The organism is Pengzhenrongella phosphoraccumulans (assembly GCF_045689905.1).
GTDB lineage: Bacteria > Actinomycetota > Actinomycetes > Actinomycetales > Cellulomonadaceae > Pengzhenrongella > Pengzhenrongella phosphoraccumulans.
Genome location: NZ_CP144210.1, coordinates 2,511,439 through 2,626,781, shown reverse-complemented (window position 1 = coordinate 2,626,781; position 115,343 = coordinate 2,511,439). Strand labels below are relative to the sequence as shown.

The 115,343-nt window shown below is 72.0% G+C and carries 105 protein-coding genes and 1 pseudogene (2 of these 106 only partly in view); 23 read left to right on the top strand and 83 right to left on the bottom strand.

The annotated features are described in order from the left end of the window. Positions 1-248: the 5' portion of a hypothetical protein gene (locus VTA80_RS12120; protein ID WP_407341362.1), read on the bottom strand. It extends 139 nt beyond the left edge of the window; 248 of the gene's 387 nt are visible here — the first part of the coding sequence; it begins with the start codon at positions 246-248; its stop codon lies beyond the left edge, outside the window. Between the two features lie 284 nt (positions 249-532). Here VTA80_RS12120 and VTA80_RS12115 point away from each other — a divergent pair, with 284 nt between their 5' ends. The 3 genes from VTA80_RS12115 to VTA80_RS12105 all read left to right on the top strand — a co-directional run bounded on the left by VTA80_RS12115 (position 533) and on the right by VTA80_RS12105 (position 1,660). After that, positions 533-949: a phage holin family protein gene (locus VTA80_RS12115; protein ID WP_407341361.1), complete on the top strand. Its 417-nt coding sequence runs from the start codon at positions 533-535 to the stop codon at positions 947-949. Beyond that, on the top strand, positions 933-1,283 hold the full coding sequence (locus VTA80_RS12110; RefSeq protein ID WP_407341360.1) for a DUF3618 domain-containing protein: 351 nt from the start codon (positions 933-935) through the stop codon (positions 1,281-1,283). Before VTA80_RS12115 ends, VTA80_RS12110 begins: the two co-directional genes overlap by 17 nt. An 80-nt stretch (positions 1,284-1,363) precedes the next feature. Then, entirely contained in the window at positions 1,364-1,660 is a 297-nt protein-coding gene (locus VTA80_RS12105) for a DUF4235 domain-containing protein (protein WP_407341359.1), read from the top strand. 132 nt (positions 1,661-1,792) lie between these two features. Here VTA80_RS12105 and VTA80_RS12100 read toward each other — a convergent pair. The 3 genes and pseudogenes from VTA80_RS12100 to VTA80_RS12090 all read right to left on the bottom strand — a co-directional run. Next, positions 1,793-1,945: pseudogene (locus tag VTA80_RS12100) on the bottom strand (ANTAR domain-containing protein); the annotation flags it as partial. A 32-nt stretch (positions 1,946-1,977) separates the two neighbouring features. Continuing rightward, positions 1,978-3,114, bottom strand: a complete 1,137-nt coding sequence (locus VTA80_RS12095) for a putative bifunctional diguanylate cyclase/phosphodiesterase (RefSeq protein ID WP_407341358.1) — start codon at positions 3,112-3,114, stop codon at positions 1,978-1,980. Next, positions 3,012-3,773, bottom strand: a complete 762-nt coding sequence (locus tag VTA80_RS12090; protein ID WP_407341357.1) for a GAF domain-containing protein — start codon at positions 3,771-3,773, stop codon at positions 3,012-3,014. The genes VTA80_RS12095 and VTA80_RS12090 overlap by 103 nt, the downstream gene beginning before the upstream one ends. Before the next feature lie 321 nt (positions 3,774-4,094). Between VTA80_RS12090 and VTA80_RS12085 the strand changes: the two genes are divergently transcribed. Further along, the gene (locus VTA80_RS12085; RefSeq protein WP_407341356.1) at positions 4,095-4,268 is read left to right on the top strand and encodes a hypothetical protein; all 174 of its coding nucleotides are present in this window, start codon (positions 4,095-4,097) and stop codon (positions 4,266-4,268) included. Between the two features lie 522 nt (positions 4,269-4,790). On the opposite strand, the gene VTA80_RS12080 is transcribed toward VTA80_RS12085, so the two are convergent. From VTA80_RS12080 to VTA80_RS12065, 4 genes are all read right to left on the bottom strand, one after another. Further along, a complete protein-coding gene (locus VTA80_RS12080; RefSeq protein ID WP_407341355.1) occupies positions 4,791-5,288 on the bottom strand; it encodes a MarR family winged helix-turn-helix transcriptional regulator in 498 nt (165 codons plus the stop codon). Beyond that, positions 5,285-6,127: an N-acyl homoserine lactonase family protein gene (locus VTA80_RS12075; protein ID WP_407341354.1), complete on the bottom strand. Its 843-nt coding sequence runs from the start codon at positions 6,125-6,127 to the stop codon at positions 5,285-5,287. Before VTA80_RS12075 ends, VTA80_RS12080 begins: the two co-directional genes overlap by 4 nt. Before the next feature lie 112 nt (positions 6,128-6,239). Further along, positions 6,240-9,680 (bottom strand): phosphodiester glycosidase family protein, encoded by a 3,441-nt coding sequence (locus VTA80_RS12070; RefSeq protein WP_407341353.1) that lies wholly within the window; start codon positions 9,678-9,680, stop codon positions 6,240-6,242. A gap of 133 nt (positions 9,681-9,813) precedes the next feature. Next, the gene (locus VTA80_RS12065) at positions 9,814-10,347 is read right to left on the bottom strand and encodes a flavodoxin domain-containing protein (protein WP_407341352.1); all 534 of its coding nucleotides are present in this window, start codon (positions 10,345-10,347) and stop codon (positions 9,814-9,816) included. Between the two features lie 140 nt (positions 10,348-10,487). Between VTA80_RS12065 and VTA80_RS12060 the strand changes: the two genes are divergently transcribed. After that, entirely contained in the window at positions 10,488-10,694 is a 207-nt protein-coding gene (locus VTA80_RS12060) for a three-helix bundle dimerization domain-containing protein (RefSeq protein WP_407341351.1), read from the top strand. Between the two features lie 7 nt (positions 10,695-10,701). Here VTA80_RS12060 and phnE read toward each other — a convergent pair whose 3' ends face one another. From phnE to VTA80_RS12035, 5 genes are all read right to left on the bottom strand, one after another. After that, on the bottom strand, positions 10,702-12,402 hold the full coding sequence (gene phnE / locus VTA80_RS12055; RefSeq protein WP_407341350.1) for a phosphonate ABC transporter, permease protein PhnE: 1,701 nt from the start codon (positions 12,400-12,402) through the stop codon (positions 10,702-10,704). After that, complete coding sequence (gene phnC / locus VTA80_RS12050) at positions 12,402-13,280, bottom strand: phosphonate ABC transporter ATP-binding protein (protein WP_407341349.1); 879 nt, start codon at positions 13,278-13,280, stop codon at positions 12,402-12,404. The genes phnE and phnC overlap by 1 nt, the downstream gene beginning before the upstream one ends. A 5-nt stretch (positions 13,281-13,285) precedes the next feature. After that, positions 13,286-14,290, bottom strand: a complete 1,005-nt coding sequence (locus VTA80_RS12045; protein ID WP_407341348.1) for a phosphate/phosphite/phosphonate ABC transporter substrate-binding protein — start codon at positions 14,288-14,290, stop codon at positions 13,286-13,288. Then, positions 14,290-14,964, bottom strand: coding sequence for a phosphonatase-like hydrolase (locus tag VTA80_RS12040; protein WP_407341347.1), 675 nt, complete (start codon positions 14,962-14,964; stop codon positions 14,290-14,292). The genes VTA80_RS12045 and VTA80_RS12040 overlap by 1 nt, the downstream gene beginning before the upstream one ends. A 76-nt stretch (positions 14,965-15,040) precedes the next feature. Beyond that, entirely contained in the window at positions 15,041-16,129 is a 1,089-nt protein-coding gene (locus VTA80_RS12035) for a 2-aminoethylphosphonate--pyruvate transaminase (RefSeq protein WP_407341346.1), read from the bottom strand. A gap of 334 nt (positions 16,130-16,463) precedes the next feature. On the opposite strand from VTA80_RS12035, the gene VTA80_RS12030 reads away from it, so the two are divergent. From VTA80_RS12030 to VTA80_RS12020, 3 genes are all read left to right on the top strand, one after another. Next, positions 16,464-17,450 (top strand): diguanylate cyclase, encoded by a 987-nt coding sequence (locus tag VTA80_RS12030; protein WP_407341345.1) that lies wholly within the window; start codon positions 16,464-16,466, stop codon positions 17,448-17,450. Between the two features lie 74 nt (positions 17,451-17,524). Further along, positions 17,525-20,143: an EAL domain-containing protein gene (locus VTA80_RS12025; protein ID WP_407341344.1), complete on the top strand. Its 2,619-nt coding sequence runs from the start codon at positions 17,525-17,527 to the stop codon at positions 20,141-20,143. A 159-nt stretch (positions 20,144-20,302) separates the two neighbouring features. Beyond that, positions 20,303-20,587: a hypothetical protein gene (locus tag VTA80_RS12020; protein WP_407341343.1), complete on the top strand. Its 285-nt coding sequence runs from the start codon at positions 20,303-20,305 to the stop codon at positions 20,585-20,587. Between the two features lie 45 nt (positions 20,588-20,632). Here the strand turns inward: VTA80_RS12020 and VTA80_RS12015 are convergent, their stop codons facing one another. Both VTA80_RS12015 and VTA80_RS12010 read right to left on the bottom strand, forming a co-directional pair. Beyond that, positions 20,633-22,162, bottom strand: a complete 1,530-nt coding sequence (locus VTA80_RS12015; protein ID WP_407341342.1) for a CHAD domain-containing protein — start codon at positions 22,160-22,162, stop codon at positions 20,633-20,635. A gap of 11 nt (positions 22,163-22,173) precedes the next feature. Continuing rightward, a complete protein-coding gene (locus VTA80_RS12010; protein ID WP_407341341.1) occupies positions 22,174-22,644 on the bottom strand; it encodes a SixA phosphatase family protein in 471 nt (156 codons plus the stop codon). 318 nt (positions 22,645-22,962) lie between these two features. On the opposite strand from VTA80_RS12010, the gene VTA80_RS12005 reads away from it, so the two are divergent. Both VTA80_RS12005 and VTA80_RS12000 read left to right on the top strand, forming a co-directional pair. Further along, the gene (locus VTA80_RS12005; RefSeq protein ID WP_407341340.1) at positions 22,963-24,189 is read left to right on the top strand and encodes a lycopene cyclase family protein; all 1,227 of its coding nucleotides are present in this window, start codon (positions 22,963-22,965) and stop codon (positions 24,187-24,189) included. A 152-nt stretch (positions 24,190-24,341) separates the two neighbouring features. Next, the gene (locus tag VTA80_RS12000) at positions 24,342-24,755 is read left to right on the top strand and encodes a hypothetical protein (protein WP_407341339.1); all 414 of its coding nucleotides are present in this window, start codon (positions 24,342-24,344) and stop codon (positions 24,753-24,755) included. 7 nt (positions 24,756-24,762) lie between these two features. Here VTA80_RS12000 and ribA read toward each other — a convergent pair whose 3' ends face one another. From ribA to VTA80_RS11960, 8 genes are all read right to left on the bottom strand, one after another. Then, the gene (gene ribA / locus VTA80_RS11995; RefSeq protein WP_407341338.1) at positions 24,763-25,467 is read right to left on the bottom strand and encodes a GTP cyclohydrolase II; all 705 of its coding nucleotides are present in this window, start codon (positions 25,465-25,467) and stop codon (positions 24,763-24,765) included. A gap of 13 nt (positions 25,468-25,480) precedes the next feature. Next, positions 25,481-26,173: a RibD family protein gene (locus VTA80_RS11990; protein WP_407341337.1), complete on the bottom strand. Its 693-nt coding sequence runs from the start codon at positions 26,171-26,173 to the stop codon at positions 25,481-25,483. Then, positions 26,166-27,131: a lysylphosphatidylglycerol synthase transmembrane domain-containing protein gene (locus VTA80_RS11985; protein WP_407341336.1), complete on the bottom strand. Its 966-nt coding sequence runs from the start codon at positions 27,129-27,131 to the stop codon at positions 26,166-26,168. Before VTA80_RS11985 ends, VTA80_RS11990 begins: the two co-directional genes overlap by 8 nt. Positions 27,132-27,175: 44 nt before the next feature. Further along, positions 27,176-28,000: an SAM-dependent methyltransferase gene (locus tag VTA80_RS11980; RefSeq protein WP_407341335.1), complete on the bottom strand. Its 825-nt coding sequence runs from the start codon at positions 27,998-28,000 to the stop codon at positions 27,176-27,178. After that, positions 27,997-29,064, bottom strand: coding sequence for a glycosyltransferase family 4 protein (locus VTA80_RS11975; protein WP_407341334.1), 1,068 nt, complete (start codon positions 29,062-29,064; stop codon positions 27,997-27,999). Before VTA80_RS11975 ends, VTA80_RS11980 begins: the two co-directional genes overlap by 4 nt. Beyond that, positions 29,061-29,459, bottom strand: a complete 399-nt coding sequence (locus VTA80_RS11970; protein ID WP_407341333.1) for a 6-pyruvoyl trahydropterin synthase family protein — start codon at positions 29,457-29,459, stop codon at positions 29,061-29,063. The genes VTA80_RS11975 and VTA80_RS11970 overlap by 4 nt, the downstream gene beginning before the upstream one ends. A 4-nt stretch (positions 29,460-29,463) precedes the next feature. Beyond that, entirely contained in the window at positions 29,464-30,444 is a 981-nt protein-coding gene (locus tag VTA80_RS11965) for a zinc-binding alcohol dehydrogenase (protein WP_407341332.1), read from the bottom strand. Positions 30,445-30,600: 156 nt separating this feature from the next. Then, positions 30,601-31,368 (bottom strand): class I SAM-dependent methyltransferase, encoded by a 768-nt coding sequence (locus VTA80_RS11960; RefSeq protein ID WP_407341331.1) that lies wholly within the window; start codon positions 31,366-31,368, stop codon positions 30,601-30,603. Between the two features lie 181 nt (positions 31,369-31,549). Here VTA80_RS11960 and VTA80_RS11955 point away from each other — a divergent pair, with 181 nt between their 5' ends. Both VTA80_RS11955 and VTA80_RS11950 read left to right on the top strand, forming a co-directional pair. After that, positions 31,550-32,341, top strand: a complete 792-nt coding sequence (locus VTA80_RS11955) for a CDP-alcohol phosphatidyltransferase family protein (protein ID WP_407341330.1) — start codon at positions 31,550-31,552, stop codon at positions 32,339-32,341. 2 nt (positions 32,342-32,343) lie between these two features. Continuing rightward, positions 32,344-34,047 carry a CDP-alcohol phosphatidyltransferase gene (locus VTA80_RS11950; protein WP_407345764.1) on the top strand — a complete coding sequence of 568 codons (1,704 nt, stop codon included), beginning with the start codon at positions 32,344-32,346 and terminating at the stop codon, positions 34,045-34,047. A 28-nt stretch (positions 34,048-34,075) separates the two neighbouring features. Here VTA80_RS11950 and htpX read toward each other — a convergent pair whose 3' ends face one another. Next, positions 34,076-34,945: a zinc metalloprotease HtpX gene (htpX, locus tag VTA80_RS11945; RefSeq protein WP_407341329.1), complete on the bottom strand. Its 870-nt coding sequence runs from the start codon at positions 34,943-34,945 to the stop codon at positions 34,076-34,078. A 154-nt stretch (positions 34,946-35,099) separates the two neighbouring features. Continuing rightward, a complete protein-coding gene (locus VTA80_RS11940) occupies positions 35,100-36,494 on the bottom strand; it encodes an FAD-dependent oxidoreductase (protein ID WP_407341328.1) in 1,395 nt (464 codons plus the stop codon). 141 nt (positions 36,495-36,635) lie between these two features. On the opposite strand from VTA80_RS11940, the gene rarD reads away from it, so the two are divergent. Beyond that, entirely contained in the window at positions 36,636-37,631 is a 996-nt protein-coding gene (gene rarD, locus VTA80_RS11935) for an EamA family transporter RarD (protein WP_407341327.1), read from the top strand. A gap of 4 nt (positions 37,632-37,635) precedes the next feature. Here the strand turns inward: rarD and VTA80_RS11930 are convergent, their stop codons facing one another. From VTA80_RS11930 to VTA80_RS11825, 22 genes are all read right to left on the bottom strand, one after another. Then, positions 37,636-38,259, bottom strand: a complete 624-nt coding sequence (locus VTA80_RS11930) for a hypothetical protein (RefSeq protein WP_407341326.1) — start codon at positions 38,257-38,259, stop codon at positions 37,636-37,638. Positions 38,260-38,382: 123 nt separating this feature from the next. Next, on the bottom strand, positions 38,383-38,907 hold the full coding sequence (locus VTA80_RS11925) for a hypothetical protein (protein ID WP_407341325.1): 525 nt from the start codon (positions 38,905-38,907) through the stop codon (positions 38,383-38,385). Between the two features lie 30 nt (positions 38,908-38,937). Continuing rightward, positions 38,938-39,546: a hypothetical protein gene (locus tag VTA80_RS11920; protein ID WP_407341324.1), complete on the bottom strand. Its 609-nt coding sequence runs from the start codon at positions 39,544-39,546 to the stop codon at positions 38,938-38,940. Continuing rightward, entirely contained in the window at positions 39,461-40,147 is a 687-nt protein-coding gene (locus VTA80_RS11915) for a hypothetical protein (RefSeq protein ID WP_407341323.1), read from the bottom strand. The genes VTA80_RS11920 and VTA80_RS11915 overlap by 86 nt, the downstream gene beginning before the upstream one ends. A 64-nt stretch (positions 40,148-40,211) precedes the next feature. Then, positions 40,212-41,192, bottom strand: a complete 981-nt coding sequence (locus VTA80_RS11910; protein WP_407341322.1) for a hypothetical protein — start codon at positions 41,190-41,192, stop codon at positions 40,212-40,214. A 38-nt stretch (positions 41,193-41,230) separates the two neighbouring features. Further along, positions 41,231-41,650 (bottom strand): hypothetical protein, encoded by a 420-nt coding sequence (locus VTA80_RS11905; protein WP_407341321.1) that lies wholly within the window; start codon positions 41,648-41,650, stop codon positions 41,231-41,233. Positions 41,651-41,652: 2 nt separating this feature from the next. Beyond that, positions 41,653-41,946: a hypothetical protein gene (locus tag VTA80_RS11900; RefSeq protein WP_407341320.1), complete on the bottom strand. Its 294-nt coding sequence runs from the start codon at positions 41,944-41,946 to the stop codon at positions 41,653-41,655. Between the two features lie 85 nt (positions 41,947-42,031). Next, entirely contained in the window at positions 42,032-42,328 is a 297-nt protein-coding gene (locus tag VTA80_RS11895) for a WXG100 family type VII secretion target (RefSeq protein ID WP_407341319.1), read from the bottom strand. Between the two features lie 144 nt (positions 42,329-42,472). Continuing rightward, positions 42,473-46,930 carry an FtsK/SpoIIIE domain-containing protein gene (locus VTA80_RS11890; RefSeq protein WP_407341318.1) on the bottom strand — a complete coding sequence of 1,486 codons (4,458 nt, stop codon included), beginning with the start codon at positions 46,928-46,930 and terminating at the stop codon, positions 42,473-42,475. A gap of 22 nt (positions 46,931-46,952) precedes the next feature. After that, a complete protein-coding gene (locus VTA80_RS11885; protein ID WP_407345763.1) occupies positions 46,953-47,696 on the bottom strand; it encodes a hypothetical protein in 744 nt (247 codons plus the stop codon). Next, positions 47,693-49,342: a protein kinase domain-containing protein gene (locus tag VTA80_RS11880; RefSeq protein WP_407341317.1), complete on the bottom strand. Its 1,650-nt coding sequence runs from the start codon at positions 49,340-49,342 to the stop codon at positions 47,693-47,695. The genes VTA80_RS11885 and VTA80_RS11880 overlap by 4 nt, the downstream gene beginning before the upstream one ends. Then, positions 49,339-50,832: an FHA domain-containing protein gene (locus VTA80_RS11875; protein WP_407341316.1), complete on the bottom strand. Its 1,494-nt coding sequence runs from the start codon at positions 50,830-50,832 to the stop codon at positions 49,339-49,341. Before VTA80_RS11875 ends, VTA80_RS11880 begins: the two co-directional genes overlap by 4 nt. Before the next feature lies 1 nt (position 50,833). Further along, positions 50,834-51,682, bottom strand: a complete 849-nt coding sequence (locus tag VTA80_RS11870) for a PP2C family protein-serine/threonine phosphatase (RefSeq protein ID WP_407341315.1) — start codon at positions 51,680-51,682, stop codon at positions 50,834-50,836. Then, complete coding sequence (locus tag VTA80_RS11865) at positions 51,679-53,223, bottom strand: RDD family protein (RefSeq protein WP_407341314.1); 1,545 nt, start codon at positions 53,221-53,223, stop codon at positions 51,679-51,681. The genes VTA80_RS11870 and VTA80_RS11865 overlap by 4 nt, the downstream gene beginning before the upstream one ends. Next, positions 53,220-55,688, bottom strand: coding sequence for a transglutaminaseTgpA domain-containing protein (locus VTA80_RS11860; protein ID WP_407341313.1), 2,469 nt, complete (start codon positions 55,686-55,688; stop codon positions 53,220-53,222). Before VTA80_RS11860 ends, VTA80_RS11865 begins: the two co-directional genes overlap by 4 nt. Then, entirely contained in the window at positions 55,685-56,926 is a 1,242-nt protein-coding gene (locus VTA80_RS11855; RefSeq protein ID WP_407341312.1) for a DUF58 domain-containing protein, read from the bottom strand. The genes VTA80_RS11860 and VTA80_RS11855 overlap by 4 nt, the downstream gene beginning before the upstream one ends. Beyond that, positions 56,923-57,936 (bottom strand): AAA family ATPase, encoded by a 1,014-nt coding sequence (locus tag VTA80_RS11850; RefSeq protein ID WP_407341311.1) that lies wholly within the window; start codon positions 57,934-57,936, stop codon positions 56,923-56,925. Before VTA80_RS11850 ends, VTA80_RS11855 begins: the two co-directional genes overlap by 4 nt. A 52-nt stretch (positions 57,937-57,988) precedes the next feature. Next, entirely contained in the window at positions 57,989-64,042 is a 6,054-nt protein-coding gene (locus VTA80_RS11845) for an Ig-like domain-containing protein (protein WP_407341310.1), read from the bottom strand. A gap of 267 nt (positions 64,043-64,309) precedes the next feature. Continuing rightward, positions 64,310-65,647, bottom strand: coding sequence for an ABC transporter substrate-binding protein (locus tag VTA80_RS11840; RefSeq protein ID WP_407341309.1), 1,338 nt, complete (start codon positions 65,645-65,647; stop codon positions 64,310-64,312). 76 nt (positions 65,648-65,723) lie between these two features. Continuing rightward, complete coding sequence (locus VTA80_RS11835; RefSeq protein ID WP_407341308.1) at positions 65,724-66,644, bottom strand: carbohydrate ABC transporter permease; 921 nt, start codon at positions 66,642-66,644, stop codon at positions 65,724-65,726. Next, the gene (locus VTA80_RS11830) at positions 66,641-67,564 is read right to left on the bottom strand and encodes a carbohydrate ABC transporter permease (protein ID WP_407341307.1); all 924 of its coding nucleotides are present in this window, start codon (positions 67,562-67,564) and stop codon (positions 66,641-66,643) included. The genes VTA80_RS11835 and VTA80_RS11830 overlap by 4 nt, the downstream gene beginning before the upstream one ends. Next, entirely contained in the window at positions 67,561-69,615 is a 2,055-nt protein-coding gene (locus VTA80_RS11825; RefSeq protein ID WP_407341306.1) for a beta-galactosidase, read from the bottom strand. Before VTA80_RS11825 ends, VTA80_RS11830 begins: the two co-directional genes overlap by 4 nt. Positions 69,616-69,730: 115 nt before the next feature. Between VTA80_RS11825 and VTA80_RS11820 the strand changes: the two genes are divergently transcribed. Together VTA80_RS11820 and VTA80_RS11815 are read left to right on the top strand one after the other, a co-directional pair. After that, positions 69,731-70,753, top strand: coding sequence for a LacI family DNA-binding transcriptional regulator (locus VTA80_RS11820; protein ID WP_407341305.1), 1,023 nt, complete (start codon positions 69,731-69,733; stop codon positions 70,751-70,753). A 206-nt stretch (positions 70,754-70,959) separates the two neighbouring features. After that, positions 70,960-73,263, top strand: a complete 2,304-nt coding sequence (locus tag VTA80_RS11815) for a putative bifunctional diguanylate cyclase/phosphodiesterase (protein WP_407341304.1) — start codon at positions 70,960-70,962, stop codon at positions 73,261-73,263. A gap of 11 nt (positions 73,264-73,274) precedes the next feature. On the opposite strand, the gene VTA80_RS11810 is transcribed toward VTA80_RS11815, so the two are convergent. Beyond that, a complete protein-coding gene (locus tag VTA80_RS11810; protein WP_407341303.1) occupies positions 73,275-73,715 on the bottom strand; it encodes a hypothetical protein in 441 nt (146 codons plus the stop codon). 194 nt (positions 73,716-73,909) lie between these two features. Between VTA80_RS11810 and VTA80_RS11805 the strand changes: the two genes are divergently transcribed. Next, the gene (locus VTA80_RS11805) at positions 73,910-74,923 is read left to right on the top strand and encodes a DUF2804 domain-containing protein (RefSeq protein ID WP_407341302.1); all 1,014 of its coding nucleotides are present in this window, start codon (positions 73,910-73,912) and stop codon (positions 74,921-74,923) included. A gap of 10 nt (positions 74,924-74,933) precedes the next feature. On the opposite strand, the gene VTA80_RS11800 is transcribed toward VTA80_RS11805, so the two are convergent. From VTA80_RS11800 to VTA80_RS11720, 17 genes are all read right to left on the bottom strand, one after another. After that, positions 74,934-75,932 (bottom strand): polyprenyl synthetase family protein, encoded by a 999-nt coding sequence (locus VTA80_RS11800; protein WP_407345762.1) that lies wholly within the window; start codon positions 75,930-75,932, stop codon positions 74,934-74,936. 5 nt (positions 75,933-75,937) lie between these two features. After that, entirely contained in the window at positions 75,938-77,524 is a 1,587-nt protein-coding gene (nuoN, locus tag VTA80_RS11795; RefSeq protein WP_407341301.1) for an NADH-quinone oxidoreductase subunit NuoN, read from the bottom strand. Further along, the gene (locus VTA80_RS11790) at positions 77,521-79,107 is read right to left on the bottom strand and encodes an NADH-quinone oxidoreductase subunit M (protein WP_407341300.1); all 1,587 of its coding nucleotides are present in this window, start codon (positions 79,105-79,107) and stop codon (positions 77,521-77,523) included. The genes nuoN and VTA80_RS11790 overlap by 4 nt, the downstream gene beginning before the upstream one ends. 11 nt (positions 79,108-79,118) lie before the next feature. Next, a complete protein-coding gene (gene nuoL / locus VTA80_RS11785; protein WP_407345761.1) occupies positions 79,119-81,077 on the bottom strand; it encodes an NADH-quinone oxidoreductase subunit L in 1,959 nt (652 codons plus the stop codon). 46 nt (positions 81,078-81,123) lie between these two features. Further along, positions 81,124-81,423 (bottom strand): NADH-quinone oxidoreductase subunit NuoK, encoded by a 300-nt coding sequence (gene nuoK, locus VTA80_RS11780; RefSeq protein ID WP_407341299.1) that lies wholly within the window; start codon positions 81,421-81,423, stop codon positions 81,124-81,126. Then, a complete protein-coding gene (locus VTA80_RS11775; RefSeq protein ID WP_407341298.1) occupies positions 81,420-82,256 on the bottom strand; it encodes an NADH-quinone oxidoreductase subunit J in 837 nt (278 codons plus the stop codon). Before VTA80_RS11775 ends, nuoK begins: the two co-directional genes overlap by 4 nt. Beyond that, the gene (nuoI, locus tag VTA80_RS11770) at positions 82,253-82,900 is read right to left on the bottom strand and encodes an NADH-quinone oxidoreductase subunit NuoI (RefSeq protein ID WP_407345760.1); all 648 of its coding nucleotides are present in this window, start codon (positions 82,898-82,900) and stop codon (positions 82,253-82,255) included. The genes VTA80_RS11775 and nuoI overlap by 4 nt, the downstream gene beginning before the upstream one ends. 85 nt (positions 82,901-82,985) lie before the next feature. Next, entirely contained in the window at positions 82,986-84,344 is a 1,359-nt protein-coding gene (gene nuoH, locus VTA80_RS11765; RefSeq protein ID WP_407341297.1) for an NADH-quinone oxidoreductase subunit NuoH, read from the bottom strand. Continuing rightward, complete coding sequence (locus VTA80_RS11760) at positions 84,341-86,929, bottom strand: NADH-quinone oxidoreductase subunit G (protein ID WP_407341296.1); 2,589 nt, start codon at positions 86,927-86,929, stop codon at positions 84,341-84,343. Before VTA80_RS11760 ends, nuoH begins: the two co-directional genes overlap by 4 nt. After that, positions 86,926-88,278: an NADH-quinone oxidoreductase subunit NuoF gene (gene nuoF, locus VTA80_RS11755; protein ID WP_407341295.1), complete on the bottom strand. Its 1,353-nt coding sequence runs from the start codon at positions 88,276-88,278 to the stop codon at positions 86,926-86,928. Before nuoF ends, VTA80_RS11760 begins: the two co-directional genes overlap by 4 nt. After that, a complete protein-coding gene (nuoE, locus tag VTA80_RS11750; RefSeq protein ID WP_407345759.1) occupies positions 88,278-88,979 on the bottom strand; it encodes an NADH-quinone oxidoreductase subunit NuoE in 702 nt (233 codons plus the stop codon). Before nuoE ends, nuoF begins: the two co-directional genes overlap by 1 nt. Before the next feature lie 35 nt (positions 88,980-89,014). After that, on the bottom strand, positions 89,015-90,376 hold the full coding sequence (locus VTA80_RS11745) for an NADH-quinone oxidoreductase subunit D (RefSeq protein ID WP_407341294.1): 1,362 nt from the start codon (positions 90,374-90,376) through the stop codon (positions 89,015-89,017). Beyond that, positions 90,376-91,092, bottom strand: a complete 717-nt coding sequence (locus VTA80_RS11740; RefSeq protein ID WP_407341293.1) for an NADH-quinone oxidoreductase subunit C — start codon at positions 91,090-91,092, stop codon at positions 90,376-90,378. The genes VTA80_RS11745 and VTA80_RS11740 overlap by 1 nt, the downstream gene beginning before the upstream one ends. After that, on the bottom strand, positions 91,089-91,640 hold the full coding sequence (locus VTA80_RS11735; RefSeq protein WP_407341292.1) for a NuoB/complex I 20 kDa subunit family protein: 552 nt from the start codon (positions 91,638-91,640) through the stop codon (positions 91,089-91,091). The genes VTA80_RS11740 and VTA80_RS11735 overlap by 4 nt, the downstream gene beginning before the upstream one ends. A 62-nt stretch (positions 91,641-91,702) precedes the next feature. Further along, positions 91,703-92,065, bottom strand: a complete 363-nt coding sequence (locus VTA80_RS11730) for an NADH-quinone oxidoreductase subunit A (protein WP_407341291.1) — start codon at positions 92,063-92,065, stop codon at positions 91,703-91,705. Between the two features lie 52 nt (positions 92,066-92,117). Continuing rightward, a complete protein-coding gene (locus tag VTA80_RS11725) occupies positions 92,118-93,413 on the bottom strand; it encodes a geranylgeranyl reductase family protein (protein WP_407341290.1) in 1,296 nt (431 codons plus the stop codon). A gap of 107 nt (positions 93,414-93,520) precedes the next feature. Continuing rightward, entirely contained in the window at positions 93,521-94,222 is a 702-nt protein-coding gene (locus VTA80_RS11720) for a demethylmenaquinone methyltransferase (protein WP_407341289.1), read from the bottom strand. A 72-nt stretch (positions 94,223-94,294) separates the two neighbouring features. Here VTA80_RS11720 and VTA80_RS11715 point away from each other — a divergent pair, with 72 nt between their 5' ends. After that, the gene (locus VTA80_RS11715) at positions 94,295-95,641 is read left to right on the top strand and encodes an isochorismate synthase MenF (RefSeq protein WP_407341288.1); all 1,347 of its coding nucleotides are present in this window, start codon (positions 94,295-94,297) and stop codon (positions 95,639-95,641) included. A gap of 229 nt (positions 95,642-95,870) precedes the next feature. Here VTA80_RS11715 and VTA80_RS11710 read toward each other — a convergent pair whose 3' ends face one another. From VTA80_RS11710 to VTA80_RS11695, 4 genes are all read right to left on the bottom strand, one after another. After that, positions 95,871-97,730, bottom strand: coding sequence for a trypsin-like peptidase domain-containing protein (locus tag VTA80_RS11710; RefSeq protein ID WP_407341287.1), 1,860 nt, complete (start codon positions 97,728-97,730; stop codon positions 95,871-95,873). Between the two features lie 151 nt (positions 97,731-97,881). Beyond that, a complete protein-coding gene (locus tag VTA80_RS11705; RefSeq protein WP_407341286.1) occupies positions 97,882-98,346 on the bottom strand; it encodes a thiamine pyrophosphate-dependent enzyme in 465 nt (154 codons plus the stop codon). Then, positions 98,250-99,725, bottom strand: a complete 1,476-nt coding sequence (menD, locus tag VTA80_RS11700) for a 2-succinyl-5-enolpyruvyl-6-hydroxy-3-cyclohexene-1-carboxylic-acid synthase (RefSeq protein ID WP_407341285.1) — start codon at positions 99,723-99,725, stop codon at positions 98,250-98,252. Before menD ends, VTA80_RS11705 begins: the two co-directional genes overlap by 97 nt. Beyond that, positions 99,722-100,669, bottom strand: a complete 948-nt coding sequence (locus VTA80_RS11695; protein ID WP_407341284.1) for an o-succinylbenzoate synthase — start codon at positions 100,667-100,669, stop codon at positions 99,722-99,724. The genes menD and VTA80_RS11695 overlap by 4 nt, the downstream gene beginning before the upstream one ends. Positions 100,670-100,810: 141 nt before the next feature. Between VTA80_RS11695 and VTA80_RS11690 the strand changes: the two genes are divergently transcribed. Further along, complete coding sequence (locus VTA80_RS11690; protein WP_407341283.1) at positions 100,811-101,779, top strand: 1,4-dihydroxy-2-naphthoyl-CoA synthase; 969 nt, start codon at positions 100,811-100,813, stop codon at positions 101,777-101,779. A 31-nt stretch (positions 101,780-101,810) separates the two neighbouring features. Here VTA80_RS11690 and VTA80_RS11685 read toward each other — a convergent pair whose 3' ends face one another. Then, positions 101,811-101,990: a hypothetical protein gene (locus VTA80_RS11685; protein WP_407341282.1), complete on the bottom strand. Its 180-nt coding sequence runs from the start codon at positions 101,988-101,990 to the stop codon at positions 101,811-101,813. A gap of 118 nt (positions 101,991-102,108) precedes the next feature. Further along, a complete protein-coding gene (locus VTA80_RS11680) occupies positions 102,109-103,188 on the bottom strand; it encodes a DUF3048 domain-containing protein (protein WP_407341281.1) in 1,080 nt (359 codons plus the stop codon). A 78-nt stretch (positions 103,189-103,266) separates the two neighbouring features. Here VTA80_RS11680 and menE point away from each other — a divergent pair, with 78 nt between their 5' ends. Beyond that, the gene (gene menE / locus VTA80_RS11675; RefSeq protein ID WP_407341280.1) at positions 103,267-104,445 is read left to right on the top strand and encodes an o-succinylbenzoate--CoA ligase; all 1,179 of its coding nucleotides are present in this window, start codon (positions 103,267-103,269) and stop codon (positions 104,443-104,445) included. Between the two features lie 13 nt (positions 104,446-104,458). Beyond that, the gene (locus VTA80_RS11670) at positions 104,459-105,343 is read left to right on the top strand and encodes a 1,4-dihydroxy-2-naphthoate polyprenyltransferase (RefSeq protein WP_407341279.1); all 885 of its coding nucleotides are present in this window, start codon (positions 104,459-104,461) and stop codon (positions 105,341-105,343) included. Between the two features lie 38 nt (positions 105,344-105,381). On the opposite strand, the gene VTA80_RS11665 is transcribed toward VTA80_RS11670, so the two are convergent. Then, positions 105,382-105,711 (bottom strand): DUF4229 domain-containing protein, encoded by a 330-nt coding sequence (locus VTA80_RS11665; protein ID WP_407341278.1) that lies wholly within the window; start codon positions 105,709-105,711, stop codon positions 105,382-105,384. Positions 105,712-105,762: 51 nt separating this feature from the next. On the opposite strand from VTA80_RS11665, the gene VTA80_RS11660 reads away from it, so the two are divergent. Then, positions 105,763-106,062 (top strand): hypothetical protein, encoded by a 300-nt coding sequence (locus tag VTA80_RS11660; RefSeq protein ID WP_407341277.1) that lies wholly within the window; start codon positions 105,763-105,765, stop codon positions 106,060-106,062. Positions 106,063-106,101: 39 nt separating this feature from the next. Here VTA80_RS11660 and ccsB read toward each other — a convergent pair whose 3' ends face one another. The 6 genes from ccsB to VTA80_RS11630 all read right to left on the bottom strand — a co-directional run bounded on the left by ccsB (position 106,102) and on the right by VTA80_RS11630 (position 111,521). Continuing rightward, a complete protein-coding gene (ccsB, locus tag VTA80_RS11655; RefSeq protein WP_407341276.1) occupies positions 106,102-107,127 on the bottom strand; it encodes a c-type cytochrome biogenesis protein CcsB in 1,026 nt (341 codons plus the stop codon). Continuing rightward, the gene (locus VTA80_RS11650) at positions 107,124-108,848 is read right to left on the bottom strand and encodes a cytochrome c biogenesis protein ResB (protein WP_407341274.1); all 1,725 of its coding nucleotides are present in this window, start codon (positions 108,846-108,848) and stop codon (positions 107,124-107,126) included. Before VTA80_RS11650 ends, ccsB begins: the two co-directional genes overlap by 4 nt. Then, on the bottom strand, positions 108,848-109,633 hold the full coding sequence (locus VTA80_RS11645; RefSeq protein WP_407345758.1) for a cytochrome c biogenesis CcdA family protein: 786 nt from the start codon (positions 109,631-109,633) through the stop codon (positions 108,848-108,850). Before VTA80_RS11645 ends, VTA80_RS11650 begins: the two co-directional genes overlap by 1 nt. A 68-nt stretch (positions 109,634-109,701) precedes the next feature. Beyond that, positions 109,702-110,301, bottom strand: coding sequence for a TlpA family protein disulfide reductase (locus VTA80_RS11640; RefSeq protein WP_407341273.1), 600 nt, complete (start codon positions 110,299-110,301; stop codon positions 109,702-109,704). A gap of 5 nt (positions 110,302-110,306) precedes the next feature. After that, complete coding sequence (locus VTA80_RS11635) at positions 110,307-110,945, bottom strand: histidine phosphatase family protein (RefSeq protein ID WP_407341272.1); 639 nt, start codon at positions 110,943-110,945, stop codon at positions 110,307-110,309. Positions 110,946-111,038: 93 nt separating this feature from the next. Continuing rightward, positions 111,039-111,521, bottom strand: a complete 483-nt coding sequence (locus VTA80_RS11630) for a MarR family winged helix-turn-helix transcriptional regulator (RefSeq protein ID WP_407341271.1) — start codon at positions 111,519-111,521, stop codon at positions 111,039-111,041. Positions 111,522-111,673: 152 nt separating this feature from the next. On the opposite strand from VTA80_RS11630, the gene VTA80_RS11625 reads away from it, so the two are divergent. Further along, on the top strand, positions 111,674-112,228 hold the full coding sequence (locus tag VTA80_RS11625) for a YceI family protein (RefSeq protein WP_407341270.1): 555 nt from the start codon (positions 111,674-111,676) through the stop codon (positions 112,226-112,228). A 75-nt stretch (positions 112,229-112,303) separates the two neighbouring features. On the opposite strand, the gene VTA80_RS11620 is transcribed toward VTA80_RS11625, so the two are convergent. Next, complete coding sequence (locus VTA80_RS11620) at positions 112,304-112,963, bottom strand: redox-sensing transcriptional repressor Rex (protein WP_407341269.1); 660 nt, start codon at positions 112,961-112,963, stop codon at positions 112,304-112,306. Next, a complete protein-coding gene (locus VTA80_RS11615; protein ID WP_407341268.1) occupies positions 112,960-113,223 on the bottom strand; it encodes a glutaredoxin family protein in 264 nt (87 codons plus the stop codon). The genes VTA80_RS11620 and VTA80_RS11615 overlap by 4 nt, the downstream gene beginning before the upstream one ends. Positions 113,224-113,414: 191 nt before the next feature. Here VTA80_RS11615 and VTA80_RS11610 point away from each other — a divergent pair, with 191 nt between their 5' ends. After that, positions 113,415-114,179 (top strand): HAD family hydrolase, encoded by a 765-nt coding sequence (locus VTA80_RS11610; RefSeq protein ID WP_407345757.1) that lies wholly within the window; start codon positions 113,415-113,417, stop codon positions 114,177-114,179. Positions 114,180-114,254: 75 nt separating this feature from the next. Here the strand turns inward: VTA80_RS11610 and VTA80_RS11605 are convergent, their stop codons facing one another. From VTA80_RS11605 to VTA80_RS11595, 3 genes are all read right to left on the bottom strand, one after another. Next, complete coding sequence (locus VTA80_RS11605) at positions 114,255-114,353, bottom strand: 30S ribosomal protein bS22 (protein ID WP_003792170.1); 99 nt, start codon at positions 114,351-114,353, stop codon at positions 114,255-114,257. Positions 114,354-114,493: 140 nt separating this feature from the next. After that, positions 114,494-114,700, bottom strand: a complete 207-nt coding sequence (locus tag VTA80_RS11600) for a helix-turn-helix domain-containing protein (protein ID WP_407341267.1) — start codon at positions 114,698-114,700, stop codon at positions 114,494-114,496. 153 nt (positions 114,701-114,853) lie between these two features. Continuing rightward, a protein-coding gene (locus VTA80_RS11595; RefSeq protein ID WP_407341266.1) for an acetoin utilization protein AcuC crosses the window boundary here: on the bottom strand, positions 114,854-115,343 show its end. Its footprint extends 692 nt past the window's final position; 490 of the gene's 1,182 nt are visible here — the last part of the coding sequence; its start codon lies off the right edge, out of view; it ends in the stop codon at positions 114,854-114,856.

Sequence of the window (115,343 nt, the reverse complement as noted above, 5' to 3'; positions counted from 1 at the left end):
AGGTTCGTCAGGCCCGACACGGACAAAGGCTGCTCGAGGCCGTCGGCCTCGAACTTGTCCGCGTCGGTGGCGAGCCCGAGGTCAGGGTTCCCCAGACCTGCAACTTCTGCGGGCTCCTCGAGTCGGTCGGACTCGATCTTCTCGGCATCGGTTTCATTTGCTGGTTCGGGTGCGCCGATCGGGTGCCACGGCAGCTTGTTGGCCCGGTCGGCCTCGTTCTCAGAGTCTTCCTGGATCTCGTTGGACACGACGCTGTGCTCCTTCGCTGGGGACCAGATCGTAACGTCACGGACGCGATTCGCCCCAATCACAACACTTGCCTCACGAGCCCGAGCTGCGCTGGACAGACACCTCTGGTGCCGGTTCGACGAACCTCGCCTGGGGCCGGCTCGTTCGCAATCGTGACCCGGCGTCGGCTAGCCTGCCCAGACCGATCCCGGGGTGGAATCCGGTGATCGACATGGTCAGTCGTTCACCGCGCCGTGGAAGTCGACGGCGTTGTGCTCGCCCCTCACCGACAGGAGGACCACGCATGAACAGCGATCCAAAAGTCGAGACCGAAGCGTCTGTGGGACAACTGATGACCCGCCTGTCCGAGCAGACCTCGCGGCTCGTGCGCCAGGAACTCATCCTCGCCCAGGCCGAGATGAAAGCGAGCGCCAAGCACGCCGGCATCGGCGCAGGCGTCTTGAGTGTCTCCCTCGTCTTGGTGCGACTTGGCGTCGTCGCCCTGGTCGCGACCGCCGTCATCGCCGTGGACCTGGTGCTGCCACTGTGGTCAGCGGCACTCATCGTGACCCTGACCCTGTTCGCCGCTGCCGCCGTTGCCGCAGCGGTGGGCAAAGCACAGGTGCAACAGGTCGCTTCGCCCCCCCACGACGCCATCGAGAGCGTCAAGGAAGACATCGACGCCGTGAAGGAGGCCATGCACCATGAAGCCGACCAGTGACCCGCAAGCGTCCCTTCCGGGCAACGATGCCAGTGTCGAGGAGATAAAGGCCAGCATCGACGACACCCGCGTCGAGGTTGCCGCAACCGTCGCGCAGCTCTCCCAGAAGTTCAACCTCAAGTCCCGCACCCAGAACAAACTCCACGACATCAAGCACAGCGCCCAGGACGCGGCCCACATCGCGCAAGCGCGCGGTGCCACATTGTTCACTCGACTCACGCATGGGACGACCGGGACGTCCGGCCCTTCCCGCAAATCCGCAGCGGTCGGCGCAGCGATCACGATCGCCGCGATCGCTGCGGCTGTCGTCGGGCTGCGCCGCCGCCAACGTTAGGCATGTAGTCGCTCCACGCGCGCGACCTGACCCCGGCCAGCACTCTGCGACGCGCCTGACCCACCTGAGGAGACGAATCGATGACGACTCATGAAGAGACCAGCAAGTCCGCGAAAGTGCTCTACCGACCCGTCGGAATGGCCAGCTCGATCCTCGGCGGACTGATTGCCTCGATGATCTTCCGCAAGATCTGGCAGCGCACCGCGCCCGGCGACCAGTCCGCACCGCCCACGGCGCTGACCACCGAGTACCCGGTCCGGCAGATCCTCCTGGCCGCCGTCGTTCAGGGCGCGCTGTACTCGCTGGTCAAGACCGTCATCGACCGCGCCGGCGCACGGGTGTTCCAGCGGTGGACCGGAGAATGGCCGGGCAACTGACGGCCGGCCGCCCGAACGACCTCGAGTCCGCTGATCGCCGCGCAACTGGCAGCGTCTAGGGTGCGGTTCAGTTCTGGGTGGGGGTCCGCCGCTGCGCGGTGGTGTGCTCACGGCGCCCAGGATCTGGGCGGCGCGGACCATGAGCTCGACGTCGACGTGGAGCGAGTCGGCGCTCAGTATTGCCATCGCCCCCTCGGCGTCGCACGCCCGCTGACTCATGATGATCCCCAGGGTCTGGTCGATCAGGGTTCGCGACCTCAGCGCAGCACGCAACTCTTCGGTCATCTCCACCTGGTAGGCCAGGCGAAGGGCGAGATTCAGAGCCCGTGAGACATTCCCTGCGAACAGCGCGGCACTTGCCTGCTCGGCGGGGCCGAACCCGTGGATGTGCCCGGCGTAGAGGTTATGCCGAGGTCGTGCGCGAGGTGGGTCACCGCGGCGACCATGGTGGACGCCGCGGGGTCGCGACCCATGTCGGCCACGAAGCTCTGATCGATCTTGACGATGTCCACCGGGAACCGCCGCCGGTAGCTCAGCGAGCTGTACCCCGTCCCGAAGTCGTCCAGGGCGAGCCGGATCCCGAGGTTCTTGAGCTCGCCCAGCACGGACATCGCCCGGGCGCCGTCCTCGACGAAGATGCCCTCGGTCATCTCCAGGACCAGCGCGCCGGGGTCCATGCCCGTGCGCTCGATCACGTCCGCGACGGAGCCCACGAACCCCGGCATCATCAGCTGCCGGGCGGAGACGTTGACCGACAGGTCCAGCGGGTGCCCCGGGTGCCCGGCGAGCCACACGCCCCAGTCACGACAGCTCTGCTCCAGCACCCACGCGCCGACGCCGGCGATCAGGCCGGACTGTTCGGCGATCGTGATCGCCGTCCTCGCGGCCACCGGCCCGCGGGCCGGGTGGGTCCTACGCAGCAGCGCCTCGACGCCGGTCACGAACCCGTCTGCGCTAGACACGATCGGCTGGTAGGCGACGGCGAGGTCGCCGTGGAACAGCGCCTCACGCAGGTCACGCTCGAGCTGGTTGCGGTCGTGGGCATCCTCGGCCAGGCGCAGGTTGAGCATCTGGTGGGTCGCCCCAGCGCGCCGCTTGGCCTGGTACATCGCGATGTCCGCGTCGAGCACGAGGGCGTCGGTCACGGCCTCCCCGGGACCCGCGTAGGCGATCCCCACGCTCGCGGTGGCGGCGATCTCGACCTGGTCCAGCGCGAACGACTGCGCGAACGTCTCGTCAATGCGCGAGACGAGCGCGTCGACGTCGGAGGCCTGGAACAGGTCCTCGCACAGGATCACGAACTCGTCTCCGGAAACCCGGGCCAGGGTGTCGCCAGGGCGAACCAACCCTGCTAGTCGCTGCCCGACGGCGACCAGCAACTCGTCGCCCACCAGGTGCCCGTACGCGTCATTGACCCGCTTGAAGTGGTCCAGGTCAACGAACAGGACCGCCACCGCCCGGTGCGTGCGCCGGCTGCGGGCCGAGGCGTGCTCGATGCGCTCCTGCAGCAAACCCGGTTGGGTAGCCCGGTCAGCGCGTCGTGGAGCGCCCGCTCCCGGAACCAGTCGGCGGCCTGGACGGCCTGCTGCCGCGCCTGGGCGTTGATCAGGTACGCCGCGGCGACGTCCGCCAGGGTCTGCGCTGCCTCGCGGGCCGGCCCGGTGAGGGGGCCGACGGTGTCCCGGTACAGGTCGAGCGCACCGATGCGAGCGGTCCCGTGCCACAGCGGGAAGGTAAACACTGCAGCCATGCCCGCTGCCAGGGCCGCCGGTCCGAACCGAGGGAAACGCGAATCGCAGGCGAGGTCAGGGACCGAGACGGCCCCACCGGTCCGGAACGCCAGCAGGCACAGACCCTCCCCGAGCTCGGTCTGCAGTCGCTCGAACTGCAAAGCGTCCTCGTTGGACGCCGCGATGTACTGCGGTGCGAGCCCGGGTGAGATGAGGGTGATCCCCGCTCCGGTGATCGGCAGGACGTCAGGGATCCGCTCGACCAACTCGTCGAGGATGCCTGCAACAGAAAGTCTGTGAGCAGCGTGCGAGCGAAGTCGCTCAGAACGGCCAACATGCTCTCCTCGTGGACCACCACTCCTCCAGCGCCTCGCGCACCTCACCCGCGGGGCCGAACGGGCGGACTTGCCACGTGCTCCACGCTATCGACAGCCAGGTCGGGCCGTATCCGGTCGAACGTTTCTTCGGTGCTCCGGGCCGACGTCGGCGAATTCTCCGCCCGGTCGCCAGATCCGCCGCCGCACCGGCGCCGCACCGGCGCCGTCGGCATCTTCTCCGCCGTGAGGCCCTCATCCGCCTGGTCGGGGCCGTCCTCACCGATCAGCACGACGACTGGACCGAGGGCTTGACCGTCGACCACGGTGATCGGGGTACCGTGACTGCGCGCGTCACAATGAGGTGACGCACGGCGGAAAGAAGGAACCATGAGTGAAACGGGCAAACACGAGGCTCTCGAGGAGAGCGAACGCGAGGCTCTCGAGGGGTCCGCAGTGGTTGGCGCACCGGATGCAGATTCGACCACGCACGACGCCTCGCACACGGCGGCCAACAGCACCGACGCTGAGATCGAGGCCGGACTCAAGGGTTCGGGCGTCTAGGCCAACGGTCTGCATTGACGACGACCCCGCTTGCGGTGAGCATGGGGCCTCGCGATCAGAAGCAATGTTGCCCGCACCGACGCCGCGAATGTCGCACATCAACGCACGGGTGATGCGTAACGTCGTAGGTCGGCGGTGCCCGACAGCCCCCTGTCGAGTGCCGCCGACCACCTCTATGCAGATCCGGCCGCCCGAGGCTCGTCAACGAAGCCACCGCCATACCCGTCCCGACCATGCGTCCGCGGGCATGTCGAGGCGTCGCGCATCGATGGTTCGCCAGATGACGAACCTAATTGGTGGTAGGTGGTCGACGACCTGGCCTGGCGGGCACGATTCGCTACTGTCAGGCGGTGCGGCGGCGGCGTTCGTTTAGCACCGCGCAGGCGAGGTCGAGAAGCGCAAAAAGTCCGCAGGACCTCCGGCCGCGCCTATCCCTCGCCATCACCAACAGATGACGTTTCAGCACGTCAACGGTAGATTCCAACGACTGCCGTCAACGCCAACCGCTCGCGTGTCCATACGTCAACTACCGGTGAGGTAGGCCGCACCGGCCGTGGGTGCACCGGGCTCCGCCATCCGCCGCTCCACCGCGCGACCGGCATCCCCGCCCGCACTCAGCAGGCTCAGCACCGCGATGACGGGGCCGAGGTCGCGACCAGCCGTGGCGGCGTCGAGGTCGGCGTACAGCCGATCCTCGACGACCCGGACGGCCGCCTCGGCCGCTCGCCCCGCCTCGCTCAGCGCGAGTGTCACCTGACGCCGGTCCTCGGGTGCCACGGCGCGCTCGACGAGGCCGACGCCGACCAGGCGATCCACCAGCCGGCTGGGGTTCGTCCCGCTCTCGCAGACGAGGAGCTCGCCGAGCCCGGTCAGCGACAGGGGCTCGCGGTCACCGAGGATGCGCAGAACCTCCGACTGCGACGGGGTCAGGCCGATCTCTCGCAGCTCGCGCGTCAGGCGCCGGTTGCCCTCGCGCTGCGCTGCGAGCACGACGTACCGGAGGAGCTCCGAGTCCCTCATCCGACGGCGCTCGCCGCGAGCGCGCTCCGCAGCCGTTCGGCGGCCGACGGGTCGTGCGCAGCGAGGACGACGAGGTCCGGACAGCGGGCCCTGAGCTCGTTGACGGCACGCGAGGACTCACGCAGACCACGCCGACGACCCACGCCGGGCACGCGGCCGTCGTCGAGCAGGTCGACGTCGTAGGTGAGGTCGCCGACGAAGAGCATCGGCGTCATGCCCGGCTGCCGCAGCAGCAGGGACAGCGAGCCGGGTGTGTGCCCGGGGGTCGGCACCAGGACGAGGCTGCCGTCGCCGAAGAGGTCGTGCGCGTGGGTGAACGGCCCGATCGACGGGTCGTCGACGGGTCGCGGCGTCACGGGCACCCAGCGCAGGCCGGGCAGGTCGATGTGCTCGCGGAGCAGTCCCCTGGCCGTCGAGGCGAAGGGCCGGTCGAGCCCGGCCTGCTCCTGCGCGCTGACCAGGATCTCGGCGCCCGTCAGCTCGGCGAGGCCGCCGATGTGGTCCTGGTGCAGATGAGAGAGCACCGCGGTGCGAACGTCGGCGGCTTCGTAGCCGATACGCCGCAGCTGCTGGGTCAGCGTCTGGTCAGGGCCGATGGCGAACCGGGCCAGCCGCGCGTACAAGAAGCCGGGCAGACCGGCTGGGAAGTACCTCGGATCGGTCACCGACGCCCGGTCCTGGCCGGTGTCGAACAGCACCAGTCCCCGCTCGTGCTCGATCACGTACACGTTGATCGGGCGAGGTGCGGTCCACCGGCGCGAGGTGAGCAGCGACCACGCGAGCGGCGAACCGTCGGACTGCACGTGCTCGGGCCTGATCTGCACCGTTCCGGTACTCACCACGGAGACTCGCTTGACGGGTCGCATCGACAGGTCCTTTCGCATGACACGACATACATGTTGTGTCATGTATATCGTCTCGTCCGACCGCGAGCAATCCCCACGTTCCGTCTCAGCTGGTCACCGTCACCGATCCGGTCTGCCGCGTGCCGTTCACCGTCACCGCGACCTCCACGTCGCCTGGACGCAGCGCGGTGAAGCTCCCGGTTGCGGGGTCGAAGCTTGCGATGGCGTGATGGGGGGCCTCGGCGGCGGCGCCGACGAACAGGCCGCGGGACCCGGTCCAGTCGGCCGACACCGGCCACGCCACCGGCACGCGGCGACCGTCCTGCACGACGACGGCTGTCACGGCTGCGGTGGCTCCGACCGCGATCCGAGCGGGGGCGGTCAGCTCGAGGGTGTCGACGTGGGGCCGCAGCTCGACGCGGAGCCACGAATCAGCTCGGTCCGAGGGGCGCCCCGCATGGCGCGGGGTTGCCGACCGAGGTCGGTCCTGGATCCCGACCAGCGCCCAGCCGGTGAAGCCGCCGGCGTCGGGGGCGGCGGCCGGGCCCTTGCCACTGTTGCCGATCAGGGGCAGGAGCACGCCGTCCTCGCGCGACGCAGCGAACGTGCCCGCATGGGACGCGAGGTAGGCGGCGCCCTTCCCGGTCTCGGTGCGCACGTCCGCGAGCCAGTCCACCACCAGGGCGGCCTCCTTGCGGTCGGCCAGCTGGGAGTTGTCGGTCGGGGCCGGGTCGTCGATCGGGTGGTGCGCCATCACGACGACGTCCCGGATCGCGGCGTCCGTCTTGGCTCCCGCAAGGGCGTCGCGGAGCATGAGCAGCTGGTCGAACCCGCCGGCGCGGAACGAGCCGCGCGAGGAGTCGAGCAGCACGAACCGCGTACCGCGGTGGTCGAACGTCCGGGACGCCGGGCCGAACACCGCTTCCCAGCTCGTCAGGTCGCCGGCGCCGTAGGCCTCATGGTTCCCGGGCACGTAGTACACCGGGACCCGGCCACCCACCTCCTCGTCGAGCACCCGCTTGGCGAGAGCGATGTCCTCGGGAAAGCCACGGTCCACGAAGTCGCCGTTGACCACCAGGAACTCCGGGTCGGCGGCCAGGGCCTCGCGGATCGACCGCCGGGCCTGGCCGACGATGTCCGAGTCCGGGGCGTCGGCGGTGAACTGGGCGTCGGACAGCACCGCGAAGCGCCAGCGGCCGCGCTCGACCACCGTGCCGTCGGTGACCACGACCGGATCGGTGACCACCGGCGCGACCGGGAGGACAACCTCCTGCGCGCCCGAGACGGTGATGTCGTCGATCACGATCCGACCGGCGTACTGCCGCAGGGGCGAGGTCTCCACCACGTAGAAGCGGAACAGGGTCAGTGGCATGGTGAGTCCCGCAGGCACCTCGGCCTCGACGTAGCGCCAACCGGTCCAGTCGATGGCGGCGGCGACGTTGATGGTCTTGGCCGAGCCGCCGGCGGCGTCGTAGACGTTGGCCCGCAGCCAGGCGCCCTTGCCGTCGCCGAGCACCCAGGCGCCGACTCGCTGCGGGGCACCGGGCAGCACCTGGCGCGGCGTCGACGCGAGGTAGGCGGCTCGGGTCGCCGTCGTGCCGGTGAGCGAGTAGTCGAGGGCGACGCCCGAGCCGCCGTCGTGCCCGGGAGCGCTCGAGGCGCTTGCCTGCACCTGGGCGGGGTAGGCCGTGGCGACCCACCGGCCGGCGTCGTCCATCGTGTCGACCACCTCGGACTTGAGGCCGACCGTCAGGGCGACCGACGTCGTGAGCTCACCCACGCGGGCGGTCACGATCCCCACCCCCGAGGCGATCCGGGGGCGGACGGCGTACCCGGTGCCGTCCGGGGTGATCTCGACCAGGGCGCCGTCGTAGTCCAGGGCGATGTCGCGCGGCTCGACCCAGGTCGCGAACCCGGCCTCGTCGAAGCCCCGCACCTGCAGTCGACCGGTCTGGCCCGCGCCCGGCAGGGAGATCTGGACCGACGAGGGTGCGAGCCGGACGGGCTCGCCGAGCACCTGCAGGGTCACCTCGCCGCGGACGCCGCCGTTCTGGGCGGCCACGACGGCGACCCCGGGCCGGCGGCCGGTGACGATCGCCGTCCCGCCGTCCGCAGGCACGACGTCGGCCGTGCGACCCGGCACGGCGTTCCACACCGGCGCCGCCGGCACGGGGGCGAAGGTCTCGTCGTGCCCACGGGCGACGACGACCCGGGACAACCCCGAGAGGACCCGCAGATCGTCGGTGCGGGACCCGGCGTCGGGGTCGGTGGCCGTCGCCGGCTCCACGTGGAAGCCGGTCAGCTGCCCGCTCCCGGCCGGGGCGAGCAGGCCGAGCCCGTTCGGGGTCAGGCGCTGCCCACCGTCGGAGGGCTTGTTCACCACCTCGGGCGCCGCCTGGCCCGGCTCGCGCGCCAGCATCGTGGACGACCCCCCGCCGTCAAGGTTGAGGACGTCGTCGGCGCCGAGGTCCACCATCATCTGCCCGAGCTCGAGCTCCGTCAGGCCCCGGCTGTCGACCTGCCTGCCGTCCACGGTCAGCAGCCACATCCGGCGCCCGTCGGCCGAGAAGCCGGCCGCGGTGCGCGGGTGCAACGCGACGTCATCGACATCCAGGACGACGCCGTCCCGGGCGAGGACCTTGTTGCCGCCCAGCGCGACGGCGATCTCGCCGGCGTCGCTGCGCGGCCCATAGGTCACCTCGACGTGCTCACCGATCTCGAACCCTGCCAGCGCGGCCACGCCACCCTCTCGCCCGATGAGCGCGAGCTCCCCGGCTGCGAGCGCGACCGTCCCGACCACGTCGGTCGTGGCGGTCACGATGCCGTCGGTCAGGATCACCTCGCGGACCGGGACGACGCCGTCGACGGTGCGGTCGCGACCGACCGCGCCCCACGCGGGCGTGTACAGGCCCACCCCACCATCGGCGACCCCGGGCGAGTTCAGGTTCGTCAGCTGGGCGACGGACTCGCCGTCGTCGGCGGTGCCCGCCAGGAAGAGCTGGGACAGCCGACCCAGACCGTCCGCGCCGATCGTGATCGCCTCGTTGTAGCCGCTGGACGGTGCGTTGATCAGCGTGCCCGCTCCCCCGTCCGCATCGCGCTGGATCCCCACGCCCAGCGGGGCACCGGTGTCGTTGATGTCGAAGAAGTCACCGTTGACGCCCGCAACCGCGTGGCCACGGGCCGCCTGCTCGCTGAGCACCTCCCGGCCCGAGACCGTGCCGGGGTTGAGGTAGTCCACCGTCGATCCGCCGTCGAGGTCAGCGGTGAGGATGTCGCCGCGCAACCAGCCGCGGGCGTCCAGCCGGTCGAAGCTCGTCAGTGTCACGCCGGGGGCTACGGACTGCTGGCTGCGGTCCGTGACGATCGACGCGCCTGAACCGACGAGAGCGAGGTCAGGGATGTCCGCGACCTGCGACGAGCCGGGCGCGGACTCGGCCGGACGACGATCGCCCGGACCGTCGGAATCGGCAACGGCGGCCGACGGAGGGACAGCGAGGGCGAGCAGCAGCGCCCCCGTCGTGAGCAACGAACGGGCCGGGCGCATGCGGGCTCCTCGGTCGAGCGGGTGATACCGCTCATCTCAGCAGTCGCATGGGTTGGTGTGATGAATTCCCGGGCGCTGCCGAGCCAACGCACCGCGGCGCGTTGGCGTCGCGCGATCGCCATGGGGAGTGCGGTCAGGGCGCCGTCGTGGGCAGGTCGTGGGCGATCGTCTCGGCCCAGGCATCGATGGCGGCCCAGTCCCGGAAGTCGCCCTCGGGGAGCAGCGTGCGGCCGGCGGGCAGCAGCCGGAGCAGCCGCCCCGCGGTGTCGTGCGTGGTCGGGTCCAGTGCGCCGAAGAAGACACACAGATCGCGGGGCTTGATCGACTCGGCGAACTCGGCGAACTCCTTGGGCTGGGACGTCTCGACCAGGTCGCGACCTTGGTCGTCCTGGGTGGCGGTGCCCAGCGGCCCGCTGGCGAACAGCCAGACCGGGGATCCGGCGAGCAGCCCCTGGTGCTCGTGGACGAACTCGGTCGCGTCCTTGCGCCACTTGCCCAGGTAGACCGCGGAGCCGATCACGAACGCGTCGAAGCTGGCGATGTCGGTGACGGCAGAGACGGGCAGCGCCTCCGCGGGGCGACCGGCGGCCTCGAGGGTCGCGGCGATCCGCTCGGCGATCCCCTGCGTGGCGCCGTGCTTGCTGGCATAGGCGACGAGTATCGACACGGTGTGTTCCTCAACCTCGGTGGGTGTGCGGCCCATCATGGTCGCCCAGCCAGGCCGGCCGCAGTGGCTGTGAGGCAACCCGCGGGCTGGAGAACGTCAAACACCTGCAACGGACGATCTATGCGAGGAACGTGGGGGCCATGCCGAAGCTCGATGAACGTCAGGCCGTCGAACAGGTCACTGTGCGGCTGTCCGCCCGGTTCCCCAACCTTCCGACCACCCTCGTGAGGACGACCGTGCGCGACGAGCACGCCAAGCTTGACGGCCGCGTGCGCGACTACGTGCCAGTTCTGGTCGAACGCGCCGCCCGGCAACGGCTCGGAATGATCGCCACCATCGACGGCTAGGCGCACGTCAGCGCAACGCTCGCCGGACGAACATCGACAGCCCCTCCACGATCAGCACCGTGACCAGGATCATCGCGACGATCGCCGTGACCTGGTCGTACTTCGAGCCCTGCCCCGCGTTGAGCAAGTAGTAGCCGACGCCGCCCCCGCCGACGATCCCGAGGACGGTCGCGGCGCGGATGTTCGTGTCGAGCAGGTAGAAGGTGTGCCCGATCAGCGCCGGCGCGCCCTGCGGGAGCGTGGCGGCAACGAAGACCTGGAGCCGGGTCGCGCCGGTCGTCGTGGCGGCCCGCTCGGGGCCGGGGTTGACCTCTTCGAACGAGTCGGCGATGAGCTTGCCGAGCAGGCCGATCCCGCAGAAGGCCAGGGCGATCGTGCCGGCCTGCGCTCCCAGCCCGGTGACGATGATGAGCACGATCGCGAGGATGAGCTCGGGGATCCCGCGGATGAGCACCAGGACGAACCTGGAGACGCCGCGAACGAGCCCTGTCGGGGCGACGTTGCGCGCGGCGAGCGCTCCGATCACCACGGAGATGCCGAACGTCAGGCCGGTCGCGGCCAGGGCGATCGCGATGGTCTCGGCCATCGCACCGAGCATGAGGGACGTGGGATAGCTGCCGAAGCTCGGCGGCCAGAACCTCGCCGCGACGCCGGGCAGGAACTGCCAGAACGTGATCAGCTCCCGCCACGGGAGCTCGCAGACGACCACCGAGGCGGCGACGATCGCGACGGTCAGCCAGCCCGCGAGCACGTTGCGTGCCCGACGGCGATCCCACGGCCGGGCCAGTGCCGCTGTGGGCGAGCGCGGCGCGGGTCGCGGCGCCCGACCGCGCGCGCTCGACCACCGGTTGCCGCGCCGCGATCGCGCACCCTGACCGAGCATCGCCTTGCGCACGGTGGAGGAGACGATCTCCATGCCGACGCACAGCGCGAACATGACGATCGCGATGCCCAGGCCACGGGAGTAGTTGAGGGCGCTGAAGGCGTTCTTCATCTCCAGGCCGAGGCCGACGACGCCCACGTAGCCCAGGATCACCGAGCCGCGCAGGTTGATGTCGTTGCGGTGCAGCACGGTCGCGACCCACGAGGGCAGCACCTGTGGCAGGACCGCGGAGACGAACTCCTGCCGGCGGGTCGCCCCGGCGGCGCGCAGGGCGAGGCGCGGCCCCTCGTCGATCTGCTCGATCGCATCGGCGAACAGCTTCGAGATCATGCCGACGGAGTGGATGCCGATCGCGACGATCCCCGGCAGGGCGCCGATCGAGAACATGAGCACGGCGGCCATCGCGAGCACGACGTCGGGCACGGCTCGGGCGAGCACGCCGAGGAAGCGGCCGAGCACGCGCCAGGCGGGTCCGGGGGTCGTGTTCGCCGCCGCGAGGTAGGCCACGGGGACCGACAGCACCGCGGCGAGCAGCGTCCCGCAGATCACGAGGCCGAGGGTCAGCGCGACCAGGTGCGCCAGCTCGCCGGCCGGCGGGAAGGTGATCGTGCCGACACGGTGCGCGAAACGAACCGCGTTGGACCAGCTGTGCACCATCGCGGGGATCGAGATGTCGACGCGGACGACCGCGAGCACCGACGCCGCGCCGAGCAGGGCGAGCAGCAGCCAGGCGGACGTGCGTCGGCGGTCGGTCCCGGGCCGGTGGGCGATCGGAACTAGCGCCGGGGTCCCGGTGGGCGCGGGAGCGTCGACCGTGTCCAGCATCAGCGGGTCGATCCCACGGGGAACGGGACCACAGCAGTGGGGGCCGTCGCGACGCCGTCGACCTGCGAGGTGTGCCCGGCGATCGAGCTGTAGATGTCCATCGCGTCCGCCTTGCTGACATCCGCCGCCGCGGAGTCGCGCACGACGCGCCCGTCGCGCAGACCGACGATGCGGTCGGCCCAGCCGAGCGCCAGGTCGACCTGGTGGAGGCTGCACAGGACCGTCAGCCCCGCCTCGCTGGCGATCTGCCGGATGAGCGCCATCACCTGGGCGCTCGACTCGGGGTCGAGCGACGCGACCGGCTCGTCCGCGAGCAGGATCTTCGGGTCCTGCATCAGCGCGCGCGCGATCGCGACCCGCTGCTGCTGGCCCCCGGAGAGCGTGTCGGACCGCTGGTAGGCCTGCCCGAGCAGCCCCACCCGGTCGAGGTGCTCGAGGGCCGTCAGCCGCAGCGATCGGCGGTAGGACACGAGGCCGAGCCGCGGGCCGGTGATCCGGGCGAGCGCGCCGGTCAGCACGTTCTCCAGCACGGTCAGCGACCCGACCAGCTCGAACTGCTGGAACACGAAGCCGACCTGGCTCCGCAGGCTGCGCAGCTCCTTGCCCCGGAGCTGGGCGACCGGGCGGCCGAGCACCGTGACGTCGCCGCTCGACTGCCGTTCGAGGCCGACGAGGTGGCGCAGCAGGGTGGACTTCCCCGAGCCGGACAGCCCGAGGAGTACCACGATCTCCCCCGGCGCGACCGAGAGGCTGACGTCGTCGAGCGCCAGGGTCCGGTCGAACGACTTGGACACCGAGGCGAGCTCGACCACGGCACCGTCCGGCCCCCGGTCGTGGCTGCGCGCAGCCTCGACCGGGGCGGACCGGGGTCGCGCCATGACACTCAAGCCTTGCACTGCTCGGCCTGCGTGGCCTTGCAGATGTCGCGGATCAGGTCGTAGTACGCGTCGTCGACCGGTGCGGTCGCGTAGAACACCGAGCGGAACGCGTCCGTGTCGGCCGAGTCGATCCCCGACGCGATGATCTCGTCGACCGTCACCCGGCTCAGGGTGTCCGTGAGCTGGGCCTTGACGTCCGCGGGGAGGGTGTCGGACACGACGATCGGCGCTCCCGGGACCTGCGTCTGCAGGATCGAGGTCACCCCGTCGGACTTGGCGACCTCGGAGTCCTCCGCGAAGCCCGCCTCGCACTCCGTGCCGAGGGCGACCTTCTGCACCGAGACATCGTGCTTGCCGGCGAAGACCGGGGTGATGTCGGTCGTCGGGTCGATGCCGGCCTCGAGGAGGTTGTAGCTCGGGAAGAGGTAGCCGGAGGTCGACGACGGGTCGACGAAGCAGACCTTCTTGCCGGCGAAGTCGTCGATCGAGGTGATCGGGCTGCCCTTGGGGACGATCGCCTCGGAGAAGTAGCCGGGCTCACCGCCCTCGGCGGTGACGATCGAGGAGATCGGCGTGATCTTGGCGCCGTTGTTCTTGGCGGTGACGTAGGTGAACCCCGAGAAGGACGCGACGTCGAGCTTGCCCGCGACGGACGCCTCGATCAGCGCTGCGTAGTCGGTCGACTCGTGGTACTCCACGGTCTTGCCGGTCTCGGCCGCGATGTAGTCCATCAGCGGCTGGTAGTTCGTCGCGGTGTCCACGCTGTCGGGGACGACGCCGAACACGAGGGTGTCGGAGTCGACCGCGAAGGCAGTGCCGCCGTTCGCGCCCTCGCTGGCGGCGCTCGAGCCGGAGCAGGCAGCCAGGGGAAGGACGAGCGCGAACGCGGCGCCGAGGTAGGCGGCACGGGTCAGGACGTGGGTGGTCGACGAGCGCATGGCGGGGTTTCCCTTGGACGGGGTCGGTGTGGAGCGGGACGAGATGGTGCGGTGCTGGCTCGAGAACGGCATCAGTGGTTCAGGACGAGCAGGGGCAGCGAGGCGATCGACTCGAGGACCTGATCGGCGCCGGCCTGCAGCAGCTGGTCGGACTCGTGCGCGCCGGTGAGCACCCCGGCGACGAGACCCGCTCCGGCCGCCCGGCCCATCCGCATGTCGTATGCGGTGTCGCCGGCGGTGACGAGGCCGCGCACCTCGGTCCCCTCGAGGGCCAGCAGGGCCGCGAGCGCGAGGTCCGGGAAGGGGCGACCGCGGCCGGCGTCGGCCGGGCAGAGCGTCACGTCGGCGACCGACTCCCAGTCGAGGGCCCGCAGGATCCGGGACAGGGTGACGCGAGAGAACCCTGTGGTCAGCGCCACCTTGATGCCGCCGGTGCGCAGGCGGTCGATGGCCTCCGCGGCGCCGGGCAGCGCTGCGCACAGGCCGTCGTCGATGAGGTCGCTGTACGCCTGCTCGAAGGCGGCGTTCGCCTGCTGGGCGAGCGCCTCCTCGCCGAGCAGGGCGCGGAAGACGGCGATCTTCGACTCGCCCATGGTGGTCCGGACGTAGTCGAGCATCGTCGCGTACCGGTCGTCCCCGGCGTGGACGCCCAGGTGCCCGATGGCGTCGGAGAAGGCCTTCTCGACCAGCCCGTCGTCGGCCACGGTGGTTCCGGCCATGTCGAGGACCGCGATTTCAAAGGTCATGGGGGTGCTCCTGCGGTTGTGGTGCTCGAGCGATGAGAGGGGGTGGTGGTGGGGCCGCGTGGGCGCCCGGTCCGGGTCAGATCTCGGCGACGCCGAGAGCCTCCAGGGACTGCGCGATCGCGGTGACCGCGGACAACAGGTCCTCGGTGTCCACGGCGCCGATGCAGCCGACGCGGAACGTCTCGGCCTGGGTGAGCTTGCCGGGATACAGGATGAAGCCCCGGTTCTTGACCTCGCGGTAGAGGTCCGGGAAGTGCCAGCGCGCGTCGCGGGGGGCATGGAACGTGTAGATGATCGGGGCCTGGAGCGCAGCGGGAAGGAAGGACCGGAAGCCGAGGGCGGTCATCTCGCCGAGGAGCACGTCACCGTTGGCCTGGTAGCGCTGGCGTCGCGCGGCGATGCCCCCTTCCGCCGCGTACTGCACGAGAGCCGATCGCAGCGCGGCGACGACGTGCGTCGGCGGGGTGAACCGCCACTGGCCGGTGCGCCGCAGGTACGAGTACTGGTCACTGAGGTCCATCGCCAGGGAGTCGCACCGTCCGGCGCACGCGAGCAGCACGGACTCGGGCACGAAGACGAACCCCATGCCCGGGACGCCCTCGAGGCCCTTGCCGGAGGCGGCCACGATGGCGTCGATCGCGGGGTGGTCGGCGTGCACCGGCAGCACCCCGAACGAGCTCATCGCATCCACGATCAGGCGGCGACCGGCCATGGCGACGACGTCGGCGATCGCCCCGATCGGGTTGAGCAGACCGGTGCTCGTCTCGCAGTGGATGACGGCGACGTGGGTCGCGTCGGGGTGGGACTGGAGGAGCGCGGCGACGTCGGCCGGGTCGGGAGCGACGTCCTCGGCGGTCTCGTGCACGATCGGGCGCCGGCCGCTGCGGCGGCAGATCTCGGCGAGGCGCCGGCCGTAGGCGCCATTGACCAGGACGATGATGCTGCCGCCGGGCCGCACGAGGGTGCGGACCGCGGCCTCGACCGCGAACGTGCCGCTGCCCTGGAGCGGGACGCAGCGCAGGTCGTTGCGGCGGGGGCTGGCGATCTCGACCAGCCGGTCGCAGACCTCGCGGGTGACGGCGGCGAACTCGGGATCCCACGAACCCCAGTCGACCAGCATGGCCTGACGGGTCACGTCGCTGGTCGTCAGGGGGCCGGGTGTCAACAGCTTCGGGGCGGCGATGGTGGATCCTCTCGGTGGGTCTTGCGATCACAAAGATCACACCAAGAACGCTTGACCATCATGTGGACAGGTCGTGTCCTGCCGAACAACAGCGACCCAAGAGTCGCCCGGTCGTCAGCGGCATTGATCACACGCATCGATGCCTGCGTCGGCCTTCCCCCGACCTGCACCCGAGACTTCATGTCGCGTTCACTCAGGTCACCGGCGCGTGACCCCCAGCGTTGTCCGCGAGCGCCTGAGAATGAAAGGTGTGACCACTGGAGTCGTACCCAAGATGAGACTGCTCGCGTCGCCGGGGACAGGTGTCCTGCGGTGGGTGCGTGACTATGCGAGCGAGAATCCCGTCACCCTGCTGGGCGACATCGCCGGGACGGCGGTCCAGGTGCCGGCCAGCACGACGACCGCCGTGGTGGACGAGCTCTTCCGCGCCGATCCGCAGCTTCACCATGTGATCGTGCAGGGTCCGGCCGGGCCGGTCCTGCTGGATCGATCGTGGTTCGAATCCGTGATCACGGGCCGCTTGGGCTACGGGCGCCTGCTGCACGCCCGTAAGCCCGTTCTCGCGCTCGCGTCCCCCGAGACCGTCGTGCTCGCGTACGACTGCACCATCGAAGGCGCCGCCTCCGCTGTCATCTCCGGGCGCACCGCCGGGCGCGCCGCCTTGGCGACGGTCGTGTCGTGGCCGAACGGCGTCCTGAAGGTCGCCCTGATCTCGACGATCTTCGAGCGGCTGGCCCGCCAGTACGCCTACCAGTCGTGGCACGACCCGCTCACGCGGCTCCCCAACCGTGGCTACCTGCGCGAGCAGCTCAGTGCCCTCGAGGCCCGACCGGACGCCGAAGGCCCCTGGCAGGCGGTGCTCTTCCGGCTCGACATCGATCGGTTCAAGTCCGTCAATGACGCGTTCGGCCACGCGGCGGGCGACGAGGCGCTCGTGCAGATCGCGGCACGGATGCGCGCCGTGTCGCGCCGAGATGACCTCGTGGTGCGGCTCGGCGGCGATGAGTTCGCGGTGCTGACCGCCGCTCCGCTCACCTTCGACGAGAGCAGGAGCTTCGCCGCGCGCCTGGTTGAGGAGGCTGCCGGCCCCGTCGTCGTCGAGGTCGACGACGGCCTCGGCGGCCTGACCGAGCGGTGCGTGACCGTCAGCGCGAGCGTCGGGTTCGCCCACGCGGAGAGCGCGGAACCGGGCGGGCTCACCGGCACCTTCGGCCTGATCCTCAAGCAGGCGGACGTCGCGCTCCGCCGAGCCAAGGAGCAGGGTCGCGGCCGCGCCGAGCGCTTCGTGGCCGGGATGAGCTGAGGGTTCATCTGGTGTTCATCTGATCTCGGGCGCGGGATTCTCAGTAGTGCTGTTCGCGTGTCGAACATGAGTGCGTGACCTCACAGGCGCTCGATCGCACGACCCCGCCAGCACTGCCGGCCAGCGGATCGGGGTGGGCGCAAGACGTCGCCCGCGAGAGTGTCGCCGGACTGCTCGGCGAGATCGCGGTGCCGGTCGTCCTGGTCCCGGCCGAGGTCAACGCCGCCCGGGTGGACGAGCTGTTCCGCTCCGATCCGGGCCTGCACTGCGTCGTGGTCCAGAGCGCGGGTGGCCCGGCACTCGTGGACCGGTCCTGGTTCGAGGCGGCGATCACCGGCCGGTTGGGGTACGGGCGGCTGCTCCATGCCCGCAAGCCGATCCTGGCGATGATCACCACCCCCACGCTGGTCCTGGCGCACGACGCCACCGTGGAGGACGCCGCGTCGGCGGTCATCTCTCGGCGAGCTCCTGGCACCGGCGCGAACGCAGTGGTCGTGACCTGGCCGGACGGGTCCGTCGGCGTGGCGCACGTGTCGACGATCTTCGAACGGTTGGCCCGCCAGTACGCCTACCAGTCGTGGCACGACCCGCTCACGGGACTCCCCAACCGTCGGTACCTGATGGAGCAGATCCGGGTCGTCGGCCAGTCGCGTGACCCCGGTGACCAGGTGTGGCACGCCGTGCTGTTCTACCTCGACCTCGACCGGTTCAAGGACGTCAACGACCAGTTCGGGCACGGCGCCGGCGACCAGGTCCTGGCCCAGTTCGCCGAGCGGATCAAGGCCGCGTCCCGCCAGGACGACGTCGTCGTGCGGCTCGGTGGCGACGAGTTCGCCATCCTGACTGCCGCGCCGCTCACGTTGGCGCAGAGCGAGGCGTTCGCCGCCCGGCTCGTCCTGGAGGCCGCGGCCCCGTTCGTCGTGGAGATCACCAACGGCTCGGGCATCGCCGTGGAGCAGGTCGTGGCGATCGGCGCGAGCGTCGGGGTCGCCCACTCCAGCGGGGTGCAACCCGCCGTGCTGGTGACCTCTCTGGACGTGCTGCTCAAGCAGGCCGACATCGCGATGTACCGCGCGAAGGAGCACGGCCGGGGCCGGGCTGAGCAGTACCGCCCCGAGATGCGCACCGGGCTGGAGGCGACCGAGACCACCCAGGCCCGACGGCGGATGGAACGCGCCCTGCGCCTCGCGATCGAGACCGGCGGGCTGACGGTGCACTACCAGCCGGTCGTCGAGCTCCCCTCGGGTCGGGTCACCGGGGTCGAGGCCCTCGCTCGGTGGAACGACCCCGTCCTCGGCAACGTCCCCCCCGACCAGTTCATCCCGCTGGCGGAGACCACCGGACTGATCCTCGACCTGGGCGAATGGGTGCTGCGGGCCGCGTGCCGCCAGGCCGCCACGTCCACGTCGGGCGTCGAGCAGCACCTCACGGTGGCGGTGAACGTCTCCCCGGTCCAGCTCGCCCAACAAGGGTTTGTCGAGGTCGTCATGGACGCGCTCGACGACTCAGGCCTGCCGGCGAGCCGGCTGTGCCTCGAGGTCACCGAGACGGCCGCGATCATCAACCTGGCCGAGACGACCGCACGCCTGGCCGAGCTACGCCGCCGCGGGGTGCAGATCGCCCTCGACGACTTCGGCACGGGGCACTCCTCGCTGACGATGCTGCGCGCCCTGCCCCTGACGATCGTGAAGATCGACCGCTCGTTCGTGGCGAAGGTCGCCCGATCCGCGCAGGACGCCGTGCTGGTGCGCCTGGTGATCGAGACCGCGCACACCCTGGGGCTGCGCGTGTGCGCCGAGGGGATCGAGGACGCCGACCAGGCCCAGCAGCTCGTCGCGATGGGCTGCGACAGCGCACAGGGCTGGTACTTCGGGATGCCCGAGCCGCCGTCCGAGCGGCTGACCCGCACGCTGAGCTCGACGCGACCGGCCGTGATGTTCGACGTGACCGCCCAGCCGCCCGTGCCCTTCGGCGCCGCAGACGAGCTCGTCCTGGTCACCGGCACGGACCGCACCATCACCTATGCGTCGTCCACGAGCCAGACGATCGTCGGCTGGACCCCCCAGCAGCTTCTCGGCACGAACGTCCTCGACCACCTGCACCCCGACGCCGCAGCGCACATCACCTCCCTCACAGCTGCCTGCGAGCACGACGGACGCGCCACCCACCGCGTGCGCCACCGGGACGGCAGCTGGCTCTGGCTGGACACCACGACCAAGGCCCTGCGCGACGACCTCGGGACCGTCGTCGAGGTCATGTCCGTCTGCCGGGACGTCACCGCCACCACGGATGCCACCGACGCCCTGGCCGACAACGAGGCCAAGTTCCGCCACGCGTTCGACGACGCCCCCACCGGCATGACGCTGACCGGGTTGGACGGAGCGATCCTGAGCGTGAACGCCGCGTTCGCCGACCTGGTCGGCCGGGACGTGCCGGACCTGGTGGGCGTCACCGTCGCGGCCCTCACCCACCCCGAAGACCGGGGCCACGACGCGGACAACCTCGCCGACCTGCGCACCGGGGACGCGACCGCGCACCTCGTCGCGAAGCGGTACCTGCACGCCGACGGCAGCACGGTCTGCGCCAACGTGCGCGCCGCCGTCGTCAACGACCGTCACGGCCAGCCCGCCTACGTGATCGCGCACATCACGCCGGCGGCCTGGACCGCGACCCGGGCGATCGGCCACCCCTGAGGTCGCGACGGGGCCATTCACCGGACCGATACCTGAGGTACATCTCCCGTTGACCTCGCTAGGGCGCGACGGCTGTTTACTGGGAGAACCCCGGTCCGGGTGCGTCCTGGCCCCTACCAATCACACCGATTCTCGCGCGGAAGACAATGGAGGACCCCCATGAGTGCAAAGGCCCAGCATTCACGGAAGGCGCACCAGCACTACCTCGTCCAGTTCACGATCGAGGCCGACGGCACCAACCCCGACGACGCGATCCAGGTCGCGCTCGACCAGATCCTGCGCGACGGCCTGCAGAGCGCGCAGGCCCGCATCGAGGAGATCCCCCCGCACGGGTCCCCCCTGCTCGTCGACCACGCCGATCCCGTCGGTGAGAGCCGACTCACGAGCCGCGGCCCGGTGGAACGCAGCTCACGCGACGCGTTCCACGGCCTGTTCCTCGGTTGAGCTGGGTCCGGTGGGCGGGCTGCCAGACGAGCGGGTCGACCGGCGTCAGCGCATCCAGCGGTGGCGGCGGGGGGCGCTGACCTTGTCCCACGCCGCAGGCAGTCGCTCGTCGACGGAGGCCGCCCGTGCCTGCGCAAGGGCATGCAGCCGGCCGTAGGTGAACGAGTTCTCACCGGCCTGCGCGGCATCCACCGCCACGCCGCGCAGCACCGCACCGAGCATGACGAGGTCCTCGCGGTGGGCGAGCAGCGTCTGGAGCTCTTTGGCCGCGCGGGCAAGCTTGACGGCCGGCCCGCCGACGACGGGCGCAGCGACGTCGGCCGCGCAGCGGACCCTGGTGCACGCCTTGGCTGCCTCGCCCAGGAGGGCGTCACGGCGGGCACCGGGCAGCGCCGACGACGCCGCGTCGTACGCCGCCACGAGACGGACCCAGTCGCGGCGGACCAGCGCGGGCAGGACACGATCGGCCGGTTTGGCCGCGGCCTTCGTCAGCTGCGGAGCCATCACGAGCTCGTCGAGGGCGTCCAGGAGCTGGAAGTAGCGGCCGGAGTCGAGCGCCTCGAGCACCCGCCGGTGGGCGTCGGAGCAGTCCGCAGCGAGGTCGGTGCTCAGCCGCTGGACCACCGGGCCCAGGACGAGGTCGGACGCCTCCTGGGCAACGAGCTCGGCAAGCTGCTCTCGGGCCAGCTGAGCATCACGGTCCGCGCCGAGCAGCCCGGCCAGCCAGCCGAGCTCGACACGCACGAGCTCGCTGGGCTCGCGCACGAGCAAGGGCCGAAACGTGGCCAGCGCGGCGCGCAGCGCGCCGGTGGCCGCGCGCATCTGGTGCGCGGCGCCGGGTTGGTTGCGCCGCACCCGCGGATCACGCGCAAGCAGCAGGTCACGCTTCGAACGCAGGTGGTCCCTCAGCACCGCGCCGGCGAAGCGCGGGTCGAGGGGATCGCCGTCGGGATCCTCGGAGGCTGCGGCGACCAGCTGCTCACCCAGCGCACGGGTGAGCTTCGACGTCCACGCCGGCGCGGTTCCGCCGCCGGCGCGGAGCCGACCCAAGGCGCGGGCGAGCAGGTCCTGATCACCGTGGCCGAGCTCGACCTCCCACTCCCGCCAGGCGTCAACCCTGGCGCCGCCCGGTCCTGGGGCGACGGCCGTGACCGCGTCGTCGGCCACCGTGAGCAGGACCCGTCCGTGCGCATCGCGCAACGCGTGCACCTTGCGCGCGGTGCGCAGCACCACCACCGGCTCGATCGTCGCCTCGCGCACCCGCGCGGCGATCGCGGCGAGAAGCTCGGCCGGGACGACGGCGTCGTCGGTGCCCAGCGGGGCGCGAAGGTCGATCCACTCGTCTGCCGAGACCGGCACCTTGAGCTGCCAGCCCTGGCTGGCGCCCCCGGTCCGGCGGCGCAACGTGATGCGCGCCCGGGCCAGGCGCAGGTCAGCGGTGTCCCAGTGCACAGCCTCCAGCGAGTGGTCCTCGCTCGCGTCCGCAGAGGCCACGCCGCGCAGCGTGGCGAGATCGGGAACCGGCACGATCTCGGGTGCCTCGAGCTTGGCGTTGATCTGCCGATGTGCGCCCATGTGCGCACACTTTAGCTTCGCCCGCCGAGCGTCAGCGGCGGCACGTACTCGAGCGCCGTGGCGCCGTCCTGGTGCCGTCGGACGCGCCACGCGGCGCCCTTCTCCGTGGCGCGCGCAGGCACGGTCACCAGCCCGGAGGTTCGCGCGGCGTCGAGCAGCGCGTGCAGCACCTCGCCGTGGGTGCACAGCGCCCACGGGGCGCTCTCGTTGGACAGGATCCAGTCGAGCAGCGCGTCGACCGACGCGTCCTTGGCGAGCAGCGGGGTGTCCTGGACCGGCACGCTCCGGGCGGCTGCCAGTGGCTCGACCGTCTGTCGGCATCGCAGCGCCGGGCTCGACCACACGACCCCGATGTCGTCGTCGACCAGGGATTCGATCAGCGCTGCGGCTTGGTGCGGGCCTCGCGCCGTGAGCGGTCGCAGGTCGTCGTCGCGGTCCCAGTCTGACTTGCGGCCCGCATAGGCGTGGCGTACGAGAATCACGGTGATGAGACTAGGCACGACCCCGGGTCCCGTGAGGGCCGATCCACCCGTGCATCGCAGGCTGCGCGGCCACCGTACCCCCAAGGTCCTAGGTCGACGCGCACCCCGGAGCGGGGGTCGGCTCTGGGGCGGGACCTTGGGGCCGGTGACCGGGGGCGTTTGGCCACCGCGACGTCGGTTGAGGTCGGCGACTTGCGCCGGCTGAGGCACCCCTGAAGGATGCCGGACGGGACGCGCACGACGGCAGGATCGCCGGTGCGGGCAGGGGCCCGAATTCGTAGCACCGGCGGCGATCGACGAATCGCGAATCGAGAGCTCATGGGTCCGGCAACCGATCGACCGGCGGCCCTGCCGGACCGGTGCGATGCCCTGATCGTCGGAGGCGGCGCGGCCGGGCTCGCCCTGGCCGTGCACCTCGCCGGCAGCGGCTTCAGGCACCGTGCGGTCGTCGTCGTCGAGGACGGCTCCCGACCGCTGGCGGATCGGGCGTGGGCCTACTGGTCCGACTCCGACGCGATGGCGGATGCAGCGAGCGCTCGGGCGTTCGATCGGTTCTGGGTGCGCTCCGACGGTGGCGCCCACCTGGTCGAGCTGGACCGGTTCCGCTACCGGGCGGTCGCGGGCCGAGACCTCGACCGCGCGGCCGATGCCGCGCTGCTCGGCGCGCCGCGGTTCGCGCGGGTCTCCGGTCGGGTGACCGAGATCCACGACGGTCCGGACCATGCGAGCGTCGTCGTCGACGGCCACGCGGTGCGAGCCGACTGGGTCTTCGACAGCGTCGGCATCCGCGACCCCAGCGTCCCCGGGGCTCCCCCGCCCACCCGGGCAGCACGGCCGGGACACTCGCTGGTGTTCACGGGACGGCGCATCGAGACCGACGTCGACACCTTCGACCCGGCGGCCCCCACCCTGATGGACTTTCGCACCCGCCAGGGCCGCGACCTCGCGTTCGTCTACGTACTCCCGTCCACGCCGTTCGTGGCGCTGGTCGAGCATGCCCGTTTCACCGCCGCCGTCGGGGACGCTTCGGGCATCGGTCAGACCGCCCTGGACGCCTATCTGCGCGAGGTGCTGCGGGTCGGGAACCACCGGGTCCTTGCCACCGAGCGCGGCACGATCCCGCTGGTCACCGCCCGACCACCCCGCCCGGGCCGACGCGTCGTGCTCATCGGCACCCCCGCAGGAATGGTCAAGGCGAGCACGGGCTACGGGTTCGCCCGGATCCAGCGCCACAGCGCCGCCCTGGCCCGATCCCTGGCCACCCACGGCCACCCCTTCGACGTCCCCCGCTCACGGGCTCGGCACCGCGCGCTGGACGCGGTCCTGCTCGAGGCGATCCGCCGGGAACCGACGCACGTCATCACGGCGTTCACCCGACTCTTCGTGGCCAACCCGGGTGACCGCGTCCTGGCCTTCCTCGACGAACGCACCACCCGGGCGCAGGAGCTCGCCACCATCCTGACCCTGCCGCCCGCGCCGTTCCTGCGCGCGGTGGCCGCGTTGGCGACCCGACCGTGGGCCGGGCCACGGTCGCCGCACCGCTGAGACTCGTCGGGTCCCTTCGGCGACTCTTCGGTCGCTCTGACTGTTCATGAGGCCGCCATGATGCGGGCGGCAGAATCCCGTTGCCGGTTCATCACCCTTGGCTTTCATGGCGGCAGGCCCCCACGGGGAGGCCACCGATCAGAGGAGCCCTCATGACTGGCACCGCAGTCTTCGACCTGGCGGATGAGCTCGAGGCCACCGCTCCCCGACACGTCCGGGTCGCCCGGGACGCGCAGGCCGTCTACATCTGGAACATCCAGGTGCACGACGTCGAAGACGGGCGCCCGCGCGTTCTCTTCGGCGGCACCTCTGCTCAGGCGGTGCCCTACCCGCGGGGGTTCGTCACGATCAGCGGAACCCACCCGGCGATCTACGAGACCGGTGCGATCCGGGTTCTCGCCGTCGACGGCGCCAGGATGCTGCAGCAGGCCTTCGACGCGGCTGCCGCCGCGGGCGACCTGCTCACCGCGGTCAGGGCCCGACTCCTCGACCGTTCGGCAGGCCTGGAGCCTCCGATCGTGACCGTTGTCGACGAGGCCGAGCTGGCCATGCTGGTTCCTGCGTGACCCGTCGTCACCCGGGGTGACCCTCGCCCGGCACGACGGCAGTCGGACGGTCGAGCCGGTGTCCGGCGGGCCAGATATCGAGGGTATGGGCCCCTCGTACGGCCTTCGTCTCAAGGTAGCGAGCGTTCGTCGCGGACAGGTGCCGAGCGGTCGGAACGCGCTCGGTCACGGTCACACCGAGCCTGCCGAGCTGCTCGGCCTTGTCGGGGTTGTTGCTGAGCAGGGCGATCCGAGCCAGGCCGAGCGCTCGGAGCATCTGCGCCGCGGCGGTGTAGTCACGCTCGTCCTCCGCGAAGCCGAGCGCGACGTTGGCCTCGTAGGTGTCCAGGCCCGCGTCCTGCAGCACGTAGGCGTCGAGCTTCGAGTACAGGCCGATGCCTCGCCCCTCCTGCCGCAGGTACAGCAGGTATCCGCCGGCGTCGGTGATGCGCTCGACGGCCTCGCGCATCTGCGGGCCGCAGTCGCACCGCTGGCTGCCGAAGACGTCACCGGTGAGGCACTCGCTGTGGGGCCGCACCAGCGGCGGCGGCCAGGAGATCGAGGCGTCAGTCGCGGGACCGGAGCGGTCGCCGAGCCCGAAGGCCAGGTGTTCCAGGCCGTCCGCGAGTCCGTCGAAGGTGAACAGGCGCGCGGTGGTGGCATATCCGTCGGCGAACCTCAAGGGCACGGCCAGCTGGGCGCGAATCGTCGCGGTGGGCACAGGTCGCAGCATTCGATCTCCTCGGTCAGTTCAGTCGGAATCGCGCCGAGAGCGCATACCGAAGAAGCACGACATCCCCGATCCGGCGCACCTCGGCGACAGTGGCGCGCCGATCCGGGTTCCAGGGGAACCGTCCGTCGCTCACGAACCGCGGGGCGCGCGAGTCCCCGACGAAGAAGGGTGCGACGACGAGGTGCAGCTCGTCGGCCAGGTCGGCCGCGAGGAACTGCGTATGCACCGTTCCGCCACCCTCGACCATGAGCCGCTGCACTCCCCGGGCATGGAGGTCCTCGCTGATCCACTGCATGTCGACCGCGGGCCCGGCGTCGACGACGGTCGCCACGCGCCCGAGCCGACCGCGGGCCTGCGCCACCACCGCGCTCGCGCAGTAGACGAGCTTCTCGGCGTCACCCGTCGCGAAGAAGTGCGCACACGGGTCAAGCTCGGCCCGCCGGGTCACGGTCACCTTGATCGGCGACGGCCCGAAACCGCGGGCGACCCGCTCGTCCCGTCGCGCCTTCGTGCGCACGAGCAACCGCGGGTTGTCGTTCCGGATGGTGGTGGCCCCCACGAGGATCGCGTCGCTGGCGGCGCGCACCGCGTCCACGCGGTCCAGGTCGGCGGCGTTGGAGAGCAGCAGGTGCTCCTCGGTAGCGCTGTCGAGATAGCCGTCGATCGAGGTCGCGCAGCTCAACAGGGTGTACGGACGATCAGCCACCGGCGCCACCCTTCCTTCTGGCGAGGGACGGCTCCCCCGACGGGAGCCGCAGGTCCACAACCCCAGCCGAGCCGTCCGTCGTGAACCATGCCGCGACGAGCACGACGGCGCCGGGCAGACTGGCCACGAAGACCAGGACGCCGTACACCACCGCGGTCGCGACGCCCAGGTCCGCACCCAGCCCCGCCGCGGCGAACACCCAGGCGGCGGCGCCCTCCCGTGGTCCCCAGCCGGCGATGTTCAGGGGGATCCCCATCGCCAGGAGCACAAGGAGAGCCAGGGGCAGCATCCGGGCCGGGGTCGCGGTCGATCCGGCGGTCCGCGCCGCGATCACGAAGGTGGCGACGTGGCCGGCCACCGCCACGACCGAGGCGAGCACGATGAGGGGCCAGGCGCGCCGCGCCAGGAGCCCGGCGCGGACGTCGGCGGTCGCCGCGCGCGCCACGCTCCGCCACCAGGACGCCTCCCGCCGGGGCAGGGCGCGCCCCAGGAGGACGACGCCCACTGCCCCGACCACGATCGCAGCGGCAGCGGCCGGCATGGACGATCGCACCGGCGACGGCAGCACGAGCAGCACCGTCATCGCGAGCACGATCAGCACGACCTGACCGGCCGAGCGTTCCCACGCGACCGCCCGCAGACCCCGGCTCCGGTCGCCCACGTCGCGACCGTGGCGAACGGCGCGATGCACATCGCCCACGACGCCGCCGGGCAGGGTCGTGTTGAGGAACTGCGAGCGGTAGTACGCCGGGACCGCGGCACGCATCGGCACCGCGACCCCGAGGCCGCGGGCAACCAGGCTCCACCGCCAGGCGCAGCACACGGTGGTGAGCGCCGCGATGCCCACGGCCGCCGCGAGCGACCACCCGTCGATCCTGCGGAGGGCGTCCACGAACGGCCCGGCGCCGAGCCGCCACACCAGCACGGCGAGAATCCCGGCGCCGCCCACCGGGCGCACCCAGCCCCATCGGGCCCGGCTCCCCTGAGGGGCACCGCCGTGGCTCATCGCGGCCGGACCAGCAGATCGTGGTGGTGCACCGTGGCCCGCAACCGGCCAGCGGTCACCTCGGCGGCGCGGCGGCGCGCATAGCCGGCAGCCGCGACGGTCAGCTCGGGCCGCTGCTCGATCGCAGCCGCCACCCAGCCTCGGAGCCACTCGGTGGTCAGGGCAGCGTCGTCGGGACCGAGCTGCCAGGGGCTCGGCCGCACCAGGACCTCCCGGCCGAGCCGGGTGAAGGCGTCAGCTGCCACCCCGACCGCGTCCGGGCCGAGCAGGCGCCGCCCCCCGGTCGTACGACGCTGATGGGCGTTGAACGCGTCGGCAAGCTGCGCGTCGAACGGATCGGTCGGTGTGAGCTCGACGCGACCGATCACGGAGAGGGCGATCAGTACGGGGCATCCCGCGCGCGCGCAGGTCGCCACGAGGCGCCCGAGCTCGTCCGCGGACATCATGTCGAGCAGTGCCGACGCCGTGATCAGGGACGAGCCAGCCAGCTCGCGGGGATCCAGCCAGGTGATGTCGCGCACCTGAGTCTCGACAGTGACGACGGCTCCGTCCCGGGCCTGCGGGGGCATGGTGGCCGACGCGTGGCGGAGCAGCTCGGCATCTCGGTCGTACAGGACCCAGCGCTGGGTCCCGGTCAGCCGCGGCGCGAGCCAGCGGACCATCGACCCGCTCCCGGAGCCGAGGTCGCTGATGAGCGCCCGACCGCCCGTCGGTAGAAACCGCCGCAGCTCGTCGACGAGGTCGGCGGAGCGCGCCGCGCCATCGGCGGCCTCGCGCAGCTGCAGCCACCCGTTGCTCACAGTGACCGGCTCGGCCCTCATGCCGCGACCTGAGCCAGGACACGGGAAACCCCGAGGGCGGTGGCCGACCAGCCGGAAAGCGTTCCGCGACGAACGCGTGCCACGTCCCGCAGGCGCCGGCGCAGGCCGGGGTCGCCGAGCCAGCCGCGCAGCGCGCCGGCGAGGGCCTCGGGATCTCCGGGCGGCACGAGCAGTCCGGGACGGCACCCGCCCTCATCGCGACCGAGCGTTGCCGGCAACCCGCCCACGTCCGACGCAACGACCGGGATCCCGCGGGCGAGCGCCTCGGTGACCACCATGCCGTACGTCTCGGCGCGCGAGGCCAGCACGAGCGCGTCCGCGGCGGCGTAGGAGCCGTCGAGACCGACGCCCGTGCGTGGGCCGGCAAAGAGCACCCGGTCGCTGATCCCCAGAGCCCGCGCCTGGTGACCGAGGTGGTCGACGAAGACCGGGTCGCGGGTCAGGGCGCCCACGCAGACGCAGCGCCACGACAGGTCGACGATCTCGGCGAGGGCGTCGAGCAGCACGTCGTGCCCCTTGCCCGGCGTGACGGCAGCGACGCAGAGCAGCTCCCCGCCGGCGGCGGTCCCCGGGGCGAGGTCGGCAGCGTCGACCCCGGGCTCGGCGACGTGGACCCGTGCGGGCGAGAGCGCGTAGCGGTCGAGCAGCCAGCGCCGGGTCCACGTGCTGGTCGTGACGACCGCTGCGGCGGCCGCGAGCACCCGCTGCTCCCGGGTACGGACGCCGGTCGCCTCGTCGCCGAGCGCTCCGTCGCCCAGGGGCAGGTGCACGAGGACGACGAGTCGAAGACGTGCTGCTTCGGGAACCAGCACGTCGGGGACGCTCGAGGCGATCAGGCCGTCGACAAGGACGACGGCGCCATCAGGCAGGTCCGCGATCGCGCGGCTGAGCTCCCTGCGCGCGGCGAGGTCCGCCCGGGGCCACGCACCCGGCACAGCCTTCTCGTGCACGGACCAGCCGAGGGCGGCAAGCCCCCGGCAGACCCGCCGGTCGTAGACGTTGCCGCCGCTCGGCCGCAGCGGGTCGTCGATGGCGTCCGGCACGACGACGTGAACGGCGGTCACAGCGCCCGCTCGTAGCTCGCCCACGCGATGTGCGACTCGCGCAGCGTCACCGCGAGCGCGGCCAGTCCCCGGGCGGCCTCGCCGAGGGCACCGGTGTGCACGCGCGCGGCGAGGCGGTCGGCGATCACCTGCGCCAGCGCCTCGGTGGAGGTGATCATGCCGGCGAGGGCTGGCTCGTCGTCGAGGTTGCGGTAGCTGAGCTCGCCGACGACGGCGCGCAGCTCCTCGGCCGCCAGCCCCATGTCGATCACGATGTTGTCCGCGTCGAGAGTCGCCCTGCGGAACGTCGCGTCGACGACGTAGGTCGCACCGTGGAGCCGCTGCGCGGGACCGAACACCTCACCCCGCAGGCTGTGAGCAATCATCATGTGGTCGCGGACGGTCACGCTGAACATGGGCCTACCCCTCGCCGTAGCTGACGGTGTGGCACAGCGCCCGCAGGCGTCCGTCGGCCAGCCGGGCCATCACGTCGGGGAGCTCGTCGAATCGTGATTCGCCCGTGATCAGAGCGTCGAACGCGGGATCGCGCAGCAGGTCGAGGGCGAGGGCCAACCGGTCGGCCGTGGAGCGTGTCTCGCGTCGAGCCGCGGCGACCACGCCGACCTGGCTGGCACGGATCCGGAGCCGCCCGGAATGGAACGCCCCGCCGAGCCACAGGTGGACCTCGGCATCGCCGTACCAGCTGAGGTCGAGGACCGTGCCCTCCGGGGCAAGCAGGTCGAGCGACCGCTGAAGTCCGGCGGAGGTCGCGCTCGTGTGCACCACGAGGTCGCGCCCACCGGTGGCCTCGGCAGGCAGCTCGAAGGCGGCACCCAGGGCGGTCGCGACGTCGGCCCGGGTCGGGTCGACATCGACGAGGGTGACCTCGACGCCGGGGATCCGGGCGAGCAGCCGCGCGACGCTGCAGCCGACCATGCCGGCGCCGACGACCGTGATCCGGTCGCCGATGAGCGGACCGGCGTCCCACAGGGCGTTGACGGCGGTCTCCACGGTGCCGGCGAGCACCGCGCGCGCGGGCGGCACGTCGTCGGGCACGACGACGACGGCACCGGCCGACACCACATAGGCGCTCTGGTGGGGATAGAGGCAGAACACGGTGCGGCCGCGCAGCTGCGGCGGTCCCTGCTCGACCACCCCGACGCTGAGGTAGCCGTACTTCACGGGCCCCGGAAAGTCGCCGTCCTGGAACGGGGCGCGCATCGCGGCGTACTGGCTCGCGGGGACACCGCCGCGGAACACCAGCGTCTCGGTGCCTCGGCTCACCCCGGAACGCAGGGTCCGCACCAGGACGTCGCCCGGGCCCGGCTCGCGCAAGGGCTCGGTCCGGATCTCGCCCACACCGGGTTCGCGCAGCCAGAATGCACGAGCGTCACTCGACACCGGCCCCACCTACTTCAGGCCCCGAACTGAACGGGGCATCACGTTTCTCGTCCCACCGCGTACCCACGACACGGACGTGCTGTGCCCGCGGTTCAATCCGGGTGGCACGAGTCCTGCCTTCTTTCACCGCGGCGGTCGCCAGGCGCTCCGGCTCGCTCAGGGCGCTGCCTTCTCGGCCACGATGGCGATCTTGCGGACCCGTCCATCGCGCAGCCAGCCGCTCCAGAGCCGGTGGGCGACCAGCAGCTCCTGCAGCGCCGTACCTCCGATCTGGCCCGCGATGCTCGTGGCGTCGGCCGTGAACGCGTTGATCAGACAGTCCGCCCCGCTGCGGTGCGACCGGCTCCAGTCGTCGTGCCAGCGGACCACGAGCCCGGCCGTCTCCAGGCCCGTGCGCAGCTCCGCCAAGGGGGTGAGCCACACCGTGTCGGCGTCGGGCATGCTCTCCCGCTCTGCCGCTGTCAGGGGGAGGCCCTCTTCCAGGGTGAAGGCGAACCGACCCCCGGTCTTCAGCACCGACGCCACCTCGTGCAGCAGCTCACCCTTGTCCCGAAAGGCGAGCATGGTCTCGAGCAGCAGCACCACGTCGACCGGCTCGGAGGGGATCGGGGGGATTTGCGCGACCTGGAAGCGACAGGGAAGGTCGCCGGCGCGCTCGCGTGCGATCGCGATGGCACCGGAGCTGGAATCCAGCCCCCGGTAGTCGCAGCCCAGCTCCGCCGTGAGCAGTCGTCCGGGTCCGGCCACCCCGCAGCACAGGTCCAGCACGCTGACACCGGGCGAGATGCCGGCCCGTGCGGCGAGGACCCGGATCTCGCCCGCGCTCATGAAGCTCTCCTGCCCGACGAACTCGCCGGGGGCGTACGCCGTCTCTCGGGCGCGCTGCAGGGCCCGGTCGAACGGCCTGCGCTCGTCCTGCTTCATGGTCGGTCCACCGGGACGCAGCTGTCGATCCCGCCCTCCCCTTTCCGGTCGGCTCGTAATCGCCAACCCGCGTACCCACCGACACGGACGAACGGCGCAACCGGTTCAGCCCGCGTCAGCGATGAACCGAACCACCGCGCTGCGCGTACTAGGGGTGTCTGACCACAGATGCGGAGGCGCGATGCGAACCGTTGCCCACGGCCCGACGAGCGGGCTCGTCGCCCAGCTGCTCCTCCTGGCCGTCCTGGCCTGGTCGGTCGGCCTGAGCACCACGGCGTGGGTCGTCGGCGTCAGCTGTGGGGTGATCACGAATGCGCTCCTGGCTCGTGGCCTGGCCCACTACCACTGCGACCGGCTGGGCCCGGCCGACTGGGTGACCCTCGCCCGGGCGACCCTCGCCGGCGGCGTCGCAGCGCTGACCGTCGACTCCCCTGAGCGGCCCGGAACGGTGGCGACGCTGGTCGCGCTCACGGTCGTGGCGCTCGCCCTGGACGCGGTCGACGGTCGGGTCGCGCGGCGCACGAAGACGGAGTCGGCGCTAGGTGCGCTCTTCGACGGGGAGGCCGACGCCTTCCTGATCCTCGTCCTGAGCGTGTACGTCGCGCGCTCGGCCGGCGCGTGGGTGCTCGCGATCGGAGCGGCTCGCTACCTGTTCCTCCTGGCGGGCTGGCTGCTGCCCTGGATGCGCCGGCCCCTGCCGCCGCGCTACTGGCGCAAGGTCGTCGCGGCCAGCACGGGCGTCATCCTGGCGGCCGCGGTGCCGGACGCTCTGCCACGCGCCGTGACCCAGCTGACGCTCGCCGTGTCGCTCGCCCTGATCGCGGAGTCGTTCGGCCGGGATGTGGGGTGGCTGTGGCGCCGTCGGCGCCGTGAGCGCGGCCTGCTCCTACCGGTGAGCCGAGAAGAAGCGGCCCCGACCGCCGGATCTGCTTCGACCACCCTGGGCCACGACAGGTCCTGGCCGCGGCCGTGACGATGCAGCGGTCCTCGGGCGAGCCAGGGGCGGCCGGCCACCGGTCACGTTTCCGCGCGCTCGTCTCCGCGACGACCTCGCTCCTCGCCGGCCTTGTCCTCTGGTTCGCGCTGGTCGGTCCGAACGAGGTCGGCGGGCTGACCCCCGGTGCCTTCGTGCGTCTCCCGCTCGAGGCGCTTGTCCTCGTCGGGGCGGTGCTCGTGCTCCCTCCCCGGGCAGCGCGGGTCGTCGCGCTGGCGGCGGGCGCGACGCTCGGCGTGCTGGCCGTGCTGAAGGTTCTCGACATGGCCTTCTTCGTGGCGCTCAACCGGCCCTTCAACCCGCAGGTCGACGCGGGCTACCTCGGCTCCGCGGTGGGCGTCCTGAGCGACTCGATCGGCCGAACCGGCGCGATCCTCGCCACGGCCGGGGCCGCGGTGGTGGCCGGCGTGGTTCTGGTCGGCGCGCCGCTCGTCGTCGTGCGCCTGGCCGGGTTCCTCGGTCGACACCGCGCCGCCTCGCTCCGTGCCGCAGCCGCACTGGGGATGGTGTGGACCCTCGCCGCCGTGACCGGTGCTCAGCTGGTGTCGGGCGCACCGCTCGCGTCGACCAGCGCGGCACGGCTCAGCGTCGAGAAGGTGAGCCGGGTGTACGCCGGGCTGCAGGATCAACGGGCCTTCGCCACAGCGGCCGCGGACGACGCCTATCGCCACCGGGCCGGGGCCGATCTCCTGACCGGCCTGCGCGGCAAGGACGTGGTCGTCGCGTTCGTCGAGAGCTACGGCCGGGTCGCGGTCGAGGGCTCGGACTTCTCGCAGCGGGTCGACGACGTGCTGGACACCGGCACCCGCCGCCTCGCGGCAGCCGGATTCTCGGCCAAGAGCGCGTACCTGACCTCACCGACCTTCGGCGGGATCAGCTGGCTGGCCCATTCCACACTGCAGTCCGGCATGTGGATCGACAGCCAGCTGCGCTACGACAACCTCGTCTCGAGCGACCGCCTCACGCTGAGCGGGGCGTTCAAGCGCGCCGGCTGGCGGACGGTCAGCGTCGCGCCGGCGGACGACGTCGACTGGCCGCAGGGCACGTCGTTCTACCACTACGACATGCTCTACAACAGCCTGAACGTCGGCTACGCCGGTCCGAAGTTCAGCTATGCGCCGGTGCCTGACCAGTACACCCTGGCGGCCCTCCAACGCCTCGAGCTCGCGAAGGCGCACCCCGTTCCGGTGATGGCCGAGATCGATCTCGTGTCCAGCCACACCCCGTGGGCGCCGACGCCCCGCCTGGTCGACTGGGGGCAGCTGGGTGATGGGTCGATCTTCGACGGCATGCCGGAGCAAGGCCGGTCACCGGCCACCGTGTGGCAGGACCCGGGCCAGGTGCGGTCCGCCTACGGGCAGTCCATCGAGTACTCGTTGAACGCCCTCATCTCGTTCGTCGAGACGTTCCACAACGACAATCTCGTGCTCGTCGTGCTCGGCGACCATCAACCGGCAACGATCGTCTCCGGTCCCGACGCCGGCCACGACGTGCCGATCGCGATCGTCTCCCACGATCCGGCGGTGCTCACCCAGATCACCACATGGGGTTGGCAGGGCGGCCTGAGGCCCGGTCCTGACGTTCCGGTCTGGCCGATGGACGCCTTCCGTAACCGCTTCCTCGACGCATTCGGCCCACAACCGCCGGCGGCTCCTGAGCCGGTGAGCGCGACGCTGGTGCCTTGAGCACCCGTGATCGCAACCGTGGCGCAGGTCAGTACGGCGGCGTCCCTGCCATCTTCTGCAGGCGCGCGATGCGTTCGCTCATCGGCGGGTGGGTCGCGAACAGCTTCCCGACCCCGCCACCGGCGAACGGGTTGGCGATCATCAGGTGCGAGACGTCGACGAGATCGCGGTCCTGGGGCAGCGGGGCCCGCTGCGTGCCGGTCTCGAGCTTGCGCAGCGCCGAGGCCAGCGCGAGCGGGTCGCCGGTCAACCGGGAGCCGTCCTCGTCGGCGTCGTACTCGCGCGTGCGGCTGATCGCCATCTGGATCATCATCGCGGCGAACGGCGACAGGATCGCGAGCGCGATGGCGGCGAGCGGGTTGCCCCCGTCCCGGCGGTCTCCCCCGCCGAAGAAGAGCAGGAACTGCGCGAAGGACGTGATCAGCCCGGCGACGGCCGCGGCCACCGACGACGTGAGGATGTCGCGGTTGTAGACGTGCATGAGCTCGTGTCCCAGGACCCCGCGCAGCTCGCGCTCGTCGAGCAGCTGCAGGATCCCCTCGGTGCAGCACACCGCCGCGTTGCGCGGGTTACGGCCCGTGGCGAACGCGTTGGGGGCCGCCGTCGGCGACACGAACAGCCGCGGCATCGGCTGTCGGGCCGACGTCGACAGCTCCCGCACGATCCGGTACATCGCGGGCTGCTCGAGCTCGCTGACCGGTCGCGCGCGCATCGCGCGGATCGCGATCTTGTCGGAGTTCCAGTAGCCGTACATCGTGCCCAGCACGCCGACCGCGGCGAACACGAGGAACAGGCTCCGGTTCCCGCCGCCCACGACCGCGTAGATGCCGAGCAGGACGGCCCACATCACGCCGAACAGGGCAGCGGTCTTGAGCCCGTTGTAGTGCCGGTGGCCCATGACTGTCCTCACCTCGTGTGCCGGTGCGTCGTGCGACCGGCGTCGACGCCGCCCGGGACGTGTGTGAGCCCGGAGCGCAGAGCCCGTCCGGGCTCTGCTCGGGACAACGCTTGCGCGGGGCGCGACGTTCCCCGCGCCCCGCAGGTCGCGCCGGTCAGGAGCCGGGGGTGGTCTCGGCGCGCCCCAGGGCGATCGCCGTCATCTCGTCGCGCGGGACGACCTTGATCCGCTCGCGCCCGACGGCGGCCCCGAGCGCCATCTCGTACGCGTCGAGCAGTTCCCAGTCCGACCACTCGACCACGGGCACGCCGCGGGCGGCCAGGAAGTCGGTCACCGCGCTGGGCTCGGGCTCCGTCGCGGTGAGCATCGCGGTGCCGTCGGCCTCGGCCGCGTCCTCGACCAGGTGGCGGATCGTCTCGGACGCGTCGGACTTGGTGTGCCCGATCAGGCCGATCGGGCCGCGCTTGATCCAGCCGGTCGCGTAGATCCCAGGGACCCGCTCGCCGTCGACGTCGATCACGCGGCCCTCGCGGTTGGGGATCACGCCGCGCAGGTCGTCGAACGGGATGTCGACCAGCGGGGACCCGAAGTACCCGACCGCGCGGTACACGGCCTGGACGGGCCAGTCGTGGAACTCGCCCGTGCCCGACGCCGTGCCGTCGCCGTTGAGCGCGGTCCGTTCGGTGCGCACGCCGACGACGTGCCCGTCCTGGCCGAGCACCTCGGCCGGGCGGTGCAGCAGGTGCAGGTGGATGCGCCGCGAGGCGGTCTGGTCGGCCGGCTCGTTCAGGGTCCAGTCGGTGAGGGTCTTGACGACCTGCTTGGTCGTGTTCGACGAGTGGATCGCCGCCATCGACCCCTTGTCGAACTCGAAGTCCTCGGGGTAGACGACCACGTCGACGTCGGGCACCTTGCCCAGCTCGCGCAGCTCGAGCGAGGAGAACTTCACCTGGGCCGGGCCGCGGCGCGCGAACATGTGGACGTCGGTGATCTTGGACGCCTTGAGCTGCTCGTACACGTTCGCCGGGATGTCGGTCGGCAGGAGGTCGTCGGCGTGCTTGGCGAGCATGCGCGCCACGTCGAGGGCGACGTTGCCGGCGCCGAGGACGGCGACCGAGGTGGCCTCGAGCGGCCAGGTGCGCGGCACGTCGGGGTGCCCGTCGTACCAGGACACGAAGTCGGCCGCACCGTAGGACTCGGGCAGGTCGATGCCGGGGATCGGCAGCGCGTGGTCCCGGATCGCACCGGTGGAGAAGATCACGGCGTCGTAGAACTGGCGCAGGTCCTCGAGCTTGAGGTCGACGCCGTACTCCACGTTGGCGAGCAGGCGGATGTCCCCGCGCTCGAGCACCTTGTGCAGCGCGACGATGATCTGCTTGATCCGGGGGTGGTCGGGCGCCACGCCGTAGCGCACGAGCCCGAAGGGCGCGGGCAGCCGCTCGAAGAGATCGATGCTGACGTCCAGGTCCGTCTTGGACAGGATGTCAGCGGCGTAGATGCCGGCCGGGCCGGCGCCGACGACGGCGACACGCAGGGATCGGGTGCTCACGGGACGGAAGGACCTTCCAGATCGGGTACCTGACGGGCTGTGCGCGCGCCACAGGGCGAGCGCACGGCTCGGTGAAAAGTGTACGGCGGGTGAGGGTCACCTCACCCGATGTCCTCAACCCGTGGACGCTAGATTCACCGGGTGACGACTCCGGAACGCACCGCTCCCGCCCCGCCGCACCCCGCCGACGTCGTCCCCGGACCCGCCCCCGCCGCCCCACGCGGCGGCCTCGCGCTCGGCGCTGGCGCCTACCTGCTGTGGGGCGTGCTGCCCCTGTACTTCCCGCTGCTCGCACCCGCCGGGGCCGTGGAGATCATCGGTCACCGCATCATCTGGTCGCTCGGGTTCTGCCTGCTGCTGCTGGGAGTCACACGCGGCTGGGGTCCGCTTCGGGCCGCGTTCACCACGCCCCGCACGCTCGGGCTGCTTTCGGTCGCCGCGGCGCTCATCGCGGTGAACTGGACGGTCTACGTCTACAGCGTGCTCACCGACCAGGTGGTCGACGCCGCCCTCGGGTACTTCATCAACCCGCTCGTCACCGTGCTGCTCGCGGTCTTCGTGCTCGGAGAGCGGTTACGCACAGCCCAGTGGGTCGCGCTCGCCTGCGGCACGGGCGCCGTCGTCGTGATCACGGTGGGGTACGGCCGGCTGCCGTGGATCGCCCTGACGCTCGCGTTCAGCTTCGGGATGTACGGGCTCATCAAGAACCGGGTCGGCCGCACGGTGCCCGCCATCGCGGGGCTCGCCGTCGAGACCGCCGTCCTGTCGCCGATCGCGCTCGGCTACCTGCTCTGGCTCGGCGCGACCGGGGCCGGCAGCTTTGGGACCCACGGGACCTGGCACGACCTGGCACTGGCGTCGTCGGGCATCGTGACGGCCATCCCGCTGCTGATGTTCAGCGCGGCCGCACGCCGGCTGCCGCTCTCGGTCGTCGGGATGCTGCAGTACATCACCCCGACCATGCAGTTCCTGCTCGGCGTGCTCGTGCTCGGCGAGCAGATGCCCGTCGCGCGGTGGTGGGGCTTCGCGCTCGTGTGGGTCGCGCTGGTGATCCTCACGGCCGACGGCGTCCGCCACGGCCGGGTGAGCTCGCTCGCCCGGCGGGCGCACGCCAGCACCCCGGACCCCACCACCTGACGCGTCACCGCCGGTCGCGCGCCGTGCGCAGGCGGGCGACGAGCGCGTCGACGTCGCTCGCGCCGCCCGGCAGCAGCCCGCTGGGCGACGAGAGCGGCAGCACCGTGAGCTCCGCGCCGTCGAACGTGTGCACCGCGAGCGCCGGACGGGCCCGCATTCCGATCGTGCCGCGCCCGCTCTGTACCGCGGCGATGCGGTCCCAGGGCAGGGCGACCACGCTGCGCGGGGTGCGACCGCCCAGCCACAGCTCGACCCCCGCGGCGCTGACCGCCAGGGTCAACGGTGTGCCGCCCCCCGCGGAGAGCCCCGACTCCCAGCGCCCCGCGGCGAGCAGGGCGCCCGGCAGCTCCGCGGTGGAGGCCACCGCGAGCAGCTCCCAGCCGGGTCGCTCGGCGCGCACCGCACGCTCCCGCAGTGCGGTGCGACCCAGGGTCCAACCCAGGATCGCGGCGATCAGGACGACCACGACGACGGCGGCGATCAGCACCCCGGCCAGGCCGAGGCTGCCCGGCCGCGCGAGCCGCATGAGGGCGGCCACGACCAGGGCGAGGACCCCGACCAGGCTCAGCGCCATCGCGACGCGACGCCCAGCGGTTCCTCGCTCCTCGGACGAGCGCTGCTCCGTCATGAGACGGGCGGGAGGGGCGTGCTGTCCTGGAACGACGCGCTGCCGCAGCGGATCTCGTACTCCGCAGCCAGCGTCACCACGAAGCAGTCCTCCCTATGCCCGTCGAGGTCACCCCGGGCCGCATCACGAGACGAGCGAGAGGGGCGTGGTGTCTTCGACCGTCAAACCCCCGCAGCGGATCTCGAACTCCGCCGCCGACGTCATCACGAAGCAGTCCTCCGTGTGCCCGTCGGGGAACATCAGCGACACGCGGGCTCGGTCGTTCGAAGTCAAAGGGATCGCCGCGCGCTCCTCGAACGTCACACCGTACGCGGCCTCGAGAAGGCCGATCGACTGCGACGTCGCCGTCTCCTGCAGCCCGGTGTACTCCGAGTAGGCCTCGCTCCACGCGCGCTCCCCTGCGGTCTGGGTCAGGTAGGCCACACCCACCCCACCCACCATCATCGCGAGCGAGATACCCATCAGGCTCCACGAGTGCCCGCCGCGCCGCAGCAACCGCTCGAACGACAACGACACCACCAAGAACCCGATGATGCCCAAGGCCCCGACCACACCCGCGATCAAGGTCACAGCCCCGGGCGAATAGGACTCCGGCCATGGTGGGAGCACGGGAAGGGGCACCACGAGATCCAGCACAAGGTTCAGCACGCGCACATCCTGGCAGGCATCGAGAGCGGATCAGTCATCGGTCGGTGCAACCCCGGCGACGATCGTGTCGAACAGCTCGACCATCGCCGCACGCACCGTGACCAGCGGGGTCGTGAACGTGAGGTAGAGCACCGGACCGCCGCCCGTAGGTTCGAGCCAGTACTCGGCGAGCAGCTGAGGAACCTGCTCGAGCTCGTTCTCGGTGGAGACGAGCCGCTCGGTCACCTTGCGGAGCACCGTCCCGGTCGTCGACTCCCCGAGGTCGAGGGTCATGCCGGCGGGCGCATCGACCGCAAGCACCGACTCGAGCTCCCGCACCCCCTGCCCGGTCACCGAGACGGCCGCCAGCTTGTACGCGATCAGGCTCGCACTGACCGGGATCCCGTCGGCCTGGAGGAGGCACACTGCCATCAGCCGTCCGCCCGCAGCCGCCGCACTCGCGGCGGTCGCGTTGAAATCGGTCAGCATCGCGCGCTTGAGGACGGCACTCGCATCCGCGTGACCGAACTGCCGCTCGACGAGCTGCGCGATCGAGCGGGTGCGCTGCGGCTCGTCAGCCAGCGGGATCGTCCACCAGTCGGCGGGCAGCACCAGGCCCCACGCGTCCAGCCGCGGCCGACGCACCGGCTGCTCCGGCACCGTGGACACCCCGGTCACGCGGCGCTGTCGAGCGTGATGGACAGCGTGTTGACGATGTCGACCGACTCCTGCTCGAGCGCGTCTGCGGCGGCCGGCGACGGCGTGTGGAACTCGAGCCGGATTCCCTCGTGGCTCCCGGGGGGAACACGGTCCAGGTGATCGAGGTCAGCACGAGGCCCGAACGCTTCGGCGCGGTCGTCTCGACCTGCACCACCACCGGCCCCGCGGGCTTGTCCCCGGCGCTCACGGAATAGTCGAGCACCTTCAGCCCCCGCTGCTTCTCCGGCTTGCGCACCGCGGCGAGGAACTCCTCGGGAGTGGTCGGCCGGGCCGGGTCACCGACCATCAGGTCGACGAGCAGGAACCCCCACACCTCACCGGTTGCCGGGTCCGGCACCCACAGCGCCGCCGAGAGATGAGCCCCGACTCCAGGGATGCGCGCGTCGAACACCAGCACGGCCTCGCGCACCCGCGCCTGCGCCTGCGGCGTCGCCCCCAGTGCCGCCGCGACCTCGTCCGCCTGCACGGTCCCGCGTCCAGGCGCCCAACCGGCCCAACCCGGAAGGGCCCCCAGCTCGTATTTCAGTATCGAAGACGTCATCTCAATCCCTTTCCTGGACGACCGCGGACGCAGCGCGCCTGGGGTGCGGACACACCCAGCGCCATCACCGGCTCAGGTTCAGCTTGTCGGCGGTGCTGGGGGTCGCAAACCCGTCGGACACGAACTGCACAGCACCGGCGCCGTAGTCCCAGGCCTTCGTCACCTTGCCGGCCAGGCTGTTCGCGTCCATGACGAAGGCGGTGTTCAGAGCCGCGCCCGTCGCGTGCATGGCGTTGGCCACCGCTGGCGTGTTCCGCAGAAAGTCGTCGCTCAACCCGGAGAGCTGGCTGAGGTTGACCGCGGCCTCCGAGCGCCCCAGGTGCGCCATCACGTTCAAAATCGGCTCGTCACCGACCTGGCTCATGACCGCCTGCCAGTTGGCCCCGGAGGTCGCCCGGAACCCCTTGTCGACGCCGAACCGCACGCCGTTCGCTATGTCGTCGAAAGCTTTCCCCACGATGAACTTCGGGTTGAACGCCTCCTTGAGGACCCCCTTCACGCCCTCGCCTCCTCTGAAGAACGGCGCCGCGACCTTGCGTGCGGACGCGATGTCGTCCAGTCCGGCAAGAGCGCCGCGGGCACTCATGCCCGGTCGACCTGACCGGAGCGCCGCCTTCGTGATCCGGTTGTAGGCGCTCACCTTCGCCGCGCTCGAGGCAATCTTCAGGGACGAGCCGACCGCGCGGCCGACCCCGAGCGTGACCAGACCGAGGACGCCGACGACCACCGTCCTCCACGACCCTTCGCCAGCGATCGCCAGTGCGAGGTCGGCGAGCAGCGCGACGGCACCGGCGATCAGGGCGACTGCTGCGAGTGCCTGGCCGAGGACCGGCACCCAGCACAGCACCAGGGAGAGGATGCCGGCGATGCCGGCGATGTTGCCCGCGATCTCGGAGACAGCATGCGCGATCTTGGAACCCCAGTTGGCCCACCAGCCGTCGTTGAGGTTGTCCGAGCCGACGACGACGGCGATCTCGTCCATCGCGGTCTGCGCGGCGGTATCCCGGGCCTGCGTGACGACCTTGAGATCACCCTGCAGCGACACGAGCGCCGCCGAGGCCGACTGCGACTCCGACCTGGCGCTCAGGACGTCAGCCTGCCGCGCCTGCTGGTCCTCGGGGCGGCGCGGTCGAGGGCGGCGTTCGCCCGATAGTCGGCCGTACCGGCGTCGTCGATACGCTCCTGGGCGAGCCGCGCCCGGCGCAGCAAGTCGAGGGAATCCGCCTGAGTTGTCGTCAGGCTGCTCGCGTAGCTGGTCAGGGCCGCACTGACCTTGGAGTAGCGGTCCCTCGCGGCGATGATCTGATCTGCGACCTTCTCAGCCTTGGTGCGAATCTCCGCAACCGCCTCAGACTGCATCCCGTCAAGCTTGGCGATGGCGGCCAGATTGTTGGAGGCAAGGAGGATCGCGGTCGCGACATCCTCGTAGTGGACCCCGCCCTGCTTCACGACCCACGGATCACCGGGCACCGGATTGGACTCGGCCAGCGGATACCAGCTCATGCTCACGATTCCTCGCCCCGGATCGTCGCGGCGAACTTCGTGTCGAGCGCAGTGAAGTTCTCGCCGATCGACGAGCAGGCCTCGGCCAGCGCGCCGATCTGCTCGAACATCTTGGTCCGCTTGTCATCCCAGCTCGTGGACGACTCCCGCACCTTGTCCGCAAGCCCGGCGTGACCCACGGCGGCCGCGACCTGCGCGGCGTAGTCGTCGGCGGAGTTGAACTCGGTCGCCACCACCCGCAACTGAGAGCCGGCGTCCTCCAGGACCACGGTGTCCACCTGCAGGGATTCCGACATCATTCACTCCACGGTTTCGTGATTCGAGGCGAGGGGTACATCAGGCGGCGCCCGGCCCCGAAGGTCCGGGCGCCGCCTGGGACGATCAGCCGCGGATCGCGGTGGCGAGGCTCGCGTCGGCCTCGCCGAGGGCGATGGAGGCCTGCGTCAGGAACGAGGACAGGCCCTCGAGCCCGGCGACGGTCTGCGTCGCGCCGGTGGTGAACTTCGTGTACTGCTCCTGGAACGCGACCGACGCCTGGTCGGTGACGAAGCCGCCGCCGACGAGGCCGTCGATGAACACCTTGAGCTCGTTGAGGCTCGCGGTGATGTTCTCCTGGCCGGTGCGCAGCCGACCCGAAGCGTCGGTCAGTTCCTGGAATGTGACGTTGATGTTGGCCATGTCTGCTCCTTGGGTCATTCCCCCCAGGCAGACGGTCCGCCGGCGGTGTTCAGTGGTTCCTCGCACAACCTAGGCGGCTGCGCGCGGGGGTGTCGATGGGGACCACTCCCCTGCCACACCTGGGTCGGTGCGACATGTCCGTTGTCATCCCATGTGCGGCATCTGCACGCGGCGCGCGCGCCCGGCCTCGACGAACATGCCGCGCCCGGGCGGGAACTCCGCGCGGATGAGCCGCGGGAACGCGGTGCGAAAGAGCAGGTCACCCTCCATCTGCTCGGGCTGCAGCACGAGACCGCGGCGACCGTTGCGCACCTCGGCGAGCAGGGGCCACGACGAGGTCCACCCCGACGACTCGGCCTCCGCGACCACGAGGTGCCCGTTGCGCTTGGCCTGCTTGATCGCCTCGGTCAGCGACGCCTCGGCCGGGCCGCCGAGGAAGTCCCCGATCGACTCGATGCACAGCACCACCCCCAGCTCGCCGTCCGCGGGTGGGGTGGAGAGCTCGGCGATCAGGGACTTGGCCAGCTCGGCTGAGGCGTCCGCGCCCCGCGCCGTGCGCGTCCAGACCGCCAGGCCGGACAGCGGCGAGACCCGACCGGACACGTGCATGATCCGTGCCCCGGGTCGCCAGTGCGCGATCGACGTCACGACGGACTCGAGGGCGTTGGTCCGCCCGCTCGCGGGCGGACCGGCGATGAGGAACGTGCCGACCGGGTCGAAGCCCATCGGCTCGAGCGTGTCGTCCGCGATGCCGAGCACCGGCAGGCCCCGCACGTCGATCGGCAGGCCGGCCAACGGCACGATCTCGGGCAGCCGGCGGACGCCGGGCGCCCGGCGCCACTCGCCGTCGGGGAACGACTGCGCGAGCCGGGTCACGGCCCGGGCCTGCTCGGCGACGTTCCGGCTGCCACCGAGCACTGCGATCTGCATCTCGAGCCCGTTCGTCGCCTCGACCGCGCGTCCGGGCGGGGAGGACGAGCTGAGCACGTCCTTCGGGACGCCCAGGATGAGGTAGGCGGCGTCGTCGGCCTGGCGCAGCACGATCTTGCGCTGGATGCTCGCGGCGATCGAGGTCGGCACCGCGCCGGGACGGTCCGCGCTGATCGCGATGTGGATCCCGACCGCGCGCCCGTCCACGAGCAGCTGTTGGAACAGCGAGTACAGGGCGGTGAGCCCGGTCGTCGACTCGTACTCCGTGCGGAACGTGCCGAAACCGTCCACGAGCAGCAGGATGCGCGGCTCGTGCGGGTTCCCGGCCAGCTCGCGGTACTCGGCGAGCGTGCCGGCGCGCACCGCGGAGTACCGACCGCCGCGCTCGTCGACCATGTCCCGGAGCCAGCGCAGCAGCCGGCTCACCCGTTCGCTGTCGTCCCCGTCGATGATCGCGCCGACGTGCGGCAGGTCCTCGAGCATGTTCAGGCCGCCGCCCGCGAAGTCGAGCCCGTACACGTGCACGGGTCCGCCGCGCGGCGTGATGCCCGCCGCCGCGGCGAGCGCGCGCAGCACGACCGTCTTGCCGGAGCCGCCACCGCCGAAGACCGCCAGGTGGCCGTCGACGTCGGGCACGAAGAACGTGGTGCGCTGCTCCTGGTGCGCCGCGTCGTCGACAACGCCGAGCGCCAGCTGGGTGTCGGTGCGCTGGCCCAGCAGCGCCAGGTCGTAGGTCTCGGCGAGCTCCGCGAGCCAGGGCTTGCGGGGGGACGGGATGCGCGCGGACCGGGCCGCCTGCCCGATGGACACGACCATGCGGGCGATGTCCGTAGCGGCCTCCACCTCGGTCGGGTCCGCCGGGGGCTCGGGCACCTCCCAGGTGACACCGGTGCCGAACACCATCTCCGAGATGTCGATCCGCGGCTTGGGTGGGCGCGCCGAGGTGCGCCCACCGGCGTAGGCCGACTGGAAGGGCGTGATCCGACCGGGCCCGGTCTTGACCGCGCCGCGCCCCGGGATCGACGGGTCGAAGTGCGCGGCCATCGGCACGCCGAGGATGTCGGACGAGTCGCCCTCGTCGGCCATCCGCAGCGCGATGCGCAGGTTGGTGTTCGCCCGGAGGTTGTCCTTGATGACCCCGGCGGGGCGCTGGGTCGCGAGGATGAGGTGCATCCCGAGCGACCGCCCGCGCTGGGCGACGTCCACGACGCCGTCGACGAACTCCGGCACCTCCTTGACGAGCGCGGCGAACTCGTCGACGACGATCACGAGGCTCGGCGGCGCGTCCGGGTCGCCGGTCTTCTCCAGCGACGCGAGGTCCTTGGCCTTCTTCCGGTTGAGCAGGTGCTCGCGGTACCGCAGCTCGGCGCGCAGCGACGTCAGGGCCCGCCGCACCAGGTGCGGGGAGAGGTCGGTCACGAGCCCGACGGTGTGCGGCAGCGCGACGCAGTCGGCGAACGCCGCGCCGCCCTTGTAGTCGACGAACAGGAACGTCACGCGGTCCGGGCTGTGCGCCGCGGCCATGCCGAGCACCCATGACTGCAGGAACTCGCTCTTGCCCGCACCCGTGGTGCCGCCGACGAGCGCGTGCGGGCCGTGGGTCCGCAGGTCGAGGTGCAGCGGCTCGTGGCCCGCGATCCCGACGAGCGCGCGCAGCGTCGGCGCGGTTTTGCGGCTCACGGGCGCGGACCCGTCGCGGGCGATGATCGACCCGGACTCGCGCCACCGCTCGAGGAGCGCGCTCGAGTCGTCGGCGAGCTGCACCCCGGCCATCGCAAGGTACGGGACCGTGCGCGGCAGGTCGGAGTCGTCGTCCACGGGGGCGCCGGCATCCTCGACGGACGCCAGGCGGCGGGCGATCTCGTGCGCGACGGCGATCCCGACGTGGTCGGCCGCCACGGGGTAGGTGTGCTGACCGGTGCGGACCTCGCCGGCCGAGGAGGCCTCGCCCGGTCCCCCGACGAGCAGGAAGGCGCGGCACACTGCGGGCAGGTTCGCCCCGGTCGCCGCGATCCAGACCACGTGCAGGTTCACGTCGGCACCCCGCTCGGCGAGCCGGGTCAGGCGCCCCCGGTCGACCGGGGCGTCGTCCTCCACGATCAGGACGACGGCCGGCAGCGCGGGCGGGGCGGGCTCGGCCCGCTCCAGCGTGGCCATCGGGCCGCGCGGAGCGGCGCCCTGGGCCCGCTTGCCGCCGGTGCGCTGCTCGACGACCTCCTCGAGGCGCGCGAGCAGGGCGCCGCCGCCGCCCGAGTTGTCGGCGAGGTGGTCGCCCGCGAGCGGGGAGTGCGGGGAACCCGTGTGCGGGAGCCACTCGAGCCAGTCCCAGTCGACGCGGGTGGCCGGCGAGACCAGGGCCGCGAGCACGAGCTCGGCCGGGGAGTGCAGCGCGGCCAGCTGGACGACGACGGCCCGCGCCGCCTCGGCGACCTGCTCGCGCGGCCCGGCCAGGCCGAGCGCTCCGACGCTGCGCAGGTCGGCGACGATCGGGACGTCCTGCACGAAGGTGACGTCGTCCACCAGCGCGGTCAGCGCGGCCCAGTGCTCCGGCTTGGTGTCGTTCTGGGCGGGCATCGTCAGGGTGTAGGTCGACGGGACCGCGCCGAGCCCCAGCCGGACGGTGAGGAATCCGGGGTGCTCCGGGCGGTGCGACCACAGCAGCGGGCCGAGCGTGCGCACCGCCTCGAGCGCCTCGTCCGTGGACGGGGTGCGGGCGAGGCGGACGGCCCGTTCGACGCGCTGCGCCGCCACGATGCTCTCCCGGCTCGTGATCAGGGACGCCTCGAACTCCGCGGTGGACTGGGTGAGCTCGCGCTTGCCGGTGAACTTCGCGTCGAGCCAGGTGCCGGCCATGATCAGCGGGCTGAGGGCGACGAACGCGATCGTCATGGTGCTGCGGGTGATCGCGAACAGCACCGCGCCCATGATCAGCGGCGCCACCATGGCGATGATCGGGAACTTGCGCTTCTTGTCCGGGCGCGGCGGCTGCGGCGCCGGGAACTCGCGCTCCTCGAGCCGGGGGACGACCCGCGGTGACCGGTTGAAGTGGATCACCGGCCCGTCCGACGCCGTGTTCGCCGTGCCCCGCAGCGCCACGACGGACACGGTCGTGTCGCCGAGCACCACGGTGTCCAGGGGCGACAGGATCGCCTTCGCCACGCGCTGCCCGCCCAGCAGCAACCCGTTGGCCGAGTTCAGGTCGACGATCTCGACCGTGTCTTTCACCGTGATCCGGGCGTGCCGCTTGGACACCTGCGGGTCGCCGAGCCGGACGTCCATGTCGCGGTCCCGGCCGACGTAGCTGGTGCCCTCGGCGAGGGGGTGCTCCGCACCGGCGTCGGGGCCGGTGAGCACGCGCAGGACCGCGGCCGCCGGGCCCCGGTCCGCGCCGCGTCCGAGGAAGTGCTCGCTGGCCTGGGTGATCGTGACGACCGAGCCGCTGCGCAGCCCGGCCTCGACCAGGTCGCTCGACGGGTCGAGCGAGCGCGCGGGGCCGCCGCCCACGGCGGCGATGTCCAGGGTGAGCCGCGGCGGGACCGCGGCCCCGGCTCGTCCCGGGTCGCCGGCGTAGAGCGCTCCCGCGACGTCGGCCACGGTGGCCGTGACGTCGGCGGTGACGGTCAGGTTGGTCGCGCGGTCCTCGGAGCGCTGCAGGGTCAGTTTGATGCGCACGGCGCACTCCTCTTCGGTGCGGTCATGCGGGGCCCCGGTCCAGGTCGAGCAGGGGAAGGTCGGTGGTGGTGACGAGCCGCGAGGTGACCGCGTACTCGACGAGCCGCGAGCGCCGGTTGGTCGCGTGCGCGCCCGGGCCGCCGCGCAGCCCGCCGACGCCCATCTTGTCGAGCTTGTCGCACACGTTGTCGAGCTTGCGGTTGAACCGGGTCAGGGCCCAGCCGAGTCGCTCGGCCGCATCGGCCGAGGACGGGATCTCGCTGATCCCGGTGCCCTCGCGGCGCAGCATCGGCTCGGCGAGCGAGACGATCAGCTGGCGCTGGGAGGTCGTGAACGCGACAGCGCCGATCGTCGTCGCGCCGACGAGGTCCGTCTCGTGGTGCCCCTGGAGGTAGGCGGGGCTCGCCACGTGCAGGAAGAGCTCGTACGTCGTGGGACCGGCGGTGAAGATCACGGTGGTCGCGGCGAAGACGAGCGGCAGACGCGCCCCGGGCGGCAGCCAGGACTGGGTGCCCGACGACGGCTCGCACACGGTCGCCGACAGGCGCGAGCCCACGTTCGACAGCCACCACAGCCCGTCAGCGTCGAACACGCTGAGGAAGCGCCGGTGCAGATACGGGTTGTCGTCGATCTGCAGGTCGGCGTCGCGCCCGACCTCGAAGGTCTCGCCGGGCGCGACCGGGTAGAGCTCGCCGCAGAACTCCACCGACAGGTGCGCCGACGGGTCCGACGGGTCCGACGGCGCCGGGGGCGGTGGCACGGTCACGGTGTGCACGCACCCAGGGGGGTCGCGGAGGTCTTGCCGGCGCGCCGGATGACTACCTCGACGCAGGTGGTGCCCGACGCCGCGGCCGGAACGCTCGCGCTCGCCACGTCGGTCTCGGCGAACGGTCCGTCGCTCAGGGCGTCGACGGTGCGCCACAGGTAGGTGTCGCCGGCGACCGGGTCCGGGTTGGTCCAGGTGAAGACGACCTCCGCGCCCTGCGCGACGCCGACGAGGGTGGTCGGTGCGGGCACGACCGTCCCGACGGGATCGATCGGCGCGGACGTGACCTCGTCCGTCGGGGCCACCTCGGGCTCAGCCCCCGGGCGCAGCGCGACCGCCGCTGCTGCCACGAGCACCACAGCCAGCACGCCGCCCACGACGAACCGCGCGGGACCGTGCCGGCGGACGACGGCGTCGGCCGTGGGCGCGTCCGGCACGACCACCTCGGCCGGGGCGTCGGGACGCTGGACGGTCTGCTCGACCGTCGGGGCCGGGAGCGCGGGCAGCGGCTCTCGCGCCGCGACGGGCACCGACCGGCCGGACGTCGGGGCCGAGAGCGGGACCGACAACGCCGTGGCTGCCCCGGGCGCAACCGCGCCGCGCAGCACGGTGTGGTCCGCGGCGGGCTCCGCGGAGAACTCAGACCGCCCCGGCAGCGGTGCCGAGCGCCGCTGGACCGGCGCCGGGCGCGTGCCGGTGGGGTCGACCGAGACGATCTGGCGGATGCGCGTGCCTGGCTCGTCGTCGGGCTCGAGCTCGGCGGTGAAGACCGCGTCGTCGAGCACGTCGATCGCGGTGACGGAGAGCTGCAGCTCGGTCTGCACCTGCTGCCAGGCCTGCGCTAGCGACAGCACCGTCGGGTAGCGCGCCTCGGGTCGCTTCGCCATGGCCGTCGCCAGCACCCGCTCGAGCGAGGCCGGCACGTCGCTGCGCCCGGTCGAGGGGAGCGCCGATCGCTCGATCCGCGAGATCAGGTCCGCACCCGTGTTGGCGCCCCGCGGGATCTCGAACGGCGAGCGCCCCGCGAGGAGGGTGTAGATCGTGGCGGCGAGCGCCCACACGTCGGTCGCCACACCGCTGCGGACCGGGTCGGCGAAGGACTCGGGCGGGGACCACGGGATCGACATCCCCTCGGTCTCCACGACGGCGCCGTCGGTGGCGCCGGAGATGCCGAAGTCCGTCAGGGCGGGGCGGTTGTACTCGGTGATGAGGATGTTCGCGGGCTTGATGTCCCGGTGCAGGATCCCCGCCCGGTGCGCGGTCTCGACCGCACCGGCGACCTGGATGCCGATACGCAGCACCTCGGCGACCCCGAGCGGCTCGCGGCGGTACGCGTGCGCCAGGCTCGGCCGCGAGCAGTACTCCATCACGAGGTAGGGCCGGCCGTCGGCGGCGACGTCGGCCTCGTAGATCGTCACGATCGACGGGTGGGTGGACAGCTGGGCCATCCGGTTCGCCTCGGAGTCGAACCGCTCCAGGGCGTCCGCCTGGAGGAGGTCCGCCAGCAGGACCTTGACCGCCACCCGGCGTCGGGGACGGTGCTGCTCGTAGAGGAACACGTCGGCGAAGCCACCGCTGCCGAGCAGCGAGACGTGCTCGAACCCGTCGATCACCGGCGGCGCGGACGGCGTGCGGCGAGGGCTCACGGCAGGTCCTCGAAGGTCAGCTGCACGCCGTCGCCCAGGTCGACGACGTCGCCGGTGACGGCGAGCGTGGGCTCCTGCGGGTGCAGCCGCACCGGAGCCTGACCAGGACGCAGCAACGTCGAGCCGTTGGTCGAGCCAAGGTCGACGAGCAGCACGTGCCACCCCTCGAGCCGGACCTCGAGGTGCGAGCGGGAGATGTCCTGCTCCGGGCTGGGCACGGTGACCAGCCGGGGCAGGTTGTCGTTCTGCACGCGGCTGACGCGCGGCTTGCGGCCGACGACGAGCGGCCGGTCGAGCGGGATCTCCTGGCCGGTCGACAGCCGCACGCGGCCCAGGCTCGGGCGGAGCACGCTCACGGCGTCACCGTCGAGCGGTCGCCCGCACGTGAGGCACAGGAGCGCCTCCGGCGGGTTCGGGTGCCCGTCGACGCAGCGACGCGCCAGGACGGCGATCGCCCCGGACGTGGGGGCGGGCTCGGCCGGGCGCGCGAGCAGGACCGGTGGAGCGTCCGTCCGCAGGCCGGCGAGGCTGCTCCCCAGGATCGTCTCGCCGTCGTGGTCCCCCAGCTCGGCGAGCGGCGGCCGCGCCGCGGCCACCAGGAGCGCCGGCGGGGTCCAGCCGCCCTGGATCGCCGCGGGTGCGCGCGGGGCGACCGGGGTCGACCCGGGCACGGGATCGGGATCGGGTGCCGGCGCGGCCGGGACCACGGGCTGCTCCGCGGTGACGACCGCGTCCGTGTCCTCGTCCTCTTCCTCGGGGTCCACCCGGACCGCGGCGTCCTCGATCGAGCGCAGCACGGTGGAGCCCCACAGGAAGTCGTAGTCGCCCTCGACGTCGGTCCGCGTGCTCTCGACGTCCACCGGCATGACGGCAGTCGGCACGACGGCAGTCGGCACGACGGCAGCCGGCACGACGGCAGCCGGCACGACGGCAGCCGGCACGACGTCCACCGGCACGACGGCGGTCGGCACGACAACGCTCGGCACGACGCTCGGCTCTGCAACGGATGGGGCCCGCAGCGGGGGAACCGCCGGACCTGGCCCGGATCGCAGGTCGGCGCGGACCGCGCAGGCGAGCACCACCCCGGTGCCGAGCGGCAGCGCGGGGTGGGCCTCGACGGCACCCGGCGCGATGAGCTCGACCTCGTCGGCGTCGGCCTCGAGCCGCTCGTGCCAGGTCGAGACCCCCTCGCCCGACACCGCGTGCGAGCCGGTCGCGCCGTGCACCCGCACCGCGAACCCGCCCCGCACGGCGAGGTGCAGACCGTCGTCCTGCCGGTCCACGACCGCGAACGGCGGGATCGTCGTCAGGCTCGTTCCGAACGCGCCGGTGAGCACCTGCAGGACCGCTCCCACGCCGCCTCCGGCTGCGTCGCCGAGCACGCCCCACACCGCCTCGACCACCTCCGGCGCGACGCGCGGGTCCAGCAGGGCTGCGCCGCGCGTACCCACGACGGCGTACGCCGACCCGGGCTGGTAGGTCGTCGTCACGTCAGCTCCCCACGATCTGGGCGCAACGGACCCGCGGGAGGGTGTCGCCGTCGTCGTCGGCCACCCACGCACGGGGCGCCGTCCGGTCGTCCCCGTCGTCGTCGACGAGCTCACCGGCGTCGATCACGAGCACCGTCACGTTGTCGCGCCCGCCGGCGGCCACGGCGGCGGCGACCAGCTGCTCGGCGGCCAGCTGCGGATCTCCCACGGTGAGCAGGATCGCCGCGATGGCGTCATCGGTCAGCTCGCCGGTCAGCCCGTCGGAGCACACCAGCATCCGGTCGTGCGCCTCCATCGGGATGAGCCAGTAGTCCACCTCGAGCGAGATGCCGGCGCTGAGCGCGCGCGTGACGATGTGCCGGCGCGGGTCGTGCGCCGCCTCGGACACGGTCAGGGAGCCGCCGTCGATGCGCTCCTGGACCTCGGAGTGGTCGACGCTGATCTGCTCGAGCAGCCCACCCGCCAGGCGATAGGTGCGCGAGTCGCCGAGGTTGACCACCAGCCAGTACGGCACCGCGTCCTGCTCGGCGAGCACGAGGCCGGCCACGGTGGTCCCGGCGCCGCGGCCCGGCAGCGACTCGAGTGCACCGATCTGCCGTTGGGCCGCGAGCAGCTGCTGCTGCACCTGGTCGGACGTCACGCTCGGACGCCCGACGAGGCACCGGAGCGCCTCCACGGCGAGCGCGGAGGCCACCTCGCCGGCCTCGTGGCCGCCCATCCCGTCGGCCACCATGAACACAGGCGACTGCGCCAAGAAGGAGTCCTCATTGATCGCGCGCCGGGTGCCCCGGTCGGTCGCGGCCCCCCAGGCCGGCCGAAGCAGGGGCGCGGCGGCGGGCTGGCTCATCATGGGGTCTCCACCCGGAAGCTGTGGTCGCCGATCTGCACGACCGAGCCGCGCGTGACGTGCGCGCGCACCCCGGCCCCGAGCGCGGTGTGAACCCCATCGGCGTCGATGAGGACCGATCCGTTCGTCGAACCGAGGTCGGCGACCCACAGGCCCCCGACGTCGAGCCCGAAACCGAGGTGCGTCTTGGAGACCGAGCGCTCGCGGTCGGGGATGCACACCCGGTGCGTGACCGACTCCCCGGGGGCGGGCGCGGGGTTGCGCCCGACGACGCCGTCCCCGGCCACGTGCACGACCTCGCCGGTGTCGAAGACGAGGTCGAACCGGGCGGCCTCCGACGGCGCGCCGCTGCTGAGGCGGGTCTCGTCCACGTCGTCGGGCGCGGGGACCGCGGGGGCGGGGATCGAGGGGGCGGAAACCGAGTCCCGGGCGGGCGCGGCTTCGCGGACGCGAACGGCTGGCAGGGGCACCAGAGGAGGTTCGGTCACGAACGGCGCCGGGGCGAGCACGACGACCGGGCGCACAGCGGGCGCCGGTGGGGCCACCACGGGGTGGGCCGCGAACCCGGGGACCGCCGAGATGATCCCGGGCGGCGTGGACAGCGGCGCAGTGGCCGGCAGCGGTGCAGCGGCTCGCAGCGGCGTAGTTGCCGGCAGCGCAGTGGCCGGCAGCGCCGTGGCCGGCAGCCGATCTGGCGAGAACTGCGGATCCGACCCCCACGGCATCGGGGGGGCCGGAGCCGCGCTCGAGGCCGCACCCGCGCGGTCCATCGGCGCGGCGCGAGGGGCCGAGACGACCACGGTCCCGGCGACCTTGTCGTGCCAGCCCTGACGGCGGGGACCGCTGTCCCACGCCCCCGAGGCGGCCACGACGTACGCGCCGACGTAGCACACGAGCGCGCCGAGGCCCTGGAGGAGCTGGCGCACCACGATCGGCCAGAAACCGGCCGCTCGGCCGGTCGCCGCCGACACCGTACGCAGGTGCAGCAACAGGTTTCCCACCGTCTTGCCGGTACGCCCCTCCCAGGTCCACTGCCCGACCTGGACCGCTGTCGCGACGAGCGCAGGCAGCAGGAACGTGGACATCAGGAGCGAGATCGTGACCGCGTCCCCGGCACCGGCACTCGTGGCCGAGCCGGCCAGCAGCGACATGACGAGGAGCACCAGGCCAGCCGCGACGCCCGCGACGGCCTGGTCGACGAGCAGCGCGAGGAGGCGCGGGGCGATCGCCGGAACGGGATCCCCGAGTCCGGCCGAGCTGGCCGCCCGTTGCGGCGCGGGCGTGGGGGCGCGGCGCAGTTCAGGTGCGGAGAGCGGGAGGGGCGTCACGGGTACGGTCACGGGTACGGGCACGACGGGAGCCGGCATGCGAGGCGCCGGAACCACCGCAGCCTCGATGGGGGGCGCTTCCCCGAGCTCGGGGACGCGCGGCGCCATGGGGAGGGACGCGGTCCCCCGGGCGGACGCGCCGCAGGCAGCACAGAACGGCGCTCCCGGCACGAGGTCCGAGCCACATGCGGCGCACGGCGTTCCGGTGGTGCTCATCTCTTGCCCCCTGGGCGCGGCCGCCGGTGCAGCCACCCGGTCATGGTCCCAGAGTTCGACCGGTGCCCCGACCGACGTCGACCCGTCGGCTGCGCGTGGGGAGCACGGGGTGCCCGGGTTGCCCGCAGTGCCCGGGTTGCCCCACGGAGCGAGGACCCTCCGCGCGACACCCCGCCGCGCAGCCGGGCCCGGGCGAGCGCGCGGAGCGAACGCAGCGAGAAGCGTGCGCGCGCCCGGCGCCACCGGCCGACCGAACCGGACAGCCCGCGGACCACGAGGTCGACCTCGAGCCAGTAGGCCACGATCTCCGCCTCGGTCGGATCCCCGGGGCCGAACACCCCGGCGTCGGCCCGCGCCGCGAGCGCGACCGACCCGAGGGCCGGGGTGAGCTCGGCAAGCCGCGCCCCGGACTCCCGGCGGGTCCCGCCGCCGCGCAGCGGCATCCCGAGGTCGAGCGCGCTGTCGAGGACCTCGCTCCAGCCGCCGCTGATCCGGTCGGCCGGCCGGCCGTCGCGACGACGCCGGTCCCGGCGTCGGGTCTTGATCATGGCGATCAGCACGAACGGCAGGATCAGCACGGCCAGCGGGATCACGACGGCGGCGGCGATCCCGACGTACCGACCCCAGTCCGAGCTCCGGGAGTTGTCCTGCTTGTCGTCCGCGGCATCCGGGACCGGCTGCGAGGGGGCCACGGCGGGCTCCTCGGGCGGCGGCGGCTGCTGGAGCTGCTGCGGCTGAGGCTCGCTCTGGCTGCGGGGGTCCTGGTTCTGCGGCGGCGTGTCCTTGTCCGGGACGGCGTCGAACGGGACCCAGCCGACGCCCTCGAACGCGACCTCGACCCAGGCGTGCACGTCGGCGCCGCGCACCTCGTACGGCTGCCCGGACGCGGGCGCGTCCTCGCCGGGGTAGAAGCCCATCACGACGCGCGCGGGGATGCCGAGCTGGCGGGCCATCAGGGTCATGGCGACGGCGTACTGCTCGTCGTCGCCGACCATCTGGTCACCGGTGAGCAGGGTGTCGATGCGATCGGCACCGTGGCCGGCGCGCGACGTCGGTTCCCCGTCGAGGCCGTTGCTGAACACCCCGCCGGAGGTGAGCGCCTCACGCAGGTTCTCGACCTGGTCGACCGGGGTGGTGACCTGACCCACGAACACGTCGGCGGTCGCCGAGACGGACTCGGGGACCCGGTTGGGCGCCGGCAGCTGCACGGTCGCGAACGCGGTGCCCGCCAGGTCCTTGGCGCTGCGGGCCGGCGCGAGCGTCGTGGCCACGGTGTACCGGTCCCCGGTCGTCAGACCGGCGGTGACCAGGGCGCTGGCCCCGACCGGGTTGTAGTTCAGGGTCGAGGCCAGGTCCTGCGCGCGCGCCCCGGCGAACTCGATGGAGCTGGGCTGGCCGGCGTCGGGCACCCAGACCCCCTGGTAGGTGCCGACCTCGACGGTCAGGTCCGTGCTGGACCCGGCGGTCACCCCCGGCAGGGTGCTGCCGACGCGCCCGAACGTGCCCGAGCCCGAGGCGCTCGTGCCACCCGCGACGTCGAGCACCGTGCCGGTGTAGGCGTCGAGGGTCGCCAGCCGGAGCCGCTCCCCCGCGGGCAGGCCCTTGACGGTGAACAGGACGTCGTCGGCCTCGTCGCGAACGTACTTGCGGAAGGCGACGAGCGGGCTCGGGTAGTCGTGCAGATCCAGCGGCGGGACGATCTCGTCGCGCAGCACGCGGCGCAGCGTGTCGGGCGCGACGACGGGCGCGATCGCCGCCGTCAGCAGGCCGGCGGCGACCAGGAGGGCGGTGGCCCGGACCATTCGTCGTCGGCGCAGCAGCGGGGACTGAGTGACGTCGACCCCGTCGAGGCTCACCGAGGTGGCCGCGTTGCGGGCCCCGGCCGTGCGCCACGACATCCACGCGAGCGCGACCACGGCGAAGACCAGGCCCTGGGTCACCGGCACGGCCGGCTCGCTCGACCCGAGCAGGATCACCCCGATCAGCAGCACGCCCGTCGGCACCAGCGCCCACGCCGGTCGGCGCGCGCGGAGCGCGAAGCTCCCCGCCAGGACGCTGAGCACGAGGGTCGCCAGGAACGGCACCACCAGCAGCTCGGGGAACGCGGACAGCGGCGTCGCCGCCGTGACCAGGTCCTTCCACGAGCTCACCGCGCCGAGCAGCAACCCGCGCAGGGTGGCGGGCGTGGGGAGGATCCCGAACACCGTGGTCGACGAGAGCGCGAGCGCACCCCCGGCGAGGACGTAGGTCACGATCGTCGCGGCGGCCAAGGTCAGCAGGCCGAGGCGGTGCCGCGCACCCCACCAGGCGAGCGCGAGGCCGAGCACCAGGGCGCCCCCGGCCGCGACGGCGAAGCCCGCCCCGCCCCACACGGGGCCGAAGCCGGTGACGGCCACGAGGACCAGCAGGGCGACGACGCCCAGGTCGATGGCCCCGGAACGCCAGGAGAGCCCGGTGCGGGTCACTCGCCGACGCTCCGCAGCGCGCGCGGCAGGTCGCCGAGGTCGCCGACGACGAGCACGGTGAGGTCGGCGATCACGTGCCGGGCCACCTCGGAACCGGGCATGCACTGCACGGCCAGCACGCGCACGTCGACGGGAAGGCGCGACGCGGCGGCGTGCATCTCGTGCGGCGTCACGGTGGCGCCGAAGAGCAGGACGACCGCGGAGGCGTCCGGGACCTCGGCGGCCGTGATCCGCGCGAGGTCCACGATCGAGTCGCGCCCGCTCCCGGTCGACACGCGGGTGAGGTCGTCAAGCAGTCGGCCGCCGGTCTGGCCGCGCATCGTGCGCCCGTGCACGAGCAGCGTGACGTTGCGCTCGTCCCGCAACGCCTGCAGCCCGAGGGAGCCGGCCACCGAGACGGCGAGCTCGAACCCGTCGGCATCGGCGTACTCGCTCTCGGCCGTCGACAGCGCCACCGCGAGGTGGGAGCGACGGGTCTCCTCGAACTGGCGCACCATGAGGCGACCGGTGCGGGCCGTCGATCGCCAGTGCACGTGGCGGCGGTCGTCGCCGGCGACGTACTCGCGCAGGGCGTGGAACGACACGTCGGAGCTGGACAGGTCGCGCGTCGGGCGGCCCTCGAGGTCCTTGAGGAACCCGGCCGACGCCCCGGCGAGCGCGACCGTGCGGGGGTGGACGAACAGCTCCATCTCATCGGTCCAGCGCATCTGGCGGCGCAGGATGCCCAGCGCGTCGCCGCGGACGGACCGGACGGGGCCGAGCACGATAACCCCGCGGTGACGTGTCGGCACCGCGAACAGGTCCTCGTGGACCTCACCCGCAGCGAGCCGCGGCAGCGGGAAGGAGGCGAGGCCCGCGCCGACCGGGAGCTCGATCTCGGCCGCCAGCAGCGTGCGGTCCGAGGAGTTGCGCACCTCGAGGCGACCGACGGCGCGGTCACCGACCACGACCCGCCGCTTGGCGAGGTCGAGCGTCACCTCGTACTGCGAACGGCCGACGACGAAGCCGACGGCGACCAGGAGCACGGCCGCGCAGAACGTCGCGATCACGACCAGCTCCTGCCAGCCGTACCGCTGCCCCGCCCACGAGGCGACGAGCGCGACCAGCAGCAGGGCCCAGCCGAGGGTCCCGACGACCGAGGTCACCGGTCGGGTGCGCGCCGAGACGGCCCGCACCGTGGTGCGAGCCGTCTGGATCAGACGATCGACAGCCTCGAGGAGGCCGGCGGGAAAGGTCACGCGGCGCTCCGCCGCTCCTGGGGCGCGGCGACGTCCGCGAGCACGCGCCCGAGCACGGTGTCGGCGGTCGCACCCGCGAACTCCGCCTCGGGGTCGAGCATGAGCCGGTGCCGCCACACGGGACCGAGCAGCTCCTTGATGTCGTCCGGGAGCACGTAGTGCCGACCCTGGGTCGCAGCCCATACCTTGGCGGTGCGCACCAGCGCGAGCGAGCCGCGGACCGAGACGCCGAGCTTGGTCTCGGGGGCGGTGCGGGTCTCCTCCGCGAGCCGCGAGATGTACTCGAGCACCGCGCCGTCGACGTGCACCGTGGCTGCGAGCGTGATCATGTCGCTGACCGCGCGCGTGGTGATCAGGGCCCCCAGCGTGGCGGCCCGGTCCCGCGTGCGCGCCCCCTCGAGGATCTGGACCGTCGAGGTGTGGTCCGGGTAGCCGATGGACGTCTTCATGAGGAACCGGTCCAGCTGGGCCTCGGGCAGGCGGTACGTGCCCGCCTGCTCGATCGGGTTCTGGGTCGCGATGACCATGAACGGGCGCGGCGCGGCGTGACTGACGCCGTCGACGGTGACGTTGCCCTCCTCCATGACCTCCAGCAGCGCCGACTGCGTCTTGGGCGAGGCACGGTTGATCTCGTCGGCCAGCACGATCGAGGCGAAGATCGGACCGTTGTGGAACTCGAACGTGCGGTTCGCCTGGTCGTAGATCGTCACCCCGGTGACGTCGCTCGGCAGCAGGTCGGGCGTGAACTGGATGCGGCTGTGGCTGCCCTGCACGGTCGCCGCGATGGCGCGCGCGAGCGACGTCTTGCCGGTCCCGGGGGCGTCCTCGAGCAGCAGGTGCCCCTCGGTGAGCATGCAGGTCAGGGCCAGGCGCACCACGTGCGACTTGCCGAGAACGGCCTGGCCCACGTTGGCGACCAGCTTGTCGAACGTGTCGGCGAACCACGCCGCCTGCTCGGCGGTCATGGTCGGCTCGGCGGTCGGGTCCGTCGGGGTGGCGGTCGGGCTCATGCTGCGTGCTCCTGGGTCGTGGTCGCGCGAGGGATCGGGCTGAGGAGGGCTTTCACCAGGTGAGTGCCTCGGAGGGCGTGCCGTTGTAGGTGACACGGACCTGCTTGCCGGGATAGCCGAAGTAGGCCTCGGTCTGGTTGGAACCGGTCCCGTCCATCGTGATCGTCCGGCTGTACGCGCCCATCGACAACCAGGGGCCCCTCGTCGTGTCCTCGAACACGACCGTGTAGTTGCCGGCCGGCATGTTCTCCCAGTTGACCTGGAGGTACTGGCACGACGCATGGGTGCAGCCGCCAACCCCGACGGCGCTGCCGAACCTGCTGAGGTACACCCGCGCCGCCGGCGGTGCGGCGGTGCTGGCCGAGGCGGTCGCCTCGCCGCTGATCTGGTTCTCGGTGTCGACCGCGCGCACCCGGATCGAGTGCGTCTGCCCGTACCCGTTGCCGGCCGCGGTCGACCCGCTGGGGGCGACGTCCTGCCACCCGCCGCCGTCCACAGCGATCTGGATCCGCGCGTCCCGCCCGTTGCGGGCAGGCGGGCTCCACGAGAGCACGACGTCGGTCGTCCGGCCGGCCGCGCTTGCGCCCGGCGTCCCCGGCGCACCGAAGGGCGCCACCGCATTCGCGTTCGTGCCGGGCCCGACGTAATCGGCGCCCGCGACGGTCGAGACCGCCCGCGCCCCGATCGTGTAGGTGCCGTTGTTCGGCACCCCCGCGGTGACCCGCTTGTCGCCTGCGAGGTTGGCCCAGCCGCCGCCGTTGACCTGGTACTGGTAGCGGATCTCCCCGGCCGTGGCGCCGTTGCCGTCGGTCGCGCTGAAGGCGAGCTGGACGGAGTTGTTGCCGGGGGCGGCGGACAGGCCCTTGACCGGTCCGGGCGCGAGCACGCCGCGCCGCGGCGCCGACGGTGCGCTGACCGCGGAGACGCCGGCCTTGTTCGTGGCGCTGACCGTGAACGTGTAGTCGGTCTCGGAGGCGTCCACCAGCACGGCCTGGGTGGTCTGCGTGCCGGGGACCGGGATCGTGCGCAGCGCCGCGCCGCCGCGCAGGACGGTCAGCGCGTACTGCGAGACCGCGTCACCGTTGGCGGCCGCGGCAGGCCAGCTGACCTGCATCTGGGCCTGGTTGCCGACGGGGGCGAGGCCCTGCGTCGTGGGTGCGGCGGGCTGACCCGGCACCCCGGCCGGGATCTCGCTCGCCGAGTAGGCGCCCCAGTCGGACGGGTCCGGGGCGCGGTTCACGGCCTGGATGCGCACCCGGTATGGCACGCCGTTCTCCAGGCCGTCCCACACGAGCGAGGTTCCCGTGACGGCGACCTTCTGCAGGGAGCCCGACGGCGGGGCCGGCGAGATCTCCAGCGTCACGGACTCGATCGGCGAACGGTCCGAGTAGGTGGCGTTCGCCCAGCTCACCGTCAGGGTCTTGTCGCCGAAGACGAGGGTCGGCGGCTGCGGGGCGTCCGGCTTGGCGTCGGGCCGGGCGGGGGCGGACGCCGTCGACGGGTCGGAGTCGCCGACCGCGTTCGTCGCGACGACGGTGAACGTGTACTCGGTGTCGTTGGTGAGTCCGTCGAGCGTGCACGTGGTGGCGGCGCACTGGCGCGAGTACCCCGAGGGCGTCGACACCGTGTACCCGGTGATGACCGACCCGTTGTTGACCGGCGGGGACCAGGACAGCACCACGGTCTTGCTGCGCACCTCGACCACGGTCGGGGTGAGCGGCGCCTCGGGACGACCCTGCACGGTGACCATCACCCGCCCGTCGACCTCACGGTCGGCGTCGCCGGTGGCGTCCGCGATCCGGTAGCGGACCACCATGGTGCCCACGAAGTCGTCCGCGGGGGTGATCGCGACGTCGCTGCCCTGGCGGACGGCGGTCCCGGTGCCGGTCTCGACCTGGGCATCAACCAGGTCGAGCGGCGTGCCCGGGAACGGGTTGGCGTCGTTGGCGAGCACGGGCACCACGACGGTGCGCCCCTGGAACGCCTCCGGGACCGCGTCGTCGTTGGCCGCCGCGAGGGGTCGGTTCGAGGCGACGACCGAGATGGTCACCGAGCTGAGGACGGGGTCGGTCACGCCGTCGGTCACCTGCAGGGCCACGGTCGCGATGGTCCCCTTGGGCACCGAGCTGGCCGCGGTCACCTCGAGGTCGGTGCCGTTGACCCGCACGCCCAGTCCGGTGGGGATCGCGCCCGTGACCGCGAACTTCAGCTTGCCGGCGTCGTCGGGATCGGGGTCGCTCGCGTACTTCGACAGGTCCGCGGTCGCGTTCTCCCCCGCGACGACGCTCAGGCTCGCCCCGGCGAAGGTCGGCGGCTCGTTCTGACCCGGGAGCACCCGGATGGGCAGGGTCAGCAGGGCCTTGCGGCCGGCCGGGTCCTCGGTGCTGGCTCCGTCGGTCACCTCGAACGTGAGCGCGGCCGGACCGTAGTACTTGCTGTCCGAGACGTAGGTGAGCGTGTCCGCGTCGACGACCGCGGCGGTGCCGCGCAGCGCGCGCACCGTGCTCGCCTCGGTGATCCGCGCGGACTTCCCGCCGGCCACCACGACGTAGTCCGCGAGGTTCACGGTCAGGGTCTGGCCGCTGATCACCTCGACCTCCTTGAGCCCGCTGACCAGGGTCGGTCGCAGGCTGCTGAGCCCGGGCACGCGCAGGAAGGCGGTCGCGGTCAGGTTGTCGGGATCGGTGACCGTGTACGGGATGACCTGGGTGCTCTCGGTGAGGGCGACCCGCAGCTGGCGGTTCGCCAGCACGGTGGCGGTGGCGGCGCCGCTGGTGACCTCGAGCTCGGTCGCGGCCCCGTCCGGGTCCTCGTCGTTGTCGAGCACCGGCACGTCGACGGTCGTCTTGCCGAGGATGTCCCCCAGGGTGAGCAGGTCGTCGCGCGCGATGGGGTTGCGCAGCGGCGCATCGGCGCGCACGTCGACCGCGAGCGCTGCCATGGACTGCGCGCCGAACGGGTCCTGGATCGTGTAGTAGACGGTGTAGACGCCGGGCTCCGAAGGCGCGTCGAGCACCACCCGGTCGAGCACGACCTTCGGCGTGACGCCCTCGGCCTCGAGGCCGTTCGTGACGAGCCCGATCTGGTCGCCGTCGGGGTCGACGTCGTTGGCCATGACGGCCACCGAGACGGTCCGCCCGGGCCGCACGGTGACCAGGTCGTCGACGGCCTGCGGTGCCTGGTTGACCTGGGGCGCGGGGGCGATGCCGATCAGCACCCGGCCGACGGCCCGCGCGCCGTACGTGTCCTCGACGGCGTAGGTGAAGCCGTCCACCCCGGTCGCGGTCCGGCTTGCCTCGAACTCCATCCACCCCTGGCCGAACGTCACCACGCGCCCCTTGTCGGGCGCCTTGTCGAGCCCGAGCAGGGTCACGGAGTCGCCGTCGGGATCGATGCCGTCCAGCGGGATCGGGATGCGGACGGTCGACCCGGCCAGCACGCGCGCGGTCACCTCGCGCGGTCGCGGCGCGGAGTTCTGCTCGGCGTCCGCCGGTCGGATGTAGATCGTGATCTGGGCGGAGTCGCGCTGACCCTGCGGGTCGACGACCTCGTAGACCGCGTAGACGGTCTTGGCCTCGGTGCCGGCCTGGAACCGCACCTTCTTGTCAGCGGTGAAGATCAGGCCGTCGGCCGGGTCGGGCTGCTCGACGAGGTCGGGTGCGAGGGACAGCACCGCGTTGTCGGGGTGGGAGTCGTTCGCCAGCACGTCGATGGTCACGACGTCGCCGGCGCGCACGATCGCCTCGTCGTCGACGGCGACCGGGGGCCGCAGCGTCGGCGACGCGGGCACGGGCAGCACGAGGACCTCGCCCGTCGCGCTCGTGGTGCCGTTGGAGATCGTGTACTTCACCGTGAGGCGGTCCGTCAACGCCCGGATCTCGCGGATGCGCAGGATCTGGTGGTTGATGAGCTCGACGCTCACGCCGCTGTTGGGTGGTGTCTGGACCGACTGGACGACCAGCACGCCGCCGGACGGGTCGAGGTCGTTCCCGACGACGTCGACCAGCACCTCCCCACCGGCCGGCAGCAGCGCGGTGTCGCGCACGGCCACCGGCGCCGCGGAGCCGTCGGGCTCGGGCAGCACGTCGATCCGGACGAGCCCGAGGGTCGAGGCCGGACCGTCCGAGACGAGATAGGTGAGGTAGTAGACCCGGGCGACGTCGGACACGAACGAGAAGGACTGGGCCTCGTAGTCGGGCGTGACCACCCCGGGCAGGGCCTCGTCGACCCGGACGAGACGCAGGGCGTCACCGTTGGGGTCGGTGTCGTTGCGCAACGGCGTGACCGTGATGGGACGACCGACGATCGTGGTGACGTGGTCAGGCTGGGTGACGGGAGCCTGCTGCCCGGTGGGCCGCACGTCGATCCACAGCGTCCCCTCGACGGGTTCGCTCTGGCCGTCGGACACGAGGATCGTCACGGCCTTGCGGCCCTGCGAGGTGCCGGCGTCCTGGAACGTCACGACGCCGTCCGGGCGGGAGCGGACCTCATCGCCCTCGGTGGTCGCGGTCGCCCCGACCAGGAGCAGGTCGTCACCGTCGGGATCGAGCCAGTTCTCGAGCACGTTGACCTCGGCGGCCTTGCCCTGCTCGACGACGACAATCGTCTCGCGCACCGCAGCCGGGCTCGCGTTCTGCTCCCAGCCGTGCACGGACAGGGTCGCGGTGGCGGTGTCGGTGCCACCCCGGCCGTCGTCGGCCACGTAGTCGAACGATGTCGCGCCGCTGGCGTCCTCGGCCACGGCCAGCTGGACCGCTGCCCCGCCGTAGATGGGCTGCAGCGCGCCGAGCGTCGAGTCGGCCGCGGACACGTCGGCCGTGAGCACGTCACCGTCGGGGTCCGTGTCGTTGTCGAGCAGCTTGAGGATGGTCGTGCGGCCCGGCCGCACCCCGAGGTCGTCGTCGGCGGCCACGGGCGGACGGTTCGGCTTGTCGCGCTCCTGGAGCGGGTCCTTGGCCGTGTCCGGGGTCGCGTCCGGCTTGTCGTCCTTGATGTCCTCCGACGGCAGGACGTCTTTCCAGTCGTCGAAGAGCTCGAAGTTCTGGTCCGCGAGCCAGATCGACCCGGAGGTGAGCTCGTTGAGCACCACCGCGCCGCGGTTGACCCGGTACTGCAGCCGCACGTCGCCGCCCGTGAGCGCGAGCGACTTGACGAGGTCGTCGCCCTTGCCCGCGCAGTCGCGCACGACCTGCCCCGAGCCGCTCCACGCGCCGTAGGCGCACCCGCCCAGGAAGACCGGCGCCGCCGGCTGACCGCTCGCGTCGGCCGACAGGCGCCGCGCCGTCGAGCCGTCGAGCGGCTGGGTGACCAGGGCATCGGCGTCCGCGAGCACGACGGCGTCGGCGGGCGGGCCCGGCTGCTGCAGCGCGATGTCCACCGCGTGCGCGACCTTGACGGCGTCGCCGTTCGGGAGCAGCAGCTGGCCCCCTTCGCGGTCGAGCACGACGGCGTCCGCGCCGACGGCGGTGATCGCGAGCCCCGCGGCCTTCGCGTCGGCCACCTCGAGCGTCTGCTCGGTGACCTCGCCCGGCGCGCCGCGCTCGGTGGTCGTGACCGTCACGAGCGTGTCGCCGCCGACGGCGTGCACGGTGCCGTCCGTGCCCACCGCGAGCACCGCGCCCGCCTCGAGCGTCGCGACGGGTTCGGCGGTCTCGGCCGAGAACGACGCGGCGCCGTCGAAGGGCAGGACCCACAGCGAGCCGGACCTGGGGTCGAGGATGGCGACCGTCCGACCGCCGAGCCCCACCTCTGCCCCCACAGGGGTGTTGGCACTGCCGGTGAACTCCAGGCCCGCGGTGTCGACCGGGCTCAGGGTGCCGACCGCGGTGTCGTGGAGGAGCACCGCGTCGCCCTGCTGCAGCACGTCGAACGACGATGTGCCGGACGTCACGGCGCCGTCGAGCACCTCGGCCTCGTGGTTGAACCGGCCCGCGAGGTTGTCCTGCGACCGCGTGACCCAGACCCCCGAGTCGTTGAGCTCGACATCGGTGCTGGTCATGCCGGGATTGGTGAGGGCGAGCGCGACGAGCGCGGTGGAGAAGATCGAGATGGTGCTGATCGACGCCACGGTGCGGCGCCGACGCATCAGGCGCGGAAAGAATGCCACGCGCCTGACTCCTCCTCCATGATGCACTGCACGATCGCAGATAGACCGTACCCCGCGTGATTGCGGGTTTTCTGGACTCTGCCGGGTCTGTCCCGGTATCGGGGTGCTCTGCGCACCTCGTCCCACCAGGGTTCACCTTAAAGATGCGCGCGGCGGGCCGCGATGGGGAGAACTCCCCGCCCAGGGACGCACGAAAACGCGTGCCGCGGGGACCGAGACCTCGGTACCCGCGACACGCGCTCGGGTCGTGCTGGTCGTGCGCTCGAGCTACTCCTTGACGGGGATCGCCTGCGCCTTGAGGGCCGCGATCGTCGAGTCCTGCCCGGTCGCCAGCGCCTTCGCGAGAGTCCCCTGACCGCTCACCGCGGCCTTGAAACCGTCAGAGACGTCGTTGTAGGTCTGCGTCATCGTCGGTCCCCAGACGAAGTCCGCGGAGACCTCGCCCGAGGCCTGCGCGAACACGTCGTAGATCGGCTGGTCGCCGTAGAACGGGACGCCTTCCTTCAGGACCGGGAGGTTCAGGCCGGACTTGGCTGCCGGGTACAGGTTGGCTGACTTGTTGAGCAGCGTGAGCGACTCGTCTGACGTGTTCAGCCACAGCGCGAACTTGGCCGCCTCGTACGGGTGCTTCGAGCCCTTGAACACCGCGGTGGACGAGCCACCCCAGTTGCCGCTGGCCTTGTCCCCGGCCGCCCACTGCGGCGACGGCGCCACGGCCCACTTGCCGGCCGTGTCCGGCGCGCCGCTCATGATCGAGTTCGCACCCCACGCCGCGGAGTTCCAGGTCCAGTCCGAACCCGTGTTGTAGGCGTTGTCCCACTCGGTCGTCCACGGCGGGTTGACCGAGACGAGGTCGCGGTCGATCAGGTCCTGCCAGTACTCGGCAACCTTGGTCGACTCGGCGCTCGTGAAGTCGACGGTCCAGTCGGTGCCGTTGTTCTGGAACCAGGTGCCGCCCGCCTGCCACACGAGGCCCGCGAACTGGTTGATGTCGCTCTGCGAGAAGTTCGTGATGTACCCGCCCGTGGCGCGCACCTGTTCGGCCGCCGTGGCGTACTCCGCCCAGGTCGTGGGGATCGCGATGTTGTTCGCCGCGAACAGGTCGGCGCGGTAGAACATCGCCATCGGGCCCGAGTCCTGCGGGATCGCGTAGACCGCGTCCTTCTCGCCGAAGTTGACCTGGCCCCAGGTCCAGTCGACGAAGTCCTTCTGGGCGTCGAGGACGCCGTCGCACGCGGCGAGGTCCGTCAGCCCGTCCTGCACGCGGAAGTTCGGCAGCGCGTCGTACTCGATCTGGCCGAGGTCGGGAGCGTTGCCGGCCTTGAGCTGGTTGAAGAAGTTCTGGTAGGTGCCACCGTTGCCGTTCGGGCCGGTCTGCACCGCCACCTGAATGTCGGGGTTCTCCTTGTTCCACACGGCGACGGTGTCTTCCATCCCCGGGATCCAGGAGGTGAACGTCAGGTCGACCTTGCCGGTCGACGGGGCACAGTCGCTCGCCGCCGCCGTCTTGCCGTCACCCGACGAGTCGGACGACGAGCAGCCGGCCAGACCGACCGCAGCGACAGAGAGCAGGGCAACAGTGGCCGCTCGCTTGTTCATGCGCATGATGCGTTTCTTTTCTCTTGGTGGGGACGATCACGCAGGGCCCGGACCGGGCGCGGCGCGCAACTCGGGTGGGGAATCACTTCACGGAACCGGTACCTAGGCCGTTTCGCCAGAAGCGCTGCAGGAGGAGGAACGTGATGATGAGCGGGATGATCGACAGCAGCGCGCCGATCAGGACGTACCCGCGCAGCTCCGGGATCTGGTTCACCTGGGAGTTCCAGGAGTAGAGGCCGAGCGTGACCGGGAACAACGTCTCGTCGCGCAGCATGATCAGCGGCAGGAAGAAGTTGTTCCAGATGGCCACGAACTGGAACAGGAACACCGTCACCAGCGCCGGGAACATCAGCCGGACCGCGACCGTGAAGAACGTCCGGACCTCACCGGCGCCGTCGAGCCGGGCCGCCTCGATGAGCTCGTCCGGCACGCTCGCGGCCGCATAGATGCGGGCGAGGTAGACCCCGAACGGGCTGACCAGGCTGGGCAGGAACACCGCCCAGTAGGTGTTGGTCAGGTTGACCTGGCTGAAGATCAGGAACAGCGGCAGGGCGAGCGCCGTCGCCGGCACGAGCACCCCGCCGAGCACGACGTTGAAGATGACCTCGCGCCCCGGGAACGTGTACTTCGCGAGCGCGTAACCGCACATGCCGGCGATCACCGTCGCGATCAGGGCGCCCGCCCCGGCGTAGAACACCGAGTTGAGCAGCCACGTGAAGTAGACGCCGTCGCGGTACTTGACCAGGTCGGTGATGTTCGCCCAGATCGACATGTCCGCGAACCACAGCGGGTTGGTGCTGGTGAACTGCTTGCTCGACTTCGACGCCGCGACCAGCAGCCACCAGATCGGCACCAGGAAGTAGAGCGTGAAGACCCCCATGACGAGCATGGCGCCCGAGCGGGCGATCGGGTTCTCGCGCGGCCCGGTCGACGACGACGCGGGAGCCTTCCGCGCGCTCCGGCGACCCGTGGCCGGGGCCGGCTGTTCGACCGTCGTGCTCATTTCGCTTCCTTTCGCGCGGTGAACTTCAGGAAGGTGAACGACAGGACGAACGTCGCCAGGGCCAGCACGACCGAGAACGCGGCGGCCAGGTTGAAGTTCGGGATGGACGACGTCGAGTAGACCGTCAGGTTCGGCGTGAACGTGCTCGTCACCGCGGAGCTGAAGCTCCGGAACACCTGCGGCTCGGCGAGCAGCTGGAGCGTGCCGATGATCGAGAAGATCGCCGTCAGGATGATCGCGGGCATGATCAGCGGGATCTTGATCGACCACGCGATCCGCACCTGCCCGGCCCCGTCGAGCCGGGCCGCCTCGTACAGCTCGGTCGGGATCGCGAGCAGCGACGAGTAGATGATCAGCATGTTGTACCCGACGTAGACCCAGGTCACGACGTTGGCGATCGACCAGAGCACCAGGTCGGCGGACATGAAGTTGACGTTCTCGGTGACCGCGCTGAAGGGCGACAGGTTCGGGGAGTACAGGAACCCCCACATGATCGCGGCGATCACGCCGGGCACCGCGTAGGGCACGAAGAACGCGAGCCGGAAGAACTTCTTGCCGCGCAGCAGCGGCGAGTCGAGCAGCAGCGCGAACAGCAGCGCCAGCCCGAGCATGATCGGCACCTGCACCGCGCCGAACGTCAGCACGCGGGCGATGGACCGCCAGAACGGACCGTTCTGGAACACCAGGACGTACTGCGACAGGCCGCCGAACACCTCGCGGGCCTGGCCGAACGTCCCGTCGCGTTCGATGACGAGCATCGACTGCTGGATCGCGTACCCGATCGGCACCAGGTAGAACAGCGCGAACAGCGTCCCGAAGGGCAGCACGAAGGTGAGGATCGCGCGGCGGTGCTTCACGCGGGCCTTCTTCGGCCGGGCGAGCTGGACTGCCGGGGTGGCCGTGATGGCGGGCGCGCTCATGGTGCGGTGTCCTCTCTGACGACGCGCACGGCTCCGGCCGGCACGCACAGCTTGGATTCGACGGCGACCCCGGTGAGGAGCTCGTAGCCGACGGCCGGGATCGACACGTCGCTCGATCCATGGTTCAGGACGAACAGGTAGCTGCGGTCCGCGTCCGCCCGGCGGACGACCTCGACGGTCCCGTCACTCTCCGGTCCGAGAGGGATGACGCCCGCGCCGCGGGAGACCGTGCGCATCAGGTCGCGCAGCGCGCCGGGCTCGAGCGCGGTCGCGAGGTACCACGCGACGCCGGCGCCGTGGGTGGCGCGGGTGATCGCCGCCGTGCCGGGCAGCGGCCCGTCGACATAGCGGGCGATCGCCTGGGCCCCGCGGGTGCGGAGCCGTTCGGTCCACAGGGCGGCGGTCGCACCCGAGTCGAGGGTGACGCGTTGGTCGGGCAGCAGCGGCGAGAACTCCTCGACGGTGATCCCGAGCAGGTCGCGGAACGCGCCGGGGTACCCACCGAGGCGCACCCGGTCGTCCTCGTCGACGATCCCGCTGAAGAACGTGACCAGCGCGTGCCCACCGCGCTCGACGTAGTCGGCCAGCCGGGCCGCCTGGGCGTCGGACACCATGTACAGGCCCGGCACGACGACGAGCCGGTAGCCGCTCAGGTCGGCGTCCGGAGACACGACGTCCACGGTGACGCCGAGCGTGTGCAGCGCGGCGTAGGTCGCATGGACCTGGTCGAGGTACGAGACCGCATGGGTCGGGCGGGACTCGCCGTCGGCCGCCCACCACGATTCCCAGCTGAACATCACGGCGACGTCGGCCACGACCGTGGTGCCGACGATCTCGTCGAGGCGGTCGAGCGTCGCGCCCAGGTCGACGACCTCGCGCCACAGCTCGGTGTCGGTACCGGCGTGCGGCACGAGGGCGGAGTGGAACTTCTCCGACCCCTGCTGCGAGGCGCGCCACTGGAAGAAGCAGACGGCGTCGGCGCCGCGCGCCACGTGCGCGAGCGAGTTGCGGATCATCTGGCCGGGCGCCTTGGCCAGGTTGTGCGGCTGCCAGTTCACCGCGCCGGTCGACTGCTCCATCAGCAGCCAGGACTTCCCGCCGGCGAGCCCGCGGGTCAGGTCAGCGGCGAACGAGAGCTCCGTGGTCGGGTCGGCGAGCCGGTTGTCCAGGTAGTGGTCGTTGGCCACGACGTCGACCTCGGGGGCCCAGGTCCAGTAGTCGAGGTTGCGGATGTGCGCCGTCACCATGAAGTTCGTCGTCACCGGCGCCGAGGTGTGCTGCCGCAGCACCTCGACCTCGCGCCGGTAGTAGTCGAGCAGCTCGGCGGAGCTGAAGCGGTGGAAGTCGATGACCTGGCTCGGGTTGCGCGTGGACAGGGTGAGCCGCGGGGTGCCGATCTCCGCCCACTGCCCGTACTGCTGGCTCCAGAACGAGGTGCCCCACGCCGCGTTGAGCGCCGCGATCGTGCCGTACCGCGCCTGCAGCCAGCCGCGGAACGCCTGCGCCGTGTCTTCGTCGTAGCACAGCGCGTTGTGGCAGCCGAGCTCGTTCGACACGTGCCACAGCGCGACCGCGGGGTGGTGCCCGTACCGCTGCGCGACCTTCTCGACGAGGCGCAGCGCGTGGGCGCGGAAGACCGGCGAGCTCGGGCACCAGGCCTGGCGACCGCCGGCGTTGCGCGTGGTGCCGTCCTCGGCGACCGGCAGGACCTCGGGGTACGCCGTGGTGAGCCACGGCGGCGGCGAGGACGTCCCGGTGCCGAGGTTCACCCGGATCCCGTTCGCGTGCAGCAGGTCGAGCACGGCGTCGAGCGTGGCGAAGTCGTACACGCCCGGCTGCGGCTCGAGGTGCGACCAGCCGAAGATGTTGATCGCGACGAGGTCGACGCCGGCCTTGCGCATGAGCAGGACGTCCTCCTGCCAGACCTCGGGCGCCCACTGCTCGGGGTTGTAGTCGCAGCCGAAGGCGATGCCCTCGTGGACGAACCTCGTCGCCCCGACGGACCCCTGCTGGACTGCTGTCCGCGCGAACATGTGCTCCCCGTCGTTCATCTGTGAACGTGCACAGACCGACGAGCAACAACTCGTCATTGAGTTTCTGTGAACGTGCACAGACTATGAACACCGACCGGCCGCTGTCAACCCTTTCGGGCGATACGGTTAGCCGGTGGCCACCGTCCCCTCTCGCCGAAGACGCGCCACCATCCTCGATGTCGCGGTCGAAGCAGGGGTCTCGCGGGGCACCGTGAGCCGCGTCGTCAACGGTGAGCCCTACGTCTCGGCGCAGGCCCGCACGGCCATCGAGGCCGCGATCGAACGCGTCGGGTACGTGCCGAACAGCGCGGCCCGCAGCCTGGTGATGCAGCGTTCGCAGGCCGTCGGCTTCCTGGTGCACGAGCCGCACTCGCTGTTCCTCGAGGACCCGAACATCGGCGGCATCCTGCTCGGCGCGAACACGGCCCTGTCCCGCGCCGACTACCAGATGGTCTGCCTCATCATCGACTCCGAGCGCGACAACGACCGGGTCGCGCGCTACCTCAGCGGCGGCTTCGTCGACGGCGCCGTGATCGTCTCGGCGCGCGGGCACGACCCGCTCACCCGGATCGTCGCGAAGCTCGGACTGCCGGTCGCCTTCGTCGGCCACCCGCCCGACCTCGGTCCGCTGCCCTTCGTCGGGATCGACAACCGCGCCTCGGCGCGCGCGATCACCCAGCGGCTGCTGGCGACCGGCCGGCGGCGCGTCGCCATGATCGCCGCGGCCCTCGACCGCGACTCGGGCGCCGACCGGCTCGCCGGCTTCCAGGACGCGCTCGGCGCGGCGTTCGACCCGAACCTCGTGGTGAGCGTGCCGCTCTACGCGTACGCGGCGGGAGCCGCCGGCATGCGCGAGCTGCTCGAGCGCGACCCCATGATCGACGGCGTGTTCGCGGCGTCCGACGCCGTCGCGGCGGGGGCCCTTGAGGCCCTGCGCGACGCCGGTCGCCGGGTGCCCGACGACGTCGGCATCGTCGGCTTCGACGACAGCGCGTGGGCCGTGCAGAGCCAGCCGCGGTTGTCGACCGTGCACCAGCCCGCGGCCGGGCTGGGCGAGGCGGCGGCCGAGTCGGTGCTCAGCCAGCTGCGTGGCGAGGCGCCGCAGCTCGGCGGGATCCTGCTCGATACGCCGATCGTGTGGCGCGACTCGGCCTGACCGACTTCTGCTGCTTCGAACACATTTCACCCGGTGGCCGCTGACCTGCCCGAACACCCCCCGCACGCGCCCGGTGAGGCTCGATCGACCGCGCACCGCGCGTCGGCAACTCGGTGATCCGCTCTCGCGGTGGCTCACATCGCCGGGTCGGGGGTCGATGAGCCGGGAAGATGGCGCTTTGCGCAGTTCCGGCGAAGGAGGGCGAGGTGCGCTCGAGCGGGCACGCGACCTACCGCACGATCGTGGTGTGGGTGATGGTCGCGCTCGTCGCCTGGTACACGGGAGCCCTCGCCCTGCACGGCACCGAGTTCAGCCCGCTCGTGGACACCGGCCTGGGGCTCGCGACCGTGTGGCTGCCCGTGGCCGTGTGCTGGCTCGCAGTTGCGCGCGGCGGGCTGCGGCGCACCGAGATCGTGTTCGCCGCCGCCGGGGTGACCTCGTTCGCCGCCGGGGACACGTTCTACGTCGCCTCGCTCGCGGGGATGCTGTCCGTCCCGGTGCCCTCCCCCGCCGACGTCGGCTACCTGACGTTCTACCCGCTGGTGCTCGCCGCCCTGATCGTGGTGGTGCGCCGCCGCGCTCGGGGCATGGCGTCGTCGATCTGGTGGGACTGCGTGGTGGGCTCGCTCGGCGCGGTCTCGGTCCTGGCGGTCGTGCTCAGCCCGGTCGTGGACTCCGCCCTCGCCGGTTCGCGGTTCGTCGCCACCGTCATCGCGGTCTCCTACCCGCTCTGCGACCTGCTCCTCGTCGCGGCCGTCGCCGGGATCGTGACCCTGCCCGAGCTGCGGAGCGGCAACCGGTGGGGGCTGCTCTTCGCAGGTCTGGCGCTCTTCACCGCCACCGACGTCATCTTCGCCATGCAGACGAGCCTCAACACCTACGAGGTCGGCACCCCGCTGGACGCGGGCTGGGCGATCGGGCTCGCATTCATCGCGTTCTGGGTCGACGCCGCGGCGCGACCGGTCGATCCGACGGCGAGCACCCAGACCCGCGCCGCCCCCCGGGCCCGGGCGCTGATGGTGCCGGCCCTGTCCACCACCGCCGCACTCGTCGTGCTGGTCATGGCGACGCGCGAGCCCCTGTCGGCCCTCGTCGTCACGCTGGCCGGGGTGACGCTGCTCGCGGCGGCCGTGCGCACCCAGATCGCGTTCGTCCAGCTGGCCCAGATGGCCAACCTGCGCCGCCACGAGGCCGTGACCGACCCGCTGACGGGCCTGCCGAACCGGCGCGCACTCAGCGAGGAGGCCCCCGTACGGCTCACGGACGAGTCCCGGCGGCACGCCCTCATGCTGCTCGACCTGGACAAGTTCAAGGAGGTCAACGACAGCCTGGGCCATCAGGCCGGAGACGTGCTGCTCATCCAGGTCGGCGCCCGCCTGCGCGAGCACCTGCGGGCCGGCGACCTGCTGGCCCGGCTCGGCGGCGACGAGTTCGCCGTGCTGCTCGAGGACTCCGGCCACGGCGAGGCCCTGGCTGTCGCGCACGCGCTGCGGGCCGCGCTCGCCGAGACGTTCGTCGTCGAGGGGGTCGCCCTGCACAGCGCGGCCAGCATTGGGATCGCCTTGTTCCCCACGGACGGCACTGATCTGTCGGGGTTGCTGCGCAAGGCCGACATCGCCATGTACCGGGCCAAGACCTCCGGCGACGGCCACCACTTCTACGGCAGCGAGGACCGCGACGACGGGGCGGCGCGACGGCAGACCATGGACGAGCTCCGGACCGCGATCGAGTCCGGCGAGCTCTGGCTGCACTACCAGCCCAAGATCGACCTGCACGACGGCGTGGTGCGCGGCGTCGAGGCCCTCGTCCGCTGGCGTCACCCCACCCGCGGGCTGCTCTTCCCCGAGACCTTCCTGGCGCTCGTCGAGGAGGCCGGGCTGATGCCTGCCATGACGCGGGTAGTGCTCGAGCTGGCCGTCGACCAGGCCGCCGCCTGGTGGGCCCAGGGCGACCGCCTGACGGTCGCGATCAACCTCTCGGCAAGCTCGCTCGTCGACGCGGACCTGCCCGAGATGGTCGCCGCGATGCTTGCCGCGCGCGAGCTGCCCAGCGAGGCCCTGCAGCTGGAGATCACCGAAGAGTTCCTCATGGCCAACCGCGACCGGGCCCGCACGATCCTGACCCGGCTGCGCGAGAACGGCGTCCAGATCGCCGTGGACGACTTCGGGACGGGCTACAGCTCGCTCGCCTACCTGCGCGACCTGCCCATCGACGAGCTCAAGCTCGACGCCTCGTTCATCCGTCCGATGGACGAGGATCGACGCGCCGCGGCGCTGGTCGCCTCCACCGTCGTGCTGGCGCACAGCCTCGGCCTGCGCATGGTCGCCGAGGGCGTCGAGACCCAGGCGTCGTACGACCTGCTCGCGCAGATCGGTTGCGACCAGGCGCAGGGCTTCCTCATGTCGATGCCGGTACCGGCGGACGCGTTCGACCGCTGGCTGGACGCGCACCGGACCCCGGCGCCGAGCGCCGAGCCGACCCCGCAGAACAGCCCGGCACCCCTGCCCTGAGCTGGGCCGGTTCAGCCGCAGTCGTCGCAGATACCCGTCGCCGGGAGCGTCATCGAGCACGTCGGGCAGATGGCGGACGGCGCCTCGCGGGCGGCGGTGGATCGCACGGTCGTGGATCGCACCGCAGGCGTCCGCGCTGCCGGGGTCCGCGGGGCCCGGGCGGACCGCAGCGGCGTCGCGGGGTACGCCGAGGCCGGCTCGGTCACCTCGAAGCCGCGCTTGCGCAGGATCGCCACCGCGGCGCTCATGTCGCTGCCGAAGGCGTCCGACGTGGCGAGCCGCCCGGTGGCGAACCGGTGGGCGACCCCGAGGATCGCCCGGGAGTCGTAACTTCGGCCCTCGTGGACGAGCGGGTAGTCCCGGGCGAGCTCGAAGCCGTACACCTCGAGGAACACGTCCGCGCCACGATCGTCGCACTCGGCGATCGCCCGGAGGATGTGCAGTTTTGTCACAGAAGAGAACGTGGCCACGCCGCAGGATATCGACGATCGGGACCAGGTCCGTCCGCGGTCGGGGCGGCAAGGACGCGTGGGCGGGTTCGCAGAGCCGCGGACCCGGACTTCACTAGGCTCGCGCCATGACACGCGGGGGTACACACGCAGGCGCATCGCAGCCGGTTCGACCGGAAAGTTTCGTGCTCGTGCCGGTGAGCGACGTGCCCGTCGACGCCCATGAGCTCGACCAGCCGGTCGACCTGCAGCTCGCGAACGGCACGCTCAACCCGGCGGCGGTCGGCTGGACCCGGACCCCGCTGCACCGCACCGACCGGGTCGGCCACGTGGCGCGACGCTGGGGCCGGGCCAAGCGGTGGGAGTACTGGGCCCTGATCACCCCGACGCACGTCGTCGGCGTGACCGTGAGCTCGCTGGACTACGCGGGCCTCACCCAGGTCTGGGTGCTCGACCGCGCGACCGGCGAGGAGGTGGACGAGGTCGTCGTCGTCCCGCTGGCCCGCGGCACCCACCTGCCCGCTACCCACGGCACCGGGCCGGCGACCGTCCGCACCCCCCGCGCCGCGGTGCGGATCACCGACACGCCCGCCGGGACCCGGCTGCGCGCCGCCACGGCGCGGGTCCGTCTGGACGTGCTCGTCCCGTTGCCGACGGGTCACGAGCGGCTCGGCGTCGTCGTGCCCTGGGACCGGCGCACGTTCCAGTACACGCTCAAGGACGTCGGCCGCCCCGTCACCGGAGCGCTGCGGGTCGACGGCCGCACCCACGAGCTCAAGACCGGCTGGGCGACGCTCGACCACGGTCGCGGCTACTGGCCGCGCGAGCTCGCCTGGAACTGGGGGTTCGGCGCGGGCGTGGTCGGTGGGCACACGATCGGGCTGCAGCTCGGCGGGCGCTGGACCGACGGCACCGGCTCGACCGAGAACGCCCTGGTGGTCGACGGACGGCTGCACAAGCTCCGCGAGGAGCTCGTGTGGTCGTGGACCCCCGGGCGCTGGACCGACCCGTGGCACGTGCGCGGCGACGCGGCCGATCTCACCTTCACCCCGTTCTTCGACCGGGTGTCGCTGACCGACCTGCGCCTGGTGCGCTCCTCGACGCACCAGTGCTTCGGCACCTGGACGGGCTGGGTCAAGGACGACGACGGCGCCCGGTGGCAGGTCGACGGCATCGAGGGCTCCGCCGAGGACGTCGAGCAGCGCTGGTAGGTCCGAGCGGTCAGGACGCGCGGTCGACCAGGGCGTCGGTGAACGACAGCAGCGCGTCCTTGACCGGCCCCGCGGGCAGCGGATCGAGCTCGGCGACGGCCTCGCCGGCCCACTTCACGGCGAGCGCCCGGGTCTCGGCAACCACCTCGTGGTGGCGCAGACCCAGCACCGCCAGGTCGAGATCGGCGTCGGCCGTCAGGTCGGAGTCGAGCAACGCGACGAGCTCGCGGTCGGCGGCGAGCGCGTCGGGCCGGGCGGCCCGCGCGCGCAGCAGCAGCACCGGCATCGTGGCGACCTGCTCGCGCAGGTCCGTGCCCGGCGTCTTGCCGGTCTCGGCCCCGCTCGCGGAGAGGTCGATGACGTCGTCGGCCAGCTGGAACGCGACGCCGACCTTCTCGCCGTACTCGGTGACGATGCGCACGACATCGGGCGGGCAGCCCGCGAACATCGCCCCGAACCTGGCCGAGGTCGCGATGAGCGAGCCGGTCTTGTCCGCCAGGACGCGCAGGTAGTGCTCGATGGCGTCCTCGCCCTCCTGGGGTCCGACGGTCTCGTGCAGCTGGCCCAGGCACAACCGTTCGAACGCGGCCGCCTGGATCCGGACGGCTTCGGGGCCGAGACCCGCGACCGTCGCCGAGGCGCGCGCGAACAGCAGGTCGCCCGTCAGGATGGCGACCGAGTTGCCCCAGACCTCGTGCGCCGCCGGGGCGCCGCGGCGCAACGGCGCGGAGTCCATGACGTCGTCGTGGTAGAGCGTGGCAAGGTGGGTCAGCTCGACCACGACCGCCGCGTCCAGGACCTCGGGCCGCCGCCCGTCGCCGAGCTGGGCCGCGAGCAGCGTCAGCATCGGCCGCAGCCGCTTGCCCCCGGCGTTCACCAGGTGGCGCGAGGCGGTGTCCGCCAGGGCGTCGGCCTGCGCGACGGCGTCGCGCAGCCGCTCCTCGACCAGCGCGAGCCGGCCGGTGAGCAGCTCCGCCAGCGCGGGGTCGGTCAACGGGAGCGAGGTCATCGAGGTCACGGGATGAATTTAGCTGCCTCGCCCATCAGATCGAGCACCGGCGACGGGAACACCCCGAGCAGGACGGTCAGGATCGCCGTCACCGCGATGGCCACCGTCGTCATGCCCTCGGACCTCACGACCGTCACCTCGGCGCCAACGTGCTCACCTGGGCGCGGCGCGTCCGTGAAGAACATCAGCACGATGATGCGCACGTAGAAGAACACGGCGATGGCGGAGGCCACCGCGCCGGCGATCGCCAGCGGCGTCGCCCCGCCCTCGACGGCCGCCGAGAACGCCGTGAACTTCGCGATGAAGCCCGCGGTCAGCGGGATGCCCGCGAACGACAGCAGGAACAGCGAGAACGTGACAGCGAGCCACGGGTGCTTCTTGCCCAGCCCGGTCCACTGCGCCAGGTGCGTCGCCTCGCCGAGCACGACGCCGTCGGGCCCGACCTCGCGCACGAGCGTCACGATCGCGAAGATCCCGACCGACGCCGCGCCGTAGGCGAGCACGTAGAAGAGGACCGACGTGATGCCGGCCTGGTTGAGCGCCACGACGCCGGTCAGGATGAACCCGGTGTGCGCGATCGCCGAGTAGGCGAGGATCCGCTTGACGTCCGTCTGCACGAGGGCGACGAGCGTTCCGACGGCCATGGTGATGAGGACGACGGCCCACAGCGCGGGGCGCAGGTCCCACACGATGGACGGCACGATCACGTAGACCACGCGCAGCAGCGCGCCGAACGCGGCGGCCTTGGTGCAGGCGGCCATGAACCCGGTGATCGGCGTCGGGGCGCCCTGGTACACGTCCGGGGTCCACGAGTGGAACGGCACGGCACCGATCTTGAACAGCAGCCCGACGAGCACCATCGCGACACCCGCGAGCAACAGCGGGTCGAGACCCACGACCGTCGTGGTGGCCGCGGCGATGGCGTCGAGGCGGACCGAGCCGGCGAAGCCGTACAGCAGCGCGACGCCGAACAGGAAGAACGCCGACGCGAACGCGCCGAGCAGGAAGTACTTCATCGCGGCTTCCTGCGACAGCAGCCGACGACGACGCGCCAGCCCGGAGAGCAGGTACAGCGGCAGCGAGAGCACCTCGAGCGCGACGAACATGGTCAGCAGGTCCCCGGCGGCGGGGAAGATCATCATGCCGCCGGCGGCGAACAGCACGAGCGGGAAGACCTCGGTCTGCTCGAGCCCGGCACGCCGGGAGAGCAGCTCGTAGTCCGACCCGGGCACCGCGGCGGCCGAGGGGGCGAACGCGTTCTCGCCCGTCTCGGTGCGATCGGCGATGACGAGCAGCGAGATGAGCGTGAGGGCGGCGACGATGCCCTGGATCACCAGCGCGGGCCCGTCGATCATGACCGAGCCGCCGACGACGGCGGTCCCGCCCGTGTCGGCGACCCCGGCCCACAGTGCGGAGACGGCGATCAGTGCGCCGGCGGTCGCGACGAGCGCGAGCGCGAGCTGCACGGTACGGCGCACGCCTCGAGGCACGAAGGCCTCGACGAGCACCCCCACCACCCCGGCACCCAGCACGATGATGATCGGTGCGAGCTGCGCCCAGTCGATCTGTGGCGCGGTGAAGCCCCCGGTCACTTCGTGCTCCCCTCTTCGGTGCCGGCGGTCTGTGCGCCCGAGGAGACCCGGGCTTCCGTCACGGCATTAGGTACGTCCTTGACCCCGACCAGCTCGAGCGTGATCGTGGCCGGCTCGCGCACCAGGTTGATCGCCGGTGCCGGGTAGAACCCGAGCACGAGCATCAGGGCGATGAGCGGCGCGACCGCCCACTTCTCCCGACCGGACAGGTCGGGCATCGTGGTGAGCTCGGGGTTCACCGGGCCGGTGAACACGCGCTGGTAGGTCAGCAAGATGTAGAGCGCGGCGAGCACGACGCCGGTCACCGCGACGATCGCGGCCGGGCCGGACCGCGAGTACGTGCCGATCAGCACGAGGAACTCGCTGACGAACGTCGACAGGCCCGGGAGCGACAGGGCCGAAAGGCCCGCGACCAGGAACACGCCGGCGAGCACGGGGACGACCTTCTGCAGCCCGCCGAAGTCGGCGATCTGCTGGCTGCCGCGCCGCGCCACGAGGTAGCCGGCGATGAGGAACAGCGCACCGGTCGACAGGCCGTGGTTGAACATGTAGAAGGACGAGCCCTGCACGCTGACCGACGTGAACGCGAAGATCCCCAGCACGATGAAGCCGAAGTGCGAGACCGACGTATACGCGATCAGGCGCATCAGGTCCTTCTGGCCGATCGCGAGCAGCGCGCCGTACAGGATCGAGATGAGCGCGAGCACGATGATCACCGGCGCGGCCCAGCGGGACGCGTTCGGGAACAGGGGCAGGCACAGCGTGAGCATCCCGAAGGTGCCGACCTTGTCGAGCACGCCGACCAGAAGAGTCGACGTGCCCGCCGGAGCCGTCTCGGCGACGTCGGGCAGCCAGGTGTGCACGGGCCACATCGGTGCCTTGATGGCGAACGCGAAGAAGAACGCCGCGAACATGAGCCGCTCGGTGGTCACCGGCAGGTCGATCGCGACGAGGTTCGCCGTGAGGAAGCCCTGCGGCCCGCCCGGGCCGTTGAGGTACAGCGCGATGACCGCAACGAGCATCACGAGACCACCGGCGAGCGAGTAGATGAGGAACTTCACCGCGGCGTACCGGCGCTGCAGGCCCCCGAAGGAACCGATGAGGAAGTACACCGGGATGAGCATCGCCTCGAACAGGACGTAGAAGAAGAACACGTCCCGGGCAGCGAAGATCGCCACCATGAAGGTCTCGAGCACGAGGATCAGCGCGACGTAGTGCCGGCTGCGGTCCGCGTCGGCGGCACCCCCGCCGCCGTGCTCCTTCCAGGCCGCGAGCAGCACGAGCGGCGTGAGCACGACCGAGAGCAGGATCAGGAGCAGGCCGACGCCGTCGACCCCGACGGCGTAGCTGGTCCCGATCGCGGGGATCCAGTCGTGCACCTCGGAGAACTGGTGCGTGCCGGCGATCGCCGTGTCGAACGAGAGCGCGACGACGGCCGCGAGCACCAGTTCCACGAGCGAGACGCCGAGGGCGATGTGCCGCGACCAGGCGCGGGCGGAGGCCGGCAGGGACCACACGACCGCGGCACCGACGAGCGGCAGCACGATCAGGACGGTGAGCCAGGGAAATCCAGCGGACAGCATGTGAATATCCCTCAGATCCGAGTGGCCAGGACGGCGGCGACGAGGGCGACCAGGCCGAACGTCATCGTGGCTGCGTACGAGCGGACGTAACCGGTCTGCAAGCGTCTGGTGACCTCGCCGAGCCGGACCATGGTGTGACCGAGCCCGCCGACCGCGCCGTCGACGACCTGACGGTCGGCGTACACGAGCGATCGGGTCAGGTACTTGCCGGGCTCCACGAGCAGCCCGTCGTTGACGTCGTCCTGGTAGAGGTCCTTGCGGGCCGCCCGGGTGAGCGCCGTGCCGACGGGCGGGACCACGGGGACCGTCGCCACGGCGTACTGCCGGTAGGCGAGGAAGAGCCCGACCGCGACGAGCGCGAGCGTCAGCGTCATGATGAGCCAGACCGGCAGCACGGGCTCGTGCTCACCGGGGTTCCCGGTGACAGGCGCGAGCCAGTCGGAGAACATGTTGCCGATGCTGAGCAACCCACCGAGCAGGGCCGAGCCGACGGCGAGCACGATCATCGGGTAGGTCATCAGGCGAGGCGACTCGTGCGGGTGCTGCACCGGAAGCTTGGACAGTGCAGTCCCGGGGGCCGACGTGTGACCGTCGTTCCAGCGCTTCTCTCCGAAGAACGTCATGAAGAACAGGCGCGACATGTAGAAGGCCGTGATCCCGGCACCGAGCAGCGCGACCGAGCCGAAGACCCAGGGCTGCCAGCCCTCGCCGACGAACGCGGCCTCGATGATCTTGTCCTTGCTCCAGAAGCCGGAGAAGGGCGGCACCCCGAGGATCGCGAGCCAGCCGAACCCGAACGTGATGTACGTGATCTTCATGTACTTGCGCAGGGCACCGAAGTGGCGCATGTCCACCTGGTCGCCCATGCCGTGCATGACCGAACCGGCACCGAGGAACAACCCCGCCTTGAAGAAGCCGTGCGTGACGAGGTGGAAGATCGCGAGCGCGTAGCCGATCGGGCCGAGGCCCGCGGCCAGGATCATGTACCCGATCTGGGACATGGTCGACGCCGCGAGGGCCTTCTTCAGGTCATCCTTCGCGCAACCGATGATCGCCCCGAACAGCAGCGTGATCGCGCCGACGATGACGACGACGAGCTGCGCGTTGGGCGCCCCGTCGAAGATCGGCCCCGACCGCACGATGAGGTACACGCCGGCGGTCACCATGGTCGCGGCGTGGATGAGCGCCGAGACCGGCGTCGGGCCGGCCATCGCGTCGCCGAGCCACGACTGCAGCGGGAACTGCGCCGACTTGCCGCACGCAGCGAGCAGCAGCATCAGGCCGATCGCGGTCAGCGTGCCCTGGCTGACGCCGTCCACGCCGCCGAGCACGGTGGAGAAGTCCACCGCGCCGTAGGTCGCGAACATGAGCATCAGCGCGATGAGCAGGCCGAGGTCACCGATGCGGTTGGCGATGAACGCCTTCTTGGCCGCGACCGCGTTGGCGGTGCTGGTGAACCAGAACCCGATGAGCAGGTACGAGACCAGGCCCACGCCCTCCCAGCCGACGAACAGCAGCACGTAGCTGTCGGCGAGCACGAGCAGGAGCATCGCGGCGATGAACAGGTTCAGGTACGCGAAGAAGCGCCGCCGGTCGACGTCGTGCTCCATGTACGCCACGGAGTAGAAGTGGATCAGCGTGCCCACGAAGGTCACCAGCAGGACGAACGTCAGCGACAGCGGGTCGATCTGCAGGCCCGCCTCGACGTTCAGGTTGCCGGCGGGGATCCAGCTGAACAGGTGCAGGTCGATGACGCGGTCGGCCGCGGGCCGGCCGAGCACCGCGATGAACATCGCGAGGCCGACGAGGAAGCTCGACGCGGAGGCGACGACGCCGAGCCAGTGGCCCCAGGCGTCGGCACGTCGGCCGATCAGGAGCAGCACCGCGGCGCCCGCGAGCGGGAGGGCCACGAGCAGCCAGGCGAGGGAAAGGAGACCGGATGCCGGGACGGAGGCCGTGGAGAAGGCCACCGCGGCCGGAAGTTGGGTCGCGATCGAGGAGGTCACGTGCGGCGCCTCAGCTCTTGAGCAGGTTGACGTCGTCGACCGAGGCCGAGCGACGCGTTCGGAAGATCTGGACGATGATCGCGAGGCCGATGACGACCTCGGCCGCCGCGACGACCATGACGAAGAAGGCGATGACCTGCCCGGAGAGGTCACCGTGGATGCGGGCGAACGTGACGAGCGTGAGGTTCGTCGCGTTGAGCATGAGCTCGATGCCCATGAAGACCACGATCGCGTTCCGGCGCAGGAGCACCGTCGTCGCGCCGATCGAGAACAGGAGGCTGGACAGGACCAGGTAGTTGGTCAGGTTCATGACAGGACCTCCGGGTCGCTGGCGGTCCGGGTGGGCGGCTCGATCTCCGCCGCGACGATCTCGAACTCGCGTTCCTGGCCACGGATCCGCAGCACGCGCGAGACCGAGTCGTCGATCGGCGCACCGGTCGGGTCGAGGGCCGGCACGTCCATCGCGTTGGACCGCGAGAACACCCCGGGGGCGGGGAGCGGCGTGAGGACGCCGCCGCCCGCGACTCGCGCATCAGACCGTTCCTTCTGGCCGATGCGCCGGGTCAGGCGCTGGCGGTGCGTGAGCACGAGCGCCCCGAGGGCCGCCGTCACGAGCAGCACACCGACCACCTCGAAGGCGAAGATGTACTGGCCGAAGATCAGCCGCGCGACGGCGACCGGGTTGGAGTCGGCGTTCGCCTCGTCCAGCCCCACCGACGTCGGGAAGGTCGACCGGACCACGACGGCCACGAGCAGGCCGGCGAGGCCGAGCCCGAAGATGATGCCGACCCAGCGCTGACCCCGCAGGGTCTCCGTGAGCGAGTCGGACGAGTCGACGCCGACCAGCATGAGGACGAACAGGAACAGCATCATGATCGCGCCCGTGTAGACGACGACCTGGACGACCCCGAGGAACGCGGCGTCCTGCGCGATGTACAGGAACGCGATCGAGATCATCACGAACACGACGCTCATGGCGGCGTACACGGCCTTGCGGGAGAACAGCAGCCCGAGCGCGGCGAGCACCATCAGCGGGGCGAGCACCCAGAACAGTGCCGCCTCCCCCGTGGTCGTCTTGCCGCTGTCGGTCAGCGCCGTGGCAACCCCCGCAAGGGTGGTCACGGCAGAGGTGGTGGAGATCATCGGGTGCGCCCCTGCTCGGCCGGGGTGGGGGTCGGCGCGCCGGGGAGCGTGGGATCGTCGGGCCGGAACTCGCGCACCCAGTCGATCTGCTCCTCGACCGGGCCGGTGACCTGACCGCGGTAGTAGTCGGTATCGGTCGTGCCCGGCACCATCGGGTGCGGGGCGGCGAGTGCGCCGGGCAGCATCGGGGCGAGCAGGTCCTGCTTCTCCCAGATGAGCCCCTCGCGGGTCGGGCCCGCGAGCTCGAACTCGTTGGTCATCGTCAGCGCGCGCGTCGGGCAGGCCTCGATGCACAGCCCGCAGAAGATGCAGCGCAGGTAGTTGATCTGGTAGACGCGGCCGTATCGCTCGCCGGGCGAGAACTGCGCGTCGGGTGCGTTGCTCGCACCCTCGACGTAGATCGCGTCCGCGGGGCAGGCCCACGCGCACAGCTCGCAGCCGATGCACTTCTCGAGGCCGTCGGCGTACCGGTTGAGCTGGTGGCGACCGTGGAACCGCGGCTTGGTCGGCACCTTCTCGTACGGGTACTGCTCGGTGACCGTCGGGCGGAACAGCGACGCGAACGTCACGCCGAACCCGGCTACGGGCGCGAGCAGCTCACCGAGCCCCGTCTTCGCCTCGATCAGAGGCTCGTAGGGGGTCACGTCGGCGGGGCGGTCGACAGCGCCGCCCCGCAGGGTGGCCTCGACCTCCCCCTCGCCCGTGGGCTGGTTCGGGTCGCGGGCGTCGTCAGCCACGCTCTGCCTCCGTCTGTGAATCGGTCACCTGTCGGGCCGCACCCGCGGGTACGGCGTCCGTCACGCGCGCACGGCGCGGCGACGGGGGAAGCTGCTGGCCGGGCATCGGGGGCACCGGGTAGCCGCCCGCGTAGGGGTCGAACTCCCCCGGCGGCACGGGCGCCACGGTCTTCGGCTTGCGCTCCGGGACCAGGAACGAGATCCCGACCACCACGAGCACCGCGACCGCCAAGGCGATCAGGATCGTCCTCAGGTCGATCGTCGTGAACTGGCGCACGCCCTGGACGACCGCGACGCACACGACCCACCCGAGCGAGGCCGGGATGAGGATCTTCCAGCCGAACTTCATGAACTGGTCGTACCGGAGCCGCAGCAGCGTGCCGCGGACCCAGACGAACAGGAAGAGGAACATCCACATCTTCGCGAGGAACCACAGCACCGGCCACCAGCCGGTGTTGAACATCCCGTCGTTGATGGCGGAGAGCGGGAACGGCGCGCGCCAGCCGCCGAGGAACAGCGTCGTGGCGACGGCGGAGACGTTGACCATGTTGATGTACTCGGCGAGGAAGAACCACGCGAACTTCATCGAGGAGTACTCGGTCATGAAGCCCGAGACGAGCTCACCCTCGGCCTCGGGGAGGTCGAACGGCAGCCGGTTGGTCTCACCGATCATCGAGATGACGTAGATGATGAACGCCGGGAACAGCGGCAGGAACCACCACAGCTGCTGCTGCGAGTTGACGATCTCGGAGGTCGACATCGACCCCGCGAGGATGAACACGCTCACGAGCGACAGGCCCATCGCGAGCTCGTAGCTGATCACCTGCGCGGTCGAGCGGACGGCGCCGAGGAGCGGGTAGGTCGAGCCGGAGGACCAGCCACCGAGCACGATGCCGTACACGCCGACCGAGGCCGTCGCCAGGATGTAGAGCACGGCGACCGGGACGTCGGTCAGCTGCAGCGGCGTGACGATCCCGAAGATGTGCACCGCGGGGCCGAACGGAATGACTGCGAACGTGAGCAGCGCGCAGAACACCGAGATCATCGGCGCCAGCAGGTAGAGGAACTTGTCGGCCGCCTTGACGGTGATGTCCTCCTTGAGCAGGAGCTTCATCGCGTCGGCGAGGGACTGCAGCAGCCCGAACGGGCCGTGCACGTTCGGGCCGGGGCGCACCTGCATGCGACCGACGACCTTGCGCTCGAACCAGATCGCGAGCAGCACGGTGACGAGCAGGAAGACGAGGATCACGACGGCCTTGATCAGCCAGACCCAGCCGTTGTCCTGGCTGAAGTCCGCGCTCACCCCGGGATTCGCGGCGCCGAACACGGAGCTAAATACTGCCGCGGTCATGCGGACACCTCGCTGTTGTCAGGACTGGTCACTGCGGGGGTCGTCGCTGCCGGCGCGAGCCGGACGATGTCGCCGGCGTCGGCCCGCAGGGTCGTGCGGATCGCGCAGTCCGGGGCGTTCGTCGGTAGCCACACCACGTAGTCAGGCATCGCGGTCACCACGAGGTGCACCGTGAGGCTGCCGTGCTCGGTGCTGACGGTCACGAGACCGCCGTCGACCAGGCCCGCGGCCGCGGCCGTCGCCGCCGAGACGCGGGCGACCGTGCGCTTCGCGGTCCCGGCGAGGAACAGCTCGCCGTCCTGCAGGCGACCGGCGTCGAGCAGCAGGTGCCAGCTCGCGAGCACCGCCTGGCCGGGCGCCATCTCGGGCGGCTCGGCCGGGCTTTGGGCGGGCGCCTCGATGCGAGCACCTTCCCAGGCACCGAGCTGGTCGATCTCGGCGTGCACAGCCTTGAGCGTGCGCAGCCCGAGCTCGGTGCCCATCGCAGCGGCGAGGGCGTCCAGCACGCGGTGGTCGGCCATGGCCGTCGAGGCCAGGGCCTGAGGGAACGGCCGCGGGCGGCCTTCCCAGTTGAGGTAGGTGCCGGGCTTCTCGGTCGGCGGGGCGACCGGCAGGACGACGTCCGCCCGCTCAGTCACGGCCGAGGCGCGGACCTCGAGCGAGACGACGAAGCCGACCTTCTCGATCGACCGGAGCGCCTTGGCGGGGTCCGGCAGGTCGGCGAGCTCGACGCCGCTCACGACGAGCGCGGAGAGCTTGCCCTTGCGGGCGGCACGCAGGATCTCAGACGTGGACAGACCTGCCGTCGCCGGCAGGGTGGCCACGTCCCAGGCCGCGGCGACGTCCACGCGTGCGCCGGGATCGGCGACCGGACGGCCACCGGGAAGCAGGGTGGGCAGCGTGCCCATCTCGACGCCGCCGCGTTCACCCGCACGGCGCGGGATCCAGGCGAGGCGGGCGCCGGTGCGCTCGGCGAGGCGGAGCAGCGCCGAGAACCCGCCGGGGACCGACGCGAGCCGCTCGCCGACGAGGATGACCGAGCCGCTGGCCTTGAGGCCCTGGGCCGCGTCGCGCAGCGGGCCGACCTTGGCGCGACCGGTGATCGCGTCGAGGACCTCGGGCTCGGTGCCCGGGGCGGCGGGGATGAGCGTCCCGCTGATCCGGTCAAGCCCGCGGCTGGCCAGGGCGGCGACGGAGAAGACCGCAGTCCGGCCGGCGAGCACGCCCTTGCGCAGGCGGAGGTAGGTGACCCCGGCCTCCTCCTCGGCCTCGAGCGCGACCAGCAGGACGGCGGGCGCCTGCTCGAGGTCGGCGAACGTCACGCTGCGCGTGCCGCCGACGGTGTGGCCGGCCACCGTGGAGCCGAGGAAGGCTTCTTCCTCTGACGAGTGCGGGCGGGCCCGCTGGTCGATGTCGTTGGTGCCCAGCACGAGGCGCGCGAACTTGGAGTACGCGTACGCGTCCTCGAGCGTGAGCCGGCCGCCGGTGAGCACGCCGACGCCGTTGCCGCCACCGGCGGTCGTCGCCGCCGCAAGCCCGGCCGCCGCGACCTCGAGGGCCTCGACCCAGCTCGCGGAGCGCAGCTCGCCGGTCTCGGCGTCCCGCACGAGCGGGGTCTCGAGGCGGTCGGGCGAGCTCTGCCAGGTGAACGCGAAGCGGTCCTTGTCGGTGATCCACTCCTCGTTCACGGCGGGCTCGTTGCCGGCCATGCGCCGCAGCACGGCGCCGCGGCGGTGGTCGATGCGGATCGCGGACCCGCACGAGTCGTGCTCGCTGATCCCCGGGGTTGACACGAGGTCGAACGGGCGCGAGCGGAAGCGGTAGGACGCGTTGGTCAGCGCGCCGACCGGGCAGATCTGGATCGTGTTGCCCGAGAAGTAGGACGCGAACGGGCGCCCCGACTCGTCGAGCGCGGACGGGCCGGTCGGGACCTCGCCGCCGAAGCCGAGGACCTCCACCGAGAACCGGCCGATCTGCGAGCTGGCGCCGCGATCCTGCAGGTCGATGAACGGGTCGCCGGCGATCTGGTCCTGGAAGCGCGTGCAGCGCTGGCAGAGCACGCACCGCTCGCGGTCGAGCAGGATCTCGGTCGAGATCGAGATGGGCTTCGGGTAGGTCCGCTTGATGTCCACGAACCGGCTCGTCGCGCGGCCGTTGCTCATCGCCTGGTTCTGCAGCGGGCACTCGCCGCCCTTGTCGCAGACCGGGCAGTCGAGCGGGTGGTTGATGAGCAGCAGCTCCATCACGCCGTGCTGGGCCTTGTCGGCCATCGCGGACGTGCGCTGCGTCTTGACGACCATGCCGGGCGCGGCCGTCATGGTGCACGACGCCTGCGGCTTGGGCATCGGCCGGAGGTTGCCCTCCCGGTCGGGCATCGACACGTCGACCAGGCACTGGCGGCACGCGCCGGCCGGCTGGAGCAGCGGGTGGTCGCAGAACCGCGGGATCTGGATGCCGACCTGCTCGGCGGCGCGGATCACCAGGGTGCCCTTGGGCACCGAGACGGTCAGCTCGTCGATCTGGAAGGTCACCAGGTTCGCGGGCACGACGGTGCCCTCGGTCTGCTTCGGGGTCGTGATGGTCATGCCTGCACCGTTCCTGCCATCTGGCCGGCGAGCCGGCCTGCGTCACGCGGGGGGTAGGCGAACAGCGCCGACGCCGCAGGGTCGAACGGGCAGGCGCCCGCGGTGATGTGCTGCTCGAACTCGGCCCGGAAGTGCTGCAGCCCGGACGAGACGCACGACGTCGCGCCGTCGCCGAGAGCGCAGAACGCGCGCCCGAGGATGTTGTCGCAGGTGTCGAGGAGCACGTCGAGGTCGTCCATCGTGCCCGTACCCGCCTCGATGCGGCGCAGGATCTGCTTGAGCCAATAGGTGCCCTCGCGGCACGGCGTGCACTTGCCGCACGACTCGTGCGCGTAGAACTCCATCCAGCGCGTGATCGCACGCACGACGCACGTGGTCTCGTCGAAGATCTGCAGCGCGCGGGTGCCGAGCATCGAGCCCGCCGCGGCGACCGACTCGTAGTCGAGCGGCACGTCGAGGTGCTCCGCGGTGAACAGCGGGGTGGACGAGCCACCGGGGGTCCAGAACTTGAGCTCGTGACCCGCGCGCATCCCGCCGGCGAGGTCGATCAGCTCGCGCAGCGTGATCCCGAGCGGGGCCTCGTACTGGCCGGGGCGCACGACGTGGCCGGACAGCGAGAACAGGCCGAACCCGGCCGACTTCGCGGTCCCCATCGAGCTGAACCAGCTCGCGCCACCCAGGACGATCGCGGGCACCGAGGAGATCGACTCGACGTTGTTGACCACGGTCGGTCGGGCGTACAGGCCCTCGACTGCGGGGAACGGCGGCTTGAGCCGCGGCTGGCCGCGCAGACCCTCGAGCGAGTCGAGCAGTGCCGTCTCCTCGCCGCAGATGTACGCGCCGGCGCCGGCGTGCACCGTGATGTCCAGGTCGTAGCCCGTGCCCATGATGTTCTTGCCGAGGTACCCGGCCGCGTAGGCCTCCTCGACGGCGCGCAGCAGGCGCCGGTAGACGTGCAAGACCTCGCCCCGCACGTAGATGAACGCGTGGTGGCACCCGATCGCGTACGACGTGATGATCGAACCCTCGATGAGGACCTGCGGCGTCGCCATCATGAGCGGGACGTCCTTGCAGGTCCCGGGCTCGGACTCGTCCGCGTTGACGACCAGGTAGCGCGGGCCGCCGTCGGGCGCGGGCAGGAAGCTCCACTTGAGCCCCGTCGGGAACCCGGCGCCGCCACGGCCGCGCAGGCCGGAGTCCTTGACCGCAGCGAGCACCGCCGCGGGCTCCTGGGTGAACGCGCGCCGCAGGCCGGCGTAGCCGCCGCCCGCCTCGTACGTCGCGAGTGTCCAGGACCGGTCGGCGTCCCAGTGGGCGCTGAGGACCGGGGTCAGGGTCGAGACCGTCATCAGGACTCCTTCGACTCGGTCGGGAAGGCGGGCGCCGCCCACCCGTTCTGCTTGGCGAGCACCGTGCCGCGCTGGGTCGCCTCGCCGGCGCCGACGCCCTCGTCCGCGCGGCCGTCGGTGAAGCCGGCGAGCACGCGGGACATCTGCTTGAACGTGACCACGCTGTCCGCACCGCGGGTCGGGACGACCGTCTGGCCGGCCCGCAGCTTGTCGACCGTCGCGCGGGCGCTCTCGGGGGTCTGGTTGTCGAAGAACTCCCAGTTCACCATCACGACCGGCGCGTAGTCGCACGCCGCGTTGCACTCGATCCGCTCGAGCGTGACCTTGCCGTCGGGCGTCGTCTCGTCGTGCCCGACGCCGAGGTGCTCGGTCAGCCCGTCCCAGATCGCGTCGCCGCCCATGACCGCGCACAGCGTGTTGGTGCACACGCCGACCGTGTAGTCACCGTTCGGGTGGCGCTTGTACTGCGTGTAGAACGTCGCCACGGCGGAGACCTCGGCCGTGGTCACGCCGAGCACCTCGGCGCAGAACGTGATCCCGGTCGGGCTGACGTAGCCGTCCTCCGCCTGCACCAGGTGCAGCAGCGGCAGCAGGCCCGAGCGGGCGCGCGGGTAGCGCGCGACGATCTGGCTCGCCTCCGCCCGCAGACGGGTGAGCTGCGCCTCGTCGTAGCCGCCGACATCTTTGCCGGCCGCACCCATGTTGATGGTCGCTGCGTTGTTCTCGTCGCTGGTCATCAGCGGTCCACCCCTCCGAGCACCGGGTCGAGCGAGGCCACCGAGACGACGACGTCGGCGATCTGGCCGCCCTCGCACATCATCGAGACAGCCTGCAGGTTGTTGAAAGACGGATCCCGGAAGTGGGCCCGGTACGGCCGTGTGCCGCCGTCGGAGACGAGGTGCACGCCGAGCTCGCCGCGCGGTGCCTCGACGGTCTGGAACACCTGACCGGCCGGCACGCGGAAGCCCTCGGTGACGAGCTTGAAGTGGTGGATCAGGGCCTCCATGGAGGTGCCCATGATCTCCCGGATGTGGTCGAGCGAGTTGCCCATCCCATCCGCGCCGATGGCCAGCTGCGCGGGCCAGGCGATCTTCTTGTCCGCCACCATGACCGGGCCCGGGCCCATGGCTTGGAGCCGGTCGAGGGTCTGCTCGACGATCTTCATCGACTGGTAGCACTCCTCGATCCGCAGCACGATCCGCGAGAACGCGTCCGAGTCCGTCGAGGTGGGCACGTCGAAGTCGTAGGTCTCGTACCCGCAGTAGGGCTCGGACTTGCGCACGTCGTACGGCAGCCCCGACGAGCGGAGCACCGGGCCGGTGATGCCGAGCGCCATGCACGCCGACAGGCTGAGGTAGCCCACGCCGACGGCCCGGGCCTTGAGGATCGGGTTCGCCAGCATGAGGTCCTGGAGCAGCACGATGTAGTGCTTCGCGCCGGCGAGCGCCTCGCGGACGTTGTCGAGCGCGCCCGGCGGGATGTCCTGCGCGACGCCGCCGGGGCGGATGTACGCGTGGTTCATCCGGAGCCCGGTGATGAGCTCGAGGACCTTGAGGATCTCCTCGCGGCCCATGAAGCCGTTCGTCATGATCGTCGTCGCGCCGAGCTCGTTGCCCGCGGTCGCGAGGCACACGAGGTGCGACGTGATCCGGTTGAGCTCCATCATCATCACGCGGATCACGGTCGCGCGTTCCGGGATGTCGTCGGTGATGCCGAGCAGCTTCTCGACGGCGAGGCAGTACGCCGCCTCGCTGAACAGCGGCGCCACGTAGTCCATGCGCGTGCAGTAGGTCACGCCCTGGGTCCAGGTGCGGAACTCCATGTTCTTCTCGATGCCGGTGTGCAGGTAGCCGATGCCGGCCCGCGCCTCGGTGACGGTCTCGCCGTCGATCTCGAGCATGAGGCGGAGCACGCCGTGGGTCGACGGGTGCTGCGGTCCCATGTTGACGATGATGCGTTCTTCGCCGAGGCGGGCGGCCTCTTCGGCGATCTCGGACCAGTCGCCGCCGGACGCCTCGAACATCGGGACGCCCTCGGTCCCGGCCTCGTAGACGTGGGCCGTGGCGTGGGGTGCGCTCTGCGCGCGTGAGTCAGTCATCAGTTGTAAGACCTCCGCTGGTCCGGCGGTGGGATGGTGGCGCCCTTGTACTCCACGGGGATGCCACCGAGGGGGTAGTCCTTGCGCTGCGGGTGACCCGGCCAGTCGTCGGGCATCTCGATCCGCGCCAGCGCGGGGTGACCGTCGAAGACGATCCCGAAGAAGTCCCACGTCTCGCGCTCGTGCCAGTCGTTCGCCGGGTAGACGGCGACCGTCGAGGGGATGTGGGCGTCCGCCTCGGACACCGCGACCTCGAGCCGCAGCTTGCGCCCGTGCGTGACGGAGGTGAGGTGGTAGACCGCATGCAGTTCGCGGCCGGTCTCGTGCGGGTAGTGCACGCCCGAGACCCCCAGGCTGAGCTCGAAGCGCAGGTCCTGGTCGTCGCGCAGCGCGCTGCACACCTGCAGGAGGTGCTCGCGGGCCACGAAGATCGTCAGCTCACCACGATCGACGACGACGCTCTCGACGGCTGCCGAGTAGGCGGTGCCGCCCGCCTCGAGGACCTCGGCGAGCACGTCGACGCACTCGTCGAACCAGCCGCCGTACGGCCGCTCGCTCGGTCCCGGCATCGTGATCTCGCGGACGAGGCCGCCGTAGCCGGAGGTGTCGCCCGTGCCGTGCGCGCCGAACATGCCGGTGCGGACCCCGACGACCTCGAGGGGCTCGCGCCCGTCCGGGGACGGGGTGGTCAGCTCGGTGGACGTGTCGTCGCTCATCGCAGGAGTCCCGTCTTCGCAGCGGTCGGGGTGACCTTGAGCGCTGCGGCCTCGGCGGCGGCCGCCATCTCGCGACGGTTCGAGCCGAGCGGCTCGTTCTGGATCTGCTCGTGCAGCTTGAGGATCGCGTCGATCAGCATCTCGGGCCGCGGCGGACAGCCCGGCAGGTAGATGTCGACGGGCACGATGTGGTCGACGCCCTGCACGATCGCGTAGTTGTTGAACATGCCGCCCGAGGACGCGCACACCCCCATCGAGAGCACCCACTTGGGCTCGGCCATCTGGTCGTAGACCTGACGGACGACGGGGGCCATCTTCTGGCTCACCCGCCCGGCGACGATCATGAGGTCGGCCTGGCGCGGCGAGGCGCGGAAGACCTCCATGCCGAACCGCGAGATGTCGTACCGCGGCCCACCGGTCGCCATCATCTCGATGGCGCAACAGGCCAGGCCGAACGTGACCGGCCACAGCGACGCCTTGCGGAAGTACCCCGCGAGACCCTCCACCGTGGTCAGCAAGAAGCCGGACGGTGCCTCTTCGATACCCATCTATGCCTGCCCTCCCGCTGTTCCGGTCGTGCTCGATCGCTTCGTCATGCCCACGCGCGCACTCACTCCCACTCGAATCCCCCGCGACGCCACTCGTACACGAACGGCACGGTGATCATGAACAGGAACCCGAGCATCGCCACGAGCCCGAACATCGCCAGCTCGGTGAAGTTCACGGCCCACGGGTACAGGAACACGACCTCGATGTCGAAGATGATGAACGTCATCGCGACGAGGTAGTACTTGATCGGGAACCGGCCGCCGCCGACGGCGTGCGGCGTCGGCTGGATGCCGCACTCGTACGCCTCGAGCTTGGCGCGGTTGTACCGCTTCGGTCCGATGATCGCGCTCGCGGCAACGCCGCCGAGCGCCATCACCCCGGCCACGCCCATCATCACGAGAATGGGGACATAGGGATTCGTCATCTCAGGCCTCTCCTGCTGGGACCGCCAGTGCTGCCGGTGGGGACGATCGGATTCATGCGGACGGCGCCAATCTGCTCAGGCCCGAGATGACGCGGTCCACCATGTCGCCGCCGTGCGGCTCGTAGCAGTCCGAGAGCAGCTTGAGCGTGAATCGCATGACCAGCGGTCGGGGTAGCCCGTACTTGGTGCACAGCCGCATGATCTGCGGGTGCTCGATCAGCTTCACGAAGTACCGCCCGAGCGTGTAGAACCCGCCCAGGTCTTCTTTCATGATGCGCGGGTAGGTGCCCAGCGCGCGCTCGCGCGCGGCGTCGGTCGTGCGGGCCCGGGACTGGACGATGGCGTCCGCAGCCGCGCGGCCGGCCTGCATCGCGTAGGCGATGCCCTCGCCGTTGAACGGGCTGACCATGCCGCCCGAGTCGCCGACCAGCATGAGGCCGCGGGTGTACAGCGGCTGGCGGTTGAAGCCCATCGGCAGCGCGGCGCCGCGCAGCGGGCCGACCTGGTTCTCGGGGGTGAACTCCCACTCGGCGGGGGCGTTCGCCATCCACTTCGCGAACAGGTCCTTGTAGTCGACCTTGGTCGCGGCGGCGGTCGAGCTCACGCTGCCGAGGCCGACGTTCACCGTGCCGTCGCCGAGCGCGAAGATCCAGCCGTACCCGGGCATGAGGTTCGAGCGGCCGGGCTCGCCGTCCCACAGCTCGAGGTGGCTCTCCATCATCGTGTCGTTGGAGCGGGGGCTCTTGAAGTAGGTGCGTACGGCCACGCCCATCGGGCGGTCCATGCGCTTCTCGAGCCCCAATGCGAGGGGCAGCCGCGCCGAGACGCCGTCGGCCGCGATGACGACGGGAGCCCGGTACGTGACCTCGTCACCCGAGCGGCGACCGTCGTCGTCCACCGGACGGGCCGTGACGCCGATGACGCGACCGGTGCGCTCGTCGAGCAGCGGGCCGGTGACGTTCGTTCGCTCGAGCAGCTTCACGCCCGCGGTGCGCGCGTGGTCGGCGAGCATGTGGTCGAGGCTCATGCGCTTGCGGGCAAGCCCGAACGACGGATAGCTCGACAGCTCGGGCCAGGCCAGCTCGAGGCGGTGCCCGCCACCGACGACGCGGAGCCCGGAGTTGCGGATCCAGCCGTCCTCGGGTCGCAGCGACAGCCCCATCGCGACCATCTCGCGGGTCGAGCGGGGGGTGAGGCCGTCGCCGCAGATCTTGTCGCGCGGGAACGAGGCCTTCTCGAGCAGCAGGACGTTCAGACCGGCGGAAGCGCAGTAGTACGCGGCGGTGGACCCGCCAGGTCCCGCACCGACAACGATGACATCAGCATCATCGTGGCCTGTCTGACTCACTGCGCCGCCCCACCTGTGAAGACGTTCACGAACTCCAGCGGCCCACTGTAGTCGTGGGTCCGTCGGCTGTCTGCCATGGCCCGGTCAAGGCCAGCGAGCGAGGTCGTCTACCCGTCGAGCGGGCGCGTCCCTCGATGCAGGGCGACGATACCGCCGGACAGGTTGCGGTAAGCGACCTCGCGCCAGCCGGCGCCGCGGAGCAGGCTGCCCAGAGCGACCTGGTCAGGCCACGAGCGGATCGACTCCGCCAGGTAGGTGTAGGCGTCGGTCTCCTTGGACACGACCCGCGCGATCGCGGGCAGCGCGCGCATGAGGTAGTTCTCGTACACCGTCCGGAACGGCGCCAGCGTCGCGTGGGAGAACTCACACACGACGAGGCGGCCACCCGGCCGCGTCACCCGGAGCATCTCGCGCAGCGCACCGGAGGTGTCGACCACGTTGCGCAGCCCGAACGAGATGGTCACGGCGTCGAACGACGCGTCCGCGAACGGCAGCTTCGTGGCGTCCCCCGCGACGAACCCGAGGTCGGGCCGACGGCGCTTGCCGACCGCGAGCATGCCGTAGGAGAAGTCGCACGGCACGACCTCCACCCCGGCGTCCGCGAGCGGCACGCTCGACGTCCCGGTCCCGGCGGCCAGATCCAGCACGCGCTGACCTGCGGAGACGTCCAGCGCGCGGATCGTGGCGGTGCGCCAGCGCCGGTCCTGGCCGAGCGACATGACGTCGTTGGTGACGTCGTACCGGTGCGCGATGCCATCGAACATCTCGGCGACCTCGTGGGGCTGCTTGTCCATGCTGGCGCGCGACATGTGGCCATCGTCTCAGGTTCTCGAGAGTGCTCGCTGCCAGCCGTGGGCAAAGGGCGTCCTACCCTTGACGCGATGAGTACCTTGCCGACCCAGGCCGCCGACGCGATCCCGCACCCCCTCGTGGTGCGGACCGTGGCCATTGACGATCCGGGGACGCTGCTCGCGCTGCTGCCCGCCGATGCCCCGCTCGCGTGGGTGCGGCGCGGCGACGGGCTGGTCGGCTGGGGCGAGGTGCTCCGGTTCGAGGTGGCCGGCCCCGGTCGGTTCGCCGACGCCGAGCGCGCGTGGCATGACGCGCTCACGCACGCCGTGGTCCGCGACGAGGTCCACCTGCCCGGGTCCGGGCCCGTCGCGTTCGGCTCGTTCGCGTTCGACGAGGGCTCCCCCGCCGGCGGGGTCGTGATCGTGCCCCGGGTCGTCGTCGGCCGTCGCGGCGCCACGACCTGGCTGACGACGATCGACCTGGGCGCCCGGATCGGCGCCACCCCCTCGCTCGACGCCGTCGCCCGCGACCGCACGCCCGTGGCCGCACCGGGCGCCGTGACCTTCGGGGACGGCGCCGTCTCGGCGCAGGGCTGGCGCGACGTCGTCGCGCGCGGTGTGGCCGCCATCCGGGCCGGCGAGCTGGACAAGGTTGTGCTCGCGCGCGACGTCGTCGCGACGACCACCCACCCGCTCGACCCGCGCTGGGTGCTGAGGCGGCTCGGGGCCGACTACCCGTCCTGCTGGACCTTCAGCGTGGACGGCCTGCTCGGAGCCACCCCCGAGCTGCTCGTGCGCAGCGAGAAGGGCCTGGTCACCTCGCGCGTGCTCGCCGGCACGATCCGGCGCACCGGCAACGACGACGCCGACCTGGCGCGCGCTGCGATCCTCGCGCACTCCTCCAAGGACCTCGAGGAGCACGAGTACGCCGTGTCTTCCGTGGCCGATGCGCTGGCGCCGTTCTGCTCGTCGACCAACGTGCCCGACGTGCCGTTCGTCCTGCACCTTCCCAACGTGCTGCACCTCGCCTCCGACGTGACCGGCGTGCTGAGCGCCGCGCACCCGGGGCCTTCGGCCGTGCACCTGGGGCCTGCGGCCGCGACCGCCAGCCTCGCGCCGTCCAGCCTCGCGCTGGCCGCCGCGCTGCACCCGACGGCGGCCGTGTGCGGCACCCCGACGACCGTGGCCCGCGACCTCATCGCCCGCATCGAGGGCATGGAGCGCGGTCGCTACGCCGGCCCGGTGGGCTGGTTCGGGGCCGACGGCGACGGCGAGTGGGGCATCGCGCTGCGCTGCGCCGAGATGGACCCCGCCGACCCCCGCCGGGTCCGCCTGTTCGCCGGCTGCGGCATCGTGGCTGCCTCGAACCCCGACGCGGAGCTGGCGGAGTCGGAAGCCAAGCTGGTCCCGATGCGCCACGCCCTCTCGGCGGACTGACGACCCCTCGGCCCCGCCCCGCTCCGCCCCGCACGCACCGAACCCCGAGCTGTGGCTATTCCTGCGGCCGCGGGGCAGCCATTACCCGGGGTTCGACGACGCCCGGGGCTCGGCCGACGGGCGGACGACGGCTGTCGGGGGTGGGCGTGCGAACGGCCGGCACCCTGGCGGGGTGCCGGCCGTTCTCGTGCCGGGCGGGGTGGGGGACATCCCACCCGGAGCTAGGTGATCAGCCTCGACCGAACGGGTCGAGCGGGTTCTGACCGTTCTGGCCGGAGCCGGAGGAGCCGGAGCCGCCCTGCTGGCCGCTCGAGCTCTGGTCGACCGTGGCGGCCTTCGCAGCCAGGGTCACGCTGACGTCGAGCACCTTGCCGTCGCGCACGATGGTGAGCTTCGACGTGGAGTCCGCCGTGCGCTCCCGGACGTACGCCGTCAGCGACTCGGCGCCCGCGACCGGCGAACCGTCGATCGCCACGACCACGTCACCGGCCTGGAGCTTGGCCTTGTCGGCGGGCGACCCGGAGGTCACCTTCTCGATGACGGCGCCCTTGCGGGTCGTCCCGTCGGCGGTGGCGTTGCCGTCGGTCAGCGAGACCCCGAGGAACGCGTGCTCGGCGGTGCCGGACTTGACCAGCTGGGCGGCGATGTTCTGCGCCAGGTTGATCGGGATGGCGAAGCCGAGACCGATCGAGCCGGACTGCGAGGTGCTGCTGCCGGACAGCGTCGCGATCGACGACGTGATGCCGATGACTCGACCCTTCGCGTCGAAGAGCGGGCCGCCGCTGTTGCCGGGGTTGATCGCGGCGTCGATCTGGATCGCGTTCGTCACGACGACGTCCGTGCCCGATTCGGCCGACGCGGACACCGGCCGGTCGAGGGCCGAGACGATGCCCGTGGTGACGGTGTTCGCCAGGCCGAGCGGATTGCCGACGGCCATCACGGCCTCGCCGACGGCGACGGCGCCCGAGTCACCCAGCGCTGCCGGCGACAGGTCGCTCGGCGGGTCGGTGATCTGCACGACGGCGAGGTCGGTCGTCGGGTCGGTACCGACGATCGTCGCCTTGTAGAGCCGCCCGTCACTGAGCGTGACCTGGACCGAGTCGGCGCCGTTCACGACGTGGTTGTTCGTGAGCACGTGCCCGGCGGCGTCGATGATGACGCCCGAGCCCTCGGCGCCGCCGTTTGCCGTCGTGACCTGGATAGCGACGACCGACGGCGCGACCGCGGCCGCGACCTTCTCCCAGTTCGGGTTGTCCGACGTCGATCCGGACACGGGCGCCGTGTCGGTGGTCGACTTGCCGATCGTGGCGAGGGAGGAGGACGACGACGTCGTGTCGTTGTCACCGAGGACCCCGGCCATCAGACCGGCGGTACCCAGACTGGCGATCAGTGCGGCCGCGGCGGCCGCACCGACGACGGAGATCCACAGGCGTCGGGACGTGCCCACGGTCGTGGACGTGCCGTCCGTCGTGGCCGACGGACCGGTCGGGGCTGCAGGCGGGTAAGCGGTGAGCAGGGCGAAGGGGTCGGCGTTCGCGTCGGCGGAGCCGGGGCTGGCCGCGTTCGGCGGACCGGCGGGCTGGCTCGGGGCGGGGTGGCCCCAGCCGACGGGCTGCGCGGGCGGCGTCGCCTGCTGCTGCTGCGGGTAAGCCTGAGTCGGGTAGGGCTGAGCCGGGTAGGGCTGAGCCGGGTAGGGCTGAGCCGGGTACTGCTGAGCCGGGTACTGCTGAGTCGGGTGCTGCTGGGTGGGGTACTGCTGAGCCGGGTAGGGCTGAGCCGGGTAGGGCTGAGCCGGGTAGGGCTGGGCCACCGGCTGCTGGGCCGGGTGCTGCTGCTGGGCCGGGTGCTGCTGCGTCGGCGGTTGCGCGGCGGCCGGGAGCTGCTCGGTCGGCTCGCCGGCTGCCGGCGCCTGCGCGGCGGGCGGTGCCGTCGGGAGCTGCACGGTCGGCTGCTCGGTGGGCTGCACGGCGAGCTGCTCGGTGGGCTGCTCGGCGCTCTGGCGACCGGACGTGGGGCCGACCGGGTCGGCACCGGCGCGTGCCGGGATCTGCTTGTCCTCGGGCGTGGCACCCTCGGGGCTGATGGTCATGATGGCCTCCTCTGTTCGAGAACCATCAGACCTCGCCACGCTGGAGACATGCTTCGAAGTCCCTGAGAGTTGCCTGCGAGTTATCGACCGTGACCGGGGACGATCCAGCCGGAAACCGCCCGAACCGCTGGTGGGGTCGGGCGAGAGTCGGTCAGCTCAGCGCCTGGTCGACCGTGGCCGCGATCCGCTCGTGCAGGGCGCGCCGACGCGAGCGGTCCACCCGTACCTCCACGACGCTCAGGCCCGGTCCCGGCACCGCGAGCGCGACCGCCAGGTCCGCCGGCTCGCGGACGATCTGGTGGCGCACGCCGTACCCGGCGCACAGCGCCCCGAGGTCCGACCCGTGCGGCGTGCCGAAGACGCGCTCGAACACGTCCGCATGCTCCGGCGCGCCGTGCTCGAGCGTGGCGAAGATCGAGCCGCCGTCGTCGTTGGCGACCACGATCTGCAGGTTGGGTACCGCCTCGAGCGGACCGTGCAGGAGACCGCCGATGTCGTGCAGGAAGGTCAGGTCACCCATCAATGCTCGGACGATCCGGTCAGGGTTCGCCAGCGCCACCCCGATCGCGGTCGAGATCGTCCCGTCGATGCCGGCGAGCCCGCGGTTCGCGAACACCGCCGGCGACTGGCTCCAGGTCGCGACCAGGTCCAGGTCCCGCACCGAGTTGCTCGACCCGACGACGAGCACGTCCCGCGGCCGCGAGGCCCGCGCGACCTCGCGCGCCAGGACCGGACCGAGCACGCGCGGGCCGCTGCGCGAGCGGCGCCCGCGGGGGCACCATCGAGCGCGCGATCCACCGCGGTGGTCGCCGCAATCCCCGCGGCCTGCCAGCGCGCGAGCCACTCCCCCGACTCACCTGACGGCGAGGCACCGCCGCCGACCGGGCCGACCGGCCGCGGCGGCACGTCGGCGAGCACGACGACGGCGCGCCGGGCCGCATCCGGCCAGGTCGCCCCGCGCGGGGCGATGACCTGGACCTCCACGTCGTCGCGGGCGAGCAGGGCCTGCACCGGGCGGGACAGCGTCACCTTGCCGAGCACCACGGCGCGACGGATCGCGCCCCCGAGCTCGGGCCGGCCGAGGAGGAGCCGGTACGCCGCGATGGAGTTGTCCCCGCCGCGAGCGCCGGACGACGGCTCCGCGAGCAGCGGCCACGCGTTCGCCTCCGCAAGCTCGCGCGCGACGGCGCCCGCCCCGTCGCCGGCCACGACGACGGTCGGGAGGTCACCGGCCGGTTCCCCGGCCGAGTCACTGATCGAGCCACCGATCGAGCCGAGATCGCTGCCGGGCCCGACCGCACCGCGCCGCACGACCTCGGTCAGCCCGGCCGACGACGGCGTCGGCCAGGCGGCGTCGCCCGGACCCGGCGCGAGGGGCTCGCGGAACGAGACGTTGAGGTGCACCGGACCGGGATCGCCGGTGCGGGCCCCGAGCGCGGCGGCGACCGCACGGCTCACCAGCTGGCGCAGGTCGGCGTGCTCGCCCGGTCGGCCCGAGGGTGCCGGCACGTCGGCGGCGAACCGGGTCGCCGCGCCGTACATCCCGACCTGGTCGGTGGTCTGGTTGGCGCCGGTTCCCCGCATCTCGTGCGGCCGATCGGCTGTGATCACCACGAGCGGGACGCCCGAGTGGTGCGCCTCGAGCACCGCCGGGTGGAGGTTCGCCGTCGCGGTGCCCGACGTCGTGACGATCGCCACGGGTCGGGCGGCGCGCTCCCCCGCCGGCGCGGACGCGGTCGAGCCGAGCGCGAGCCCGAGCGCGAGGAAGCCCGCCGTCCGCTCGTCGATCCGGACGTGCAGGGTGCACGCCGGAGCCCCCGCGGGCCGTTCGCCGTCGGGAAGGGCGGCCTCCGCAAGCGCGTACGCCAGCGGGGCCGACCGCGAGCCGGGGGCGAGGACGACATCGCGCACACCGAGCGCCACGAGCGCCTGAAGCAGGACTCGCGCGGCGGCGACCGCCGGAGCGGGCTGCGGCGGTCGGGGGGCGTCGCTCATGCGCTCACGGTAGTCACCGCGGCGAGGCGCCGCTGCCAGCGCTCGCGGACCTCGGGCGACGCGGCGGCGGCGGCGAGCAGGGCGTCGTCGAGCACGGGTCGACGGACCGGGATCGAGCCGCCGACGGGCAGGAGCGGGTCCGCGACCACGTCGCCTCTGAACAGCTGCGCGGTGGCGAGGCCGCACGCGTAGGGCAGGTCGGGCAGCGCTGCGGCGAGCGCGATCCCGGCCGCGAGCCCGACCGACGTCTCGAGCGCGGACGACACCACGACCGGTAGCCCGACCCGCTCGGCGAGCTCGAGGCACGCCCGCACGCCGCCGAGGGGCTGAACCTTGAGCACGACGATGTCGGCCGCCTGCGCGCGCACGACGGCCATCGGGTCCTCGACCCGCCGGATCGACTCGTCGGCGGCGATGAGCACGTGCGTCCCGCGGCGCACGGCTGCGAGCTCGGCGACGGTCGCAACCGGCTGCTCGGCGTACTCCAGGCCGCCAGCTGCGCGGTCCAGGACAGCGAGCCGGGCCAGCGCGGTGTCGACGTCCCAGGCGCCGTTCGCGTCGATGCGGATCGCGCCCCCGGGACCGAGCGCGTCGCGGACCGCCTCGAGTCGGGCGATCTCGTCGCCGACGTCCTGCCCGGGCTCGGCGACCTTGACCTTGGCGGTGCGGCAACCCCCGGATGCGAGCACGATGCGGTGGGCCGTCGCGGCGTCGACCGCGGGCACCGTCACGTTGACCGGGATCTGGGTACGCACCCCGGCGGGCCAGCCGTCGTCGGCCGCCTCGCGCGCGGCCCGCAACCAGGCCGCGGACTCGGCGTCGTCGTACCCCCAGAACGGGCTGAACTCACCCCACCCGGCAGGCCCGCGCAGCAGCACCCCGTCCCGCACGGTGATCCCCCGGAACCGGACCCGCATGTCGATCGAGTACACGAAAAATTCCACCCGCAACCCTAACCACCCACCCCACCCCGGCCCGGCCCGCGAACTCGGAGGTTTGCGTCGAACTCGCACACCCGGGTGTCCTATCTCGAGGCAAACCTCCGAGTTCGCGGGGCCCTGGGCGTGAGTGGTTAGGGTTTGGGGGTGTCCATTCCTGTGCGGGTGTCCGAGACCTTTGATCCGCAGCGCTGGCGCTGCGTGGACGGGTTCGAGGGGCTGACCGATCTCACCTACCACCGGGGTGTGGAGCGCACGGCGGACGGGACCGAGCGCGACCTGCCCGTCGTGCGCGTCGCGTTCGACCGGCCCGAGGTGCGCAACGCGTTCCGCCCGCACACCGTCGACGAGCTGTATCGCGCGCTCGACCACGCCCGCATGACCTCGAGCGTCGGCACCGTGCTCCTCACCGGCAACGGGCCCAGCCCGAAGGACGGCGGCTGGTCGTTCTGCTCCGGCGGCGACCAGCGCGTGCGCGGCCGCGACGGGTACCGCTACACCGCCGGCGTGGACGACGGCGGCTCGCCCGTGGAGGGCGCGGACGCGATCGACCCCGCCCGGGCCGGTCGGCTGCACATCCTGGAGGTGCAGCGCCTGATCCGGACCATGCCGAAGGTCGTGATCGCCGTCGTCGGCGGGTGGGCCGCCGGGGGCGGGCACTCGCTGCACGTCGTCGCGGACCTGACCATCGCCTCGCGCGAGCACGCGCGGTTCATGCAGACCGACGCGAACGTCGGCTCGTTCGACGCGGGGTACGGCTCGGCCTACCTCGCGCGCCAGGTCGGTCAGAAGCGCGCGCGGGAGATCTTCTTCCTCGCCCGCGAATACTCCGCCGAGCAGGCCGAACGCTGGGGCGCCGTGAACGAGGTCGTGGACCACGCCGAGCTCGAGAACCTCGCGCTCGAGTACGCCCGGATCATCGCGACCAAGTCGCCGCAGGCCATCCGGATGCTGAAGTTCTCGTTCAACCTGGCCGACGACGGGCTGGCCGGGCAGCAGGTCTTCGCCGGGGAGGCAACCCGGCTGGCCTACATGACGGACGAGGCGGTCGAGGGCCGCGACGCCTTTCTGCAGCACCGCGACCCGGACTGGTCCGGCTTCCCGTACGCCTTCTGAACCCCGCTCCCGCGGGTGCGCGCAGCGGTGCTCAGCTGCTCGTCATGAGCGTCATGCCGAGGTCGACCAGGCTGCCCGCGAGCAGCGCCCCGCCGAGCAGGACGGCGAGCAGGACTGCGCTGGCGGCCAGCACCGGGGCGGCTGCGCGGAGCCGGTCGTGGTGTGCGTGGACGTGCGGTTGGGGCATTCCGGGAGACACGATCGTGGCCATGGCTCAAGCCTGGCCCCGTCGCGTTCGCAGCGGATCGACCCCAGGGGCGATCTGCTGCGAGCGAGCCTCCACCGCAGGGCCGACGATGAGTCATCCCATGGGTTGATGCGAGGCTGAATCAGCCGACGGTGATGGCGCCGTCCGTCGGCACGAGCTGGATCCAGGTCTTGCCGGGGGCCAGCTTGACGACCTGACCATCGCCGGTGGTGAGGACCACCGGCGTCGCGGTGTCGGTCTTGGTCCACGTCGCGGCGATCGTCTTGCCACCGGTCGCCACCACAGCGGCGCCCGAGCCGACCAGCTTGGTCTCCGGGACCACGCTCCCGGCAGGGTCGCGCGTGCCGGAGTCGACCAGCACGACGCTCATCGTGATCACGTTGGTCCCGGCGAGCCGGACCCCCGAGGCGGCCGTGGCGGGTGCTCCCGCCTCGCTGCGCTGCCAGGTGCCGCTCGCCGCGTCCCAGGTGTAGCTGGGGTGCGAGTACCCGGACATCGTGATGGACACCGTCCCGGCCGGCGTGCCGCTGACCACAGCCGTGGCCTGGTCGGCGCTGCGCGCGTACGTGAACTGCTCAGCAGGGGAGGCCTGGTGGTCGGCGTCCGCCTGGGCCCAGAATTTCGCCGGGGTGCCGTAGACGTTGTGCGGCGCCTTGCGGACCTTGGTCCGGTAGAAGCCATCGCTGCCCATGTCGTTGCTCAGGACCTGGACGCCGCTCGCCTTCAGCGCGTTGACGAAGCCCGCCTGGCCACCCGAGAACGCGATGATGCCGTGCATCGGCGCGACGATCGCCGGGTCCATGGGCCGCACCGACCGGATCGGCCCGACCTCGCCCGGGACCGCCGTGTGGAAGACCGCGACGAATCGCGTGACGCCCCCCTCGACGACCTCTTCCCACACGATGTCGGCCTCGTCGAGCCCGGTCTGGGGCCGGACCTCTTTCGGGTTCTCGATCTTCACGGCGAGGGCCGCGCGGGTCGCGACGTCAGTGGCGGCGATGCCGGTGAGCGGCCAGACCGTCGGCACCACGGGCGCCGGCGGGGCGCCCTTGTCGGCCGCGATGTCCGCGGCCTGCGTGCTCGGGTCGGGCGTGACGGGCGTGTCCGCGCCGCCGCAGCCCGTGATCGCGAAGAGTGCACTCACGGCGCCGAGCGCCACCAGGGCGCGTCGGCGGGCAGGGCGGGCGGTGATGAGGGGCACGGAAGAACTCCTTTTCGCACCGGCGCTCGCGGCCGGAGACTCGCCGTCCATTCTACGACCTGCGCCTACGCTGGTCCCGTGAGTCGACCCCTGCGGACCGTGCCGGCCGACCCCGACCAGCTCCACGAGCTCCTCGCCGCACTGCGCGCCGCCATCGACGGCACCGGCCCGGCGGTCCGCGCGTCGGCACCCACCACGCCGATCGACGCAGACCGGCCAGGCGCAGGCCGACCGACAGCACCCACCGGGGTGCCCGACGACGTGGCGCTCGTCGTCGACACGTCGGGCTCGACCGGCGAGCCCCGCTCGGTGCTCCTCTCGGCGGCCGCGCTGCGGGCTTCAGCCGCCGCGACCGACGCGCGCCTCGGCGGCCCGGCCCAGTGGCTGCTCACGCTCCCGCCGACGCACGTCGCCGGGCTCCAGGTGCTCGTGCGCTCGATCCTCGCGGGCACGGACCCGGTCCTGGCCGCCCCCGGACGGTTCCGCCCGGACGCGTTCGCGGCCGACGCCGCGCGCCTGACCGGCCCGCGCCGGTACGTCTCGCTCGTGCCGACCCAGCTCCACCGCCTCCTGGACGAGGCGGGCGCGGGCCTCGCGTCGCTCGCGACGTTCGACGCCGTCCTGCTCGGTGGCGCGGCGGCGGGTCCCGGCCTCCTGGCCCGGGCCCGGCAGGCCGGCATCCGGGTCGTCACCACCTACGGGATGTCGGAGACCTGCGGCGGCTGCGTCTACGACGGGGTGCCGCTCGACGGGATGCGGGTCCGGCTCGATGCCGACGCCCGCGTCCTGATCGCGGGCCCGGCGCTCGCCACGGGCTACCTCGACCGGCCCGACCTCGATGCCGAGACCTTCCGCACCGACGACGGCGTCCGCTGGCTGCGCACGAGCGATGTCGGCGAGCTCGTCGACGGTCACCTGACCGTGCTCGGCCGTCTGGACGACATGCTCGTCACCGGCGGTGCCAAGGTCGCACCCGCCGCCGTCGAACGCGTCCTGGGCGAGCTGGACGGCGTCGGCGAGGTGTGCGTCGTCGGCGTGCCGGACGCCGAGTGGGGCCAGGCGGTGACGGCGGTCGTCGTCCTGGCCGGTGGCGCGAGCGCCCCGACCCTGGATTCCGTGCGCTTGCACGTCACGCGTAGCCTGGGTGGTCCGGCCGCACCGCGGCACCTGGTCGTGATCGATCGGCTGCCCACCCGCGGGCCGGGCAAGACCGATCGCCGCGCCGTGGCCGCACTCGCGGCCGCGCGGCTCACCTGAACAGGAGCACGGGATGGCCACCCTCGCCGAGTGGACCGCTGGCGCACGCCTTCGAACCCTGCCGGCCGCTGCTGCGCCCGTGCTGGTCGGTACCGGTGCCGCGATCCAGGCGGGCGGCTGGGACGACCCGGGGTACCGCACCCTGCTGGCCCTTCTGGCCCTCGGCGTCGCCCTCGCGCTCCAGGTCGGGGTGAACTTCGCCAACGACTACTCCGACGGCGTCCGCGGAACCGACCTCGACCGCGTCGGGCCGCTCCGGCTCACGGCCGCCGGGCTCGCGTCCCCGGCGCAGGTGAAGTACGCGGCCTTCGCCTCGTTCGGCGCCGGCGCCGCGCTCGGCCTGGTGCTCGTGCTGCTCACCGGCCACTTCTGGCTGCTCGGCGTGGGCGCCGTCGCGATCGCCGCCGCCTGGTTCTACACCGGTGGCGCCCACCCGTACGGCTACATCGGGCTCGGCGAGGTCGGCGTCTTCGTGTTCTTCGGCCTCGTCGCCGTGCTCGGTTCGACGTACATCCAGCTCGGCCGCATCACGTGGCCCGCGGTCGCCGGCGCCGTCGGGGTCGGGCTGTTCGCCTGCGCGCTGCTCATGGTCAACAACCTGCGCGACATCCCGACCGACGCCCTGGTCGGCAAGCGCACGCTGGCGGTGCGGATCGGCGACCGGCGCGCACGCCGGGTCTATGTCGCGATGGTCACGGTCCCGATCGCGCTGGGGGTCGGGTGCGCGATCGTCGCGCCCTGGTCGCTCCTGGTCCTGCTGCTCGCCCTGCCGGTCGTCCTGCTGAGCGTCACCGTGCTGGTCGGCGCCCGCGGGATCGCCCTCGTGCCCGTGCTTGCCGGAACCGGCCTGGTCGAGCTCGGCTACGGCATGCTCCTCGGGCTCGGGCTCTCCCTCTGACCCGTTCCGCGGTCGGGCCTGTTCGGCCCTGACCGGCGTCAGGCCCGGCCGTCCGCCAGGTGCTCAGCCGGCGGCTCGCCGTTGTGCTCGGCCGCCCGCTCGGCCGCATCGACGACGGCGTCCTCGTGCGCGGCGTCCGCCTCGACCGCCGGCGAGAACCGGCGACCGGCGGCGCGTCGCTCGGCCCGCTCCACAAGGACCACGGCGGCGGCGTCGCGCGGTCCGGCGAGGACCACGTAGGACACGCCCCAGGCGGCGAACGCGGCCACCACGACGAGCAACCAGCCGCCGAGCCCGGCCCAGTACAGGACCCCGAGGCACGCGCCGAACAGGCCCAGGCGGAGCACGGAGTAGGTCACGATCGGCATCCGTCCAGGGTAGGCCGCTCCGCCGGGCGCCGGGCCACTTACTCTGGAGGTATGCGCAACCTTCTCTTCCTGCTCCTCATCGGGCTGGTCGTGTACGCCGCCATCAGCCTTCTCCTGCGGGTACGGTCCGGCCCCGCCGGTCCGTCGCGCGCTTCGGGGCCGCCGCGCACCGGCTGGCGTCCGGTCAAGCCCTCCGGGCCGGTCGCGCCCGACGACGACCCGGAGTTCCTCTGGCGCCTCGATCAGCAGCAGCGCCAGGCGGACCGCGACGCGCACCGCGAGAACGACGCGCACCGCGAGACGAACGACGACGACGGCACCGCCGCCGACCCCCGCGAGCCCACCCCGTAGGGGCGGGCACCGCGCAGCAGGGGCGGACGGGCAGGGGGTCTACAGGCCGGAGTAGGTGTGCTTGCCGGCGAAGAACAGGTTGACCAGCGTGAAGTTGGCCAGCACGCACGAGTAGCCGACCACGACGAACCAGGCCGCCCGCCGGCCGGCCCAGCCGCGCGTGGTCCGCGCGTGCAGGTACGCCGCGTAGACGACCCAGATCACGAAGCTCCAGACCTCCTTCGGGTCCCAGCCCCAGTACCGGCCCCACGCGTGCTCGGCCCAGATGGCGCCCGCGATCACGGTGAAGGTCCAGAGCACGAACCCCACGGCGTTCAGCCGGAACGAGAGCGCCTCGAGCTCGGTCAGCCCGGGCACGGTGTCGAGCCAGCGCCACACGGGCCGGGACAGCGCGGCCGAACCGCGCTCGCGTGAGCTCCGGAGCAGCTGCAGCACGCTCGCCGCGAACGCCACGGTGAACACCCCGGCCGCGGTGATCGCCACCCCGACGTGGATCACGAGCCAGTAGCTGTCGAGCGCGGGCTGGACGCCGTCGGCCTGGACGTAGAAGACGAGCAGCGCGAGGGCGAGCGCCAGCACGGTGAGCCCGGAGACCGCGACCCCGAGGAACGGCAGGTCCCGTCGGCGCAGGACCAGCAGCAGGACGACGACGGCGACCATCGTGCCGACGAGCGCGAACTCGTACATGTTCGCCCAGGGGGTGCGGCCGGCCGCGATCCCGCGCAGGATGACGGCCGCGACCTGCAGCGCCAGCCCGAGGATCGTCGTCGAGCGGGCGATGCCCCGAGCCTTGGAGCTGCGCCGGGGGACGGCCTCCCGGCCGCCGCTGCCCGGCGACGTCCGGCGCGGGGCCATCGTGGTGGTCCCGCCCGACCGGGCCTGGCCGACGGCGGCGGTCTGCGCCCCCGCCGCGGAGGCGGACTCCCGGGCCAGCCGCGCCGCGCTGCCGGCCTGCTCGGTCAGCCGCGCGAGGTCCAGCGTGTAAGCGATCAGCGCGACCGTGTAGGCGGTCGCGGCGCCCCACACCAGCGTCGTGCTGAGGTCGCCCAGGTCTGCCACGTTCATTGATTCGCCTCCGGTGCGGTCACTGCGTCGGTCTGTGCATCGTCGTTCGGGTCACCGTCGTTCGGGTGACGTGCGCCGTCATTGTCCGTGATGTCGGCCGATCCCGCAGCCGTTGGGACCACCTCGGCGGCGGCAAGTGCGTCCAGCATCCGGTCGAGCTCGCCCTGCAGGCCCAGGTCGTCACCCCGGGCGAGCGCGGCCGCGGTGACCTGCGTCCGGCCCGCGCCGTCGGGCACGGCCCGCAGCCAGACCCGGCGCCGCGGGGTGAACAGCGAGGTCGCGAGGCCCGCGAGCGCCGCGAGCGCGAACGCGAGCACGAACGCCAGCGACGGGTCGTGCCGCAGGTCCAGGGCCACGAACCGGGGCAGGGCGTCGAAGGTGACGCTCCCCAGCCCGTCCGGCAGCTGGACCGTCTCGCCCGGCCGGACGTACAGCGTCACCGGGGCGCCGGCCGCGTCCGTGGCCTGAGTCATGCCCTTCTGGTCCAGCTGGTAGACGTTCTGCGGGATGCCGTTGTCGAGCCCGAGGTCACCGGCCCACACCGACAGGACGAGGAGCGGGGCGTTCGGTTGCGGGTTCACCGATCGCCAGAGCCCGGGGGACGTCTCGAGGGCCGTCGGCAGCAAGAAGCCGACCATCCCGATCTGCTGTCCGGCGGAGACGTCCGGCACCTTGATCACGCCGCGCGAGGTGTACACCTCGTCCGAGGCGAGGAAGGGCACGGGACCGGCGAACGCGACCTCGCCGGCCGAGTCGCGCACCGTGACATCGGGTGCGTAGCCGTTGCCCTGGAGGTAGATCTTCGCGCCGCCCGCGTCGAGCGGGTGGTTGACCCGGATCGACTCCGGGCGTGCGGTGCCGTCGGGGTTGCGCACGGTGACGTCGGCGCGGAAGTACCGCGCCGCGAGGGTCTCGGGGTCGAACCGCGCGGTGAACTCGTCGAGCGTGAGCGAGAACGGGACCAGGCTCGCGGGGTCGAAGCCCGTGCCGCCCTCGAACGTGTCGTAGTCGACGACGGCGTTCGCGAACCCGCGTCCCTGGACCACGATCGCCTGACCCCGGTAGTGCAGGAACTGGCCCGTGCCGACGGCGACGATCAGCCCGAGCAGCGCGAGGTGGAACACCAGGTTGCCGGTCTCACGCACGTACCCGCGCTCGGCGGACACCGCCCAGGTGCCGGCGTGCTCCTCGCGCACGTCCACCCGGAACCGCGGCAGCCACCGCAGCCGGCCACGCAGTGCGACGGCGGCAGCGTCGGCGACCGCGCGCGGCTCGGACGTCGTCGTGAAGGCGTCGGCGACCCCGAACCGGTCGAAGCGGCGCGGCACGCGTGGCGGGCGAGCCCGCACCGCGCTCAGGTGCGCGCGCGTGCGCGGCAGGATGCAGCCGATCAGCGACAGGAAGAGCAGCAGGTAGATCGCGGAGAACCACGCCGAGGCGTAGACGTCGAACGCCCCGAGGCGGTCGAGCCAGGCACCCGACCCCGGGTGGTCCACGAGGTACGCCGCGACCTTGGCGGGGTCGACGGGCCGCTGCGGCAGCACGGACCCGGGCACGGCGGCCACCGCGAGCAGCATGAGCAGCATGAGCGCGACCCGCATGCTCGTGAGCTGGCGCCACACCCAGCGCAGGGTGCCGCGCACCCCGAGCCGCGGCAGGGTCGGGGTGGCGTCGTCGTTCGTGAACGAGTCGTCGATGCCCTCGGGCCGGTAGATGCGCATCAGACCACCGGCTCGAAGCCGCTGACGAGACCCTGCAGCGACTGCGTCCACGTGCCCCACAGGCCGGTGACGAGCGCGATCCCGATCACGATGAGCATCGCCCCTCCGAGCCGCATGATGGCCAACCGGTGCCGGCGCGCGAAACCGAGCGCCCGCGCGCTGCGCTGGTAGCCGAGCGCGATCAGCAGGAACGGCAGGCCGAGCCCGACGCAGTACGCGACCGAGAGCAGCGCGCCCCGGCCCGGCGAGCCGCCGTCGAGCGAGAGCGCGATCACGGCAGCAAGCGTCGGGCCGATGCACGGCGCCCAGCCGAGGCCGAACACGATGCCGAGCACAGGTGCGCCCCACAGCCCCGCGGTCGGGCTGACGTGCACGCGCCGCTCCTGCTGCAGGAACGGGAAGAAGCCGAGGAACGCGACCCCCAGGAGGATGACGACGACGCCCAGCACCCGGGTGATCGGACCCTGCAGGCGCCCGAGCTCCGCGCCGACGGAGCCCGCGAGCGTCCCGAGCGCGACGAACACGACGGTGAACCCGGCGACGAACAGCCCCACGCCGAGCAGCAGCCGTCCTCGACCTGCGTCCGACCTCCCCACGTCCGCCCCACCGGCACCCCCGCGCACGGCGACCCGCTCGGCGCGCGGACCAGCGGCCGGCGCCGCCCCGATCGCGACGCCGGTCATCCCGCCGAGGTAGCCGAGGTACCCGGGCACCAGCGGCAGCACGCACGGCGAGGCGAACGACACGAGCCCGGCGATCAGCGCGACCGGGATGGCGAGCAGCATCGAGCCCGAGAACGCAGCCGTCCCGAACGCGCTCCCGAGGTCGCCCCAGCCCCCCGCGGCAAGCCCTGTCACGCGGCCGCCGCCGGTTCCGCGATCACGTCGTCGATCAGCGAGCGCAGCGTCGAGGGGTCGGCGAGGCCGAGGATGCGGGCGGCCACGCGGCCCTCGCGGTCGACGACGACCGTGGTCGGCACGGCCTGCACCGGCACGGCCCCCTGCAGGGCCGCGATGGCGGTCCCGTCGGTGTCGGCGATCGACGGGTAGGTCACGGCGAACGTGCGCTCGTAGGCCTGCGCGGCCCCGGCCGAGTCGGTGCCGTTGATGCCGAGCAGGTGCACGCCGTCCGCGGCGTAGTCGGCCGCGACCTTGACGAGGTCCGGCGCCTCCTTGCGGCACGGCGGGCAGGCCGCGTACCAGGTGTTGAGCACGACGACGTCGCCCCGCCAGCTCGCGACGTCGACCGCGCCGCCCGCGAAGTCCGTCCCGGTCAGCACGATCGGATCGCCCCGGTCCGCGACCGCCCACGTCTTCGTGCTGCCGTCGCCGGACTGGTAGCCCTGGTCGACGACGCCGGACGCCGCGCCGGTCGCGGTCCCGCCGCCCGCGCCACAACCCGCGAGGAGCGCGACCGTCAGCGCGGTCAGGACCACCAGGACGCGCCGGGGCACCGCGATCACGCTCCGGCCACTGCGGAGGCTCCCGGCAGCAGGTCGAGGGCCGGTTCGCTGTAGACGATGTCGGCGAGCCGGTCGCCGTCGTACACGAACGACGTGAGCGAGGCGAGCGAGCACTGCCGGTGCCGCGGGTCGTGCCAGAGCCGCTTGTCCGACAGGGCGAGGCGCGTGACCCAGATCGGGAGCTGGTGGCTGACGAGCAGGGCCTCGTGGCCGCGAGCCGACTCGCGCGCGGAGTCGAGCGCGGCGGTCACGCGGTCGGCCTGCTGGCGGTACGGCTCACCCCAGGACGGCCGGAACGGGTTGCGCAGCAGGGGCCAGAAGCGCGGGTGCTTGAGCGAGCCATCGCCGATCCCGAAGGTCAGCCCCTCGAACTGGTTCTCGGCCTCGAGCAGGCGCGGGTCGGAGGTGATCTCCAGCCCGAGAGCGGCCGCGATGGGCGCGGCGGTCTCCTGCGCGCGCTGCAGCGGGGAGGCGATCACGCACGTGATGTCCATGCCGACGACGTGGCTCGCGATCCGCTCGGCCATCTCGCGGCCACGCTCGGAGAGCCCGTATCCGGGCAGCCGGCCGTACAGCACACCGGTGGGGTTGTGGACCTCGCCGTGGCGGAGGAGATGAAGTGTCGTGGCGACCATGCGCACAGTGTCGCAAACTGCGCTGGGTGCGCCGACCCCTTGGCCCGACTTTTCGTGTGAGATCCGACGCTCGGGATCCGGCGCGCGGGCCCCTCAGTGCCTGGCCAACGCCTCGCCGACTGCCGCCATGGCCCCACCGAGCGCCTGGAGCTGGGCGTCCGTGAGGACGTCCACGAGGTGCGTGCGGACGGCGTCGACGTGCCCGGGTGCCGCGGCCTCGAGCCGCGCGAAGCCGGTTGCGGTGATGACGGCGTTGACCCCTCGACCGTCGGCCTCGCACGCGCGCCGCTCGATCAGGCCCGCCGCCTCCAGCCGCCGGATCGTGTGGGTGATCCGGCTGCGCGAGTGCGCGAGCTCGTGGGCCAGCGTCGACATGCGCAGGGTGCTGTCCGGTGCCTCGGACAGGCGCACGAGCACCTCGTACTCGCTCAGCGACAGCCCTGCGTCCCGCTCGAGCTGCTGGCCGAGAGCCTCGGTGAGCCGGGCGCTGCCGACGAGGAAGTCGCGCCAGTGACGCTGCTGCTCCCGGGTCAACCACCGCACTGCTGCGGCGGCATCGGCATCGGTGGGGGTCATGGCGGAACCTCTTTCGGGGCTGGTTGATCCAGGGGGTTGCTATCTGCCGGTAACTATAGTAGAAATATCAACTACCGGGTAGTTGCGAGTTCAAGCATCGGCTCGGACAGACCCTGACCAGCCGTCACGAACCCGCTTTCAAGGAGATCCACATGAGCATCACCACCCTCCCCACCGCTCTCACCGCCGGCGCCTGGGCGGCCGACGTGTCCCACAGCGAGGCCGGCTTCACGGTTCGTCACGCCGGTATCTCGAAGGTGCGCGGCTTCGTCGGCATCACCGAGGCCGTCATCACGATCGGCGCGGACCTCAGCGCCTCCGGTGTGACCGCGACGCTCGACGCCTCGACCATCGACACGCGGGACGCGAACCGCGACGGGCACATCAAGGGCGCCGACTTCTTCGACGTTGAGAACTTCCCGACCTGGACCTTCGTGTCCACATCCGTGACCGGCTCGGGTGCCGAGGCCGTCGTCGCCGGCGACCTCACGATCCACGGCGTGACCCGCCCGGTCACCCTCGCCACGGAGTTCAACGGCACGGCCGTCGACCCCTACGGCAACCTCCGCGCCGGCTTCTCCGCCAGCACCGAGATCTCGCGCAAGGACTTCGGCCTGACCTGGAACGCAGCCCTCGAGGCCGGCGGCGTCCTGGTCGGCGACAAGGTCAAGATCACCCTCGACATCTCGGCGATCAAGCAGGCCTGATCCCGCCAGTCACCCACGCCAGGATCCGCCCGTCCCCGCACCGGGGCCGGGCGGATTCTTGCGTCCGGGGTCGACTCAGCCGCTGAGGTGGGTCTTGCGGCGGTCGTGGAACGCGAGGATCTGCAGCTCGGAGCCGAGGTCCACGACGCGCAGGTCCACCGTCGGCGGCACCTGCAGCACCCGGCGGGCGAAGTTCAGCACGCCCGTGACCCCGGCCGCGACGACCCGGTCGCAGACCTCCTGCGCCACCTCGGCGGGCGTCGCGATCACCGCGATCGTGGCCGCGGTCTCCGCGATCACCCGGGTGAGGCGGTCGTACGGCTCGACCTCGAGCCCCGCCACGGTCGTGCCCACCACGTGCGGATCGGCGTCCACCAGGGCGACGACGACAAAGTCGCGGCCCGCGAAGCCCGAGTAGTTCGCCAGCGCGTGCCCGAGGTGCCCGATGCCGACGATCACGACCCGCCGCTGGCTCGTCAGCCCGAGGGCCACCGTGAGCTGGCGACGCAGGTTCTCGACGTCGTACCCCACGCCCGGGCGACCGTGGGTCCCGAGGAACGACAGGTCCTTGCGCACCTGCGGCGAGGCGACGCCCGCCGCGGCTGCGAGCGTGCGCGACGACGCCACGGAGACGCCCTGCGCCGCGAGCGCGGCCAGGGCGCGCAGGTAGACGGGCAGCCGCCCCACCGTGGCGGGCGGGACCCGGCGCTCCGCACCCGGCACCTGCGCACTCACGGCTTCGCCTGCAACGCCTTCGCCACCCGCGCGGGGTCGATCCGCCAGAACCCGCGCTGGACGCCGTCGACCACGACGACCGGGACGGACTCGCCGTACTCCCGCTGGAGCGCGCCGTCGTCGTCGGCCGCGTCCACGTCGATCTCGACCCACGTCGTGCCCGCCGCTGCGGCCGCCGAGGCGACCACCTCGCGGGCCTGAACGCACAGGTGGCAACCGGCTCGGACATAGAGCACCACGCGTGCCGTCACGTCACTCATGCGGCAACCATAGGCGCCGTCGTTAGAGTGGACAGGTGCCCGAGCTCTCGAACGCCGAACCCGGCACCTCAGTCCCCGATCCGGTCCTGGTGCCCGATGCCGTCCCCCGCGTCACCCCGGCGGTCCCCGAGCCCACCGAGGACCTCCCCGAAGCCACCGCCGACTCGCCCGACGAACCCACCCCGGCGCGCATCGCCGCGGCGTTCTTCGACGTGGACAACACGATCATCCGCGGTGCGAGCGCGTTCCATCTCGCCCGCGGCCTGCACCGGCGCGGGTTCTTCCGCTACCGCGACATCCTGCTGGCCTCGCTGCACAACGCCCGCTACCAGCTGCTGGGCGAGAACCGCGAGCAGATCGACGAGGTCCGCTCGCGCGCGCTGAGCATCATGACCGGGCACTCCGTCGCCGAGGTCGTCGCTGTCGGCGAGGAGGTCTACGACCAGGTCCTGGAGCTGCGGATCTTCCCCGGCACGCTGCTGCTGCTCGACGACCACCTCGCGGCGGGCCGGCAGGTCTGGCTCGTCACCGCGACGCCGGTCGAGATCGGCAACCTCATCGCGCGGCGCCTGGGCGCCACGGGCTGCCTCGGCACGGTGGCCGAGCACAAGAACGGGTTCTACACCGGTCGCCTCGTGGGAGACATGCTGCACGGCGAGGCGAAGGCGAGCGCCGTGCGCGCTCTGGCCGAACGCGAGGGCCTCGACCTGACGCAGTCCTACGCGTACGGGGACTCGATCAACGACCTGCCGATCCTGTCCACTGTGGGGCACCCGTGCGCGATCAACCCCGATGCGCGCCTGCGCCGCCACGCGCTCGCCGCCGGCTGGCCGATCCGCGAGTTCCGGGGCCGCCGCCGGGCCGCCAAACGTGGCATCAAGACGGCCAGCTGGGCGGGCCTGGCCTGGGCCGCGGGCCTGGTCCTGCGCTCGATCCGCCGCTCCCTGCGCGCCTGACCCCCGCACCGCCCCCAGGGCGGCAAGGGCCGCCCAGAACGAACTCGGGCCCGGCATCTCTGCCGGGCCCTGAGGTCACTTCTTGTTGCGGCGCTGGTGGCGCGTCTTGCGAAGCAGCTTGCGATGCTTCTTTTTCGCCATGCGCTTGCGACGCTTCTTGATGACGGAGCCCATGGATCCTCACAATGTTCGAGTGGTGCAGGCTGGAACGACCTTGCGCGGTCGTAAGAGCCCACGCGGGAAAGTCCGAGAGCAGTCTAGCGGTTGTGGCTCCCGGCATACGACGCCCGGGGCTCCAGACCACCGAGATCACCTCAAGAAGTGAGCCGATCACCCTCGATGTAGGACGTCGCAAGGTACGCGTCGAGCGCATCCTGCGGGACCCGGAAGGAGCGCCCGACGCGCACGGCAGGCATCTCGCCCGAGTGGACGAGCCGGTACACGGTCATCTTCGAGACCCGCATGACCTCGGCCACCTCTGCCACGGTCAGGAACCGTGCTCGTGGCTGCTCGCTGGACATTCCGTACCGCTTCCTCGACGGAGCCGAATGGCCCTCACGTGCCGCCCACGTGTCGGCGGCGCTCACGATCACCCTAGGGCCTCGTGGGGCGCGTGGGGTAGGGGGGAGAAGAGTGAACGATCGCCGCGGGGACCTGCCGGGCCGATCGCCCGCTCAATCGTGGTTCGGATCGAGCCCCAGATGCGGGAACACGGCCTCACGGGTCGCCCGGATGGCCCTGTCCACGTCGTCGCCAGGGTCGTAGCCCAGCGCCCAGTCGCGGAAGGCACCGCTCGCGCCGTCGGTCATGAGCTCGGGCGGCGTCCGACCCCACCGCTCCTCGACGTCGGCGCGCCACGCGGCGGGCAGCGCCGTGGCCGGGTCGAGTGCCACGTGGCCCGCGATGGCTATCAGGTGGCTCCAGGCGCGCGGGACGACGTCGACGACGGCGTACCCCCCTCCCCCGAGCGCGAGCCAGCGCCCACCGGCCACCTCGTGCGCCAGGTCGTGCACGAGCTCGGCCGCCAGGCGCTGCGCGTCGACGCTCACCAGGAGGTTGGCGAGCGGGTCCGCCGCGTGCGCGTCGCAGCCGTGCTGGCTGACCACGACCTCGGGCTCGAAGCTGCGCAGCACCGCCGGGACCACGGCCGAGATGGCCCGCAGC

Coding starts and splice junctions, on each gene's coding strand:
- VTA80_RS12070 (WP_407341353.1), bottom strand. CDS start 9,680: ATGCGCCCGGCCCGTTCGTTGCTCACGACGGGGGCGCTGCTGCTCGCC.
- phnC (WP_407341349.1), bottom strand. CDS start 13,280: ATGGCGCGACCCCGGTCCGCCCCGGTCGAGGCTGCGCGCAGCCACGAC.
- VTA80_RS11775 (WP_407341298.1), bottom strand. CDS start 82,256: ATGATCTCCACCACCTCTGCCGTGACCACCCTTGCGGGGGTTGCCACG.
- VTA80_RS11740 (WP_407341293.1), bottom strand. CDS start 91,092: ATGAGCGACGACACGTCCACCGAGCTGACCACCCCGTCCCCGGACGGG.
- VTA80_RS11790 (WP_407341300.1), bottom strand. CDS start 79,107: ATGCTGTCCGCTGGATTTCCCTGGCTCACCGTCCTGATCGTGCTGCCG.
- VTA80_RS11615 (WP_407341268.1), bottom strand. CDS start 113,223: ATGAGTGACGTGACGGCACGCGTGGTGCTCTATGTCCGAGCCGGTTGC.
- VTA80_RS11670 (WP_407341279.1), top strand. CDS start 104,459: ATGGCCACCCTCGCCGAGTGGACCGCTGGCGCACGCCTTCGAACCCTG.
- VTA80_RS11730 (WP_407341291.1), bottom strand. CDS start 92,065: ATGACGAATCCCTATGTCCCCATTCTCGTGATGATGGGCGTGGCCGGG.
- VTA80_RS11735 (WP_407341292.1), bottom strand. CDS start 91,640: ATGGGTATCGAAGAGGCACCGTCCGGCTTCTTGCTGACCACGGTGGAG.
- VTA80_RS11800 (WP_407345762.1), bottom strand. CDS start 75,932: ATGACCTCGCTCCCGTTGACCGACCCCGCGCTGGCGGAGCTGCTCACC.
- menD (WP_407341285.1), bottom strand. CDS start 99,725: ATGAGCGACGCCCCCCGACCGCCGCAGCCCGCTCCGGCGGTCGCCGCC.
- VTA80_RS11635 (WP_407341272.1), bottom strand. CDS start 110,945: ATGGTCGCCACGACACTTCATCTCCTCCGCCACGGCGAGGTCCACAAC.
- VTA80_RS11930 (WP_407341326.1), bottom strand. CDS start 38,259: ATGACGGAGCAGCGCTCGTCCGAGGAGCGAGGAACCGCTGGGCGTCGC.
- VTA80_RS12060 (WP_407341351.1), top strand. CDS start 10,488: ATGCCGAAGCTCGATGAACGTCAGGCCGTCGAACAGGTCACTGTGCGG.
- VTA80_RS11830 (WP_407341307.1), bottom strand. CDS start 67,564: ATGAGCGCGCCCGCCATCACGGCCACCCCGGCAGTCCAGCTCGCCCGG.
- VTA80_RS11840 (WP_407341309.1), bottom strand. CDS start 65,647: ATGCGCATGAACAAGCGAGCGGCCACTGTTGCCCTGCTCTCTGTCGCT.
- VTA80_RS11605 (WP_003792170.1), bottom strand. CDS start 114,353: ATGGGCTCCGTCATCAAGAAGCGTCGCAAGCGCATGGCGAAAAAGAAG.
- VTA80_RS11685 (WP_407341282.1), bottom strand. CDS start 101,990: ATGGCCACGATCGTGTCTCCCGGAATGCCCCAACCGCACGTCCACGCA.
- VTA80_RS11895 (WP_407341319.1), bottom strand. CDS start 42,328: ATGGCCAACATCAACGTCACATTCCAGGAACTGACCGACGCTTCGGGT.
- VTA80_RS11660 (WP_407341277.1), top strand. CDS start 105,763: ATGCGCAACCTTCTCTTCCTGCTCCTCATCGGGCTGGTCGTGTACGCC.
- VTA80_RS12040 (WP_407341347.1), bottom strand. CDS start 14,964: ATGACCTTTGAAATCGCGGTCCTCGACATGGCCGGAACCACCGTGGCC.
- VTA80_RS11865 (WP_407341314.1), bottom strand. CDS start 53,223: ATGAGCACCACCGGAACGCCGTGCGCCGCATGTGGCTCGGACCTCGTG.
- VTA80_RS12015 (WP_407341342.1), bottom strand. CDS start 22,162: ATGGGCGCACATCGGCAGATCAACGCCAAGCTCGAGGCACCCGAGATC.
- VTA80_RS11645 (WP_407345758.1), bottom strand. CDS start 109,633: ATGCTGCTCGCCATCCCGGTCGCGCTGATCGCCGGGCTCGTGTCGTTC.
- VTA80_RS11900 (WP_407341320.1), bottom strand. CDS start 41,946: ATGTCGGAATCCCTGCAGGTGGACACCGTGGTCCTGGAGGACGCCGGC.
- VTA80_RS12080 (WP_407341355.1), bottom strand. CDS start 5,288: ATGAGGGACTCGGAGCTCCTCCGGTACGTCGTGCTCGCAGCGCAGCGC.
- VTA80_RS12105 (WP_407341359.1), top strand. CDS start 1,364: ATGACGACTCATGAAGAGACCAGCAAGTCCGCGAAAGTGCTCTACCGA.
- VTA80_RS11905 (WP_407341321.1), bottom strand. CDS start 41,650: ATGAGCTGGTATCCGCTGGCCGAGTCCAATCCGGTGCCCGGTGATCCG.
- VTA80_RS11625 (WP_407341270.1), top strand. CDS start 111,674: ATGAGCATCACCACCCTCCCCACCGCTCTCACCGCCGGCGCCTGGGCG.
- VTA80_RS11960 (WP_407341331.1), bottom strand. CDS start 31,368: ATGAAGCAGGACGAGCGCAGGCCGTTCGACCGGGCCCTGCAGCGCGCC.
- VTA80_RS11745 (WP_407341294.1), bottom strand. CDS start 90,376: ATGACTGACTCACGCGCGCAGAGCGCACCCCACGCCACGGCCCACGTC.
- VTA80_RS11665 (WP_407341278.1), bottom strand. CDS start 105,711: ATGCCGATCGTGACCTACTCCGTGCTCCGCCTGGGCCTGTTCGGCGCG.
- nuoK (WP_407341299.1), bottom strand. CDS start 81,423: ATGAACCTGACCAACTACCTGGTCCTGTCCAGCCTCCTGTTCTCGATC.
- VTA80_RS11720 (WP_407341289.1), bottom strand. CDS start 94,222: ATGTCGCGCGCCAGCATGGACAAGCAGCCCCACGAGGTCGCCGAGATG.
- VTA80_RS11980 (WP_407341335.1), bottom strand. CDS start 28,000: ATGAGGGCCGAGCCGGTCACTGTGAGCAACGGGTGGCTGCAGCTGCGC.
- VTA80_RS11715 (WP_407341288.1), top strand. CDS start 94,295: ATGAGTACCTTGCCGACCCAGGCCGCCGACGCGATCCCGCACCCCCTC.
- htpX (WP_407341329.1), bottom strand. CDS start 34,945: ATGGGCCACCGGCACTACAACGGGCTCAAGACCGCTGCCCTGTTCGGC.
- phnE (WP_407341350.1), bottom strand. CDS start 12,402: ATGCTGGACACGGTCGACGCTCCCGCGCCCACCGGGACCCCGGCGCTA.
- VTA80_RS11600 (WP_407341267.1), bottom strand. CDS start 114,700: ATGTCCAGCGAGCAGCCACGAGCACGGTTCCTGACCGTGGCAGAGGTG.
- nuoE (WP_407345759.1), bottom strand. CDS start 88,979: ATGGGTGCGGCCGGCAAAGATGTCGGCGGCTACGACGAGGCGCAGCTC.
- VTA80_RS11630 (WP_407341271.1), bottom strand. CDS start 111,521: ATGACCCCCACCGATGCCGATGCCGCCGCAGCAGTGCGGTGGTTGACC.
- VTA80_RS11955 (WP_407341330.1), top strand. CDS start 31,550: ATGCGAACCGTTGCCCACGGCCCGACGAGCGGGCTCGTCGCCCAGCTG.
- ribA (WP_407341338.1), bottom strand. CDS start 25,467: ATGCTGCGACCTGTGCCCACCGCGACGATTCGCGCCCAGCTGGCCGTG.
- VTA80_RS12085 (WP_407341356.1), top strand. CDS start 4,095: ATGAGTGAAACGGGCAAACACGAGGCTCTCGAGGAGAGCGAACGCGAG.
- VTA80_RS11970 (WP_407341333.1), bottom strand. CDS start 29,459: ATGTTCAGCGTGACCGTCCGCGACCACATGATGATTGCTCACAGCCTG.
- VTA80_RS11760 (WP_407341296.1), bottom strand. CDS start 86,929: ATGACCATCACGACCCCGAAGCAGACCGAGGGCACCGTCGTGCCCGCG.
- ccsB (WP_407341276.1), bottom strand. CDS start 107,127: ATGAACGTGGCAGACCTGGGCGACCTCAGCACGACGCTGGTGTGGGGC.
- VTA80_RS12005 (WP_407341340.1), top strand. CDS start 22,963: ATGGGTCCGGCAACCGATCGACCGGCGGCCCTGCCGGACCGGTGCGAT.
- VTA80_RS11710 (WP_407341287.1), bottom strand. CDS start 97,730: ATGACCATCAGCCCCGAGGGTGCCACGCCCGAGGACAAGCAGATCCCG.
- VTA80_RS11825 (WP_407341306.1), bottom strand. CDS start 69,615: ATGAACGACGGGGAGCACATGTTCGCGCGGACAGCAGTCCAGCAGGGG.
- VTA80_RS12000 (WP_407341339.1), top strand. CDS start 24,342: ATGACTGGCACCGCAGTCTTCGACCTGGCGGATGAGCTCGAGGCCACC.
- VTA80_RS12110 (WP_407341360.1), top strand. CDS start 933: ATGAAGCCGACCAGTGACCCGCAAGCGTCCCTTCCGGGCAACGATGCC.
- VTA80_RS12020 (WP_407341343.1), top strand. CDS start 20,303: ATGAGTGCAAAGGCCCAGCATTCACGGAAGGCGCACCAGCACTACCTC.
- VTA80_RS11650 (WP_407341274.1), bottom strand. CDS start 108,848: ATGCGCATCTACCGGCCCGAGGGCATCGACGACTCGTTCACGAACGAC.
- VTA80_RS12045 (WP_407341348.1), bottom strand. CDS start 14,290: ATGCCGTTCTCGAGCCAGCACCGCACCATCTCGTCCCGCTCCACACCG.
- nuoH (WP_407341297.1), bottom strand. CDS start 84,344: ATGACCGCGGCAGTATTTAGCTCCGTGTTCGGCGCCGCGAATCCCGGG.
- VTA80_RS11915 (WP_407341323.1), bottom strand. CDS start 40,147: ATGACGTCTTCGATACTGAAATACGAGCTGGGGGCCCTTCCGGGTTGG.
- VTA80_RS11850 (WP_407341311.1), bottom strand. CDS start 57,936: ATGAGCCCGACCGCCACCCCGACGGACCCGACCGCCGAGCCGACCATG.
- VTA80_RS11835 (WP_407341308.1), bottom strand. CDS start 66,644: ATGAGCACGACGGTCGAACAGCCGGCCCCGGCCACGGGTCGCCGGAGC.
- VTA80_RS11950 (WP_407345764.1), top strand. CDS start 32,344: ATGCAGCGGTCCTCGGGCGAGCCAGGGGCGGCCGGCCACCGGTCACGT.
- VTA80_RS11870 (WP_407341315.1), bottom strand. CDS start 51,682: ATGATGAGCCAGCCCGCCGCCGCGCCCCTGCTTCGGCCGGCCTGGGGG.
- nuoF (WP_407341295.1), bottom strand. CDS start 88,278: ATGACGGTCTCGACCCTGACCCCGGTCCTCAGCGCCCACTGGGACGCC.
- VTA80_RS12115 (WP_407341361.1), top strand. CDS start 533: ATGAACAGCGATCCAAAAGTCGAGACCGAAGCGTCTGTGGGACAACTG.